The following is a 113,680-nucleotide window of genomic DNA, read 5'->3' on the forward strand; positions in this document are numbered from 1 at the left end:
CCGGCTTCGCCGGCCCGCTCCGAAGGTAGGTGAGAGACGACGAGACGGCACCCCCCGGGGGGTGCCGTCTCGCGGTGGGCGTTTTTTCTGTCGCCGACCCTCAGGCGCGGCGCTCGCGCACGCGGCCGAGGACGGAGAACGCGATGCCCAGGGCGACAAGGAACGCAGCGGCGGCAAGCGCGGGCTCCGGGTCATCCGTTCCCGTGGCCGCGAGGCGCCCCGCGGCACTCGCCGGGCTGACAGCGGAGGGTGGCGTACCCGGTGTTGCCGACGACGTGCCCTGGGACGGGTTCACCGTTTGCGAGGGAGTCTGGGTCGCGTTGATGACGGTGATGGGCTGTTCCACCGAGCGGGCGTCATCTCCCGCGGGCGCGACCGTCAGGATGAGAGTGTGTGCTCCCGCGACCGTGTCCGAGGGGACGGTGCCGGTGAGCGTGAACGTGCCGCCGCTGCCGACCACCCCGGTGGCGAGGGTGACCGGAGTGGAGTGCAGCACGAGACTCAGGGCTGCGCCGGGCGGCAGGGCGCTCCCGGTCGCGGTCACGGAGTACCCCGCTTCGACCGTGCCGTCCGATGCGAGGGTCGCCCCGCCGGTCGTGTAAACCACGTCCAGCGCGAACGGGGTTGCGGTGAGGCTGCGGGAGAAGTCGCTCTTACCGACTCTGTTCGAGGCTCTGACGACGAACTGGGTAGGGGTTCCGTTCTTGAGCCCCGTTACCCTCGCGGTGGTAGTCGTCGTCGACGCGACACGCTCGAATTCGTCATCGCTGCGGTTGTAAGCGAGGACCGTGTACTCGGTCACGTCCGCGCCGCCGTCGTTCTCGGGGGCCTTCCAGCGCAGCGTGACCTCGCCATCACCCGTCGTCGCCGTGAGTCTGGTCGGCGCATCGGGGACGTCGGCAGGGGCGCCCTGGAAGGTCCGTTTCGTGCCTGAGACGTCGTAGAACGTGTCGCCGTCGAAAGCGGCGAAGCCGTAGTCGCTCACACCCGTCGTGAGGATCTTGAGGGCGGAGGGCTCAACCGAGCCCGAGGCGAGTTGCGCCGCAGAGACCTCGTAGATGACTCCTTCTCGGTCCAGCGCGCCCAACCCGCCGTCGGAGAGCAGCGAGAAGCCGTTGAACGGCGAGCCTGCCGATGAGGTGAGCAAGGGCGTCGAAACGCCGTCGCGGAGGACGTTGATCTGGTTGTCCTGAGATGTCGAGTAATAGATCGTGCCGTCGGGCGCCGCCGCAAGCGAGTTGAGAGAGGAGCTGGAAGTGGAGGTATAGACGACGTCGGCCAGCAGCAATTTCCACATGGGGCCCTTGCCCGCCTCGGGATTTCGGTTTAGCTCCGTCATGTTGACGCGGTAAATGTTGGGGTCGCTGTCGAGGGTGAGGAGAAGGTCGCCATTCGCCTCGGTGGCGACGGCCATGAAGTCGTCCGACGATTTGATGATCTGGTAAACATCGCCCGACGACGACGCCGCGGCCACACCAACCTCGCGCTGCGCGACGTACAGCGTCGAACCGTCCTGACTGAATGCCATCCCGTAGGCGTCGGGGATCGAGATCTGGTCAGGCCAATGCGACGAGTTGGGGGCAGCCGATGCGGCAGCGGCGGGTCCGCCGATCACCAGCAGCACGGCTGCTACTGCGCCAAGGAGACGGGGCCGTGATGGGTTGTAACGCATGGGGCCTTTCTGGTTCGTGGGAATGGCGCTCGCGCGGAATCGCTGTCGGCCAGAGGGGCAAGACCTGCGCCTGGCTCCGCGCCTCGCGCGCTCACGGATGACTCTTCGAACTGTATGATATGGAGCGAAACGGGCCAAAACGGACTTACACGGACTTACACGGACTTACACGGGCTTTCGGGCACGCGGCTCGACGATTCGCTCGCTGGAAGTCCAGCCCCTCCAAGCACGCCGACCCCGCGCGTAGCCTGACGGCCGTGACGTTCAACGACAATGCCCGCGTGGGCGGCAACTCGGCCAAGCGCCGGGGCGGAACCGTGGCGGCCGTGGGCGGCGGGGCCGTGGGCCTCGGCGCGGTGGTCGTGCTGCTCATCTCGATGTTCACCGGCACCGACCTGACGGGCCTGCTCGGCTCGGGCGGGGGCGCTGCGGCCCCCGGCAGCGGCGGCGAGCGGATCGCGAGCTGCGAGACGGGTCAGGATGCAAACGAAAACGACTCCTGTCGTCTCGCTGCGGCCTCGCTCGACATCGACCAGTTCTGGGCCGAGCGCCTCGACGGGTACCGCAAACCGCAGTTGGTCATCGTCGACGGACAGACGGGGAGCTCGTGCGGTACCGCCTCGAACGCGACCGGTCCGTTCTACTGCCCGCCGGACGAGACGGTGTTCGTCGATCCGACCTTCTTCTCGATCCTGCGAGAGCAGTACGACACCACAGCGGGGCCCCTCGCTCAGCTCTACGTGCTCGCCCACGAGTACGGCCACCACGTGCAGAGCCTCACCGGCGTGATGCAGCAGCACCCGAACAACGGCACGGGCGCCGACAGCAACGGCGTGCGCACTGAGCTGCAGGCCGATTGCTACGCGGGCGCCTGGGTTGCCGCGGCGAGCGAGCAGGTGGACGAGAACGGCACCCCGTACCTGCAGCCGCCCACCGACCAGCAGATCCTCGACGCCCTGTCCGCCGCTTCGGCCGTCGGCGATGACCACATCCAGACCGAAGCGGGCCAGATCTCCAACCCCGACAGCTTCACGCACGGCTCGAGCGAGCAGCGCACGCGCTGGTTCGACGAAGGCCGCCAGGGCGGCGTCAACGCCTGCGACACGTTCTCGGTGCCCGGCGGGAGCCTGTAAGCCCGTCGCGCGGCGCGAGCAGCGGTCGTCCCGCGGACTCGGCGGTCCACACCCCGCCTCCGGATGCCGAAACCCGGCGCGCCCGGCCCGGACTCCGCGAAACGGAGGGTGGGGCGGAGGCGCCGGGTCGTGGCATCCGGAATCACTCCTTGTCGGACGGCTCCTGGTCCTCGCGCGGGCGACGGCTGAGGATCACGACGACGATCACACCGACCAGCACGATCGCTCCGCCTCCGATCAGCAGGCCCACCGTCAGGCCGGACACGCCGCCCGAGGTCGAGGGCGCTGCCACCGGGGTCTCGGCGGGAGCCGCGCCCTGGGCGCTCGCGCACGGCGAGGAATCCGCTCCGGCCGAGGTGTTCTCGCCGGTGTACGTGAACGGGATCTCGCCCGAGACGGGGTGTCCGTCGGACGAGACCGCGCGCCACTCCACCGTGTACGCGCCGGGTGCCCCCAGGGCGACCGGGAGGGTCAGGGTGGGGCCGGCGAGAGCCACGCACTCGCTCTCGTAGTGCTTGCCGTCGGGGCCGACCACGATGACGATGTTGCCGCCGTCGTAACCGAGCAGGTTGGCGCTGAAACCGAGTGTGACCTCCGACAGCGACGAGACGCTCTCGCCCTCCGCGGGCGTCGACGAGACGAGACTGTCGTGGGCCGAGGCAGCCGTCGCCCCGCCGAGGGCGGCGGTCATCGCCGCAGCGACGACCACCGCCCCGACCAGGGCCCGGCGCAGAGCGTTCCGGGTGACCATACTCAGCTGCGCTTCGGGCGACGCGACACCGCGAAGGCGCCGAGCAGGGCGCCGACGACCGCGATCACGAGAGCCGCGATGCTGAGGCCCAGCGACAGACCCGAGGAGTCGCCGGTCTGGGACGAGGCCTCCATCGAGTGGTCGTCCATCGTCGGCGCGGCCGAAGCGCTGCCGTGGCCGCTGTGTCCGCCGTGCCCGCTCGCGGGCGGGGTGTCGTTGATGTAGAGCACCGGGGCGGGCTCGAGCGTGTCGTCAGCCGCGACCTGCTCGGGGGTGTTCGTCCAGTCGACGACCGAGCCGTCGGAGTAGGTCTGCACGGCGGGGAGCACGAGATGCCCGGTGTCGGGGATGGGCCCGAGCACCGCCGAGAAGATCTGGAACTGGTCCTGTCCGATACCCACGCCGGGGTCGGCCTGCCAGACGATCTTGAGCGGGCCGTCCGAGACGGTGTTGCCGTCGACCTCGACGGGAGCGGGCAGCGCCCCCTTCTCGACGGTGGCGGTCCACCCCGGGACGGGCTCGACGAGCACCGAGGTCAGCGGGGTGTCGGTGGGCAGAGTGACCTCGAGCTTGACGGTGGAGGCCGTCTCGGACTCGGTGGGAACGCGGAAGTTGACCGTGGCGTAGCTGCCCGGGGTGGCCGTGTTGGGGTTCACGGTGACGTGGGCCGAAGCCGCGAGCGGAACGGCGATCGCCAGGGCCGCACCGGCGGCGAGGCCGGCGAGGGCACGGCGGAGAGTGGTCTTTCGAGACATGGTGCTGCTTTCTGAGAGGTGCGCACGCCGAATCGGCGTTTTTCACGCGCGAAGGATGAGGGGTGGGGATCAGGCCGCGAGCGGCGGACCCCGGTGCCTCATCGACGACAGCACCGTCATCGTCGTGGTCAGCAGCACCGGCGCGGGCGCCGAGACGACGGCATCCGGCCGCGGGGGAAGCCCCCGGAAGGGTCGTAGCGCCGACAGCACCGCGACGAAGAACCGCGCGATGACCTGTACCGCGCGCTCCCCCCGACCGAGGGCGACGACCGTCACGAGAGCGGCGACGGCGTGCGCAGCCCACATCCAGGGGGACTCCGAGGCGTGTGCCGACGCGCTGTGCGCTCCGGTGGCGCTGAGGACGGATGCCGCGGCGTGGTGACCGGCCGGGACGAATCCGCCCTGGAGGTCGAGCACGAGCAACGCGTGGAAAAGCGCTTGGCTCAGCACGACCGCGAGCGACAGGCGCACCCAGGACATCGCACGCCCCGCGAGCAGGACGCACACGGGAGCGGCCAGGCACAGGGCCAGCACGATGTTTCCGAGAGGCGGTCGCTCGGCCGATACGGCCGAGTGCGAGAGGGTCGCCACGAACGTCGCGACCGCGGCTGCGGCCATGCCGCGCCCCGTCCGCTGCGCGCGCCCTGCTCTCGACGACATCGAATCCTCCGGGTCCAGCCTAGGTGGCGGGCCCGCGGAGGGTGACGAGGAGTGTTCCGCCGTCGAGACACCCGCGGGACCGCGCATACGATCCCGGGGGGCGCGAGCACAACCGCGGGGCGTTCATTCGACGCGCCGGATATCGGTCGACGGCCCCGCCCGTGGGCACAAGGCCGAGGCCTGGTGGTCCCGTGTCGGACCCCTTCGGTAACGTCGGGCCATGGCCGATGACGCGATCCACGACACCGACTCCGCCCTGGCGTACGGCTCCGACATCCTGCGCGGCGAGCGCGTGCGGTTACGCGCGCTGACCGACGCCGACCTCGACCCGCTCGTCGACTGGTGGCAGCGCAGCGACAGCGCCGTGCTGCAACAGAACAGCGTGAGCCTGCGCCCCACGGCATCCGTCCGCGAGATGTTCCAGGCGTGGAGCCGCAACGACTCCCCGGGCGGCGCGGGCTTCAGCATCGATGACGAGACCGGTCGGCTCATCGGTCACGCGACGCTGTGGGGAGCCGCCCTGCCCGCGCGCATCGCGACGTTCGCGATCATCCTCGGCCCCGACGCGGTCGGACGCGGATACGGCCCGGATGCCACTCGCACCCTGCTGCGGTACGGGTTCGACGAGCTCGGGGTGCACAAGGTCGAGCTGCGCGTCTGGGCCTTCAACGACCGTGCCATCCGGGCTTACGAGAAGGCCGGATTCGTCCGTGAGGGCGTGCGGCGCGCGGTGGCGTTCCACGGCGGGCGTTTCCATGACGAGGTGCTGATGGGCGTGCTGGCCGAGGAGTTCCGCGCGGGCTGACGGCGCCCTAGACGCGCGAGCCTCGATCCACCGTCGGACTGACCACTCCCGCGCGGTCGTCGACCAGGCGGCGGCGCCCGATGCACCCCGTGAGCCCACGACCATCGGGCCACACGAGCAGGAGCGCCGCGGTCGTCAGCGCCAGGAGAACGGCGAGGAGCGACCACGGTGCCGGCAGCCCGGCGAGGATCGCGTACGACCCGGCCCCGGTCGCGAATCGCAAGGGCCGCGCCACCCACGCGGGCAGGACGCCGTTCGTGAAGCGCACGCGCGTGGCGAGGTCGCCGATCGAACGACCGGTCACCAGCGCCACCCCGAGCCAGAGCCCCGCCGAAGCGATCGTCCCCGCGAAGGACGAGAGGTCGTCGGTCGAGAACGACGACCTCACACCGACGAGCAGCACGAGCACGGCCTGCACCACCACGGCGACGGCGAAGCCGACGAGCCACACGCCCACGACGTCGCACACAAGTCCCAGCAGACGCCGGCGACGCGTCACGGGGCGCGGGGTGTCGGCATCCGCAGCTCTCTCCACACCCCGGTGCTGCGCCGGGACGACGAACGCGAGGAGCGACCCGATCAGAGCGCCGCTGGTGTTCGAGATGAGATCGTCGACATCGAAGACGCGGTAGGCGCAGGGGAACAGACCCCAGACGCCCGTCAGCTGCGTCGTCTCGATGATCCCCGAGGTCGCGAAGCCGACGAGACCCGCGATCAGGATGCCGCGACCCCCGAGCACCCGTAAGAAGAAGCCGAGCGGGGCGAACAGCAGCACGTTCAGCGCCACCTGCAGAACGACGGGGTCGGTCAGGTACCGGCCCGAGGCGGCGACGGCCGCGCGGACCTCGTCGACGAACGCGAAGGGGTGCAGGTTCACGCCCGCGCAGCGGTAGACCTCGGAGTCGGGCAGGGGGATGAGCGTGTACGTCCAGATCGCCCAGAAGTACACGGCCGCCCCCGCCCACAGGAGCGAGCGCCATACCGTGAGCCGACCGCGACGCCGATAGCCGACCGCGACGAACGGTACGAAGGCGAGGATCGCGACCACGGCGCCCGCGACGACAGCGAGTACGCCCGAGCCCACGATGTTGTCCACCCCGAGAGCCTAGGCAGAATCACTCGGGCCCGTAGCCTGGGCGCATGACCCGCGCCGCCGACCTCCGCGACGCGCTCGTCGCTCATATCGACGACACCGGCTTCGCCGCGCACGGCGTGCACGTGCGCGTGGGCGACGACGTCGCGATGCACCGGTGGACGCCGGATGTGCGGGAAGAGATCCACTCCGTCGCGAAGGCCGTCGCGGTGCTGGCCGCCGGAATCGCCGCCGACGAGGGGCTCGTGTCGCTCGACGACCCGGTTCGCTCGATGCTTCCCGCCGCAACGCCTGTCACTCTGCGAGAGCTGCTCTCGATGTCGAGCGGCATCGATCTGCCCTGGTCCGAGACGATGATGACCGACTGGCCCGATCTCGCCGCGGAGTTCCTGTCCCGCCCCTCGAGCGGCCGGGTGTTCCAGTACTCGAACGCCAGCACCTACACGGCGCTGGCCGCGTTGTCGCAGCGGACCGGCGACATCGAGGACTTCCTGCGCCCACGGCTCTTCGCCCCGCTGGGGTGGACCGATGTGTCGTGGCGCCGCTGCCCGAACGGTCGCGTCCTCGGCGGCGAGGGCCTCGAGCTGCGCACCGCCGAACTCGCGCGTCTCGGTCTGCTCATCCGCGACCGCGGCGTCATCGACGGCCATCGGGTGGTCTCGGAGGGGATCGTGGATGCCATGCACTCGGGGTGGATCGACACCGGCAGCCCCGGCGCCGGGTACCACCGCTACGCCCTCGCGGGATGGGACGGACCGGGCGACGCCTGGCGCCTGCACGGTGCCCACGGGCAACTCGTCGTCTTCGCCGGCGACGCCGTCGTCACGGTGACCGCGCACGATCATGAGGGCGCTGACGCGGTCGCGGAATTCATAGGGAATAGGGCCGCGAAGTGAGCGTTTCTCGCATTGCGAGAATGCGCCGCTAGGTCACGGTCTGGCGACCATGCATTGAACAGCGTGCGCGTCAGATTGCGCATGGCCTCCAGTGCGCGTAGTGTCGCGCGCCGTGACTGACGAAAGTCGCGTTGACGGCGAAGAGACGCCGATCGCGAAACGCATCCTGATCGGCGAGCCCCTCACCTCCGAGAAACTCGACGAGCAGCTCCTCCCGAAGAAGATGGCGCTGCCGATCTTCGCCTCCGACGCGCTGTCCTCCGTGGCCTATGCGCCACAGGAGCTGCTGATGATCCTGCTCATCGGCGGAACGGCCCTGCTGACCCTGAGTCCATGGGTCGCCGTCGCCGTGGTGACGCTGCTCGTCGTGGTCGTGTTGAGCTACCGGCAGCTCATCAAGGCCTACCCCTCGGGCGGCGGCGACTACGAGGTGGCGAGCAAGAACCTGGGCGAGGTGCCGGGCGTGATCGTGGCCGCGGCGCTCCTGGTCGACTACGTGCTCACGGTCGCCGTGTCGGTGGCATCCGGAGTCGACAACATCATCTCGGCCCTGCCGGAGTTGAATCCGTTCCGCGTCGAGATCGCCGTCGGTTTCGTCATCCTCATCGTGATCGTGAACCTGCGCGGAGTGCGCGAGGCGTCGAGCGTCTTCGCCATCCCGACCTACCTGTTCATCGGGTCGGTCGGCGTGATGATCGTCGTGGGCCTCGCGCGCACACTGCTCGGAGACGCGCCGCACGCGTCGAGCGCGGACTACGGCGTGCAGGCGGAATCGTTGACGCAAGCGGCGCTGATCCTGTTGGTGCTGCGCGCGTTCTCGAGCGGCTGCTCCGCCTTGACCGGCGTCGAGGCCGTGTCGAACGGCGTGCCCGCCTTCCGCATGCCGAAGATCCGCAACGCCCAGACGACGCTGACCCTGATGGGCGGCATCGCCATCGTGCTGTTCGCGGGCCTGACGATCCTCGCACTCATCTCGGGCGTGCACTACGCCGAGAACCCCTGCCACCTCATCGGCTTCGACTGTGCGAACAACCCGCAACCGAGCCTCATGGCCCAGGTCGCCGCCGCGACCTTCGGCATGAACAGCATCCCGTTCTTCATCATCCAAGCCGCCACGGCGTGCGTGCTGCTGCTCGCCGCCAACACCGCCTTCAACGGCTTCCCGCTGCTCGGCGCGGTGCTCGCGCGCGACGGATACGCCCCCAAGGCCCTCAACACCCGCGGTGACCGCCTGGTCTACTCCAACGGCATGATCATCCTGGGCATCGTCGCCATCGGCGTGCTCATCGTCTACCAGGCCAACCTCACGACGCTGATCCAGCTCTACATCATCGGTGTCTTCGTCTCGTTCTCGCTCGGCCAGATCGGCATGGTCAAACACTGGCGTCGCGTGCTGCGAGGGTTGAAGGAGCTCACTCCCGAGGCGGCGAAGCAGCAGTCCGCCGCGATCGAGCGTCGCTCCGCCGTCTCGGGCCTGTGGATCAACTCCGTCGGTGCGGCCATGACCGTGCTGGTGCTGCTGATCGTCACGATCACGAAGTTCACGCACGGCGCATGGCTGGTGTTCATCGCGATCCCGATCCTCGCGGTGCTGATGATCGGCGTGAACCGCTACTACCGCGACGTCGAGCACGAGATCCGCATGGACGAGACCGTGCACTTCGGCTCGTCGGGAGACGTGGCGATCGTGCTGGTGAACCGGCTGCAGAAGCCCGTGATGAAGGCGATCGACTACGCCCTGGCCGCCAACCACCAGAAGACGCTCGCGGTGCACGTCGCCATCACCGACGAAGACGCGGCCAAGCTGCAGAAGGAGTGGGCCGAGCACGACATGCCCATCCCCCTGGTGATCATCGACTCCCCGTACCGCACGTACACCTCGCCGGTGTCGACCTTCATCAAGAAGTACCGCGAGAACAACGGCTCGGCCGTGGTCACGGTGTACCTGCCGCAGTTCATCGTCGGCCACTGGTGGGAGTCGATCCTGCACAACCGCCGCTCGCGCCGCCTCGCGCACCAGCTCATGCTGGTGCACGGCGTCTCGATCACGCTCGTGCCGTGGCTGCTCGACTCGTCCGAGGTCATCTACGGACGCCGCTCGCGGCCCCTCCCGGGCCAGCAACGCGGCGGTCAGCCGGTGGCCGAGGTCACGGCTCACCGCCCGAAGAAGACCCCGCCCGGCTCGGCATCCTGAGTCCCTCTCGAACGCCCCTGCCCCCGGCGGGGGCGTTCGGCGTCGTCACCGCCCGGCGGCGAGCCGAGCTCGGGCGAGACGCGGGGATCGACCACCCCGCAGACGCCGCGCGCGCGCAACCTCCGGAGTTCGGCCCGCTCACGAAACGACGGTAGACGCCGCCGGAAGTCTTCGCCATGGTGGATGCCATGCCGGTACTCGCCCTGTTGACCCTCACCGTCATGGTGGTCGCCCTGATCGACGCCATCACCCGTCGCGAGGATCAGGTGAAGCACCTGCCGAAGTTCGCGTGGATCTTCTTCATCGTGCTGCTGCCGCTGATCGGTTCGATCCTGTGGTTCGCCCTCGGCCGGGAGTACGAGGCGCGATCGACGCCGATGTCGTTCGGCGACCCGCGGCGTTGGCAGAAGGACGCTCAGCACACTCCCCCTCCGGCCCCGCGCGAGAACCGCACCACCGAACAGCAGATCGCCGATCTCGAGCGCGAGATGCGCCTGGCCGACCTCGAGGAGCAGGTGCGCCGCCGCCGCGCCGAGGGCGGCGCGCCGACCTGACGCCCACGCCGCACTCCCCCCTCCCCGCGGCCTCGCTCCCCCCTCTACCCCGCGGCCTCGCTCCCCCCTCCACCCCTGTTGAGTGTCCAAAACACCCGGACGGTTTTCAAAAGCGTCCGGGTGTTTTGGACACTCAACGTCGGGCGCGGGGGCGCGGGGGCGCGGGGGCGGGGCGTAGGGCGGGGAGGGAGGGAGGGCGGGGGGTCAGTCGGTCGGACGCTGGCGCATCCTCTTCACGTCGGTACGGCGCTGCTTGGCCTGGAGGCGGCGCTCCCTCGATCCGCGGGTGGGCTTCGTCGCGCGGCGCGGCGGGGCGGGAGGCGCCACGGCCTCGGCCACCAGAGCGGCGAGCCGTGCCCGCGCGGCATCGCGATTGCGCAGCTGCGCCCGATGCTCGGATGCCGCGATCGTCAGCACCCCGCCGACGAGCCGGTCGCCGAGCCGCTCGATGAGCCGCTCACGCTGCACCCGCGACAGAACGGTCGAGGCCGCGGCATCCCACATCAACTCGACCCTCGAGTCGGCGGTGTTCACTCCCTGACCGCCCGGGCCCGAGGAACGCGAGAACCGCCACGACAGCTCCGCCGCCGGGATCACCAGCCCCGCGCTGACGCGCACGTCGGATCCGTCGGAGGAAAGCATGCCTCCATCATGCGCGGTCGGCACCGACGCCGATGGTCTCGAGACTGCATCTGGCCGACACGTCGGCGTCAGCCTGCAAGCGGGATGTCAGCGAGTTGCCGTCTCGGCGGCGGCGGCGATCGAGCAGAGCGCCCCGTAAGCACTCCGTATGTGTCCGTCGGCGACCCGTAGGGAAAGCGTTAGGGCGCCGGGATGCCGTGACCTCGAGGAGTTGTATCGACACACGTGCCGCCCCGCGGCGCCCGCGGTCCGCCGCGGACACACCCGAATCTGGAGTCGTCGTGCTCGATGCCGTCTTCCTCGCCGCGATCGTCGCGCTCTTCGCGCTGATCGCCCTCGTCGCGAAGGGGGTCGAGAAGCTGGGCCCCGAGGCCCGCCCCTCGACGTCCCGCACCACCGGACGAGGGGGCGAGCGCCCGTGATCTTCTTCTCGATCCTCGCCGCGGTCCTCGCGGTCGCCGCCGTCGTGTACCTCGTGGTCGCCCTCGTCCGACCGGAGAAGTTCTGACCCATGGATAGCGGAACCATCTGGTCGATCGTCCTGACCAGCCTCACTCTTCTCGTCGCCCTGGGCCTGGCCTACCGCCCCCTCGGCGACTACATCGCCCGCATCTACACCGGTCAGCGCGACCTCGCCGTCGAGCGGGGCACCTACCGCCTGATCGGCGTCGACCCCCGCAGCGCCCAGACCTGGCAGGCCTACCTGCGCTCGGTGCTGCTGTTCTCGTTCGTCGGGGTCGTCTTCGTGTACGCGATCATGCGCCTGCAGGCCGTGCTGCCGCTCTCTCTCGGCTTCGACGCCCCGGGCGAGGCGTTGTCGTTCAACACGGCCGTCTCCTTCGTCACGAACACCAACTGGCAGTCCTACGGCGGAGAGACCACGCTCGGCTACACCGTGCAGTTCGCCGCCCTCACCGTGCAGAACTTCGTCAGCGCGGCCGTCGGCATCGCCATCGCGGTCGCTCTCGTGCGCGGGTTCGCCTACCGCCGCAGCGGTGTGATCGGCAACTTCTGGGTCGACCTGGTGCGCGGCACCTACCGCCTTCTGCTGCCGTTCTCGATCGTCGCGGCGGTCGTGCTGCTCGCCGGTGGCGTCATCCAGAACCTCTCGGGCTTCACCGATGCCACGACGGTGGCGGGCGCGGCCCAGTCGATCCCCGGCGGACCGGTCGCCTCGCAGGAGGCGATCAAGCTCCTCGGCACCAACGGCGGCGGGATCTTCAACACGAACTCCGCCCACCCGTTCGAGAACCCCACCCCCTGGACGAACCTCTTCGAGATCTTCCTCATGCTGGTGATCCCGTTCTCGCTCCCCCGTGCCTTCGGCCGGATCGTGAACGACGACCGCCAGGGCTACACGATCCTCGGCGTCATGGGCGCGATCTTCGTGGCATCCGCGGCTCTTCTCACCTGGGCCGAGATGGCCGGGAACGGGACGGCCCCGATGCTCGCCGGCGGCGCCATGGAGGGCAAAGAGGTGCGCTTCGGCATCTTCGGTTCGACGCTCTTCGGCACGACCAGCACGCTGACCTCGACCGGTGCGGTCAACTCGATGCACGACAGCTACACGGCGCTCGGCGGCATGATGCCGATGATCAACATGATGCTCGGTGAGATCGCCCCCGGCGGTGTCGGATCGGGCCTGTACGGCATGCTCATCCTCGCCGTGATCGCGGTGTTCGTCGGCGGCCTGCTGATCGGGCGCACCCCCGAGTACCTGGGCAAGAAGATCGGGCCGAAAGAGATCAAGCTCGCGAGCCTGTACATCCTCGTCACACCCACGCTCGTGCTCGCCGGAACCGCGCTGAGCTTCGGGATTCCCGGCATCCGGGACGACGTCGAGACCACCTCGATCCTCAATCCGGGCGTGCACGGCCTGAGCGAAGTGCTCTACGCCTTCACCTCGGCGGCGAACAACAACGGCTCCGCGTTCGCCGGTCTCACGGCCAACACCCCGTGGTTCAACACGGCACTGGGGGTGGCGATGCTCCTCGGCCGGTTCCTGCCGATCGTGTTCGTGCTGGCCCTGGCGGGTTCTCTCGCGGCCCAGGATGCCGTGCCCTCCACCGCCGGAACCCTGCCGACGCACCGCCCGCAGTTCGCGGGTCTGCTCGCCGGCGTCGTCGTGATCGTCACGGCCCTCACCTACTTCCCGGTCCTCACCCTCGGACCCCTCGCTGAAGGACTTACCCGCTGATGTCCACCCTCACCCACGCGCCGGTCCCCGCTGCCGACGAGGCGCCGGCCGCCCCGCGCCGCGCGTTCAGCGCCGCTCAGGTCGTCGCCGCCCTCCCGGGCGCGGCCAAGAAGCTCAACCCCGCCGCCCAGTGGCGCAACCCCGTGATGTTCCTCGTCTGGGTCGGTGCGGCCCTGACGACGCTCATCGCGATCGCCGAGCCGTTCCTCGGCGGCGACGACACCGGCCTCCCCTTCGGCTTCACCTGGGGAATCGCGGTCTGGCTGTGGCTCACGGTGTTCTTCGCGAACATCGCCGAGTCCGTGGCCGAGGGCCGCGGCAAGGCGCAGGCCGCGACCCTGCGCAAGACCCGCACGACGACCTCGGCCCGCCGCGTGGTCTCGTACTCCCCCACCGACCCCTCGGCATCCGGTACCGCCACCGAAGACGTCCCCTCGGGCGACCTCCGCGTCGGCGACATCGTGCTGGTCGAGACCGGGGAACTCATCCCCGGCGACGGCGACATCGTCTCGGGCATCGCGACCGTCGACGAGTCGGCGATCACGGGAGAGTCGGCCCCGGTCGTCCGCGAGTCGGGCGGTGATCGCAGCGCCGTCACCGGCGGCACGCGCGTGCTCAGCGACCGCATCGTGGTGAAGATCACGTCGAAGCCCGGCGAGACCTTCGTCGACCGCATGATCGCGCTCGTCGAGGGCGCGTCGCGCCAGCGCACGCCCAACGAGATCGCGCTGAACATCCTGCTCGCGAGCCTGTCGATCGTGTTCGTCGTCGTGGTTCTGGTGCTGAACCCGATCGCCTCGTACGCGGCATCCCCCGTCTCGATCCCCGTGCTCGTGGCGCTGCTGGTCTGCCTCATCCCGACCACGATCGGGGCGCTCCTCAGCGCGATCGGCATTGCCGGCATGGACCGCCTCGTGCAGCGCAACGTCCTGGCGATGTCGGGCCGCGCGGTCGAGGCGGCGGGCGACGTCACCACCCTGCTGCTCGACAAGACCGGAACGATCACCTACGGGAACCGCCGCGCCTCGGCCTTCGTTCCGGTGCAGGGCGTCGGGGGCCCCGAGCTCGCCGAGTACGCCTCGCTGTCGTCGCAGGCCGACCCGACTCCCGAGGGCGTCTCGGTGGTCGAGCTCGCGGCGGCCCAGGGGATCGTCGCCGAGATGCCCCGGGGTGCGGAGCCCGTGCCCTTCACCGCTCAGACCCGCATGAGCGGGCTCGACCTGGCCGACGGCACGCAGGTGCGAAAGGGCGCCGCCTCCGCCGTGGTGGCCTGGCTCGACGGCCAGCGCGCGACGGTGTCCGACGCCACCCGTGCCGAACTCCTGAAATTCACGAACGAGATCGCTGAATCCGGCGGAACTCCCCTGGTCGTGGCGACCCTGGCCCCCGAATCGTCAGGAGTTTCGCACGGGCGCGGCCGCGTGCTCGGCGTCGTCCACCTCAAAGACGTCGTCAAGGACGGTCTGCGCGAGCGCTTCCAGGAGCTGCGCGCGATGGGGATCCGCACCGTGATGATCACGGGCGACAACCCGCTCACCGCGAAGGCGATCGCCGCCGAGGCCGGGGTCGACGACTTCCTCGCCGAGGCGACGCCCGAGGACAAGCTCGCCCTCATCCAGCGCGAGCAGGAGGGCGGCAACCTCGTCGCGATGACCGGCGACGGCACGAACGACGCTCCCGCCCTGGCGCAGGCCGACGTGGGTGTCGCGATGAACACGGGCACCTCGGCCGCGAAAGAGGCCGGCAACATGGTCGACCTCGATTCCGACCCGACCAAGCTCATCGACATCGTCCGCATCGGCAAGCAGCTGCTCATCACCCGCGGAGCGCTGACCACGTTCTCGCTCGCCAACGACATCGCGAAGTACTTCGCGATCATCCCGGCGATGTTCATGGGCGTGTTCCCGGGCCTCGCGGCGCTGAACATCATGGGTCTGCACTCCCCGGCATCCGCCGTCACGAGCGCGATCATCTTCAACGCGATCGTGATCATCGTGCTCATCCCCCTCGCGCTGCGGGGCGTGAAATACCGCGCCGCGAGCGCGTCGAGCATCCTCAGCCGCAACCTGCTCGTCTACGGGCTCGGCGGCGTCATCGTCCCCTTCATCGGCATCAAGCTCATCGACCTCGTCGTGAGCCTGCTCCCCGGTTTCTGAAAGGCCCCGTCATGCGCACCACCCTGCGTACCACCGCCGTCGCCGTCCGCGCGATGGTCGTCTTCACCCTCCTCCTCGGGGTCGCCTACATGCTGCTGATCACCGCGGTCGGACAGGTCGCCCTGCCGTTCCAGGCGAACGGATCGCTCATCAAGACCGCCGACGGGACCGTCACCGGCTCGCAGCTGATCGGGCAGTCGTTCCAGGATGCCGACGGCAACGCGCTCCCGCAGTACTTCCAGTCGCGACCGTCTGCTGCGAGCTACGACTCCTCGGCCTCGACCGGCTCGAACCTGGGCCCCGAGAACAGCGACCTGATCTCGTCCATCCAGGACGGTCGGACCACGTTCGAGTCGCTGAACGGCCCGGGCTCGATCCCCGCCGACGCGGTGACCGCCTCGGGCTCGGGCCTCGACCCCGACATCTCGGTCGAGAACGCCGAACGCCAGGTCGCGCGCATCGCGCAAGCCCGCGGCATCCCGTCATCCGAGGTCTCCGCGCTCGTCGCCGAGCACACGCTGCCCCGCGATCTCGGGTACCTCGGCGACCCGCGCGTGAACGTCGTGGAGCTCAACCGCGCGCTCGACGCCCGCTGAGAGACGAGAATCACTGTCATGACCCTGTCGCCCGTCGCCGCCGTCGCACCCTCCGTGCGGCGGCGGCGCCGTGTGCGGGAACGCCGGTCGAGTGTCCAGAACATGCCGCTGGCCGTTCGCGGGCGCGGCGAGTTCTGGACACTCGACGGAACGCGCACGGGGGACGCCTCGTGAAGCGCGGGCGCCTGCGCGTGCTGCTGGGCATGGCCCCCGGCGTCGGCAAGACGTACGAGATGCTCGAGGAGGGGCGCCGGCTGCGCTCGGAGGGCCACGACGTCGTCATCGCGATCGTCGAGACGCACGGCCGTGCCGCCACCGCCGCTCAAGCCGAAGGCCTCGAGGTGGTTCCGCGCCGGGCCGTGGCGCACCGCGGCGTCGCGCTCGACGAGATGGACCTGGATGCCGTGCTCGAACGGCTCCCGAGAATCGCGCTCGTCGACGAGCTGGCGCACACCAACGTCCCCGGCTCTCGCAACGACAAGCGCTGGACCGACGTCGAGGAGCTGCTCGACGCGGGCATCGACGTGATCACGACCGTGAACGTGCAGCACATCGAATCGCTCAACGACGTCGTCGAGAAGATCACCGGCGTGGTGCAGCGCGAGACGGTCCCGGATGCCGTGGTCCGGGCGGCCGATCAGATCGAGGTCGTCGACCTGGCACCGCAGTCCCTGCGCGATCGCCTCGCGGCGGGCTCGGTGTACCCGGCCGAGCGGATCGACGCCGCCCTGTCGAACTACTTCCGTCTCGGCAACCTCACGGCGCTGCGCGAACTCGCCCTGCTGTGGCTCGCCGACGAGGTCGACTCCGCCCTGCAGCGGTACCGCACCGAGCACGGCATCGAGGGCTCGTGGCAAGCGCGCGAACGCGTCGTGGTGGCCCTCACCGGGGGCCCCGAGGGCGAGACGCTGCTGCGCCGCGGCGCCCGGATCGCGGCACGCTCCGCCGGCGGCGAGCTGCTCGCCGTGCACGTGTCGACGCAGGACGGCCTGCGCGCGAGCGCCCCCGGCGCCCTCGCCGAACAGCGCGCCCTCGTCGAGACCCTCGGCGGCACGTATCACCAGGTCGTCGGCGATGACGTGGCCACCGCCCTGGTCGATTTCGCGCGATCGGTCAACGCCTCTCAGCTGGTCATCGGGGTGAGCCGTCGCGGGCGTCTCGGCGCGGCCCTGACCGGACCGGGCATCGGGGCGACCGTGATCCGCGCCTCAGGCGACATCGACGTGCACATCGTCAACCACGCGCGTGCGGGGGGCCGGTTCACGCTCCCCCGGCTCGCGGGCCCGGCGCTGAGCGCGAAGCGGCGCATCCTCGGCTTCGTGACGGCTCTGGTCGGCGGGCCCCTTCTGTCGCTGCTCATGATCGCGACCGGTTCCGACGAGTCGATCACCGCCGACGTGCTGGCCTATCAGCTGCTGGTCGTGGTCGTCGCGCTCGTGGGCGGCATCTGGCCGGCGGTGTTCGCGGCCGTGCTGTCGGGCGTCACGCTCGACTTCCTGTTCATCGCCCCCATCTACACGATCACCATCAGCGACCCTGCGCACGCGCTGTCGCTGACGCTCTACGTCGTCATCGCCGTGCTCGTCAGCGTCGTCGTCGACCAGGCCGCCCGCCGCGCGCGGGCGGCCCGACGAGCCGCGGCGGAGTCCGAGATGCTCGCCACGATCGCCGGCAGCGTGCTGCGGGGAGAGAGCGCCGTGCCCGCGCTCATCAGCCGCGCACGCGAGGCGTTCGGCCTCGCCGGTGTCCGCCTGATCGCGACCGACGGCACGGTGCTCGCCACCGACGGGGAGCCGGTGCGCGACGATCGCGCGGTCATCGTGCCCGTGGGCGACGGCCGCGCGACCCTCGAGCTGCACGGCGGCGACCTCGATGCCTCGGAACGGCGCCTGCTCGACGTGGTCGTGGCGCAGCTCGCCGCCGCCCTCGAGCGCACCGATCTGGCCGAGACCGCGGCCGAGGCCGGGGCACTCGCCGAGACCGACCAGGTGCGCACCGCCCTGCTGTCGGCCGTCAGCCATGACCTCCGCCGTCCGCTCGCCGCCGCCGTCGCCTCGCTCGGCGGCCTGCGCGCCGCCGGCGACCAGCTCTCCGACGACGACCGCCGGGTGTTGCTCGAAACCGCCGACGAAAGCCTTGCGACCCTGTCCGTGCTGGTCACCGACCTGCTCGACGTGAGCCGCGTGCAGGCCGGCGTGCTCGCCGTGTCTCTGACGGCGACGGATGCCGCGGGCGTCGTGCTCTCCGCCCTCGACGAGCTCGACCTCGGCCCCGACGACGTCGAGCTCGCGCTCGATCCCGACCTGCCGATGCTGCGCGCCGACCCCGTGCTGCTGCAGCGCGTTCTGGTGAACGTGCTCGCCAACGCCCAGCGCTACTCGCCCGACGGCGAACGCGTCCGCATCGCGACGAGCCGCCTCGGCGGCACCGCCGAGATCCGCGTGATCGACCACGGCCCCGGCATCGCCGCCGACCGCCGCGAGGACATGTTCTCGCCCTTCCAGCGCCTGGGCGACACCGACAACACCGCGGGCCTGGGGCTGGGCCTCGCGCTCTCGCGCGGCTTCGCCGAGGGCATGGGCGGCACGCTCACCCCGGAGGACACCCCCGGCGGCGGCCTCACCATGGTCGTGGCGCTGCCCGTGGCCGATGCGGAGGCCATGGCATCCGGAATCTCGAGGAGGATGCCGTGAAGGTACTCATCGCCGACGACGACCCGCAGTTGGTGCGGGCCCTTCGCATCACGCTCGCCGCGCACGGCTACGACGTGGTGGCGGCGGCCGACGGTGCCGCGGCGGTCACCCTCGCCGCGCAATCGCACCCCGACATCGTCCTTCTCGACCTCGGGATGCCGCACCTCGACGGGGTGCAGGTGATCCACGCCCTGCGCGGGTGGACGACGGCCCCGATCATCGTCGTCTCGGGCCGCACGGGCTCGGCTGACAAGGTCGAGGCGCTCGACGCCGGGGCAGACGACTTCGTCACCAAGCCGTTCCAGATCGACGAGCTGCTGGCGCGCCTGCGTGTGCACGCGCGACGCTCGGTGCCGTCGGCGGGGGACGCCGTGGTGCGCTTCGGCGACGTCGAGGTCGACCTGTCGGCGAAAGCCGTGCTGCGCGGCGGCACCCGGGTGCATCTCACCCCGACCGAGTGGCGCATGCTCGAGTTCCTCGCCCGCAACCCCGGTTCTCTCGTGACGCGACAGACGCTGCTGAAGGAGATCTGGGCGAGCGAACAGGTCGCCGACTCGGGATATCTGCGGCTGTACATGTCGCAACTGCGAAAGAAGCTCGAGGTCGACCCGTCGGCGCCCGCGCACCTGCTCACCGAGCAGGGGATGGGGTACCGGCTCGTCGTCTGAGCGGGCCCGGGCCGGACGACCGCCGCGAGCGCGCGAATCTCCTGAGATTCGCGCCGCGGCGGCTTACCCCCCGGTCGGAAAGACGCGCCGGCACCGGGGCCCGAGCCGGCTGCCGCCGGAGCCGGGCCTGACACTCAGGAGTCACGCACGTCGGCCGCCTCGTCCTCGGCCTCCGCGGCAAGGAATTCCGCCTGTACCCGGGCGCAGCGGGAGGCGAAGACGATCGAGTGCAGCAGCATCAGCGGACCTCGCCGACGGTGTGGCATCCGGGGCAGGGAAAGGCGATGCGATCGCCCACGCAGACGTCCCCGGGCAGCACGACCGCGCCGCACGGTTCCTCGCCGTGCGCGTCGACGACGGCGAACGGCTCGTCGTACGCGCGGGACACGCGGCCGATGAGCCGCGCCTCGCGCCAGACGGCCTCGAGCCCGGCGACGCAGGCATCGAGGCGCAGCGTATCGGGTGCGGCATCCGTCACGGTCGCGATCACCACGGTCGTCGAGAGGGTCGCGGATGCCACCCCGCCCGACGCCGGGATCACCGCGGGGCCCGTGCAGACGCAGGGCGTGCCGCAGATGTCGGCGAAACGACCGACCGACACGGCCCGCACGGTGACGTCGTCGAGCGTGGGGGTCGAGCCCGCCGGCCAGAGTGCGGCGTCGAAGGGCGCCGGGATGCTGGATCGAAGGGTGGGGAGCAGGGCCGTGAGGGTCATGGCATCCGGTCTACGCGCGCGGCGAGCGGGATCAGCCGGTGCTCACGGTTTCCGAACGGGCCGGTCCGGCTTCCTCACTCTTCGCGCACGACACCGCGTCTCATCGACTCGTCCATGAGGAGACGGGGAGACGCGGTGTCGAACGATCGAACGGCTCAGACCGACGTCCCCGCGATCTCGCGCAGCGTGTCGAGGTGGCTCCTCCACGCCGCTCGCCCCTCCTTCGTCAGGGTGAGCGAGGTGCGGGGCATCTTGCCCGCGAACGACTTCCCCACAGCGATGTAGCCGGCGCCCTCGAGCGTCGAGACCTGCTTGCTCAGCGCGGAGTCGGTGACCTCGACGGCATCCCGAACCTCCTTGAAGCTCAATGTGGTCGCCCGGTCGAGGGCCGCGAGGATCGAGAACCGCACGGAGTTCTGCAGCAGCTCGTCGAGCCGGTGCCGGGGATGCGGGGTCGACGTGGTCACGACCGAGCCTCGCGCGCCGCGCAGACCAGCGAGACGACGAGCACGAGGCCCGAGGCCAGCGCCGCGAGCAGCACGTCGCCGTGCGCCCAGATGACGACTGCCAGGGCGAGCGCGTACGACGCGAACCAGCTCGCGATGTAGGCGGTCCAGCGGCGGCCGCGGGCGAAGGCGGCGCGGCCTTGGATGCTGACGACGAAGAAGATGATGAGGGCGAATACGACGGCCAGCAAGCTCACGTAGGCGAGGCCGAACGTATCTCCGGTCGTGACGGCCATCGCGAAGGTGCCCATCGAGGTCGCCACCCCGAGCGCGAGGATGAAGCTGATGTACGGCCACCGCGTTGCGTTGTGTGCGGCGTGGCTGAGGCGGTCGGCGCGATCGAGCAGCAGTTGGGCTTCCGACGCGGTCATCGCGGGCGTGTGGTCCATGGCGATCCTTTCGTTAGTTCGATCATCGCAACTACTTTCCACTTTGGCAAGTACTTTCTCCTTTTCTTCGCCGCGCGGCACCCCGCCCCACAACGCGACGTAGCCTGGAGGGGTGACCCTCCCCTTCGACGTCGACGCCGTACGCGCCGATTTCCCGATCCTCGAGACCGAGATCGACGGTCGCCCCCTCGTCTACCTCGACTCGGGCGCGACGAGCCAGAAGCCGCGCGCCGTTCTCGACGCCGAGCGCGCCTTCCTCGAGACGGCCAATTCCGCCGTGCACCGCGGAGCACACACCCTCGCAGCCGAGGCCACCGAGCTGTTCGAAGACGCGCGCGTCTCCGTCGCCGAGTTCGTGGGCGCCGAGCCCGAGCAACTCGTCTGGACGAGCGGCGCCACCGCGGGCCTCAACCTCGTGGCCGGCTCGCTGGGGTACGCCGGGCGTCTGCGCGAGGGCGATGAGATCGTCGTCACCGAGGCCGAGCACCACGCCAACCTCATCCCCTGGCAAGAGCTGGCCGCCCGCACGGGGGCGCGTCTGCGCCACATCCCCGTGCTCGACGACGGCATGCTCGACCTGCACGCCGCTGCCGACCTCATCGGTGCGCGCACGAAGGTCGTCGCCTTCCCGCACGTGTCGAACGTGCTCGGCATCGTGAACCCCGTCGCGAAGCTCGTCACCCTGGCCCGCGGCGTCGGCGCACTGACGGTGCTCGACGCGTGCCAGTCGGCCCCTCACCTGCGCCTCGACCTGCCGGCATCCGGGGTCGATCTCGCGGTGTTCTCGGGGCACAAGATCTACGGACCGTATGGCATCGGGGCGCTCTGGGGTCGCGACGAGGTGCTCGACGGCCTTCCGCCCTTCACCACCGGCGGGTCGATGATCACGACCGTCACCCTCGACAAGGCCGAGTACCTGCCCGCGCCGCAGCGCTTCGAGGCGGGAACACAGCCGGTGTCGCAGGCGGTCGCCCTCGCCGCCGCGGTCCGATGGCTTGGCGAGCACGACCTCGACGCCGCCCACGCCCACGAAGCGAGACTCGAGACCCGCCTGCGCGAGGGCCTCCGCTCGATCGACGGCATCCGTCTTCTCGGAGACACGGATGCCGCGGAGCGGATCGCCCTGCAGGCCTTCGAGGTCGAGGGGGTGCACGCGCACGACGTGGGTCAGTTCCTCGACTCGCGCGGGGTCGCCGTCCGCGTCGGCCATCACTGCGCGCAGCCGCTGCACCGCCGCTTCGGCATGACGGCGTCGGTCCGCGCGAGTGCCGCGATCCACACCACGGAGGACGAGATCGACACCCTCCTCGACGCCGTCTCAGGCGTGCGCGGCTTCTTCGGGGTGGGCGCGTGAGCGGCCTCGAGTCCCTGTACCAGGAGCTCATCCTCGACCACGCGAAGAACCGGCGCGGCTTCGGCCTCGCCGATCCCGGGGCTCACAGCGCGACCGTGCACCAGCGCAACCCGATCTGCGGCGACGAGATCACTCTGCGCGTGTCGGTCGACGACGACCGCATCACCTCAGTCACGTGGGAGGGCGCCGGCTGCTCGATCTCGCAAGCCTCGGCCTCGATGCTCGTCGCCCTGCTGCAGGAAGACGGCGGAGACGAAGGGATGCCGCGCGCCGACGCCGAAGCGCTGATCGCGTCGTTCCGGGAGTCGCTGCGCTCCCGCGGCAAGATTCCCCTCGACGAGGAGACCTTCGCCGACGCCGCCGCCCTCTCGGGTGTTTCGAAGTTCACGGCGCGCGTGAAGTGCGCGATGCTCGCGTGGGTCGCGCTGGAAGAGGGGCTGCGGCAGGCCTGAGCGCGGCGCCGCGAGCGGCATCACCTCAGCGATCCACGCAAAGTCAGCCGGCATCCACTGATCCGAGCTGAGGTTGCGCGAATCCCGGAGGATACGCGGGCCTGACGCGCGCTACTCTTTCGGTCAGACCTCAACGAAGGCGGATGCCATGGCCACCGGATTCAGCGAAGAAGAACGCGCGGCGATGAAGCAGCGCGCCGAGGAGCTGAGGGCGATGAAGGGCCTGAAGGGCCTGGCGAAGCTGCAGAAGGAGAACGAAGCCTGCCTCGAGGCGATCGAGAAGCTGGAGGGCGTCGACCGCGCGGTCGCGGAGCGCCTGCACGTGATCGTGCTCGAAGAGGCGGGGCACCTGAACCCCAAGACCTTCTACGGCTTCCCCGCCTATGCCAAGAACGGGAAGGTCGTGGTGTTCTACCAGCCGGCCTCGAAGTTCAAGACGCGATATGGAACGGTCAGCTTCGACGACAGCGCTCAGCTCGACGACGGTCCGATGTGGCCGGTCTCGTTCGCCGTGGTCGAGGTGACGGACGAGGTCGAGGAGCGCATCCGCGAGGCCGTCCGGCGGGCGGCACCCTCGTCCTGACCGAACGACCATCGGCCGCATGATGCACCGGGCGGCTTCTCGCGCCATCCCTTGACGCGTCCGGCGTCCACGTCTTGGCTGAGGGCATCCTTCGCGTCTCTCACCGCCGAACCCGGTAGTGCCGCGTCGGACGGGGCCGCGGCCCCCGCACCGCGGGACACGATCAGGCCGGGACGACCCGGCCGGAGAGGACGAAGATGTCCGGCAACAAGGCAGTGGCGTACAAAGAGCCCGGTGTCGTGGAAGTCATCGACACTCCCTACCCCGAGTTCGAACTGAAGGACGGACCGGGCGTCAACCCGGCGAATGTGGGCCGCAAGGTCCCGCACGGTGCAATCCTGCGCACCGTCTCCACCAACATCTGCGGCTCCGACCAGCACATGGTGCGCGGGCGCACCACGGCTCCGGCCGGCCTCGTGCTCGGTCACGAGATCACCGGTGAGGTGATCGAGGTCGGACCCGACGTCGAGTTCGTCAAGGTCGGCGACATCGTCTCGGTCCCCTTCAACATCGCGTGCGGCCGCTGCCGCAACTGCAAGGAGGGCAAGACCGGCATCTGCCTGAACGTGAACCCCGACCGCCCCGGCAGCGCCTACGGCTACGTCGACATGGGCGGCTGGGTCGGCGGTCAGGCCGAGTACGTGCTCGTGCCCTACGCCGACTGGAACCTGCTGGTGTTCCCCGACCGCGAGCAGGCGCTGGAGAAGATCCTCGACCTCACGATGCTGTCCGACATCTTCCCCACGGGCTTCCACGGCGCGTACACCGCGGGCGTCCGCCCCGGATCGACGGTGTACATCGCCGGTGCGGGACCGGTGGGCATCGCCGCCGCCGTCGGCGCGCAGCTGCTGGGCGCGGCCGCGGTGCTCGTCGGCGACCTCAACCCGGAGCGCCTGGCGCAGGTGCGCTCGCTCGGGTTCGAGAGCGTCGACGTGTCGAAGGGCGACCCCGGAGAACAGATCGAGCAGATCCTCGGAGTCCCCGAAGTGGATGCCGCGGTCGACGCGGTCGGCTTCGAGGCACGCGGTCACGGGTCCGACGCGGGCCACGAGGCCCCGGCGACGGTGCTCAACTCGCTGTTCACCGTGACCGCGGCGGGCGGCGGGGTCGGCATCCCGGGCCTGTACGTGACCGGCGACCCGGGCGGGGTCGACGAGGCCGCGAAGGTCGGTTCGCTGTCGCTGCGACTCGGCCTCGGCTGGGCGAAGTCGCTGTCGTTCACGACCGGTCAGTGCCCGGTGATGAAGTACAACCGGCAGCTGATGATGGCGATCCTGCACGACAAGGTACAGATCGCGAAAGCCGTCAACGCCACGCCCATCAGCCTCGACGACGCCCCACAGGGCTACGCCGACTTCGACAAGGGCGCCCCGCGCAAGTACGTGCTGAACCCGAACGGGTACATCACGAGCTGATCACCCGCACCGGAGCGCGCAGAGCCGGCCCTTCCTCGCAGCCTTCCTCCTGGATCCTGCGAGATCCGCGCGGTTCTGCGAGCTTCCGTGCGCGGGAGACTCACCCCCGCACCACTAGGGCCTCTCTCGGGGCCACCCGCCGATCTGCAAGAGTCGCGCGCCGATCACCCGAGGACGACCCGCTCCATCCGCTGAAAGCTCTGCTCCATCCCGTCCACCATGCCCGTGGCCAGCACGGCGTCGCGGGTCTCGGCATCCGGATACTCGATCAGCAGGGTCACCAGGGTCGCGCCGTCCTCTTCGTACAGCGACAAGTCATTGATCGTCGCGGGGTAATCGGTGCCGGTCATGTGCTCCGTCTGCACCATGCGGCGGGGCTCGTCGAGGAGCAGGATCTCGCCGTCGAAGCCGAAGGGCTCTCCCTCGGCGCCGGGCTCGGGCTCCCACGCGATCCGGTACGTGCCGCCCTCTCGCCGGTCGACCTCGCGGTGCGTCATGCGCCAGCCGTCGGGGCCGAGCATCCACTGTCGCATCAGGTCGGGGTCGACGTGCGCGCGCCAGACGAGCTCACGCGGCCCGTCGATCAGACGCGTGATGCGCACGTGCCGGTCGTCGAGGATCTCGAGCTGTGTGCCCTTGCCCTGAGCGAATGCGCGCAGATCCTGCACCACGGCGTCGAGCTGGTTCATCGCGAGCGTCGAGCCCTCGACCGCGCCCATCGCAGTGAGCTGCTCGAGCGCCTCTTCGGAGTCGAAGTACGTGACGTTCGTCAGCCGCGACCCGGTCGCGGTCTCGTCGAACGAGAAGGTCATGCGCATGGCGGGCATGCCGTCGATGGGGTCGCCGTTCTCGTCGACGAAGGAGTCGATCACCTCGAAGCCCCGCGGCGCATCGATGGCGAGGAACTCCCAGCTCCCTCGCGCGACCTCGCCGGTGGCGCTGGCCATGGCGTAGCGCGCCCGGCCACCCACCGCGCAGTCGAACGATGCGAAGGTCGCGGGCCACCCGGGAGGACCCCAGAACCGCTCGAGCTGACGCGGATCGGTGAACACCGCCCAGAGCCTCTCGACGCCGACCGCGAAGTCGGCGATCAGGGTCATGGTGAGCGCTGCAGCGTCGCTCTCGACAGATGTGACGGGCATGACGACTCCTTCGTCGGTTCAGATCTCGGTGGGTTCGGAGGGCGGAACGGATGCCGGCACCCCGGCGTCTTCGAGCAGGATCGCTTCGAGTCGGTCGACGCGGCCGCGCCAGAGGTCTTCGTACGAGCGCAGCAGTTCCTGCACCCGGGCGAGCGCGGTGGGGTCGGCGGACACGAGTCGCACCCTCCCCTCCGCACGCTTGGTGATGAGTCGCGCCTCGGCGAGCACGGCGACGTGCTTCGACACGGCGGCGAACGACATCGCGTACGCTGCGGCGAGCTGCGTCACCGACTGTTCGGAGACGAGGGTGCGCCGCACGATGTCGCGGCGCGTCGCATCGGCCAGGGCGTGGAAGACGCGGTCGATGTCGGCGGCGCTCTTATGTTCAACCATTTGATTGCACGTTAGCGCCGCGGAGCCACTCGTACAGGAGGCGCTCAGCCCCGCAACGCCTGCAGCAACGCCCCCACGGGGTGATCGCTCTCGATCGGGTGGCGCAGCGGGAGGTCTTCGACGCACTCGTACCGATTGCGTCGACCCTCCTTCTCGCGCTTCAGATACCCGGCGTCGACGAGGTCGGCCAGGATGCCGTGCGCGGTGCGCTCCGTGATGCCGACGGCATCCGCGATCTCACGCACGCGGGCACCGGGGTCGCGGGCGACGTAGATGAACACATGGGCGTGGTTGGTCAGAAACGTCCATGTCGTCATCGCCACAGCATACTGACCCGCGGTACCGGAATCAAAGCACCGGTTAATCATTACCTGTTTTTTGACACCGGTAATTTTTTACATGTAACGTGCTGCGCATGTCGCTTCTCGCCCCGCTCACGATCGCCGCGCTGCTCGCCGCGGTCGTCGCCGCCCTCCTCCCGGAAGTCGCGCGTCGGCACACCCCGGGCTCACTCGCCGCCTGGCCCGCAGCCGTCGCCGCGATCGTCGCCACCGTGAGCCTCGCGTCGGCCCTCGCCACGGACGACGACATCGCCGGTTCCGCCCTCGCGCTGCTGGTCGTCGCCCTCACCGTGATCGTGCAGGCCTACGCCAGCCGCAACCTGCGCGGCGACCCCCGTTCGCGCAGCTTCTTCGCCCTGTCGTCTCTCGCGGCCGTCGGGTCGACCACCGCCATCGCCGCGAACGACGTCGTGCTGCTCGCGGCCGGGTGGACCCTCGGCACGGTCAGCATGATCGCCCTCATCTCGACCGGCGGTGCCGGGCCGCAAACCCGGATCGCGGTGTCGCGAAGCACGGTCGCCCTGCTGCTCGGAGACGCGGCCCTCTGGGCAGCGGTCATCGTGGCGGTGGCGTCCACCGGCTCGGTCTCGCTCGCCGCGCTCGGGAGCCTCGACGTCACCTCGGCGGCAGTGGTGAGTGTGCTCGTGGCGGTCGCGGCCGTGGCCCGCGCGGGCTCCTTCCCCCTGCACGGCTGGCTTCCCGCGACCGCGGCGACGACAACCCCGGTCTCGGCGCTCCTGCACGCGGGCTTCGTGAACGCGGGCGCGCTGCTCCTGCTGCGCTATGCCGCTGTGCCCTCCGCCGTGGGGCCCTGGGTGGTGGCCGTCGCCGGCGCGATCACGATGATCGTGGCGACCCTCGCCATGCTCACGCGCCCCGACGTGAAGGGCCGCCTCGTGCAGTCCACCGCCGCGCAGATGGGGTTCCTGCTCTTGGCCTGCGGGCTCGGGGCCTTCGGAGTGGCCCTGGTCCACGCGATCGGTCACGCGCTCTACAAGGCGAGCCTGTTCCTCGGCGCCGGCTCCGCGGTCGAGCACGCGCTGAAGGGCCGAGCGATCGCGGTCCCGGTGCCGTCCCGCGGCGGCGCCATCGTCGGCGGCGCAGTCGTGCTCCTGACCGGGGCGGCGGCGCTGGCGGCATCCGGTGCGATCACTCACAGCGCGGCAGTGCTCCTCCTCTTCGCCTGGGCCACCGCGGTGATCGCCGGGGCTCGGATCGGTGCGAGCTCGGCGCCGGCCGCCACCCGTGCGGCTCTCGTCGGTGCTCTCGCCGCGCTGACCGCCGCCTACCTGGCGGTGGTCTTCCCCGCCGCCGAAGCGCTCACCCCCGTCATCGCCGCCGCACCCGCACCCGCAGTACTCGCCATCGCGGTCTTCGCGATCGCCGCCGCCTCGGGCCTCGTCGCGCGAAGCTCCGGTCCGCTGGCTGACCGCCTCTTCGCCTTCGCCTTCGCGTGGGGCCGACCACCCCTGCCCCCGGCCGCACCCCGCATCGACACGCCCTGGACCCCGGCGCCCGCCGACGGCCCCCTCGAGTACCGGAGATTCTGATGACCGCCCTCGCCTCCCTTCCCTCGCCCGCCGTCATCCGGGGCTGGATCGCCGCCGCCGGGCGCAGTATCTCTGCGCACTTCCCCCTCGAGACCTTCATCGCCCGCAACCCCGTCGCCGGCTACGAGAACCTCGATTGGGAAGAGGCGATCGGGCGGATCGCGCGAGACCACGGCATCCTGCTGTCCCTTTCGGAGCAACGGTTCCGTGACCTGCACGCGCGGGGGCGAATCTCGTCCTCCGACCTGCACGCGGCTCTGCGGTTCACCGTGCCCGAGGCGGGCTCCTCCCGCATCCTTCGCATCGGCGGCCTCGCCACCACGGTCGGCGAGGTGCTCGGGCATGACCTGCTCGTCGCTCCCCCGATGACAGCTGCCTCCCCGCAGCCGACACCGGCCGCACGGCTTTCGCCGCGGGTCCACGCGCGGGTCGACGACCTCACCGCGCGATGGGCCGCCGCCTCGCTGGGCTCGGCACCCTGGTCGCGGGCGAACGGCGAGAACATGTGGACGGCGTGGCGGCGCCTGGCCGCACTCGACCCGACCCTGTCGCGGCGGGTGCGCAGCGGCATCCGGAACTCTCCCGACGACCCGGCCGCGGCTGTCGGCGAAGCGCTCGCCCGGTGGCAGCTCGACGAGACCGCCGCGGAGTCCTTCCTGTCTGCGCACGTGCTCGCACTGCCGGGGTGGGCGGCGCTCGTCCGGCACGCCGGCACGACGGGTGTCGACCTCACCTCGCTCGTCGCGATCCGCGCGACGCTCGAGCGGTTGCTCCTGCCCGCCGACACCGCCCTTCCCGCGCGGGCTGCGAACGAAGAAGTTCCGACCGACGACACCGCCCGCATCGGCGCCGTCGCTCTCGCCCTCGGCGTCGACGCCACCGACGGCGAGGCGCGCGGTGCTCTACGGCCCGTCCTTTCGCTCATCGACCCCCCGGCGCGGCTCGCCGTCTGGCAGGAGGCCTTGGAGAGGGGCGTCGCGCGCGAGCTCGCCCCGGCGACCGCCCCGGTGCTCCGCCCGAGCGCACCGGTCCAGCGGCCGCTCGCGCAGGCGGTTTTCTGCATCGACACGCGGTCGGAGAGCTTCCGGCGGCACCTCGAGGCCGCGGGCGGGGTCGAGACCCTCGGCTTCGCGGGCTTCTTCGCCGCTCCCATCTCGTTCCGGCCCGCCGACGGGTCCGCCGAGGTCGCGTCGTGCCCGGTGCTGCTCACGCCTCGCGTCGCGATCACCGAGTCGTCCGTGCAGCGCGACGCGATCGCACGCTGGAAGCGGCAACGCGCGGCCGGCGTGGAACGGGATGCCACGATCGACGCCCTGAAAGAATCCGCCGTCGCGCCTTATGCGTTCGCAGAGACTGCCGGGTGGGTCCTGGGCGCCGCGAGCGCGGCCCGGACGCTCGCTCCGGAGGGCTGGCGCGCACTGGTGTCGCGGATGCGCCCCGCGAAGCCCTCGACGCACGTCGACGCGAACGTCGTCTTCACACTCGAAGAGCGCGTGCTCTACGCCGAGACGGCGCTGCGGATGATGGGACTCGTCGACCACTTCGCGCCCATCGTGCTACTGACCGGACACGGTGCCTCCGTGACCAACAACCCCTTCGCCTCGTCGCTGCAGTGCGGGGCGTGCGGCGGGCACGAGGGCGAACCGAACGCGCGGGCGGCGGCCATGATCTTCAACGACCCCGAGACGCGCGACGCCCTCGCCGCCCGCGGCATCTCGATCCCCGCCGACACGCTCTTCGTCGCGGCGCAGATGGACACCGTCACCGACGAAGTCACCCTGCTCGAGCCCTGGGCCATCCCGGCCACGCACGAGACCGCCGTGCTCGAGCTGACCCGGCGGCTCGAGTCCGCCCGCGCCGGGAACACGGCCGAACGCGGCCCGAGTCTGCCCGGAGCGGGCGGCCGCCACGGCGCGATCCGCGACACCGCGCGCCGGTCGGCGGACTGGGCGGAGGCGTACGCCGAGTGGGGCCTGGTCGGTAACGCCTCGTTCATCGTGGGTCCGCGCTCGATCACAGCAGACACCGACCTCGGTCGCCGCGCCTTCCTGCACAGCTACGACGCCGCCGCCGACCCCGACGGCTCGGGTCTCGAAACCATCCTGACCGCGCCGATGATCGTGGCGCAGTGGATCAACGCCCAGTACGCGGCCTCGACCGTCGCCCCCGACCGCTTCGGCGCCGGGCCGAAGCCCCTGCACAACGTCGTCGGCACGGTTGGCGTGCTCGCGGGCTACGGCGGCGACCTGCGCCTCGGCCTGCCCTGGCAATCGGTGGGCGTCGGCCGGGCGGCCCGGCACGAGCCGATCCGGCTCCAGGTGTTCGTCGAAGCCCCGCTCGCGCGGGTCAACGACATCATCGACGCCTCCGAGGCCGTCCGCACCCTGGTGACCAACCGCTGGATCACCCTCCGCGTCCGCGAGCACGACAGCGCCCGCTGGATGCGGTGGGGCCGCTACGGCTGGCAGGCCGACGACCTCGACATTCCCACCCCATCGGGCGTCCCCGCCGCCCCCGCAGAGACCACCACGAAGGAGATCCACTGATGAGCCTGTCCGAACTGACCCCGATGACCAAGATCGAGGTGGTCGTCGCGAGCGACGACGTCGCCGAGGTGTCCGCCCTCATGCAATCGTTGGGCGCCCGCGGCTACACCGCGATCACCGGCGTGGCCGGCGTGGGCCACCACGGCCCCCGCGGCGGCCGTCTGCTCTTCAACGACCACGACACCCTGACGCTGCTCGTCACCGTCGTGGCTCCCGAGAAGGCGGACGCGATCATCGCCGGCATCCGTCCCGTCCTGGATCACGCGTCGGGCGTGATGTTCGTCTCGCCGACCTCGGTCAGCCGCCCGGACTACTTCGCCTGATGCGCGCAGCGACGAGCCCCCCAGCGTCGGCGTACGCCGGCGAGACGATTGCCGTGGGCACCCGGCATGGCAAGGCGGACGCATTCGCCCCGGCCTTCTCCCGGTGGCTCGTCGCGGGCGTCATGCCGACGACACAGCTCGATACAGACTCCCTCGGCACGTTCACCCGAGACGTGCCGAGGGCGGGCACTCCCGAGCAAGCGGCCACGGCCAAGGCCCGCGGAGCGGCCCTCGAGCTCGGCACCTCGACGGGGCTGGCGACCGAGGCATCGTACGCCCCCGCGCTCGGGGGCTTCGGCCCCATGGTGCACGAGGAGCTCGCCGTCTTCGTCGACCTCGAACGCGGCATCCGCGTGCGCCACGGCATCCGCCAGTACACGCACGTCGCACCCGCGCGGACCGTCCGCACCGAGAGCGAAGCACGGCGCTACCTCGCCCGCGCGGGCTTCCCGCACCAGGCCGTCGTCGCGCGCACCGACACCGGGATGCAGAAGGGGATCCAGGATGCCGCGATCATCGACGCCCTGCTCCTCCGCGGCCCCGTCGAGCTCGAGCCCGACCTGCGCGCCCATATGAACCCGACCCGGCGGAGGGTGCTGCGCCGGCTCTCGTGGCTGCTCGCGGCCCGGATGAGGCAGCTGTGTCCGGGGTGCGGGTGCCCGGGCTTCGGCCCGGTGGGCGTCGTGCGCGGACTCCGCTGTGGCGCGTGCGGCAACGCCACCTCGCAGGTGCGCATCGACGTCGACGGCTGCCCCGCGTGCGACGAGCAGCGCGAGCGCCGGCGACCCCAGCGTGAGGCCGACCCGGCCACGTGCGATAGGTGCAATCCGTGAGGGGGGCTTTGGAGCCGGTGCGGGAGGTGCGGCGCGCGGTTGACTCACCATTTCACCCGACGGTGAGTTGTCGATTTTCGGTCTGCACGGGCCGGATGCACCGAAGGGCGCCTGGCCCGCGATCACCGCCGGCCATTACGCGGCGACGCGCACGAATGGGCAGAGCGTTTTGAGCCGCCATCCTCGCCGAACAATCAGGGGCTATCGAGCCGCCGCACCGTTCTCCGGGGCGAGCAAGACTCCGCGAGATCTGACCAGCCCACGACACCAAGCACTTGTTCGAGGTCGCCGGCCGCCGGCCGGACCCTCTCCCCCGAAACGCAGAAATGTTCGTTTTGCGAAAAGAACTCGTCGAACGCTACGTTCGCAGTGCCGGGGGGACCGGTGAGGCTCGAACGTTCCGGGGGGAACTTTGATCAGCAAACACTGGACCTGCCGTGCGGCAACTGCGACCATCACGATGATGCTTGCCTTGCTACCGACTGCCGCGAACGCCGATGACGGAGACCCGCCCCCGACATTGGACACGCTTCAGTCGGTCACAAGCACCGCGGCCGAAACCGGCATTGCCGCGCAAGAGAATTTGGCGGACCTTCATGGGATCTCGAGGGCTATAGGGCGAACAGACTGAACTGGCGTATCGACGGCGGCGCCTTCCCCTACAAGTGCAACTGGCCGTGAATCGAGTCAGGTCACAGCGCGCCGCGCTGATTGCTACGGGTGTGACTGCTGGCGTAGCGATCACCGCGATGCTGGCCGTTCTCCTCGTCATGATGACAACCCGGGACACACGACAAGACATTGACCTCGGCGACTTCGCTCACTCCAGCTCGCAATTTCGCGCGCTGAACGGCTACGAGGAGGCGACCGAGAAGCTCTGCAGTGACGTTGCTGGGTGCGTTCAGGGCTACAGCGCGACGTATGCGTCGTACCGGAAGTTCAGCAGCATTGACGATGCGGTAGCGTTCGCCGCCACGTCGTCTAGCTCCTACCGGTCGAACTGGATCGTGATCGAGTACGTCGGGCATTCCCTCAGCGAAGGCGACAGAGCCGATGTGCAGGAATACTTCGACAGCACCGCTACGTCCGAGTAAGGCGCTTCCAACTTTCGTAGTGGGCAGCATGCCCGGAACTAGCCGACGGGCCGGGCGGAACGGCATCACGGCTCGCCTATACCGCTCCGCGACTCGCCGCACAATGTCCCCCATTCGGGGGACCTGGCCCCGGTTATGCTGGCCCCGTATCGAGCCGCGTTCAACGAAGGCGCCGCGTCGATGTGTGACACCTCCTCATCTGCGAGCGACCCGAAGGCGAGGCACCGTGCGAACCGATCTGAATCAGAGGCCGTTCGGGCAGCCGGTCTGGACGAGTGCCGTGGCGGTGTTCCTTCTGTGGGCGTCCGTGTTCGTCCTTGGCCTGTCGGGTCTTGCGATGCTCACCGTTCACGGCGATACCGGCGCCCTGCTCCTCATCGCCGCGCTCATCGCGGCGGCTCCGGCTGCCGCTCTGAGTCAGCAGCGCAGTTCGATCTGAGCAACGCAACGGCCCCTGCGAGACGACCGCGAGAGGCCGGCCGCACCATCACGCGGCCGGTCGCCTCACAGGTGCCGCAGGTTCCCCTCTTCGTCCGCGGTGACGAGCACCAGGAAGTCGACGACGAGCTGGGCGACCGCGCCCGTCTCGTCGAGCCCCCAGTACACCGGGTACTGACCGTCGCCGTACCCGGACTCCGCGACGATGCCCACGTCGGATGGACCGAGGGCGATCTCCTGCACGCTCGGCGACGGCGCGTACATGTACTCGGTGAAGGCCGCGGCCTTGGCCCGCCGGCTCATGGTCGTGTACGCGGCGAGGTCGACGATGCACGCCGAACCCGCGTCGACGCCGAAGAAGTGCCCCGGCCCGGTCGGCAGATCGGCGGGATGCCAGGTCACCGGCATCCGATCGCTGAAACGCACCCGCAGGGCGGCGTTGCGGCCGAAACCGGTCACTCTTTCGACCGGGTACGCCCCCGGTGCCACGCTGCGGGCCAGGGGTCGCGCGTCGTCGTTGTCGTATCCGAAGTCGAGCACGGCGAGCACACCCGACGTCGTCACCAGGGTTCCCGCGGGCGAGACGCGTACCTCCGACTCCTCTCCGCTGCGCCGGTGCACGACCGAGCGCTCGGTGAAGTTGCGCACCTCGTCGAGGGTTCGCTGTTCGTCGGGCACCTCGTCGAGAGAGGCGTCCGGTGCCGCGTCGGCGGCGAGCGCCCGGGCCTGTGCCGCATCGGCGAAGGGGGTGCGGGGGTCGTCGAAGTGCTGTTCGATGGAGCTGATCTTCCACCCGCGCCCTTCGCGCTCGAGAACGTACTCGTGCTTCTGACGCGTCGGCGAGTCGATCATCTCGGTCAGGACGAACGCGCGATCGCCCTCGACCTCGGAACGCACGATCCGTTCCACCGCGACCCCGTAGCCCGGCGGCGTACCGAACGAGGAGTCCAAGCGGACGTGCTCCCCCACCACGTGATCACGTGTCAGCGGGACGACGAGTTCTCGCCACTGCGAGAACGCGTCCCGCCGCGTGGAACGATCCGCGAAGACGGGCGCTACACGCCGCCATTGCATGTCGTAATCCTCGAGGAAGCGCTGCACGCGCTTCTCCGCCGCTTTCGCCCCGCGATCGCCCCACATGGCGCCAGCCTATGTCGCCGCCAGCGTCTCGAGGGCCCCGTCCGGCAGCACGACCCACCCCTCGCGCCGAACGATGGGGAGCATTCCGGATGCCGGGCGCTCGAACGATCCGAGGGCTCCAGCGCGAGTGGCCAGAGCGGCGATGACGGCGTCGAAGGCGTCGGCCTTCGCGATCGCCAGGGGAGCGAACCCGCCGACGTCGAGCCACGGTGCCCGCTCGGTCAGGGCGTCGAACAGGAGCGCCCGGCGGGTGGCATCCACTCGATACCCGCTCGTGTCGAAGCCCCAGAGGCGCAGCGAACCGCCGGGATACACCTCGAACAGGCGCCCTTCGGCCGCGCGATCGACCGGGAATCCGGCCTCGGCCAACCGCCGCAGCAGTCCCGCGCCGCGCAGCGCCGTCACGCCCAGTCGGTCGGTCGAGACGCTCAGCGGCCAGCGCCCGATGCGTTCGCGCACGACGTGGTCGGTGTGGCGATAGACGAGCGAGCGGCGCCACTCCGCCCCTCCGTCGACCGGGCCGAGCGCGGGGTCCGCCTCGGCGTGGTGCGCCTGCACGAAGTCGACGAACGCGTCGGGCCAGCCGAGCGGGCAGTCCACCCCGAGCCACGCGTCGCCAGAAGCGACGGATGCCACGATGTCGGCATCCTGGATCCCGATCTCGAGCCGCGTGAGGCGGGCCGCGCCATCGGCCCAGTGCATCTCGGCGAGGGCCGTGCCGGGGGCTCCGGCGGCGAGGTCGACTCCGACGGTTCTCATCTCCTCGAGCCTAGGCGCGGTCGCCCGCGGCGAGGCCCGTCAAGACCTCGCCGAAAGGCCTCGCGACCTGGGAGGATCGAGACATGGCAGACGACGACCTCCCCGATTCGCTGGAACCGGCCGTCGACATCCCGCCGCGCGACGAGCCGCCCGCTCCTCCCACACCGAAAGGCGACCTGAGGATCGCGTCCGTCGTCGCGATCGTGACCGGCGTCATCGTCATCGCCTGGTACCTCTTCGTCGCGACGGCGAGCGCCATCGCCGACGTCGACAACCTCATGTGGATCCAGATCGGCATGTGGGTGCTCGCCGTGATCTCGTTCGTCTGCGGCATCGTGAGCCTGAACGCCCGCATGGCGCGCGAGCTCGCCGCGGCGGGGTTCATCGCGGGGGTGGCGGCGGGTCTGCTCTCCGTGACGATCGGACTGTTCAGCGGCCTCGAGCTCTTGGGCTGACGCGGCGCGGAATAGCGCCGAGACGAGCGGGGTTTCCGCTCTCATGACGTCACGCGCCGCGCTCGAGAGCGCTCTGTCGAACATCGACGTCCACCCCGGACACGCCTGGCGACCGTCGTTATCGGCGGGCGAGAGGGTGACGCTGTCACGCGGGGAAGCGGCGATCGTGTACGTCCGCTCGGGCGAACTCACCGGTGTCAGCGCCGCGCGAGCGGGATGCTCGGTCAACGCACCGTCCGGCGCGGCGACGACGGTCGAGGGCGGGCGCACCCTGCTCACGGGAGACGCGTTCATCTCGCTCGGATGCCACCCACTCGAGCTGGCGTCGCAGTCCGGCGCCGAGGTGACCGTCGTCCCCCTCGAGGTCGTCGCGACCGTGCACACCCGCGCCCTGCCGCCGGTGGTGTTCGTCAGCGGCTTCGCCCGCGCCGAGCCCGCTGCGGCCGGTCTCGCCGCCCATCTCGGCGTCCCCGCACCGGGGGCCGCCCTCGACCGCCACGGCGACGAGACCATCTGCAAGCTCATGGTGACGACCGTTCTGCTGTCGGCGCTGCGCGCGTGGGCGGCGTCCGAGCAGGACGCGTCATGGCCGCCGCGCACCGCCGACCCGTTCCTCGCCCGCGTGGCGGCCGCCGTCGATGACGACCCCGGTCGCGAGTGGACGATCGATCAGCTCGCGGCGCTCGGCGCGATGTCGCGCTCGGTATTCGCCGCACGGTTCCGCGAGGTGTTCGGCACCTCACCCGCGTCGTACGTGACGGCGGTGCGGATGCGCCGCGCGGAAGACCTTCTCGACGCGGGGACCCCCGTCTCGGAGACCTCGCGGGCTCTGGGCTACGCCTCCGACGAGGGATTCCGCCGCGCGTTCCGGCGTCATGCCGGGGTCGCCCCGTCGGAGTGGCGCAGCGCTCGTCGGTCGCTCACCGCCTGAGACCCCGCCGCTCCATCGGTAGCGACGGGGTCGTGGTCGTCAGCCCGCGAGGGAACGCCGGCGCAGGGAGAGGCCGAACAGCACGGCGCCGATCACGAGCAGCAGGATGCCGATGGCGTCCACCGTCACGACTCCCGCGGCGTCCACGAGCAGGCCGCCGAGGCCGGCCGCGATGGTGATCGCGAGCTGGAAGCCGGTGACGATGAGGCTGCCGCCCGCCTCGAGGCGGTCGGGCATGCGGTGCCCGACCCAGGTGTTCACGATGATCAGCCACGACGAGAAGAAGAAGCCCCAGACCAGGACGGCGGCCGCAACCGCCCCCACCGCCGAGGGGAGCAGGACCACGGTGGCCACGGCGAGCGCGATGACCAGCGGACCGACGACGGCCAGACGCGCGAAGGCGCGGTCGACGATGATCCCGACGAGGATGTTCCCCACGAACCCGCCGACCCCGAACAGGGCCAGCAGCAGCACGATGGTGCCCGCTTCCACGTCGGGGATGCGCTCGAGCGACAGACGCACGTAGGTGTAGGCGAGGAAGTGGCCGAGGACGACGAGCACGTGACCGACCATGCCACCCGCCACACCCCGGCGACGGAGGGTGTCGACCAGGATGCCGAGGCTCGACGCGGCTGCCGCCGGGACGGGCGGCAGCACGACGCGCACCGCGATGCCGACCGTCGCGGTCGCCACAGCCACGAGCAGGAACGCGAGCCGCCAGTCGAGCGCCTCGCTCAGCGCGACACCGAGGGGGACGCCCGCCACGGTGGCCAGCGACAGCCCCGCGGAGCCGAACATGACGGCGCGGCCGATGCGTTCGGGGCTCGACAGGCGTGCCGCCACAGTGATCGACATCGACCAGAACGAGCTGATCGCTGCCCCCAGCAGGAACCGGGCGATGAGGATGGCGACCAGGCTCGGCACGATCGCGACCACGAGGCTCGAGAGCGCGGCCGCGGCCGCCGCCAGGACGAGCAGCGTGCGACGGTCGAGCCGGGGCAACAGCAGGCCCACCGTCGGGGCGACGAGCAGACCGGCCAGGGCCGTGACCGTGACGGTCTGGCCGGCTTGGCCCGGGGTGATGCCGAGTGAGGCGGCCATCTCGGTGAGGACGCCGTTCGGGAGGAACTCCGCCGTGACGAGCAAGAAGCTGAGCAGCATCACGACGATGAGGCCGCCGTACCGCATCGAGGGTGGGGCGGAGAGCGAGGTCGGAACGGGAGCGGTCGTGGTCATGTTCCGATGCTCGTTCAGCGCCGCCGCCCTCGCCCGACCGATCGTCCGCGGCATCCGACCATTCGTCCGGGCCTCCGCGCGGGTGCTCGCGAGAGGCCCGCGATCCTGTCCGCCGCGTTCGCTCCCGACGGGCGAGACCGCCGAGAGGCGGCTCCGGCGCCCCTTGCTCGGTTCAGGTGACTCTCCGGGCCTCGATCACGAGATTCTCGGTCGAGGGGAGACCGTCGGATCGCTGGAGGCAGGTGACGACGACAAGCCTGCCCGCGGTGTTCGCCCACACGTCGGCCTCGCTCCCGATGGCGGTCTTGTCCACGACCTGCGTTCGATCGACGCGATAGTGCACGTCGGCGACCGAGATGTCGGCCCCGACCGCGATCCGCGCCCGGGCTGCGTCCACGTCGATGAGCGCGTTGCCCGGGCCGACGCCGCCCCCGCGCAGGGAGTGCATCACGACGAACACGGTGCCCGCGTCCGCCCGGTCGGGCGAGACCCCGAGGTTGCGCACCCAGTACGCCGAGGTGAAGCCGGGCGGCTGCAGGACGCCATCGACGACGTTCATGGCTCCGAGCGGGACGTCGAGTCCCACCGACGGTGCGGTGAATCTGCCGACGCCCTCTGGCGTCGCGGATGCGCTCGGCACCGGGTCGGGCCCGTCGAGCTGCACGGGATTGCCCGCGAGATCGTGCTGCGCCGCCGAGGGGCCACCGTCACCCGCCGAAGCCGGGGGAGGCGCGAAGAACGGGCCGAGCGCGATGCCCGCGGTCACGATCAGCCCCAGGGCGGCGGCCACCGCGGTGGCGGCGAGGATGTCTCCCCGCCGCCACCGCCGCAGAGACCGGAGAAACCGGTTCATTCAGCGTCCGAAGCGCGAGCGCGCGCGGCGCGTCACGCCGACGAGGGCCAGCAGCACCAGACCGAGGCCGCCCAGGGCGATCCACGGCCATGGCGCGGGCTGTGCGATCACCGTCCCCCCGGTTGCCACCGAGGGACCGGAGGAGCCGGTGCTCGCGGCGGTAGCGGTGGCCGCGGGCACCGTCACGGACAGGGGAGCGCTCACGGCGTTGCCGTTGGCATCCGCCAAGAACAGCGTGTGCGCCCCCGTCGCCAGCGATGCCGGCAGCATCACGTCAGCGGTGATCGACCCGTCGCCGGCGGCAGTGAGGTGGCCGATGACCGTGGGCGTGGAGTGCACGACCACGTCGTAGCCTGCCCCGGCGACGAAGCCCGCGCCGGTCACGTGCACCGTCGAGCCTGCCGCGATGTTCGTTCCCTGCGCGAGCGCGATGGTGGGGAGAGCGACGGTGATCGTGTAGGTCTTCATCGTGGTGCCGTCTTCGGCCGTCACCGTGACGGTGGCCGTCTGGCCCGACACGGTGACCGCCGAGGTAGCCGCAGCGCTCGAGGTCGTCACCCGCACGTCGGATGCCGAGAGCGTCGCGATCGGGGCGGTCACGACCGCGCCACCGGTGTCGGCGGCGGTGTCCAGGGGAACACCGACACCCCCGACGCTGATGCTCGAGGCGGTTGCGTCATTCGAGACGAGGAAGCGGGAGCGCAGAGCGGTGGCCTCGGTCGGTGTCACGCCGATGGTCTGAGAGATGTAGGCGTCGAGGCCGCCGTACTTCTTCGCGACGTCCGCCTCGAACGTGCCCTGCAGCAGCGCGGGAGTGGCCCAGGTGACGCCGAGCTGCGTGTTCGACAGCAGATAGTCGTGGAGGATGTCGGAGCTGCCGACCCCCAGGATGCGGTACAGCAGGTCCATCACGGTACCGGTGCGGTCCATGCCGTGCGAGCAGTGGATGAGGACGGTCCCGGTGGTGTGGGCCGACATCAGCCGAAGGATCTGGGCGTAGGCGCCGATCATGACGCCGGGCGACGAGGGGCTGACATATCCCTTGTCGACGAGGTCGTGGTACATCGCCGTGTCATCGCTGTAGTTCCCGTCGCTGCCGAACATCGAGATGTTCACGTACTGGGCGCCGGGGACCGTGACGTCGGGCTTCGCCGACACCTGCGCGGGGGTGCGCAGGTCGATGACGAGGTCGACGTGGTACTTGCTCGCGAGGGTCTGGGCGCCGGCAGAGGTGACCTTGTCGAGCGACTCCGTGCGAAGCAGACGCGGAGCATCGACGATCTGCGCGCCGGCACCGACGAAGGACCCGAGCTCGCGGCCGTTGACGAGGCCGGGCACATCGGTGATGGCGTGATCCTGTGCGGTCAGGGCAGGCTGCAGCTGCGGGTTGGTCGCCGCCTGGGCGGCGGTCGCACCGAAGCCGAGGGAGCCGAGGGTCGCGGCGACGGCCAGGGCGGCGGAGAGCAAGCGCGCGGATGTCACGCGGCGGGAACGGGTAGTCACTGTCATCCTCAGGGGTCGGAGATGGGGGTGGGCGGCGGCACCCGTTCGAGTGGGCGGGTGAGCCGAAGGCGACCGTCCCAACCCCGGGTGACGAACCCGAGAACGCGAGCGAACCTGTACCGAACGGACTCTGAGGATGTTGTCCTGAGGAGGCGATGAATCGGCGGAGAAGCCCTCATCTGTGCACCCGCACCCGACTCGCCTCAGCCGACGAGTACCCGCCCCACATACCGCGCCGCCGGTCGGATGATCTTCGGGTCCCGCGCTTGCTCGAGCACGTGCGCGGTCCATCCGATCGTGCGGGCGAGGGCGAAGGTGGGGGTGAACATCGCGCGCGGGATACCGCACTGCTCCATCACCACCGCGGCGTAGAACTCGACGTTGGCGTGCAGCGGGCGCTCGGGCCGGCGCTGTGCGAGCTGACGCTCGGCCTCTTCTTGGAAGGCCAGCGCCTGGGTCACGCGGTCGCCGCCGAGGCCGCGCGCGACCTCGCGCAGCAGCTCGGAGCGCGGATCGGCCGTGCGGTACACCGCGTGCCCGAAGCCCATCAGTCTGCGTCCCGCATCGAGCTCTCCCGCGATCCAGGCGGCGGGGTCGTCGTCCGCGCGGTCGAGACTGTCGAGGGCGCGGGCCGGGGCTCCGCCGTGCAGCGGCCCCGAGAGCGCGCCGAGCGCGCCGGAGAGACAGGATGCCATGTCGGCCCCCGTCGACGCGATGACCCGGGCCGTGAAGGTCGAGGCGTTGAAGCCGTGGTCCATCGCCGCGACCAGGTAGGCCGACAGTGCGCGGACGTGGGCGTCGTCGGGAGCCGTCCCGGTCACGCGCTCGAGGTAGTCGGCCACCACGCCGCGACCGCCCGCCGCCCCGGGCGCGAGAGCGAGCGGGGCCAGGGCGGCGAAGGCGATCGCCTCGTCGAGCCGCGCATCGGAATCGAGGTCGTACAGCGCCGCGGACGAGCGGGCGGATGCCGCGAGCGTCCACACCGCGCGAAGTGCCGCGAGCGGCTGATCGGTGCGGGCCGTGACCGCGGCGATCAGCCCGGGCAGGGCGGGGTCGGCCTGTGCGGCCGAGACGCGCGCGGCGAAGGTGGCTCGGGTCGTGGCATCCGGGAGTTCCCCCACCACCAGTAGCTGCCAGACGTCCTCGAAGGAACGCGTGCGCGCCAGCTCCACCGCGGAGGAGCCCCGGTAGTGGTAGACGCCGGCGTCGCCGTCGACATCGCTGATGGTCGTCTCGGCCGCGACGACGCCGTTCAGTCCGCGGGGCACATCGATCAGGTCGCTCATGCGCTCAGTGTGCGAACATGACGACGACAGCGTCAACGTTGATCGGATCAAGATGAGCGCTCCCCTCCCCCGCCTTTCCGCCGCACAGGTGGCCGCTCGGCTCGGTGTGAAGCCGGAGACCGTCTACGCCTACGTCTCGCGCGGACTCCTTCGCCGCGAGCGCGAGTCCCACGGCTCCACCTTCGATGCGCTCGAGGTCGAAGCCTTCGCCGCCGGTCGTCGCCGGACGGCCACTCGGATGCCGACCCATCCGACGACCGGTATGCCCCTCGGTGTCGTACAGACCGACGTCGCCGACATCGAGGACGACGAACTGCTGTACCGGGGCCGACGCGCCCGCGACCTGATGGATCGTCCGTTCGCCGAGGTCGTGGCCTGGCTGTGGGACGAGGAGCGCGTGGACGCTCCCGACCCGGCGATCGGCAGCGCCCGCGCGATGGTCGAGGCCCTCCCTCTGCACGCGGGGTCGATGGACCGCCTGCGCGCCGCCCTGACCGGCTTCGCCGCCGACGATCCGCTGCGCTACGACGCGTCGACCGCGTCGGCCCACCGCATCGGGTGGACGCTCCTCACCGGTCTTCCCGTCGCGCTCGGCGGCCGCCCCGACGCCGACATCGCGCGGTCGTTGGTCAGCGTCTGGAACGCGCCGACCGACCCGGCGACCATCGCCGCCGTCAACGCCGCGCTCGTCCTGCTGATCGACCACGATCTCGCGGTGTCGACCTTCGCCGCGCGGGTCGCGGCCTCGGCCCGCGCCGACGGATACGCCGCCGTCAGCGCCGCGCTCGGCGCGGCCGACTCGCCCCTGCACATCTCCGCGGCGACCCGCACCGCCCGCCTGCTCACGCGCGTGCGACGCGGGCAAGAACCCGAGCGGGCGCTGGTCGATGCGCTGCACGAGGGCAACGGCATCCCCGGCTTCGGTCATCCGCTCTACGCCGGGGGCGACGATCGGGCCGCGGCCCTGTTTCCGCTCCTGGTCGCACTGCCCGACGGGGAAGGGACGATGGATGCCGTGCGGCGGCTGTCCGACGTCGTCGCCGACCGTGCGGGGTTGCGGCCCAACGTGGACCTGGCGCTGGCGGCACTGGCATCCGGGGCCCGCCTCCCCGAGGACGCGGCGGGCACGATCTTCGTGCTCGGGCGGGTTGTCGGGTGGATCGCGCACATCGCCGCGGAGTACGCCGAGCAGGCCATGCGGCTGCGTCCTCGCGGGGAGTATGTGGGGCCGTGACCGCTCGCCTCAGCCCGTTTCCCCCACCGAACGAAAGTCGATAGATGATGCGTCGATATCTGGCGATCGCTCTTCTTGCGGCCGCGGTCGCGAGCACGACGGGCTGCGCGCCCACCTCGGGCCTCTTCGAGTGACACCGGCCAGCGACGCTCGCCGGGTCCCGAGCGATCCCCGTGAGCGCCGCTCGGTGCCGCGGCCGACGACGCCCGATCAGCGATACGGGCGCCCGATCAGCGGTTCTCCCACTCGCGCGCCATCTGCACCACCGCCGCCACGGCGGCCTCAGTGTCGGCGGGTGAGCCGCCCGCCCGACCGGCGACGAGACCGGCGACGAAGGCGCTGAGTGGGGCCGCGGGCCGGGCGACACCGTTGGCGACGTCGCGCGCGAGGTCGAGGATCAGAGAGATGGGGATGTCGCCCTCCGCCAGACCGAAGCGCTCCGCGAGAGCGGCGCTCCAGTCGTTCAGCGCTTCGGGGGGCAGCGTGCGGGACTCGGTCATGGTTCCTCCTCGGGCCGTGGGGAGATCGTCCCACGACTCGGCCCGAAGGAGGTGGCATCCGAGGACGAGTCACCGAGACCGCTACACACGCCGCTCTCGACCACGCGGGTTCGCCGTTTACCGAACGCGTCCTGACGACCGTCCGCCCGGACCATGCTCCACAGCACAGCCCGGGCCGGCCGGCATTACGCCGCGAGCGCCTTCGACAGGAAGGCGACGGCCTGAGCGACCGCCGCCTGCGCCGCGTACGTGTCGTGGAGCGCGTTCACCATCACGAAGTCGTGCACGATGCCCTGGTAGCGGACGGCGGTGGTGGGCACGCCCGCCTGACGGAGCTTCGCGGCGTAGGCCTCGCCCTCGTCGCGGAGCACGTCGGCCTCGGCCGTGATGACGAGCGCTTGCGGGAGTCCCGCGAGCTGATCGAGCGTGGCGCGCAGCGGCGACGCCGTGATCTGGGCGCGGTCGTCTTCGCTGGTCGTGTACTGGTCCCAGAACCACTTCATGCCGTCGCGCGACAGGAAGTAGCCCTCCGCGAAGCGGTGGTACGACTCGGTATCGAAGGCCGCGTCGGTCACCGGGTAGAACAGCACCTGCGCGGCGAGGTCGACACCGCCGCGCTCCTTGGCGAGCAGGGTGAGGGCGGCCGACATGTTGCCGCCCACCGAGTCGCCCGCAACCGCGACGCGTGAGGCGTCGAGGCCCTTCGATGCCCCTTCGGCGACGATCCACTGGGCGGTCGCCCACACCTGCTCGATCGCGTGGGGGTACCGCACCTCGGGTGAGCGGTCGTATTCGGGGAAGACGACCGCGGCTCCGGTTCCCACCGCGAGGTCGCGCACGAGACGGTCGTGCGTGTGCGCGTCGCCGAAGACCCACCCTGCGCCGTGGATGTAGATCACGACGGGCAGCACACCGCTCGCACCCCGCGGGCGGACGATGCGGACCTTCACCGAGCCGCTCGGACCACCCGCGACCTCGATCCATTCCTCGTCGATCTCGGGCTTGAAGATGGGATCGTCCTGAACGCCGTCGACGGCGGCGCGCCCCTCGGCCGGCGGCAGCTGGTAGAGGAAGGGCGGTTCGCTGGTGGCATCCACGAACTGCTGCGCGGCGGGTTCGAGGGCGATCTCGTGCGGGTTTCCGGACATGGTCGGGGCTCCTTCTTGACGACGGTTCTGCGAAGCGACGGGTGAGAACGATCGTTCTCACCTTCGCTCCTCACCATAGAGAACGATCGTTCTCGCGTCAACTAGACTGAGGACATGACCGAGACCCGCGACCGCATCGTCGATGCCGCCGACGCCCTCTATTACGGGCGGGGCATCGGTCAGGTGGGGATGGATGCCGTGCGAGACACCGCCGGCGTTTCGCTCCGAGCCCTCTACAAGGAGTTCCCCGCAAAAGACGACCTGATCGTCGCGGTCCTCGACAAGCGCCACGGCACGTGGACCGACGGGGTGACCGACGCCGTCGAGCGCATCGACGACCCTCGCGAACGGCTGCTGGCGGTCTACGACTACCTCGCGCACTGGTTCGACGAGGCGGACTTCCGAGGCTGCGGCTTCATCAACGCCTTCGGCGAATTGGGAGCCGCCAACCCCGGCGTCGCCCGCGCGGTGCGCGCACACAAGGCCGATTTCCAGCGATACGTCGCGAAGCTCGTCGAGGCGGCGGGGGCTCCGGCCTTCCTCGCTCCCCAGCTCGCCATCCTCGCCGAGGGCGCCCAGACCACCGCCGCGATCGCCGGGACGCCCGAGGCCGCGGGCACCGCGCGCGCGGCCGCATCGACACTCATCGACGCCGCCTTCGCACACGGAGCGAGCTGACGACCCCTCTCGTCAGGTCGCCGAAGGCCCTTCCGATGCCACCTCTCGCAGGTCTTCCCAGGTGTCGATATCGCGCGTCAACGCGGGGTCGGCCGGCACCGGCTCCACCCTCAGCCCGCCCAGGAGCGCCCGCATGGACGCGTCGCGCCCACCCTCGAAGACACCGGATGCCGCAGCCCGCAGCGCCGCGGCCCGGTAACGGCCGATGAGCCACTGGCGTCGACCGTCGTCGAGGCACACCCCGTCCGCAGCGTCGGGGACCGGATCGCCCAGAAGCGCCACCGCCGGACCAGCGGTCGGAAGATCGCAGGCGACGACGAAGACCTCCGTGGCATCCACGTGGCCGAGGGCGGCGATGATCGCGGCGACCGGGCCGCCGAAGGGCGGCTCTTCTCGCGTCCAGGTCACCTCGAGCGCATCGTCGAGAACGGGGGCGACGACGACGACGCGTCGAGCACCGGCGGCTCGGACCGCGTCCACCGCCGTACGCAGCAGCGTCTGCCCACCCACGCGCACGAGCGGCTTCGTCGCCCCGCCCAGTCGTGAGGCCCTCCCCCCGGCCAAGAGGATGGCATCGACGCTCACCATCGCGTGACCGTGACGAGCTCCCCGGCCGCGACGTCTCTCTCGCTCGGCGGGATGACGGCGAGACCGTCGGCGTCACCGAGTCCGCGCGTTCCGTGGGAGGTGGGAGTCGCAACCCATCGGGCGGGGTCGGAGCGGTCGAGGCGCACCGGCACGTACTGCACGCGGCCCGGCCGGGCCCGGCGCCCCTCGGAAAGCGCGACGCGCAACGTCTCGCGCCCCAGGTCGGCGTCGCCCTCGAGAGCACGGACGGCCGGACGCACGAATAACTCAAACGAGACCGCGGCGCTCACGGGATTGCCGGGCAGACCGAACAGCAGCGTGCCGGCGGGGGTGCGGCCGAAGCCCTGCGGCTTACCCGGCTGCATGCGCACCCGGTCGAAACGCATGAGGTCGCCGAGGGTGTTCTTCACGACCTCGTACGCACCCGCGCTCACCCCTCCCGAGAACACCACGATGTCGGCCCCTGCTGCTTCGGCGGCAGCGATGGCCCGACGTGGTCCGTCGCCCTCGTCGCCGACGCTCGCGCGCAGCACGATCTCGGCCCCGGACTCCTCGGCCAGACCGGCCAGCAGCACGCTGTTCGATTCGGGGATCTGACCGCGGCGGAGCGGGTGGCCCGCGGGCTGCAGTTCCGAGCCCGTCGACACCACCGCCACCCGCGACGCGCGCGACACCGAGACCGTTCCCACCCCGGCGGCCGCGATCGCGCCGAGCCGGGCGGCGGTCAGACGCACACCCTCGGGGACGACGAGTTCACCCTCCCGCACGTCCGAGCCGCGATGCCGGATGTGCGCCCCGGGCCCGCGGGGAGCGATGAGCACCGTGACCGCGTCGAGCCCGCCGGCGAGCCCGCCCTCGGTGTCTTCGAACGGGACGATCGCCGTCGCGTCGGTCGGCACGGGCGCCCCCGTCATGATGCGCGCGGCTTCGCCGGCATCCACCCCCGGATCGAGGTCGGTGCCCGCGGGCAGATCGGCGACCACGCGCAGAGTGGCGGGTGCGCCGAGGTCGCGCACGGCGAACCCGTCCATCGCCGAGCTGTCGAAGCCCGGGACGTCGACATTCGCGAACACGGGATGCCGCAGCACTCGACCGCGGGCAGCGGCCACCGCCCGGGCTTCGGGGGCGAGCGGAACGACCTGCTCGAGAACGGCGGCGAGGTGCTCGGCGACGTCGATCACACGGTCCATCCGCGGGGGGAGAAGGGCATGCCCTCAGCGTAGGCGCGGGTCAGAGGTCGAGGCGGTGCGGGATCGCTTCAACGCCGTCGCGATAGGGCGCGAACCCCATCGCGGCGTAGTACGCCAGGGCGGGCGCGTTGTCGGCGCCGATGGTCGCGTCGATGTGGCGCAGGCCCGCGGCCTCCGCCGCCGCGAGGGTCCTCGCGAAGAGGCTGCGGCCGATCCCGCTACGCCCTACCTCGGGGTCGATGTGCGTGCCGATGATGCCCCAGCCCTCGTCGACCCCGTAGGGGTTGCCGGGCCAGGCGCGCTTCAGGGACTGGAAGCCGACCACCACGCCGTCGCGGTCCGCCACGGTGCAGGCGATCGAGTGCTCGGGGTCGAAGTACCGCTCCTCGACGAACGCCGCGTCGGACTGCGACGATCGCAGTCCCGCGCGATGGATCGCGTTCTGCACGTCGACCATCGCGTCGATGTCGGCCCGGCGCGCGTCTCGGAACTCGATCATGCAGCCATCTTCGCAGCCTCCTCCGACATTCCGTCGGCACAACCCCGGACCGCGCCACCTCTCACCCCTCTACCGTGGGCGCATGGACGAGCTGACATACGACGAGGTCGGCGCGACCGCCGGTCGGATGCCGCCCGGGTATCACCACGTGCGCGTTCGACGGGTGATCGGGCGCGGTCCGGAGGTCTTCGCGACGGCCGCCGATGCCCTTCTCGCCGGTGAGGCGCAACGGCGCGCGGGAGCCCGGGTCGAGGCGTCCGAGACGCCGATGCGCGAGGGCACACGCGTGACGATGCGGTTGGGGGTCGGCATCCTGAGCGTCCGCATTCCCTGCCTCGTCGTGTGGGCCGACCGCACCAATACCGTCGCCGGTTTCGCCTACGGCACCCTCCCGGGGCACCCGGAGCGCGGGGAAGAACGATTCACCCTGACGCTCGCCCCGACGGGGGAGGTCGTCTTCGCCATCGCCGCGTTCTCGGCGCCCGGACGCTGGTTCACGCGCATCGGCGCCCCGCTGGGTCGCGCGGTGCAGGCCTGGATGACGAGACGGTACCTCCGCGCGCTCGACCCGCGCTGAAGCGCTCTCCCTCGAGAGCACCGCCGCCTCTCGCGCCAGAAGGTCGAATACGCCGTGACGTCCGTTCCGCTCGAGATCGCTTTTGCCCTGCCCTCGCGCTACCGCTGAGTCGAGTGGGCGGGGCGCCGGCATCTTCCATGCGCTCTCCTATCGGCCGAAGACGACGCCAGCCGCGGCGACCGCGACGGGCTCGCTCGGCAGCTGGCCGCAGCGGGGCATGAGCCTGTTCGGGAGAGCCAGTTCTTCGGGCGGGCGCAAGATCGTCCAGATCACGAAGGGGTTCTGCGTACTGGCATCCGACGGCTCCGTCTGGTGTCGCGGATCGAACAACTACGGCCAGCTGGGGACCGGATCCACGGACTCCGCGTCGGCCGACTTCGTGCAGGTGACCTTCCGCACGGGTCTGTACGCCACGCAGCTGTCATCCAACGGGACGACCGTCGCGGCTCTGCTCAACAACAACTCGGTGTGGGGCTGGGGGAGGAATACCGACGGGCAGCTCGGCAACGGCTCGACCAGCGACACGGTGTCCTTCAAAGGGCTGGGCTCGCAGGAGTTCATCAAGGTGTCAGTCGGCGGATCGCATGTCAGCGCGGTGGCCGCCGACGGCACCCTGTCCAGCGCCGGCCTGAACGCATCCGGGCCGCTCGGCAACGGAAGCACGACCTCGAGCAGCTCCGCCGTCATCGCGTCGGGAAGCGACATCCCGAACTTCGCAGACGTCGTCGACGGCGGCTCTCAGACGTACGGCGTGACGTCGAGCGGCGCTCTGTGGGGATGGGGAGCCAACCTCGTGAACGGTGTCTCCACCATCGGAAACGGCAACACATCGACCACGTCTTACACATCACCGGTCCGTACCGCGACGAACATCACGATCGACGACGGTGCGAACAAGCTCACGTGCGCCAGTGGCACGACAGCGAACAAGATCGCGCGCTGCGCTCCTTCGGGTACCCTCACCTACTCGGTGACGTACGCCGTGCAGTCGTGGGTATCGGGAGCCGTGAGCAAACAGGCGTCGACGACAGCGACACAGCTGGGTTCGGTCACGTTCGGCGGTCCGGGTTCGCTGGCCATGTGCTTGGGGCTCCGAGGCGGCTCCAGTGCCAACTACACCCCCGTTGAGCTCCAGACCTGCGACTCGTCGTCGAATCAGACATGGAGCTCTTGGTCCGACGGAACATTCCGCTCGAACGGGAAGTGCCTCGACGTGAAGGGCAGCAGTCCCGGCAGCGTGGTGCAACTCTGGTCCTGCAACGATCTGGGCTACCAGTGGTGGGTTCTGCGTGACGACAAAACGGTCTACAACCCGAGCTCGGGACTTTGCCTGACCGACCCGAACGGATCGACGAGCTCCGGGACACAGCAGGTCATCGACACCTGCACGGGCGCGTGGAATCAGCAGTGGTCGTTCTGACGACCATCGACTGATGCAGCAGGAAGGGCGACTCGGCCGAAGCCGGGTCGCCCTTCCGCATCGGTGTCGTCAGCCGCGGGGGCGCTCCTCCTCAACAACCGACTGCACGTCGTCGACCGCCGGGGTCTTCTCGTCGGCGCGCACCTCGTCGGCGGCGATCGCGATGTCGATCGCCGCATCCTCGAGCGCCTCGGCGACGACGTCGCTCACGTCGGCACGATCGTCGCCCCGATCTTCGTCGGAGGCACGCGGGCGCTCGGGCTCGAGGCCGTCGGTCAGGCGATCCGCGGCATCGATGTCCGACTCCGCGTCGGCCGTGGTCACACGCTCACGCGCTTGGCGGACGGTCTCGTCCACGGCGGCCGCGGCCCCGGCGGCGACGTCCTTCGTCTTGGCGACGGCGGCATCGACGGTCTCCGAGGCACTGGCCGCGAGATCCTTCGACCTCTCGCGCGCATCATCGACGGCGGTCGACGTGCGATCCGCGACGTCCTGCGCTTTGGCCTTCACCTCATCGGCCACGTCTGACGCGCGGGCGGCGACGGCATCCGCTTTCTCCTCGGCTTCGGCGACCACATCACGGTCGAAGGGACCGAAGACGCCGGTCACGACGACGTCGACCTCGATCGTGCCGCGGCCGAGCGGCTCGAGAGCCGAGACCACCGCGGTGCGCACGTCGCCCGCCACCTCGCGCAGCTTGTGGGGATAATCGACGACCAGCGAGATGGTCGCAGTGACCGAGCCGGCACGGTCGGTGTCGATCTTGACGCCGGGTGCGGTGCTCGCCAGGCCGACGCGTTCACGGACGGCGTCCGACGCCCGTCCGATCAAGCTGCCGAGAGCGTGGACGCCAGGAACGGAACCGGCGGCGGTCGCCGCGAGCGTCGCCGCCGCGTCGAGGTCGGGCGGGTCGATGGTCGCATCGGTGATGGACATCACGTCTCCTCGTGGGTGTCAGTGAACGCGGGTGTTGTCGCGCGCGAGTTTCGCGCGCAGACCCGAGTGGATCGAGATGTAGGCGCGCAGGTTCTGGCCCGTGAGCGCGGCAAGGTTCGTCACCAGCGTGTCGACGTGCTCGGCGACCTCACGGGGCGAGGTGTTCTGACGCGGGGTGACCGCCACGTGCAGCACGGACTGCTTTCCGACCTCACCGGCGGTGATGCGAGACGAGAGGATCTCGTCACGCTCGCCCAGCGCGTTCTTCAGTGCCTCGGAGGCGAAGCCGTCGGTGACGGTGATGCGTCCCTCGTCGTTCGCACTGCCGGTGGACTGCAGCGGGGCCTGACGACGACCGCGCACGGCGGCCGAGGCGATCAGGATGAGGATGACGGCCAGCACCACGATCGCAGCGACGGCGCCCCAGCCGGCGGACTCACGACCCAGCGACTCGAGCCAGCCCTGGAAGCCGCCCATGACGGAGCCCCATGTGCCGGTACCGCCCGGGAGGAGCCCCACGACGAGGGCGAGAGCGCCCAGGCCCAGCAGCACCAGGGCGACCAGGAAGAGCAGGAAGCGGTTCAGACCGCGTCGCGTCGCGTTCATCAGGACTCCTTGGTGTCGGGACGCTGCACGCGCAGGTGGGTGCGCACGGCGGGCGAGAGCTTGTACGAGGTGACTTCCTCGTCGACGATGCGGCGCAGCTGCGCCTCGTCGACCGGGATGCCGACCGGGGGCCGCACCGTCACGTCGACGGAGCGGTGGGCGACGCCGACGACGATGTCGTCCCGCGCGATGCCCGATTCGTTGCTGAGGTGCTGAGCGAGGGCGGATGCCACGACGCCGTTGTCCACGACGACGGCACGCTCCCCCCACGACATCTCGTGGCGCGAGAGGCGGCCGGGCTTGAGAGCCAGAACGAGCACGATGAGTCCGACGATGGCCAGGACGACCCCGCCGCCGATGAAGGCGGCCGGCATGAGAGCGGTGGGCGCCGCGACCACGGCGTTCAGCGCCTCACCCGGGGAAGCCAGCAGGGGCTGGGCCCCGGCAAGGTCGAGGATGATCTCGACCGCGGCGTACGCGAGGACGAGCAGCAGCAGCACGACCACGACGAGCATCGCCACGGTGCGGGGCGAGTGGGTCTCGCGACGCACGACGGTGCGGAGCACGGTGTCAGTCATCACAGCACTCGCTTTCGCTGAGGGGCGGTAGCGCCCGAGATGGTGAGGTCGACGCGCGAGATCTCGCGGCCGAACAAGTGGGTCAGACGCGAACGCAGCTCGGTCTGCGCGACGCGCGCGGCCTCCAGCACGGGAGTCGCGGCGCGCACGGCCTCGGTGTCGTCGAGGCGGGGGACGGGGAACGGGGTCGTCACGCGCACCGCCGCGGTGTCGCGGGCCGAGACGATCTCGACGCGGACGCTCTTGGCATCCACACCGACGATGTCGGCGGCGGCCCGCTCGGCCGTCTTCTGCAGTACGCGGTCGGAGATGGACACCCGACCGGCGGGGAGGCCGGGGCCGGCAACCGTGGTGCGGTTGCCGACCCCGGGGAAAGCGGTGACGGTGGTCACGATGTGCTCCGACCCTTGAAGGCGTTGACGATGTTGCCGAAGTCGAGTTCACCCGCCGTGATGCGAGCGACGACCACGCCGATCGCCATGAAGAGGGCGACGAGGATGAAGCCCCAGAAGCCGAAGATCAGAGCGCTGAGGGCCAGTACCAGGCCGGCGAGAGCGCCCTTGGTGGAGGCGCTCACTGGACGCGCTTTTCGTTGCTGTCGTCGTCGTTGTTGTCGTCGCCCGGGATGTGGACGTCGTTCACGTCGACGTTGACTTCGACGACCTCGAGGCCGACGAGGCGGGTGATGGCACCGGCGACGCGCGAGCGCACCTGGTCGGCGACCTCCTGGATCGGGGCGCCGTACTCGACGACGATCGTGATGTCGGCGGCGGCCTGCGTCTCGCCCACCTCGACCTTGACGCCCTGCGTCAGGTCGGTGGCGTTGATCGCGTCACGGATGGCGCCGAGCGCGCGGGCTCCGCCGCCACCCAGGGCGTACACACCGGCGACCTCACGGGTCGCGATGCCGGCGACCTTGGCGACGACGCCCTCGGCGATCGAGGTCTTGCCCTCGACGGGAGCGTCCTGGCCGCGGCCGTTGAGCGGACGGTTCACGCGCGACGCCGACTGGGGGACGTTCTGCGCAGCGGGGGTGGTGGGGGCGTTCTCAGCCATGTCCGTGCCTTTCGAATGTCTGGACCCGGGTGTCCGGGGTGGGCGCTTCGGCCTACATGACTCAGACGTACCGGGGGCAGGAATCGTCACGCCGGACGTGAAAAAGTCCGGCGAATCTGTCTCCGCGGGAATGCGGATGGCCATCTCCCACGAGATTCCGCGGCGGGACGCGTCCCGACGACGTGGTCGGCCCGGCATCCCCGTCCGGAGAATCCGGTCGACATCGCGCCTCGATCGCCCGCCCGCGACGTCGGAGGCCCGGCGTACGCTCGACCCATGACCCCCTTCTGCTCCTCGGCGCGGCCCTGACATGGGCCGCCTCACCGCCTCGCGTCGAGTGACGCGCATCACTCTCGACGGCGCGAACCGCCAGCGGCCGGATGCCGTCGCGGTCGAAGAACCGCTCGAGATCCGCGTCGCGGGCTCGCCGTTGGCCGTCACGATGCGCACGCCCGGTCACGACGTCGAGCTCGCGGCGGGTTTCCTCGTGTCCGAGGGCGTGATCAGCCGCGGTGAGGACTTCGCCCGTGCGATCCACTGCGGCGGGCCGGGTACCGGCGGCGCCGACGGCAACACCTACAACGTGCTCGACCTCACCCTGGCCCCGGGCATGGCTCTTCCTTCCCCCGACATCGCGCGCTCGTTCTATACGACGAGCTCGTGCGGGGTGTGCGGCACGGCCTCGATCGAGGCGGTCGAGAAGGTGTCGACGTACGACGTCTCCACCGATCCCCTCTCGGTGTCGCCGCACGAGGTCGCGGCGTTCCCCGATCGCCTCCGCGAGCAGCAGAAGACGTTCGACAAGACCGGCGGCCTGCACGGCGCCGCCCTGTTCGACGCCGCGACCGGCGAGCTGCTCGTCGCCCGCGAAGACGTCGGGCGACACAACGCCGTCGACAAGGTCGTGGGCTGGGCCCTGTTGAACGACCGACTCCCCCTCCGCGACACGGTGCTGCAGGTCTCGGGCCGCGTCAGCTTCGAGCTCGTGCAGAAAGCCGTCATGGCCGGCATCCCGATGCTCTCCGCCGTCTCGGCGCCGTCGTCTCTCGCGATCGAACTCGCCGAGCGCGCCGGGCTGACCCTCGCCGCCTTCGTGCGCGGCAACAGTATGAACCTCTACACGCGCGCCGACCGTGTCCGTGTCCCCGAGGCCCCGGCATCCACAACCCCCTCCGCCGAAAAGATGACGAGCGTACGCTGACGAGAGGCGGGCGGTGTGTGGATGCCATCGACTCGACGCCGGAATCCACGGAGGGTGAACATGGGTGAATCGTTCGGACTGATGACCGAGGAACCGCGCCAGGGAGGCCTCGGCCCACGGGTCGACGGCGAGTGGTCGAGCACCGGGCCCTACGAGCACCCGGCCGCCGGCTGGGGCGCCGCTCTGACCGTCGGCAAGGTGCTGCTCGAGCAGCGCCAACCGGTCGCCGGCACCAAGGCGATGTTCACGATGAACCACCCCAAGAGCGGCTTCGACTGCCCCGGGTGCGCGTGGCCCGACGACAAGGGCGTGACCCTCGACATCTGCGAGAACGGCATCAAGCACGTCACGTGGGAGATGACCCACAAGCGCGTCGGCAAGGAGTTCTTCGCCGAGCACTCCGTCAGCGAGCTGTCCCAGTGGAGCGATTTCGAGCTCGAGGACGCGGGTCGCCTCGTCGGCCCCATGGTCTACGACGCCGAGACCGATCACTACGTGCCGATCTCGTGGAACGACGCCTTCCGCCTGATCGCCCACGAGCTCACGGCGATGGACTCCCCCGACCAGGCCGCGTTCTACACCTCGGGTCGCCTGAGCAACGAGGCGTCCTTCCTCTACCAGCTGTTCGCGCGCGAACTCGGGACGAACAATCTCCCCGACTGCTCGAACATGTGTCATGAGGGCTCCGGCCGCGGGCTCACGGCATCCCTCGCCACGGGCAAGGGCACCGCCGACCTCGAGGACTGGGAGAACGCCGACGCGCTGTTCATCCTCGGGGTGAACGCCGCCTCGAACGCGCCGCGCATGTTGACGAGCCTCGCCGAGGCCATCGACCGCGGGGCGCAGATCGTGCACGTCAACCCTCTGCGCGAGGTCGCCGGCACCCGCACGATCGTTCCGCACGAGATCGTCGACATGGCGACCTTCCACTCGACTCCGACCAGCACGATGAACCTGCAGGTGCGCCCGGGCGGCGACCTCGCGCTGATCCGCGGTATGGCCAAGGTCGTCTTCGAGGCGTCCGAGACCGACCCGAGCGCCCTCGATCAGGCGTTCCTCGACCGGTACACGAGCGGGCTCGACGCTTACCGCGCGCTCGTCGAGGCCACGACCTGGGACGAACTGGTCGAGCAGGCGGGTCTCACCGAGGCCGAGATCCGCGCAGCCGCCGCCGTCTACCTCGCCTCGAAGGCGTGCGTCATCAGCTGGTGCCTGGGCGTGAGCCAGCACCAGCACGGCGTCGACACCGTGCGCGAGATCGTCAACCTGCTGCTGCTGCGCGGCAACGTCGGCCGCAAGGGCACGGGTCCCTCTCCCGTGCGCGGTCACAGCAACGTCCAGGGCAACCGCACGTGCGGCATCAACCACAAGCCCACCGAGGACTGGCTCGCGAAGCTCGACGAGGTCTGCGGCATCACCTCGCCCCGCGAGCCCGGTCTCGACACCGTGCACACGGTGGCGGCCCTGCACCGCGGCGATCTGAAGGTCTTCCTCGGCATGGGGGGCAACTTCGTGCGCGCCGCCCCCGACACCGCGCTCACCGCCGAGGGCATGAGCCGGTGCGAGCTGACCGCGCACGTGAGCACCAAACTCAACCGCAGTCACCTCACGCACGGCAAGAAGGCGCTCATCCTCCCCTGCCTCGGCCGCACCGAGCGCGACGAGCAGGAGTCCGGCCCGCAGTCGATCTCGACCGAGGACGCCATGAGCTCCGTCATGCTCTCACTCGGCTCCCGCAAGCCCGCGTCGCCCCACCTGCTCAGCGAGCCCGAGATCATCGCGCGCATCGCGCGGGCGACCATGCCCGACTCGGGCACGCCATGGGAGTGGTACGTCGGCGACTACGACCGCATCCGCGACACGATGGCCAAGGCGCTGCCCGGGTTCGAGCGCTTCAACGAGCTCGTGCGCCAGCAGTACGGCTTCCGTATCCCCCAACCCGCCCGTGAGCGCGACTTCCAGACGCCGTCCGGCAAGGCGGAGTTCTCGGATGCCGAGCTGCCCGACGTCATCCCCGCAGAGGCCGACGTGCTGGTACTGCAGACCATGCGCTCGCACGATCAGTGGAACACCACGATCTACTCGGCCGACGACCGCTACCGGGGCGTCCGCAACATCCGCGAGCTGGTGTTCATGAACCGGCGCGACATGAAGGAGCGCGGCATCGCCGAGGGCGACCTCGTCGACATCGTCGCCACCTCGCGCGACGGGTCGGTGCGCAGCGTCACCGCGTTCCGCGCGCTGGAGTACGACACCCCGCGTGGTAGCGCCGCCGGCTATTTCCCCGAGCTGAACGTGCTGCTCGGCCCCGACGACTACAGCCGCCAGAGCGATCAGCCGCTGATGAAGGACATCCGGGTGCGGATCGCGAAGACCGGAGGCTGACGCGGGGTTCGCACGACAGAGTCGGAGAATCGCGCCGAAATCGGACGAGTGATTCCGCGGCATCCGATCCTGCGTTCATCCGATCCCCGCGATCGCCCCTCGTCGGTTCACGGACCTCGGGAGAAGATCGGACTCCCGGCGTCGGACCCGAGCGACGGTGCAGGCGCTGCGCGTCCACCCGACGCCGACGCCGACGTCGTCTCATCGCGGCGGCTCAGAGGTCGAGCTGCCAGAGGGCTTGCGTCGTCGTGACGCGGAGCGCGTCGGCGGCGTCGCCGAGAGCGCGCTCGGCGCCGAGGACCTCGCTCATGGAGAAGACGCGCGAGCCGACGGCATCCGCGGTGACGACCCCCGCGATGACGACCGCGGGGACGCGGAGACGGGCGGCGAGGGCGAGGACGTGTCCCGGGCCCTTGCCCGCGGTACTCGTCGCGTCGAAGGCGCCCTCGCCGGTGAGGGCGAGGTCGGAGACCGCGAGCGCCTCGGTCAGCCCGAGCGCGTGCGCGACGTACGCCGCACCGTCCACGACCTCGGCACCGGCGGCGAGCAGAGCGCCCGAGAGACCGCCCGCCGCCCCCGACCGGGGAACATCGGCGACGTCGGCACCGAAGCGCGCCGCCCACTCCTCGGCATCCGTCCTCAGTCGCTCCGTCAGGCGGGCGACGAGCTCGGGGGCCGCGCCCTTCTGCGGAGCGAAGACCGTCGCCGCGTGAGCGAACGTCGTCGTCGTGTCCGTGAGCACCGTCACCCGCCCGGGAGCGAAGGGCACGTGAGCGTTCAACGCCTCGATCGCGCCGCGCCCGCCGTCGGTGGAGGCGACACCCCCGCTGCCCACGACCACCCGTGTCGATCCCGCCTCGAGAGCGCGCGCGATGAGCTCGCCGACGCCACGGGTGGTGGCGGCCCAGGGATCGTTCGCGTCCGCTCCCCCGGCCAGGAGAAGCCCGGATGCCGCCGCCGCCTCGATCACGGCGGCTCGACCGTCGAGCCGCCAGGCGGCGCGCACGGGTTCGCCGAGCGGTCCGGTCACCTCGTCGTAGACGTTCGCCCCGCCGAGGGCGTCGAGGGTACCGTCTCCGCCGTCGGCCATCGGCACGATCGCGATCTCGGCGCCGGACCACCTGTCGCGCACGGCGAGGGCCATGGCATCCGCCGCCTCACGCGCGGTCAGCGTGCCCTTGAACTTGTCGGGGGCGATGACCACGCGCATGCTGTACCGTTCCGGGACGGGGAGGCAGAGCCCCGGCCCGTCCCCATCATCCCGCGCCCGCGGTCGAGCGGTGACCGCAGAGCCGCGAGCGTGTCCGGCCGCCGCCCGACGACGACGGCCGGACACGCTCGGCCCGAGACGGGATGCCGCTACGAGGCGGAGGGGGGTGCGCGACGACGGCGCGCGCGCACCCCCCTCCCGCAGCCGTACAGGCTGATCGGTCGCGCGAGGCCGTGGGCCCGTCAGCGTCCGAAGTCTTCGTAGATGCAGGTCACGCTAGCGCCGGCATGTCACGGGCCGTTTCCCGACGACCCACCGCCCTGCCGCGTCGGACCACCCAACTAGACTGACTGGCGTCCGGCCCCTGCGATCTTGGAGCTCAGCCGCGTGACCACCCCGAACCCCTCCGCCGCCCGCACGGCTCTCGCCGATACCGTCGAGAACGCGATCGCCACGCCCGAGAAAGAGCAGCCGTACGGCGCCCTCGGCCTCAAGAGCGACGAGTACGCCCAGATCCGCGAGATCCTCGGTCGCCGCCCCACCAGCGGCGAGCTCGCGATGTACTCCGTCATGTGGAGCGAGCACTGCTCGTACAAGTCGAGCAAGATCTACCTGCGCCAGTTCGGCCAGAAGGTCAGCGACGAGATGAAGACCCGCCTCATGGTCGGAATGGGCCAGAACGCCGGCGTCGTCGACGTGGGCGACGGCTGGGCGGTCACCTTCAAGGTCGAGTCGCACAACCACCCCAGCTACATCGAACCCTTCCAGGGTGCGGCCACGGGCGTCGGCGGCATCGTGCGCGACATCATCTCGATGGGCGCACGACCCGTGGCGGTCATGGACCAGCTGCGTTTCGGCGCGATCGACCACCCCGACACCCCGCGCGTCGTGCACGGCGTCACCAGCGGCATCTCGTTCTACGGCAACTGCCTGGGCCTGCCGAACATCGGCGGCGAGACCGTGTTCGACGCGGTCTACCAGGGCAACCCGCTCGTCAACGCCCTCGCGGTCGGCGTCATGCGTCACGAAGACATCAAGCTCGCCAATGCCACGGGCGTCGGCAACAAGGTCGTGCTGTTCGGTGCCCGCACGGGCGGTGACGGCATCGGCGGCGCCAGCATCCTGGCATCCGACACCTTCGCCGACGGCGGACCCACCAAGCGCCCCGCGGTGCAGGTGGGCGACCCGTTCGCCGAGAAGGTGCTGATCGAGTGCTGCCTCGAGCTGTACAAGGACGATCTGGTCGAGGCGATCCAAGACCTCGGTGCCGCGGGCATCTCGTGCGCCACGAGCGAGCTCGCCGCCAACGGCGACAGCGGCATGAGAGTCGAGCTCTCGAAGGTGCTGCTGCGCGACCCCTCACTCACGCCCGAGGAGATCCTCATGAGCGAGAGCCAGGAGCGCATGATGGCGATCGTCGCGCCCGAGAAGCTCGACGCCTTCCTCGCCGTCGTCGGCAAGTGGGACGTCGAGACGAGCGTGCTGGGCGAGGTCACCGGCGACGGCCGCCTCGTCATCGACTGGTACGGCGAGCGCATCGTCGACGTCGACCCCTCGACCGTCGCGGTCGACGGCCCCGTCTACGAGCGCCCGGTCGCCTACCCGACGTGGATCGACGCGCTGCAGGCCGACTCCGCCGTGACGCTGCCCCGAGCGACGGATGCGGACACCCTCCGCGAGCAGTTCACGACCCTCGTCGCGAGCCCCAACCTCGCCGACACCTCGTGGATCACGAACCAGTACGACTACTACGTGCTCGGCAACACCGCGCTGAGCTTCCCCGACGACGCCGGCATGATCCGCGTCGACGAAGAGACCGGCCTCGGCTTCGCGATCGCGACCGACTGCAACGGCCGCTACAACCAGCTCGACCCCTACAACGGTGCGAAGCTCGCCCTGGCCGAGGCATACCGCAACGTCGCCGTCACGGGTGCGGTGCCCACCGCCGTCACCGACTGCCTCAACTTCGGCAGCCCCGAGAACCCCGAGGTCATGTGGCAGTTCAGCCAGGCCGTCGAGGGTCTGAGCGATGGCTGCCTCGAGCTCGGCATCCCGGTCACGGGCGGAAACGTCTCGTTCTACAACCAGACCGGCGACCAGCCGATCCACCCGACCCCCGTCGTGGGCGTCCTGGGCATCATCGACGACGTCGCCGCGCGCATCCCGAGCGGATGGCAGGATGCCGGCGAGAACCTCTACCTGCTCGGCATCACCGCCGACGAGCTCGACGGTTCGCAGTGGGCCGGCACGATCCACGACCACCTCGGCGGTCGCCCGCCGAAGGTCGACCTCGCCCAGGAGCGCAAGCTCGCCGAGCTGCTGCAGGCCGCGGGCTCGCAGTCGCTCGTCTCGAGCGCGCACGACCTGTCATCGGGCGGTCTCGCTCAGGCCCTCGCCGAGGGCGTCCTGCGCTTCGGCGTCGGCGCTCGCGTCTGGCTGACCGAGCTCATGGAGCGCGACGGCGTGGATGCCACGGCCGCCCTGTTCAGCGAGTCAACCGGCCGCGTGCTGGTGAGCGTTCCGCGCGAAGAGGACGTGAAGTTCCGCGGATTGTGCGACGGCCGCGGCTACCCGGTGCTGCGCATCGGCGTGACCGACGTCGAGCCCGGCACCGAGGCCGCCCTCGAGATCCAGGACGTCTTCACCGTCGCCGTCTCGGAGCTGCGTCGCCTGTCGACCGAGACGCTCCCCGCGGTCTTCGGACCCACCGTCTCGGAGCCGGCGGCCTGAGGCCTCAGACCCGGGGCACCGGACCGCACCGCACCGCACCGCCGAGAGGAGACGCGCGATGACCGATGACGACGACGACATGACCGTGTTCAGCGACAAGCGTCAGAAGCGCGTCAAGATCACCGCGTGGGTCGTGATCGGCGCCCTCGTGCTCACCGGCGGCGGTGCCACGGTGATCTCGCTGATCCTCGGCTGAGTCCCTCGGTCCCCGGCAGTCGGGGTCGCCTTCTGTCGCCGGGGCGGCAACAGGCGCCCCCGGCGCCGGCGCACCCGGCCCACGGCTGCGGATTCCGGCCCGACGCCCAGCCTGCTGTCGGAGGCCCGGCATAGCATGGGGACCGTGGAACCGCTGATGGCCCTTCTGGTCGACTGGTGGTGGATCGGCCCGGCAGCGGCCGGTGCGGGCACCGTCGGCTGGCTCGGCGTGCGCCGTTCGCGCCAGCATGCGCTTCCCGCCGGTGCGACGACCACGACCGGTCGAGCCGTCCGCGCCTGGTCAACGCGTCCCCTCGGCAAAGCCGCCGCACGCCGCCTCGAACTCGACGCCGCCGTGCTCGACCTCCAGGTCGCGCGCACCGCCGTCACCCGCGGACGCGCCGACGTCAAGGTCGCCGACGCCGAGGTAGTCCGCGCCCAGGCCGAGCGGGCGGCATCCCGGGTGTCGTCCGACGCGGTATCCGCCGCGCGCGGCCGCCTGACCGATGCACAACGAGATCTGCGTGCCGCGATGGCCGAGGTACGTGCCCGCCGCGCGGGAGTCAAAGCCGCAAAGGCCATGCTCCCGGCGATCCGCTCGGGCAGCGCACCGCTTCCCGTCGCCCGTCTGCTGGCCGAGCACGATGCGATCCTCGCCCGGTGGATGGCCTACGAGACCGACCCCGGCCTCGCCATCGACTTCCCGCAGATGAGCGACTCCCGCTCGCCCCTGCTGGCGGATTTCCTGCGCGCGCACGAGAAGGCGCAGTGGCTGCGTCCGGCCTCGGTGCAGACGCGGCTCGAGCCGGCCGACTTCCTCGCCTATCGCGACGCCGTGCGCCGCACCGCCCACGCCTTCGACCGCGCCGAGCGGGCGGCCCGTCGCGGCGACCGCGAGCAGCCGAACACCCAGAGCGACGACGCGTGGACGCGTGTGGCATCCGACCTGGCCGAGACGGCTCAGCGCGCCCTCGCCCGCTCGATGGAGTCGATGGGCCGAGCGGCCGCTCGCAGCTGGAGCGAGCGAGGCGCCAGACGAGCCCAGAAGAAGACCCCGGATGCCGGTGATTCGCGGCCGCGGAACGGCTCGGTGTGGCCGCCTCCCGCACGCGATCGGCCGCCGACATCGCCTTTGTGAGAACCGCTGGGGAGAGCGGCGTAGCATGACGCCGTGGATCACTTCTGGACCTTCGCCGGCAGCTATTGGTGGCTCGTCTTCCCCCTCTTCGGAATGACGATGGGCGCCATCAACGCACGGGTGAAGCACCGCGAGGTCACCGCGCGGCGACGCCACCGCGAACAACTCGAGCTGATCCGCGCACAGGGCGGCGCGACCGCCGCCAGCGCCACCCCCCTTGCGGCCCCCACCGACGGACAGCAGCGCGTCGTCGCGGCACAGGACGCCGTCACCCACCGCTGGCTCGAGTACGAACTCGACGCGTCGAAGCTCATCACCTATCCCGCGATGAGCGACGGACGCCAGCCGCTCACCGCCGCTTTCCTGCGGGCGAAGAAGGCCGCCGACAACCTTCGCCCCGACGACGGCGAGACGCTCACTCCCGAACGGCTGCGAGAGTATCGCGACGCCGTCACCGACTACGAGGTCGCCTTCGACGTCGCCGAGCGCGACGCCCGACGTGTCAAAGACGCCGCCTTCACCCCCGACGAGCGCAAACGCCTCGACACCGCCAAGCAGCTGCTCACCGTCGCGACCGACCAGGCCGCCACACCGAGCGAACGCCAGCTCGCGTACAAACGCGTCCGTGAGGAGCTCGACGGGCTGATCCTGCTGTCGGACGAGGCCGTCGACGTGCTCGAGAAGAAGGTGGCTCTCGAACTCCCGCGGGCAGCGACCGCGCCCCCGGCATCCGCGCCCCCGGCCGAGACCGCGCCCGACTCCGCCGCCTGACCGTGCCCGCCTCCGGGGCCGATGCGCCCCGAAGTCGGAACACCGCAGCAGAATCGGATGCCGCGCCCTCTGGCATCCGATTCCGGTGACAATCTCCGATTTCACGACGGACGATGCGCCCGCGGCAACCTCACCACCTCACGAACGCGTCGCGATCTGAGAAACCCGCGCCCTCAGTGACACCCGCGCGCGACCACCCGCACCACCCGCAGAATCGGAACACCGAACCAGAATCGGATTCCGAGACCCCGTGGCATCCGATTCCGGTGCGAATCTCCGATTCTGCGATGGGTGGAGCGCCCCACCACCGGGTCCATCTCCCGACTCGGCCCCGCCTCGAGCTGCCGAACACGGGCGCCTCAGCGAGCACCCGCCCCGCCGCACCGCACCGCACCGCACCGCACCGCAGAATCGGAAAATTGCCGCAGAATCGGATGCCAAGGTCGCTGGCATCCGATTCCGGTACGAATCTCCGATTCTGCAGCGGCCACAGCAGCCGTCTCAGCGCACGCGACGAATCCGTACCGGCCCCCGGGCGGTGGTCACGTCGACCACCTCGCCCTTCTGCGTGACCTCGACCTCTCCCCGCTCGACCAGCGAATGCGCGGCGTCGCGTGCCGGCTGCATGAGCTCGCGCCAGTCCTCGCCGCCGACCGCGCGCGCGGCCTCGGACGGGCAGATCGTCTTGCCGGCGTCGCGCGCCGCGAGCAGTTCGCGGATGGATGCCACGAGCCGAGGGTCTGCACCAGATGACGGGACCATCTGTCCAGTGTCCCTCCGCGCCGAGGCGACGGGGCCACAATGGCCCGGTGATCACCGAGCGCCACGCCCCTGACCTGCCCGGACGCGCCGTCATCGCGCAGCGCTGGAGCCGTGCCGTCTTCGTGCACTGGCGCGTCGATCCGGGCGAGGTGGCGCGGCTCCTCCCACCGGGGACCCGCCCCGACGTGCACGACGGCTCCGCCTGGGTGGGCCTCGTGCCGTTCGTGCTGAGCGAGTTCCGGTTCCTGCCGCTGCCACCGGTACCGCTGTTGGGCACCTTCACCGAGATCAACGTGCGCACGTACGCCGTCGACGACGAGGGTCGCCGCGGGGTCGTCTTCCGCACGCTCGAGGCCGAGCACCTCGCTCCCGTCCTCGCCGCTCGCGCCCTGTTCGGCCTGCCGTATCGGTGGGCCCGGACGGGAGTGCGTACCGAGGGGGCTCGCATCGAGTTCCGGTCACGGCGTCACGGGGGTCGGCATCCGGGAACCCGGGTGCGGGCCGCACTCGGCACCGACACGGTCGACACGCCCCTGTCGCGCTTTCTCACCGCGCGCTGGGGCTTCCACGAGCAGCACCTCGGCCGCACGATCTGGGCCGCCAACGCGCACGAGCCCTGGCCGCTGGTCACCGCCGAGCTCGACGTCCTCGACGACGGCCTCGTCGCCGACTCCGGCTTCCCCCAGCTCGCCGGACGCACCCCCGACTCAGTGCTGGCGATGCCCGCCGACCACCCCGGCTTCATCACGCGTTTCACGAGAACTCACGCGATCGGGTGAGCCCGCGGCCAACGGGCCTCGCCGACGACTCCTCACGGGTTCGCGGCACCGCCTGCCCGTGCCCCACGACGACGCCCCCTCCACCGCGAGGGCGAAGGGGGCGTCGTCGTGTGAGAGGTCAGTCGCGCTGCGTCGAGAACGCCGAGGGGTTCTTCTCGAGCCAGGCGTCCACGGCCTCGGCCTCGCGGCCCTCGCCGTACTCGTTGACCACGAGGTCTTCGAGCGAGCCGTACTGCTCGTCGTCGAGCTGGATGCCCTTGATCAACTCAGCGGCATCCGGGTACTTCTCTTCGAAGCCCGAGGTGCCGAGGAAGTGGAGGGCCTCGGGGTCGCCCATGAGGCCCTGCGGGTCTTCGAGGTCTTTGACGTCATAGGCGTCATTGGCCCAGAACGGACGCCACAGCGTCACGGCGATGTCCTTCTTCGCCGCGATCGCGTTGTCGAGCTCGGTGAGCATCGCGGCGGTCGAGGAGGTCACCAGCTCGAACTCGCCGTCGAGGCCGTAGCCGGGGAGCATGGTCTCCTGCGTCTGGGTGGTGAGGCCGGCACCCGGCTCGATGCCGTAGATGCGGCCATCGAAGCGCGCGGCGTTGCCCTTGAGCTGGTCGATCGAGTCGATGTCGACGTAGCTGGGCACCGCGATGGTCAGCTTGGCGTTGTCGTAGTACGCGCCCAGGTCTTCGATCTTGTCGCCGTAGCGGTCCATGTACGACTTGTGGGTCAGCTCGGGCCAAGCCGAGGGGTAGATGTCGACGTCGCCCTGGGCGAGACCGGTGTAGAGCGGACCCGCCTCGGTGAGGGTCTGCATCTCGACCTTGTAGCCGAGCTTGCCGAGCTGGTCTTCGAGCAGGTACGCGGTGCTGAGCCCGTCGGTCCACGAGGGCAGGAAGCCGAGGGTGATCGTGCCCTTCTCGCCGCCGTCGCCCGAGCCGCCTTCGGCCATGTTGCCGCTCGCGCAGCCGCCGAGCAGCAGGGCGCCCGCGGCGCCGAGGGCGAGGGCGGAGGTGAGGTGTCGCTTGTTCATTGCTGTGTTCTCTTCCGTTTCGTATGTGATTCCGTGGGTGCTTCCCCGGGTGAGGGGTCGTTCGCTGTCGCCGAGAGCTCGCCTGTGCGACGGAAATCGACCCCTCGCGCCGGAGAACGAGGGAGGGATGCCGGGACTCAGCGCCCCGACGACACCGGCGCGCGACGCGGTGAGGCCTTCTCACGCTCGGCCTCGCTCGCGACATCCGCCGAGGTGGTGTCGACATGCGACGCCGCAGTGGCTCCGGCGGCGACGGCCGCGGCGGAACGCACGGCCCGGCGCCGAGCCAGCACGCCCAGCAACGAACCGCGGTTGTCGGCCCGGTTGCCGAGGGCAGCAGTGAGCCGGTCGAGGTACACGGCGAGGACGACGACGCTCAGGCCCGCCTCGACGCCCTTGGGCAGGTTGACCGTCGAGATCGACTGCACGACCTCTTTACCCAGGCCGTCGGCCCCGACGATGCCGGCCACGACCGCCATCGACAGCGCGAGCATGATGACCTGGTTGACGCCCGCCATGATCGTGGGCATCGCGAGCGGGAGCTGGATGCCGCGGAGGATCTGCCCGGGGGTGGCCCCGAACGCGTGTCCCGCCTCGACGGTCTCGGAGTCGACCCCGCGGATGCCGAGCTCGGTCAGTCGCACGCCCGGGGGCAGCGCGAAGATGACGGTCGAGACGACACCGGGCACCACGCCGATGCTGAAGAACGTGATCGCCGGGATCAGGTAGACGAAGGCGGGCATCGTCTGCATGAAGTCGAGGATCGGCTTGAGCACCGCGCGGACGGTGGCGTTGCGTGCCGACCAGATCCCCAGCGGCACCGAGATGGCCACCGCCACGATGGTGGCCACGAGCACGAGCGCGAGCGTCTGCATCGCGGTGACCCACTGGCCCATCGCGAGGATGAGGGCGAAACCGATCACTGTTCCCAGGGCAAGCTTCCACGAGCGCAGCAGCCACGCGAGGGCGGCCGCGATGACGATGACCACGACGATGGGAGCGGCGAGCAGTACGTCGCTGAGCCCGCCGACGAGGAAGCGCACGACCAGGGCGACGACGTCGAACAGGCCCGAGAGGTTGTCGCGGACCCAGTCCACGCCGGCATCCACCCAGGAGCCGACCGGGATACGGAAACCGTTCATCAGCGCACCCCCTCGGTCTCGGATGCCGTGACCCCGGCGTCGGCGGGGGTCCCGTCGAGCGCCGCGTCGATCTCGGCGGAGGGAAGGGGCTGGGGCAGCACGGTGAGCTCCTCGGTGGCGGTGGGACCGGGGCCGAGAGCGGCGAGCAGGGTCACGCGCGGGATGACTCCGGCGAGGCGACCGTCGGCGTCGAGGACGGCGAGAGGAAGGGGTGATTCGACCGACGGCACGAACAGGTTCATCAGCACGTCGTCGACGCCGACGCTCTGCGGGAGCGGCTTGAGCTTGCCGAGCAGCGAGTTCTCGCCGGCGCGGACGAGCTTTATGGCGTCGCGGTCGGTGATGATGCCGAGCGGCTTGCGGTCGCGATCGGTGACGTAGACGGCCGACATGTAGGCGTCGCGCATCTGGCGCAGCGCCGTGCGGGGTCCGGCGGAGGCGTCGACGCGCGGACGCGGGCGCTCCATGACGTTGCCGGCGGTGAGCACGCGGGCACGGTCGACGTCCTGCACGAACTGCTCGACGTAATCGTTCGCCGGGTCGGTGAGGATGTCTTCGGGCGTACCGATCTGCACGATGCGGCCGTCGCACATGACGGCGATGCGGTCGCCGAGGAACATCGCCTCGTTGAGGTCGTGGGTGATGAAGACGATGGTCTTCTTCAGCGTCCGCTGCAGCTCGAGCAGCTGCTCCTGCATCTCTCGACGGATGAGGGGGTCGAGGGCGCTGAACGCCTCGTCCATCAGCAGGATGTCGGTGTCGGCGGCGAGTGCGCGGGCGATGCCCACGCGCTGCTGCATTCCGCCCGAGAGTGCGGAGGGGAGCTTGTCGCCCCAGCCCTCGAGGCCGACGAGCGCGAGGATCTCGTTCGCCTTGGCGAGGCGCTCGGTCTTGCCGACGCCGCGGAGCTCGAGGGGGTACGCGACATTCGCCGCGACCGTGCGGTGCGGCAGGAGCGCGAAGTGCTGGAAGACCATCGCGAGGCGATCGCGCCGGAGCGACCGCAGGCGCGAGGCGCCGACGCCGGTGAGGGCATCGCCCTTCACCTCGACGGTTCCGGCGGTGGCCTCGTGCAGGCCGTTCAGCATGCGGATGATCGTGGACTTGCCGGAACCGGAGAGGCCCATGATGACGAAGATCTCGCCCGGCTGTACCTCGAAGCTGGCGTCGATGACGGCGGCGGTCCCGTCGTCGGCCACGTCTTCGCGGCGGGCGCCGGAGCGGAGCTTGTCGACGGCGGCCTGAGGGGCGCGGCCGAAGACCTTGAAGAGATTCTTGGCGGCGAGAGCGGGCGCCGTGGAAGCGGGCGCCGCAGAGGCAGGCGGATGGGTCACTGTGTGCACCTCAGCGGCCTCGGGTGGCCGCAGCGGTCACGCCCGGGTGGCAGCCGTCGGCGCTCTCCGGGGGTGGAGCACGTCAGCGTCGGATATCGGATCCGGCGCTCAGGCCGCCGACCGTACGCTCACCGGGCCGACTCCCCCGAGTCGTCACCGGCGACCGCGGACTGGTCGGGTGGGCGGCCCGTGATCGGGCCTCTACAAACGTTTCACGCTGACGGATTCCCTGGCAAATCGCTCGCGGCCTTGCGATCCCGCATGCCGTGTGGCACGCGTGCGCGCGTGGACGAGGCACCGTCGCCGCTTCCCGCGGCCACGCGTCAGTTGTCAGCCCGGGCGTGTCGCAACGACCGCGACGGTGCGCGGTTCGAGGCCGCGCGTCAGTCGGCGGCGGGCTCTGCGGCCGCCGACCGGTGGTGACGGATGACCTCCGCCACGACGAAGTTGAACCACTTCTCGGCGAAGGCGGGGTCGAGGTCGGCCTGTTCGGCCAACTGCATGAGCCGGGCGATCTGCTGCTCTTCGCGGGAGGGGTCGGATGCCGGCATCCCGTGCTTCGCTTTCAGCACCCCGACTTGCTTCGTGCAGCGGAAGCGCTCCGCCAGCAGGAAGATCAGGGCGGCGTCGATGTTGTCGATACTTCCGCGCAGCCCCTGCAGAATCGTCGAAGGATCGGCCTCGGTCATGTGTCCTCCTCAATCGCTCCGACCCTACCGTTCGGCGCCAGCCTGCGAGGACGACTCTCAGCGAGTCCTACAGTGTGAGCATGAGCCGATCCACGCGCCCCGACCCCACCGCCGAAGGCGCAGATGCCGGGGCCACCACCTCGCGCGACAAGCCGGTCTGGTCGGCCGTCTCCCGCCCCTACGCGGCCGGGTTCTTCCTGACCCTCGGTGGGCTGACCGCGATCCTTCTCGGACTCGCGCTCTCGAGCCTCTCGACCGTGCTCGTCTACATCGCGATCGCCCTCTTCGTGGCTCTCGCCCTCGATCCCCTGGTGCGCTTCCTGGTGCGCCGTGGACTGGCACGGGCCTGGTCGATCGTGATCGTGTTCGGCGGGCTCGCCGTCATCCTGGCCGGGGCTCTGTGGTTGCTCATCCCGCCGGTCGTCCGGCAGGTCGAGCAGTTCGTCGGCGACATCCCGACCTTCGTGAACGACCTGATCGACAGCGACGCCGTGCGGTGGGTCGAGAGCAACTTCGGCGACAGCCTCGGTGACGTCCTCAAAGAGGTGCAGGGCTTCGCCACGAACCCCGCCAACATCGCCGCGATCGGCGGCGGACTCCTGCAGGTCGGCGTGAACATCGGCGCCTTCGTCTCGGGCGCGATCATCGTGCTGGTGCTGAGCCTGTACTTCCTGGCATCCCTGCCCAAGATGAAGAACTCGCTCGTACGCCTCACTCCCGCCCGGAGCCGGGAAACGGTCGCCGATATGACGGGTCAGATCACCGACTCCGTCGGTGGCTACCTCGCCGGGATGGTCGTGCTGGCGCTGTGCAATGCCGTCTTCGGCTTCATCGTGCTGACCATCCTCGGTCAGCCCTTCGCGGCGCTGCTCGCCGCTATGGCGTTCGGCATCACGCTGATCCCGCTGGTCGGCTCGGTGCTGTTCTGGGCGACGGCCACCGTGTTCACCCTCATCGTCAGCCCGACCGCGGGCCTCATCTTCGCCATCGTCTACCTGGTGTACATGCAGATCGAGGCATATGTTCTCACCCCCCGGGTGATGAACCGCACCATCTCGATCCCGGGTGCTCTGGTCGTCATCGGCGCACTCGTCGGCGGCACGCTGCTCGGCTTGCTCGGAGCGCTCGTGGCGATCCCCGTGACCGCCTCCGTGCTGCTGATCGTCAAGCAGATCGTCATCCCGCGGCAGGACGCCAAAAAGTAGAGCGGCGCAGCGCCGCACCCCCACGCATAAACGCTCTCCGCGCCCATAAACACGCTGTCCCCCGCGTTTACGAGCGCGGATCGCGTTTATGGGTGTCCGCGGACGCGATACCCGGTGCGACCTGGATGGCGAGCGGCGACGCCCGGCGACGCCCGCTCCCCCACGCATAAACGCCTTTTGCACCCATAAACGCGCTGTCCTCGCGTTTACGAGCGCGGATCGCGTTTATGCGTGCTCGACCCCCGTGATGGGCGCCGCCGCCGGACCCTCGCCGGCGGTGACGGTCCTCGAAGACGCCACGCTCGTGAACGCCGTATCCCGCGCAGACCGCCGCGGGGCGGGCCGCACGCAGTCGCTCAGCGCATCGGCAGCAGGCGCGTCGGCGACGGCGACGGGGTGCGGTGGCGAACCCGGCCCGGAACACCGGTGCGGGTGTCGAGCGACAGCGACACGATCTCGTGCGCCAGCTGACCCGCCACGAGGAGGGTGTCGTCGACGACGAGGTGGTGGCGCGGCCAGTGCGTGCCCGTCTCGGCGAGGGCGAGCAACTGCACCTCTTCGCCGTGCCCGCGAACGGACAACACGCCCACGGTGTCGCTGCCGCGGACGCCCGCGTACAGCGTCGTCCCGTCGCGGCTCATCGAGAGCTCCGCCGCCGTGTCGGTGGGAAGGGTGCCGAGCAGCGGTTGGCCCGAGACCACGTGCCAGCGCCCCGCACGGTCGGGCGCCAAGACGAAGACCTCGCAGCTCAGCTCGGTGACGACGTAGAGGTGGCCCGATGGATGCCAGAGTCCGTGGCGGGGTCCGCTGCCCTTCGGAAGCGCGACCTCCTGCACCAGGATCAAGCCGCCCTCGTTCGCGCTCCAGAAGCGCACGAGGTCGAACCCCATGTCTGTCGTGGCCACGAGGCCGTTGGCCAGGAACACCGCCTGATGGGCGCGCGAGACGCGTGCACCAGCCGCAGCCTCTTCCGATTCCGCATCGGTGAGGGGGACGTCGTCATACGCCGGGATGAGGTGCGCGTACTCCTCGCCCGCGGCCTCGCGGAGCGCGCGCGCTGCGGCGGCGAGATCGGGGACGACCGCGCCCGAGACCCGGGCGCCGGTAGACACGCTGGCCTGCTCCGAGGATGCCCCGTAGGGATCGGCGGCCTCGGCGGAGACGATCGGACGCGACGGCCGCCCCTGCGCATCCAGCGCCATGCGGACGACTCGCCCGTCGCCCCAACAGCTCGCGATCAAGAACGAGGCGTCGGGCGAGACAGCGACGTGGCACACCGCTCCGCCGGCCTCGACGGGCGGGCCGAGGGGGGACAGCCGCGTCTCACTCGATCGGCGAAACGCTTGGACCGTGCCGTCGAACTCGACGGCGGCATACAGGATGTCGTCGTTCGAGGGATGGGCGGCCACCCACGACGGCGATCCGGGCACCTCGGCCGCGGTCGCGACCATGCCGAGGGGGCCACCGGCGCCGAGCGCGTCGCGCTCCCCCGCTTGCAGGATGCCGATGCCCTCCGCCGACCCGGTGTCCGGGGCGTAGGCACCGACCCAGAAACGCATCAGTCGATGAGGTCGTGTCGCACGATCACCTGGTCGCGAGCCGGGCCCACGCCGATGACCGAGATGCGCGTGCCGCTCATCTTCTCGAGCGCCAGCACGTAGTCCTGCGCGTTCTGCGGCAGGTCGTCGAACGTGCGGGCGGTGGAGATGTCTTCGCTCCAGCCGGGGTAGTACTCGAGGATCGGCTTCGCATGGTGGAAGTCGGTCTGGTTCACCGGCAGATCGTCGAACCGCTCGCCGTCGACGTCATAGGCGACGCACACGGGGATCTGTTCGAGACCGCCGAGGATGTCGAGCTTGGTCAGCACCAGATCGGTGATGCCGTTGATGCGCGTGGCGTACCGCGTGATGGGGGCGTCGTACCACCCGACTCGGCGGGGACGACCGGTGGTCGTACCGAACTCGAAGCCACGGGAGCGCAGCCAGTCGCCGCTCTCGTCGAACAACTCGGTCGGGAACGGACCCGAGCCGACGCGGGTCGTGTACGCCTTGACGATGCCGACGATCCGATCGAGCCGATTGGGGCCCACTCCCGAGCCGGTCGACGCGCCGCCGGCGGTCGCCGAGGAGGAGGTGACGAAGGGGTAGGTACCGTGGTCGACGTCGAGCATGGTGGCCTGGCCACCCTCGAAGACGACGACGTCGCCCGCTTCGAGCGCGTCGTTCAGCAGCAGCGACGTGTCGGCCACCATGGGGCGCACGCGCTCGGCGTACGACAGCAGGTCTTCGACGATCTCGTCGGCCGTGATCGAGCGGCGGTTGAAGATCTTCACCAGCAGGTGGTTCTTCTGGTCGAGGGCACCCTCGACCTTCTGCCGCAGGATGTTCTCATCGAAGAGGTCCTGCACGCGGATGCCGACGCGGTTGATCTTGTCGGCGTACGCCGGGCCGATTCCACGGCCGGTGGTGCCGATCATGCGCTTGCCGAGGAAGCGCTCGGTGACCTTGTCGAGGGTGCGGTGGTACTGCGTGATGATGTGCGCGTTGGCACTGATCTTGAGGCGGCTCGTGTCGAGACCGCGCGCGTTGAGAGCCTCGAGCTCGTTGAAGAGCACCTCGAGGTCGACGACGACACCGTTGCCGATGACGGGGGTGACACCCGGAGACAGGATGCCGCTGGGCAGCAGGTGCAGCGCGTACTTCTCGTTGCCGATGACGACGGTGTGCCCGGCGTTGTTGCCGCCGTTGAACTTCACCACCCAGTCGGTTCGTTCACCGAGCAGATCGGTGGCCTTGCCCTTGCCTTCGTCGCCCCACTGGACGCCGACGATCACGATTCCGGGCATGTGCGCTCCTCGCGTCTGATTCCGGCGGTACACCCCATCCTATCGAGCGGGTGAGACACGCCCGCGCGGAGCGGACGGGGCGCAGCGGGCGACGCGTCAGGGGTGCAGGTGGTGGTCGCCGTCGGGGAGACGGCGTCGACGCCACGAACCGAGGATGTGCTCCTCCATGGCGACGCGCGCGGCGGTGGGGTCTCCCGCCTCCATGGCGGCGAACACCCGCTCGTGCTCCGCCAGCGTGCGCTCGACGGCGTCTTCGGGGTTGTTCCCTTCCCAGCGCAGCGACTGCCGGGGTCGCACGAAGAACGAACGCGCGATGGTCGCCGCGATGCGGTTGCGGCTGGCCGACATGGTGGCGAGATGGAAGTCCTTGTCGGCCTCGAGGAAGGCCGGGTTGTCGTCCTGCAGGCGCCGCATGTCCTCGAGATGTCCGCGGATGAGGATCAGGGATTCGGGGCTACCGGTGCTCGCCACTTCGCCGGCCATGACGCCTTCGAGGGCCGCTCGGACGACGCTCACCTCGTCGAGCACGCCCAGGGATTCGTCATGGCGCACCAACGCGTCGAACACATCGGGGTCGAGCACGTTCCAGTCGTTGAAGTGGCGCACCTGGGTGCCGCGCCCCTGGGCGACGACGACCAGGCCCTTTTCTTGGATCCGTTTGATGCACTCGCGGATGACGGTGCGGCTCACGCCGAACTCGTCGCACAGCGCCTGCTCGGGGGGCAGGAATTCGCCGACCGCCACTGCGCCCGTGACGATCATCTCGACGAGCTCTTCGAGCACCCGCACACCGATGCGGTCGATCTGGCCCCTTCTCGGATTCGCGAGCTGCGCGTCGATGGGGGCGGAAGGCATGGTGAGCACTTTACTCCGGCGATGGCTCCCGGGGCGGGAGCCGGACGCCCAGTTCCAGCCCTGCGCGGCTGCTGCGCACATGCGGCCCGCCGGCACCGCCCCACACGAAGTCCGTCGATCCGTCGAGCACCGCCGTGTCGAGAGCGACACCGCCACCCGGCTGATCGCCGAGCACGAGTCCGCCGTCGGCGATCTCGCAATCCAGGATGACGCCCTCGGGGGCACGAGGCGTCGTGACCTCGGTGAGGAGATGGTTCGGCAGCGACGTCGCGACGTTCGCCACGGCGTAGTTCGACGTCATGCCGATCGGGCTGACCGGGAGATCCCTCGCGTGCGAGGCGATCGCCACGCGAAGGGCGTGCGTGACGCCCCACACCGCCGAGGACTGCACGATGTCGACCGCCTGCGCGTCGAAGAGCTGACGGTACTGCTCCAGTCCCGTGAGGTTCTCGCCGGTCGCCACCGCCGGGGCGATGCTGTCGCGCAGCCGGCGGAGTCCCTGTGCGTCCCACCGACGCAGCGGCTCTTCGATCCAGGACAGTTCGACGGTCTCCTCGAGGTGGCGGATGTACCGCACCGCCTGGGGCAGGTTCCATGATTCGTTCGCGTCGAGCATGACCAGCGGCTCGTCGGTCGCGCGGCCGAGGAGATCGCGGGTGAGCGCGAGACGATCGGCGTCGAGCCGCACATCGCGTCCGCCCTTGAGCTTCGCGGCCGTGAATCCACGATCGCTCATGTCGGCGTAATAGGCGGTCAGACCGTCGGAGTCGAGGGCGATATCCAGGCCCGAGGCGTACCCGGGAACGAAGCGGTCGCGACCGCCCAGAAGTCGCCAGAGCGGCTGGCCGGCGGCCTTCGCCTTGATGTCCCAGAAGGCGCTGTCGAGCGCTCCGATGCCACCGAACACGGCGCCGCCGTGGCCGATCTTGAACATGCGCGCGATCATGCGGTCGTACAGAGCCGAGGTCGCACGGGGATCTTCGCCCTCGACGGCCTCGAACAGGTGCGGGATGCCGTCGTGCATGCCCATTCCGATGCCCTCGATGCCCTCGTCGGTCTCGACGACGACGATCGGGAGGGCCGTGACTCCGGAGTCGATGAAGCCGTTGACGTCGCCCACGGGACGACCCCAATCGAGGGTTGTATTGATGAGCCGGTAGCCGGTGATCTTCATGCGTGTACTTCTTTCGTCCCGCGAAGCGGGCTTATTCCTTCGTCCCGCCGGCCGTCATGCCCTCGACCAGGAACCTCTGCGAGAAGAGGAAGACGATCAGGATCGGGGCGACCGAGACGAGGGTGGCCAACGCCATGACCGGCAGGTCGAGAGTGACCGACGCGGCGGAGGTCGGGTTGAACAGCGGCACGTTGGAGAGCAACTCCGCGAGACCGACCTGGATGGGGGCTTTTCGACCGGGCTCCATGACGAAGGGGAGGAAGTAGTTGTTCCAGTTGCCGACCAGGTTGAAGAACCCCACGAGCGCGATCACGGGGGTGGCCAGCGGCAGAGCTACCGCGGTGAAGACGCGGAGCTCGCTGGCCCCGTCGATCCGGGCCGCGTTCAGCAGATCCTTCGAAACGCTCGTCGTGAAGTAGATGTACGTCAGGTACACCCCGAACGGGAAGAACGAGAACGGCAGGATCACCGCCCAGGGGGTACCGACCAGCTTGAGCGCGCTCATCTCGAGGAAGACCGGGAGAACGAGAGCGGTGTTCGGGATCAGCATGACGACGAGGGTGATGATCAGCAGCACCCCGCGTCCGCGGAACTTCGTCATGGCGAGGGCATAGCCGGCGGAGATGGTCACCAGGAGCGTCAGCACGAGAGCCACGCCGGTGTACAGCGCGGCGTTTCCGGTCCACTGCCAGATGACACCGTTCTGGAACTCACTGAGTCGTGCCCAGTTGTCGGCGATCGTCGCGAAGGAGCCGAAGCTGAAGGGCGGCTGGCCCGTCAACTCCGTCGACGACTTCGTGGGCGCGAGCAGCAGCCACACGATCGGCAGGCCGAAGACCACCGCGAAGAAGAGGATGACGACGGTGACCAGGGAGGGGCCCAGGAAGCGGGCCGGGGTCACGGTGCGCTTAGTCGCGTTCAAAGAGTCCCCCTCGGAAGACGAAGAAGGCGGCGAGTCCGGCGGCGACGACGAGCAGGAGCAGCGAGATGGCGGCCGACCCGTTGAAATCGTTCTGCCGGAAGGCGTAGAGATAGGCCACCTGGTTCAGCGAGTAATCGAGACCGACGACGCCCTTGCTGGCCTGCGACAGCACGCGCGGCTCGACGAAGAGCTGCGTGCCGGCGGCGAGCGACATCACGGCCATGTACGAGATCCACTTGCGAAGGAGCGGGATCTGAATGTGCCAGGCCGTGGCGATGGGACCGGCGCCGTCGATGCGCGCGGCCTCCATGACCTCGACGCTGATGTTGTTGAGGGCGCCGTACATGATGACGATCCAGCCGCCTGCTCCCGCCCAGAAGGCGATGACGGTGAAGACGATCGGGAGGTTCCCCTCATTTCCGACCACGTCGACGAACGTATTGAAGCCCAGAGCCCGGAGGAAGCCGCTGACCGGGCTGACCGTCGGGTCGAGCATGAAGAGCCAGAGCAGCACGCTCGAGGCGCCGGCGAGCGCGCCGGGGATGTAGAAGATGAACCGTGCGGCCGACGAGAGCCACCGGACGCGGATCGCGTGGACGATCACCGCGAGGATCACGACGATGATGATGAGGCTCGTGAGCCAGATCGCCACGAAGGCGGCGACGTGGCCGACCGCGGGAAGGAAGCGATAGTCCGCGACGACGCGCTGGAAGTTCTCGAACCACACGAACGCGCCGTCCCGGGTGAAGGCGAGGAAAGCGGCGTAGAGGGTCGGGAAGACCCCGAAGGCCAAGAGCAGGAGGACGTACCCACCGATCATCAGGTAGGCGAACGTCGATTGGGCTCGACGTAGGGAGAGCATGGTCACTTCCGTTTCGGGAGAGGGCTGGCCGCGGCGGTGTCGAGCCGCGGCCAGCCCGTGGAGAGATTCGGACCCTTACTTGGCGACCGTGTAGCCCTGCACCTGCGCCTGGTTGTCCATCTCGGTCTTCCACGCGTCGGTCACGCTCGCGACCGTCTTGCCCGCCGTGATAGCGGGAAGGACGACCTTCGAGAACGCGGCCTCGATGCTGAAGCTCGGGTAACCCCAGCCCTGCCAGACCGACGACGCGGCTCCGGAGATGTTCTTCTGGAAGTCGCCGACGTAGAAGTTGCTGGCCGCCTGCTCCTTGAGCCACGCGTCCGCCGCCGACTGGTAGGCCGGCAGGCCGGAGGCGAGCTTGACCGCGTCGTCGGAGCTGGTCACGTAGGTGAGGAACTTCTTGACGGCATCGAGGTTCTTCGAGTGGCTCGAGCCGTACCAGACGCCGCCGCCGACGTTGCCGGTGACCTTCTCACCGTCAGACCAGCTGAGCGCCTGGCCCACGCCGACCGTTCCGGCGGTGTAGTTCAGGCTCTTGTCGTTCTGGAACAACGCCCCGGAGTACCAGGCCGGACCGGGGATGCCGAGCAGCTTGTCCTTGTACTTGGTGACGAAGTCCGCGCCGAAGACGCTGTCGGTGACGAGCGTCTTGTTGGCGAGCATGTGGTCGATGAGGTCGGTGACCTTCTCGGAGTTCGGGTCGGAGAAGTTCGAGGTGAACGTGTCGCCCGACGCCTGGAAGATCGGCGCCTCACCACCCCAGTAGTACACGTAGGGCGCCTGGAAGGAGTCGCCCACCGAGCCGAGGATGTAGCCGGGGTGCTCGGCGGCGACCTTGTCGCTGAGCGTCTTGTAGTCCTCCCACGTGGTGGGGATCGTGTAGCCGAACTGGTCGAAGAGCGTCTTGTTGTACCAGAACACCACCGGTGCGAGGTCGTTACGCAGGCCGTAGACCGTGTCGTCGACGGTCATGGGTCCGAGTGCGCCCGTGGTGAAACCGTCGAGGAAACTCTGGTCCATGAGGCCCTTGTTCAGCGGCGCCGCGAAGGCCTGAACGCCGTTGTTCTCTTTGGATGCCCAGGAGGTGTCGTTCTGCTGCGTCGAGAACACCACGTCGGGCCAGCCCTCCCCGGACTGGTCGAACAGCGCGATCTTCTGCTGGAACGACCCGGATCCGCCGGAGCCGCCGTCGTAGGTCTCGATGTTGAGCTTGACGTCGGGGTTGGCCTTCTCGAAAGCCTGGGCGAGGGGTTCGCGCGAGGAGTCTACCCACACGGTGATGGCGCTCGAGGGGTCCTGCTCGGCGGCGGTGAAGCCGTACGGGCTGCTGGAATCGTTGCCGCTCGAGGCGGGGCTGCATGCGCTGAGCGCAAGAGCGGAGACGACGGCGAGACCGCCGGCGAGGGCGAGGCGGCGGCGAGCGCCGGGGAAGTGCTGCGGCATTGCGAAAGCTCCTGTCTTCTTCGACGAGGTCGGGTGACCGTACGCTAGCATAGAACATACGTCATATGTTTCGTCAACGCTCTCCGATCACGAATTGGCAACGCCTTCCGCGTCGCCGTCGGGGGCTTCCGGGAACGGACCGCCGGTGCGTGACCTCATGGACGGGGGCCGCTGCAACCCCTCCCCCTGCGTCCGGGCCCTCCTTAGCCTGGAGCGATGCAGAGATCGCGCGGGTGGGCTATCGGATGGAACACGGCGCGCGTGGCGGTGGCCGTACTCGTCCTCGTCGCGGTGGGCGCACAGTTCGTGTCGTCGACGGCCGAGGCCGCCGCGCGGGGCCGGGACGTCACGACGGTGGTCGCCAACTTCTTCAGCTTCTTCACGATCCTCTCCAACGTCTCGTCGGCGGTCGTGCTCGCCTGGCTCGGCGCCCGTTTCTTCGCGCGCGGTCGTCGAATCGACGTCGATCCGCCCGCCCTGGCGACCGCTCTCGCGTTCGCGTCGACCTACATGATCGTCACCGGCGTCGTCTACAACCTTCTGCTGCGCGGCATCCCCCTGCAGCCCGAGACGGTCGGCTGGTCGAACGAGATCCTGCACGTATGGGGACCGCTCTTCCTCCTCCTCGACGTGGTCCTCGGACCCACGCGACGGCGACTGCCCTGGTCGGCGGCGTTCGCGGCGGCGATCTTCCCCATCGCCTGGATCGTCTACACGCTGCTGCGCGCGCCACTCATCACCAACCCGACGACGGGCGCACCCTTCTGGTACCCCTACCCCTTCCTCGATCCGAACACCGGCGGGTGGGGCAGTGTCGCGGTCTACATCGTCGTCATCGCCGTGGCCATCATCGCCCTCGCCCTCGGTGTCGTCGCGATCGGTCGGGCACGCGGCATCCGGATGCCGATCGACCCGGCGCACCAGAAGCAGCCCCTGCACTGACGGGTCGAGGTCGACGCCCTACCCTGGAGGCGTGCGCACTCGACTGATCTCCGCGGCCCTCGCCGCCTCCGCCCTGCTTCTGCTCGCCGGCTGCGCCGGAGGCACCACGTCCGCTCCCGCCCCCGCGGCGAGTGCCTCAAGCTCGAGCGCCGCTTCGGGCGACTGCTCCTACCCGACATCGGGCCAGCCGTCCGCGGACGTCACCCCGCCGGCCGCGGGCACGGAGCGCCCCACCGGAAAGATCGAAGCGACCCTCGAGACCTCCGCCGGCGCCATTCCGATCACCCTGAACGGTGAGCGCACCCCGTGCACGGTCGAGAGCTTCGTCTCTCTCGCGCAGCAGCAGTACTTCACCAACACCGAGTGCCATCGCCTCACCACGCAGGGCATCTTCGTCCTGCAGTGCGGCGACCCGACCGGCACGGGCCGCGGCGGCCCCGGCTACCGCTTCGACGACGAGCTCGACGGCAGTGAGACCTACCCCGCGGGCACCGTCGCGATGGCCAACGCGGGCCCCGGCACGAACGGTTCGCAGTTCTTCCTCGTCTACGCCGACACGAAGCTGCAGCCGAACTACACGGTCTTCGGCACCATGTCGCCGGAGGGACTCGAGGTCGTCAAGAAGGTCGCCGCGGCGGGCACGGCCGGCGGCGCGGCCGACGGCGCTCCGGCGACTCCGGTCACGATCACCGGCGTCACGATCGGCTGATCGCGGCGCGAGCATCCGACGCCGACCGGGCGAGAGCCCGCGACCACACCGCAGACATCTCGTCGGCGACGAGCCCGGATGCCACGAGCACACCGCCGCGGCGGGGGAAGAGCGATCGGCGACCGTCTTCATCGCGCACCTCCGCCCCGGCCTCGTGGGCGATGAGCACCGCGGCGAGGTGATCGATCGGGCTGAACCGGTGCACCAGCGCGGCGCACCCGCGGCCCGCGGCCGGCCCGAGGAGCGTCAACGTTCCCGAGCCCATGACGCGCAGCGTGCAGAACGCCGCCGTGAGCGAGAGCGCGACGCCGTCCATCCCGGGCCAGGGCTCGTGGCCCGCCAGCTCGGTGCCGACCACTCCCCCGCGCAGCCCCGCGCGCTCCGGCAGGTGCAACGGGATGCCGTCGCGTCGAGCGCCCTGCCCGGCGACCGCATCGAACACCGCGTTCTGCCAGGGCTCCGCAACGACGCCGACGAGTGGCTGATCGTCGACGGCGAGCGCGAGCGAGAAGGCCGTCCAGGGAACGCCGTTGGCGAGATTGGTGGTTCCATCGACGGGATCCAGGTACCAGGTCGGAACACCGGTTCTCGCACTGCCCCCGTACTCCTCCCCGACGAACGCGTGGTCGGGAAAGCGATCGAGCACGACCTCGCGCACTCGCCTCTCGATCGCGCGATCGAGCTCGGTGACGAGGTCGGCCGGATGCGCCTTGGCGTGCACCGCCGTCACCCGGTACGCGCGCGTCTCGTCGATCGCCCATCGCGCGAGGTCCACCGCCAGTTCGCGGGCCGCGGATAGATCTGTCGGGGTCATCTGCTCTGCTCCTTCGTTGCGGATGCCGATCGCGTGGCGATCATCGCCTGCAATCGATCGAGGCGATTGGTGGTGATGGTGTCGATCCCGAGCTCGATCGCCCGGACGAGGTCGCTCTCGTCGTCGATCGTCCACGCGGTGACCGGCAGGCCCAGGTCGTGGACGGCGTTCACGAACCGATCGTCGACCACGGCAAACGGCGCGTTGATCAGCACCGGCGACAACTCCTCCAGGTCGAGTGACACCGGGGGCTGCTCGTGCGCCCACGGCAGCCAGATGCGCGCGTCCGCGTCCAGCTGACGGAGGACGCGCATGGCCTCGAGATGACCGCACCAGTCGACGACGACGCCCGAGGCCGCGACGACCGCGTGGGCCGCGGCGGCCGGGCGGGCGGCATCCATGTCGATCACCAGACGACTCTCGGTGTCGGCGAACAACGGCAGAACCTCGGCGAGGAGGGGCGGCCGGTGATCGGCGTCGCCGAAGGCGACGAGCTCGACGGTACGAACGTCCTCGATCTCGCGCGGGTCGCCCCAGAGCCGATCCAACGTGGCGTCGTGCAGGACGACCACGTCGCCGTCGGCGGTGAGACGCACATCGATCTCGACGACGGCCGCGCCTTTGGCGAGCGCCGAGCGCATCGCCGGCAGGGTGTTCTCGCACAGGCTGCCGGAGTCCCCCCTGTGGGCGCAGGCGCGCGAGACGCGTGCCGTCATCGTGACACCGCATCGACGAGACGGCCGTCGCGATACACCAGGGCCGAGGCGATCGAGGCGTATCCGCTGGTCCCCACCGTGGGCGGCTCCCCCGGAACGAAGGCGTCGAGGGTCGCGTCCTCGCGGCGCAGGCGCACCCGGTGGAAGTGCCCGTGCGGAACGACCCGCTCCACGCGCGCCGGCACGGCACCGGGCCGGGGATCGAGCGTGAAGACGACGTCTTCGGGGCGGATGCCGACGACATCGGCGCCCGGAACGAGGCGCGTCCCGTCGAACCCGCCCTCGAGGCGGTTCATCGAGCCGATGAACGTCGCCACGAACTCTGTCTCGGGCCGCCGGTAGAGCTCGCCGGGAGCGCTGAACTGCTCGACGCGACCCGCGTTCATCACGGCCACGCGATCCGAGATCGACAGGGCCTCCTCCTGGTCGTGCGTCACGACGACCGTGGTGATGCCGAGCCTCTGCTGCAGGTCGCGGATCTCTTCGCGCACCCTGACCCGCAGCTTCGCGTCGAGGTTGCTGAGCGGCTCGTCGAGCAGCAGCACCTCGGGCTCCTGCACGAGCGCGCGGGCCAGGGCGACGCGCTGCTGCTCGCCGCCCGAGATGCGCGGCGGGCGCGAGTCGCGGTGGTGCAGCAGGTTCACCAGCTGCAGCACGGCGTCGACCCGCTCGGCGATCTCGGCGCGCGGGAGGCGACGCAGACGCAGCGGGTAGGCCACGTTCTTGGCCACGGTCATGTGCGGCCAGAGGGCGTAGTTCTGGAACACCATCGCGCTCGGCCTCTTGTCGGGCCCGAGCCGGGTCACGTCGCGGCCCGCCATCTCGATGCCGCCCGCGTCGGGGGCGAGAAAGCCGGCGATCATGCGCAGAGTCGTCGTCTTGCCGCATCCCGAGGGACCGAGCAGGGACACGAGCTCGCCCGGCTGCACGGTGAGGTCGAGGTCGTCGATGATGGTCCGCCCGCCCAGGGTCTTGCGCAGAGAGCGCAGGCGGAGCCCCGCGGAGGGGTCGGACGAACCCGCCGGCGACGGCGAGAGCGAGGTCGGATCGGCCGCGATGGTCACAGCATGCTCCTTCATTTGAGCTGGAATCCTTCGGCGAGCTGACCGCCCATGACGTGCTTGCGCACGGCGAGCAGGAGCACCACCGAGGGAATGGCGAGCAGGATCGAGAACACCGCGGCGACCTGCTTGGGGAAGTTGAGGACGAGGGAGTACATCTCGGTGGGCATCGTCACGATGTCGGGGGCGCCGACCAGGTAGGTGCCCTGGGCTTCGTCGAAGGCGGCGAGGAAGGCCATCACGCAGCCCACCAGGATGCCGGGGAGGGCCAGCCGCAGGGTGATGGTGAGGAAGACGCGCACGCGGGACGCGCCCGCGTCGCGCGCCGCCTCTTCGAGCGAGCGGGGCACCGAGGCGAAGGCGGCCGCGGGAATCCACGTCATGAAGACGATCGTTCCGAGCAGCTGCACGATCACCACGCCCGCCACCGTGTTCATCAGCCCGAGCGCGTAGTACAGCGAGGCGAGGGTGGCGAACAGCCCCATCTTGGGGAACGCGTTCGTGGCGAACAGACCGATCAGGAACACTCGCCGCCCGGGGAACTCGAATCGCGCGAACGCGTAGGCCGCCGGCAGGCAGACGACCGCCGCGACCACGACCACGATCGGGGTGATGGCGAGGGAGCTCTGGATCGACGACGCGAGCTGCGGGTCGGTCAGCACGGTCGACCACCAGCGCAGCGTCCACGAGTCCGGCAGCAGGTGCGGATAGGTCCACGTGTCGGCGAAGGCGTGGGCGCCGAGCCAGACGAGCGGCCCCAGCACGAAGACCAGCAGGACGACGGCGAACAGCACGGCGGCCGAGGTGCGCAGGGCCGTGGCGAGCGCCCGGGGCATCAGGCCCTCCCCTCGCGACGAGCGGTGCGGAAGTTGGCCCACACGTACAGTGCGCCGATCCCGGATGCCGCGGCGAACACGACGAAGGCCATGACGATCGACTGCTGCGGCTCGTTGTACGACGTGAACGAGTTCGCCAGCGCCACCCCGAGCATCGTCGGCGCATTGGGGCCGGTGAAGTACGGCACGGTGTACGAGCCGATCACCCCGATCGCGGTGAACGTCACGGCGATGACGATGGGCACCGCGCTCATCGGCACGAGGATGGTCCGCACGATGCGGACCGTTCCCGCACCGGCGTCGCGGGCCGCCTCGATCATGGCATCCGGGATCGACTGCAGACCCGACGTGATCATGAGCACGGCGAAGGGCAGAGACGTCCACGCCGAGCCGATGACGACGGCGACCGGGGTGAACGCCCACACCGGCGCATCGAGGCCGACCGCCGCGAACAGGCTGGTCAGGAAGCCGTCGGCCGAGTAGAAGGTCAGGATCGCCCACGACGCGATGACGACGGGGATGAACAGCGGCACGATCGCGACCGCCGAGAGCAGCCGCGCCAGGAACCCGCCGCGCAGGCGCAGGAAGAGACCGATGCCGGCGGCGAGCACGAGCACGATCGCGGTGCTGGCCAGGGTGACGCCGAGCGTCAGGCCGAGGTTCTGCCAGAAGTCGTCGGCGCCGAACACGTCGCCGTAGGCGGCGAGCGTGGGCACGGCGCCGTCGGCGCGGTGGACGTTCTGCCCCACCGCGGCGATGACCGTGTTGAGGCCGCCGGTGAACCCGACGCTGAACGCGAGCGCCGTCACCACCGGCACGCCCACGAACAGGGCGATCACGAGCACCGGGGGGAGCGCGAGCAGGAAGCCGGCCGCCGCCGCCCGCCGAGCCGGGTGGGCTCGACGGACGGCGGGGCGCGCCACCCGCGGTGCGGTGGCGGCGGTCATCACTTGCCGGGGACCTTCTGGGCCCACGCCTTGTTCATGTCGGCCGCGTTGGCCGAGAAGTAGCCGGGGCGCAGGTTCGCGATGTCGGCGTCCTTGAACGTGGACTGCACCGATGCCGGCAGCTTGTCGAGCGAGATCACCGGGTAGCCCGAGATGCTGTCGGCGACGAGCGCCTGGGCCGTGGGCGAGAGCACCCACGAGAGCAGCTTCTCGGCATCGGCCTGACGCGGCGACGCCGCGGGGATGCCGAGGTAGCTGGCGCCGCCGGTGAACGAGGGGTCCGAGATCTGGGTGTAGGCGATGTTCGAGGGGATCTGGCCGTTCTTCACGCCGGTCACGAACTGATCGCTCCACACGGGCGCCATCGAGATCTGCCCGCTCGAGAGCAGGTCGAGCACCTGGCTGTTGCCGTTGGGGTAGACGCCCTTCTGGTACACCGAGGGGTTCAGGCCGGCGAGGGTGGCGAACCCGGTGCTCCAGTCGCTCTCGAGGTCGGGGGCGGCCTCGGTGGCGAGCTTCGTGCGGTCGGCCGCCGAGATGCTCTGGTCGAGCACGGTCGTCACGAACGAGGCGCCGCTGCCGCCCGTGCTGGGCGCGCAGTAGGTGAAGCGACCGGGGTTGGCCGTGATCCACGCGAGCAGGTCGGCGAGGGTCTTCGGCGGGGTGGCGACCGTCTTGGTGTCGTAGGCGAGCACGACGCTCGACCCCCGGTAGGGCACGCCGCCGTTGCCGCCGGCCTGCACGAGAGCTGCGGGTACGTCGGAGAGCGCGGGCACCTGGTCGGCGGTCACGGGGGTGAGTAGACCGGATGCCGCGACCTGGGTCACGAAGCCGGCGTCGACGAGGTCGTAGCCGGGGTCCTGGTGCTGCACCGTCGCTGCGGTGAGCTTGGCCACGGTCTGCTGGTCGTGTGCGCCGTGCAGGTCGAAGTCGACCTTGACCGTGTAGCCGGGGTTGTCCTTCTCGAACGCGGGGATGAGCGTCTTCTGCCAGAGGTCCTGGATGTTGGTGTCGGCGCTGAGGAAGACGGTGAGGGTCTTGTCGGACCCGTCGGACGACGAGCCGTTCGAGCCGCTCTGGCTGCAGCCGGCCAGGGCGAGCCCGACGGCCGCGACGGCGGCGAGGGAGGCGATCAGGCGAGGACTTTTCACGGGGTTCTCCTGTGAGAGGAAGGGGGTTCGGGTGCGTCGTCCCGTGCGGCGCGAGGACGACGGTGTCACGCTAACTCGCGCGCTCATTTGCGGCGAAGCCCTGACTGGATGTTTCAAATGAGCGCCTGCAGCCGTTCAATGAGCGTTAATCTGAGCGAAAGTGAGCACCCCCAGCCTGAGTTCGACCCCTGAAGGAGCGGCCGTGCTGACCCATCAACGCGAGGCGGCGATCGTCGAACGCCTCGAAGCCGTCGGAAGCGTCACCGTGGACGAACTGTCGCGTCTGCTCGGCGTGAGCGGCACGACGATCCGTCGAGATCTGGAGCGCCTCGAACAGCGCGCGCATCTGCGGCGGGTGCACGGCGGTGCGACCATCGCCCGGACGCCCGAATCGGGCCAGGACGGGGAGCTCGACGACGACACGCGCGAGAAGGAAGCCCTCGCCCGAGCCACCGCCGACCTCATCGTCGACGGTCAGGTCGTGCTGCTCGACATCGGGATCACCACCCGGCGTCTGGCTCGACACCTCCGCGGTCGGCCGGTGACCGTGATCACCAACAGCCTCGCCGTGCTCGACGCCCTGGGCGACGACGACGTGGCGAGCCTCGTGCTCCTCGGCGGCATGGTCGGCGGCAAGACACGAACGCTCATCGGCCCCTTCACCGAGCAGGCTCTGGGGCGCGTGCACGCCGACATCGCGGTCATCAGCAGCACCGGAGTGAAGAACGAGGGCGCCGTGGTGACCGATCTGACCCACGAGGCCACCATCAAGGGCCGCATGCGCGAAGCCGCCGACCGCTCCATCTTGGTCGCGAACACGTCGAAGTTCCCCGGCAGCGGTTCCTACCGCATCGCCTCCCTCGGGGACTTCGACACGATCGTGACCACCGATCGCGTCGAGTCGACGGCGCTGACCCGAGCGGCGCGCGGAGGCGTAGAGGTCATCCGCACCTGAGGCGCGGACCGCACTGTTCGAGTGCTCCGCCGGTCGCGCGCCGATGCTCTCGCGCGGCGGCCTCGTCAGCCGTCGTGGCGCTGCAGCCAGTCGAGCGCGAGCTGCCGGCTCGCGTCGGCGGCAGCGGTCAGTGTGCCGTTGGTGTCGCCGGCGCCGTGCTCCATGCCCGGGTACTCGACGTAACGGTTCACGATGCCGCGTTCGGTCAGCAGGTCGACGAAGCCGCGGGTGCGATCGGCGAGCACGAGGTGGTCGCGGGTGCCCTGGTAGATCAGGGTGGGCGGGGAGTCCGCCGTGATGTGGTTCGCCGAGTCGGTGAAGCGGTAGCGGTCGGAGTACTGGGCGGGAGTGCCTCCGATGTACCACTGCTCGACCTGGCGGGCGATCGCGGTGGCATCCCCGATTCCCGTCAGATCGACCGCGGGGTACCCCGCGATCACGGCGCGCACGGTGGGCAGCGGGGTTCCCGACGGGGAGCAACTCGACGTGAGGGTGCGGTCCGCCGACATGTACGCCGCGTTGACGGCGAGGTTGCCGCCCGACGACAGTCCCAGCGTGGCGATGCGGTCGGGATCGAGGTCTTCTGCTCGTCCGTCGTCGGCGATCCAGGCGAGAGAGCATCCGATGTCGGTGACCTGCGTGTCCCACGCGTGAAAGGTCGACGAGGCGAGACGGTAGTCGACGTCGAGGACGGCGTAACCGTGCTCGGGAAGAAAGCCCGTGTACGCGTTCGGCCCGCGGGTGCCGGTCGAGAACCCGCCACCGTGGATCGAGACCACGACGGGCCACCCCGCCTGGGGGGCTGTGCCCGAGGGCAGGTACAGATCGGCCTGGAGCGTGGTCGTGTCCGCCGTGCCCAGCGTGACCGTGCGGCTCGGGCCACTGCCGAGACCGGTGAACGGCAGCGCGGGAAGCAGCGGGCTCACCCCGACCCCGAGCGAGCCGATCGAGGCGACCAGCAGCGCCGTGCTGGTGACGACACCGACCGTGCCCGCGGTCCCGCCGACGGTCAACCAGAACGGGAGGTGCCGGATGCCGCGCCGCGGCCTCCAGAGGAGGACCGCGCAGACGAGACCGACGACCGCGACGACGAGGTTCCAGATGCCGAGCGTGTCGCGGAACAGCCCGATCACGAGAACGACGAACTGCGTCACCTCCGTCTGGAGGAGCCACATGGTCCACGACACCGGGACGATCGCGAGCAGTTGAGCCAGAACCGTGTAGCCGACCGCGAGGACGGCGAGAGAGGTCAGGATGACACGGGCCGTGCGGGACCGCACTCCCGGGTCGCGGGGGGTCTTCACGGTCACACCGTACCGGCGGCGCGTGGTGAGACGCCATGACCTGACCGACGACCACGTCGCACGGCCACACGTCGGGGCACGGCATCCCTCCGCTCTAGAATCGAGGGCATGTCCAAGGTCTTGCAGTCCCTTCCCGTCGGCGAGCGCGTCGGCATCGCCTTCTCGGGTGGTCTCGACACCTCGGTGGCCGTCGCGTGGATGCGCGACAAGGGCGCCGTCCCCTGCACGTACACCGGCGATCTCGGCCAGTACGACGAAGACGACATCGCGTCGATCCCCGGCCGCGCCACGCAGTACGGTGCCGAGGTCTCGCGCCTCGTCGACTGCAAGACGGCACTGGTCGAAGAGGGCTTCGTCGCCCTTGCGTGCGGTGCCTTCCACATCCGCTCGGGCGGACGCACGTACTTCAACACCACGCCGCTCGGTCGCGCCGTCACGGGCACGCTGCTCGTGCGCGCGATGAAAGAAGACGGTGTCGACATCTGGGGCGACGGCTCCACCTACAAGGGCAACGACATCGAGCGGTTCTACCGCTACGGCCTGCTCGCCAACCCTGCCCTGCGCATCTACAAGCCGTGGCTCGACGCCGACTTCGTCACCGAGCTCGGCGGCCGCAAAGAGATGAGCGAGTGGCTCGTCGCTCACGACTTCCCCTACCGCGACAGCGTCGAGAAGGCCTATTCGACGGATGCCAACATCTGGGGCGCCACACACGAGGCCAAGACCCTCGAGCACCTCGACGTCTCGCTCGAGATCGTCGAGCCCATCATGGGCGTGCGCTTCTGGGACCCCGCGGTCGAGATCGAGACCGAAGACGTCACCGTCGAGTTCGAGGCCGGTCGGCCCGTCGCCATCAACGGAACGCGCTTCGCCGACCCGGTCGAGCTCGTGCGCGAGGCGAACACCATCGGCGGCCGCCACGGCCTGGGCATGAGCGACCAGATCGAGAACCGCATCATCGAGGCAAAGTCGCGCGGCATCTACGAAGCCCCCGGCATGGCGTTGCTGTTCCTGACCTACGAGCGTCTGGTCAACAGCATCCTGAACGAAGACACCCTCGCCACCTACCACGAGCAGGGTCGTCGCCTCGGTCGCCTCATGTACGAGGGCCGCTGGCTCGAGCCGCAGTCGCTCATGCTGCGCGAGTCGATCCAGAAGTGGGTCGGTTCGACCATCACCGGTTCGGTCACCGTGCGCCTGCGCCGCGGCGAGGACTACACGATCCTCGACACCGTGGCATCCGGCATGTCGTACTCGCCCGAGAAGCTGTCGATGGAGCGCGTCGGCGATGCCGCCTTCGGTCCGGTCGACCGCATCGGGCAGCTCACCATGCGCAACCTCGACATCGCCGACTCGCGCGCGCGTCTCGAGCAGTACGCCGCGATGGGTCTGCTCGGCGGCCCCACGGGCGAGCTCGTGGGTGATGTCGCGGCGGGCGGCGCGCAGGGCATCACCGAGCCGGCGGCCCCGCTCGACGCGGCGGGCGAGCGTCTGGCCGAGGCGACGGATGCCGCTGGCGAAGCCGCCGCGTTCGACGCCGGCACCGACTGACCAAACCACCTCGACGAGAGCCCGCGGCGCCCCTTCGGCACCGCGGGCTCTCGTGTGTTCCCCTCGCTCTGATTAGAGGACGCCGCAAGCGCTGAAGACGGTGATCGAGACGATCCCCTCCGGCCCCTCCTGGGCTTGGAGGAGGTACGACCCGGCGTCGTCGCGGATGAGCGTCCACGGCAGCTGGGCGGTCACGCTCCTGCCCGGCGTCATCTCCACGTCCCCCGGCGCGCCCGTCGTCACCGAGGCGGAACCGGCGGAGGAGTCCCGAAGGCCCGCGATCGTCGAAACGGGATCGGTGGCGCCGAAGACGCGACTCCAGTGCCAGCGACCGATGCCCGCTTCCTCGCCCGCGCACTGCTCGACGTCGACGTCGACGGGTTGATCGAAGCGGATCTCGCCGAATGCCGCGACCAGATCATCGCTGGTCTCGCGAGCGTCGATGCGGAGCGCGCTCATCGATTTCGTGAACTTCTTCGTCGGGAGATCAGTCGGAGCATCGGCGGTGCACCCGGCGAGTCCCGTGGCGAGAAGGGAGACGGTCAGGAGAGGGAGGGGGGATCGACGCACCGCGCCATCCTCGCAGAAGCTCACCAACTAAGTTGCACACACATGTGCACTTTCAGAGTACACTCGACCCGTGACCATCCCCACCCGCCGCGACGCCGTCGAGAACCGCGCCGGCATCCTCGACGCCGCCACGGCCGCCATCGGCCACGACCCGCGCGCCTCGATCGACACGATCGCCCGTCGCGCCGGCCTCTCGCGCCGCGCCCTGTACGGGCACTTCGACGACCGCAACGCCATCGTGCGCGAGGTCATCGCCGCCGGAGCGACCCGCTTCAACGCCATCGCCGATCGCGTCGACGACGCCGACTCCCGCGTCGCGCTCGCCCGACTGGCATCCGAGCTCTGGCGCGAAGCCGCCCACGTGCAGGCCGCCGCCGCGCTCGCCCTCGACGACGCGCACCTCGCCGAGACCTCCGACGCTCTCGCCCCGCTCCGCCGCCGCATCGACCAGATCGTGCGCCGCGGGCAAGAAGCGGGAGAGCTGCGGACGGACCTTCCCGCGCCGACCCTCGCCCGCCTGCTCGAAGAGACCGGCCGCATGGTCGTCGCGCGAGTGGATGCCGGCTCGTCGACGGCCCGCTCGATCGCGGTGTGCGCGGTCCTGGGCATCGCGGGTCTGTCGTGGACCGAGGCGCGCGCCCTGCTGGAACAGCACCCCGACCTGGAGGCGCAGTGAGAATCGTCCTGAACGCCGTCGCGAAGGGCCGTGCGCACAGTGCCCTGCCGGAGACGTCGACCTCGTATGAGACCGGCCGCGCGACCCTGGTCGTCGCCGAGACCGAGCAACGCCCCACGGTGCTGGGCCTCGTGGCATCCGGTCGCATGAAGGTCGACAGCGGCACCGTGACCCTCGACGGTCGCTCCGACTCCTCGGGCATCCGCCGCCGGGTCGCGCTCGTCGATGCCCCCGTGGTCTCGGAACCCGAGTCGAACGTCACCGTCACCGGGGTCGTCGCCGAGGAGCTGATGTTCGCCGGCCACGCCCCGAATCCGTTCTCCGCCGCGCGCTGGCTCGAGGGCATCGGGCTCGAGTCGCTCGCGAACGTGGCCATCGGCAACGTCGAGCCCGCAGCCCGGGTGCGCCTGCTGCTCGAACTCGCAGCCCTGCGCAAAGACGTCGAGGGGCTCGTCCTGGTCGCCCCAGACCGCCACGGCGGCGAACCGCTCGCCTGGTGGCGTATCGCCGAGGAGTTCGCCGAGCGCGGGTACGCCGTGCTCGTGGTCGCGGGCCACGCCTCGAAGACCATGATCGACGCCCTCGACGAGACGGTGGAGGCCGCCCGATGAAGATCCCGCAGATGATCACGGCGGAGCTGCGCCGCCTCACCTCGACGCGCATGTCGGTGATCGCGTTGATCGCGCTGCTCGCCGTGCCGATCCTGTACGGCGGTCTGTACCTCTGGGCCAACCAGGACCCGTACGGCAACCTTTCGAGCGTGCCGGTCGCTCTCGTGGTCGACGACCAGGGCGCGGACGTGAACGGTCAGCACCGCAACCTCGGCGATGAAGCCGCCGAGCAGCTGCTCGACAGCGACACCTTCGAGTGGCACCGGGTCTCGTCCGACCAGGCCGACGCCGGTCTGCAGGCGGGCGACTTCGACTTCATCGTCACCCTGCCGACCGACTTCTCCGAAGCCGTGGCGACGCTGTCGAGCAGCTCTCCTCGCCAGGCCGACATCGAGCTGCGCACCAACGACGCGAACAACTACCTCGCCTCGACGATCGGCACGCAGGCGGTGGCGAAGATCCAGGAGTCGGTGGCGAAGAAGGTCGTCGATGAGGCGGGTCGCTCGCTCCTCGATGCCCTGCACACCATCCGCGTGAAGCTCGTGGATGCCACGGACGGGGCGACCCAGCTCGTCGACGGTCTCGCGACCGCGAAGAACGGGTCGTCGCAGCTCTCGACCGGGTCGACCACCCTGGCTGATGGCGCGGCGAAACTGGCCGACGGCAACGCCCAGCTGTCCTCCGGCGCGAACCAACTGCGCGACGGAACCGCTCAACTCCGCGACGGCTCGGCCCGCGTGGCCGACGGCGCCCAGCAGGTCGCCGGTGGAGTCGACCGTCTCGACGCCGCGGCCCGTCAGGTGGGCTCGGTCGCGGGCGACGCGGCGTCACAGCTGCCGCAGGCCCGAACGGACATCGCGAAGGCCCTGGCCGACGCCGGACTCGACCAGACCCGCATCGACGAGATCCTCTCGCGCCTCGACCCCGTGGGCGAGCGCCTCACCACCGCCAACGCGCGCGTCCAGGACACGGTGAAGCAGATCGATCAGCTCGACGACGGCGCCCGCCAGGTCGCCTCGGGAAGCGCCGCCCTGGCCACCGGCGCCGCCACCGCGGCCGATGGCGCATCGGCCCTCGCCGAGGGCGCCGCCACCGCGGCATCCGGTGCCTCCCAGCTCCGCGACGGATCCGCGCAGCTGCGCGACGGAGCGACCCAGCTGGATGACGGCATCGGGCAGCTCTCGACCGGCGCCACCCAGCTCCGCGACGGTCTCAGCGCGGGGGTCCAGCAGATCCCCGACTCCGACGACTCCACGCGCCAGGCGCAGGCGTCGGCCATCTCGGACCCCGTCGCCGTGGGCACGAGCTCGGTCACGAAGGCGCAGAACTACGGTGCGGGGCTGGCCCCGTTCTTCGCCGCGCTGGCCGGATGGATCGGCATCTACGCACTGTTCCTCATCGTCAAGCCGGTGTCCAAGCGCGCCGTGACGGCGCTGCGTTCGCCCTTCCGCGTCACGCTCGCCGGGTGGCTCACGCCCGCGGGCCTGGGGGCCCTGCAGATGGTGGGGCTCTTCACGATCCTGGCGTTCGCGCTGCAGTTCTCGTTCGCGAATCCGTGGGCCGCTCTCGGCATCCTGATCTTCGCGTCGGCGACGTACGCGGCCATCGTCCTCGCGCTGAACGTGTGGCTCGGGTCGGTGGGTCAGTTCCTCGGTCTCGTGCTGATGGTGCTCCAGCTCGTCACCGCCGGTGGCACCTTCCCGTGGCAGACCCTGCCCGGCCCCCTCGCGGCGCTGCACCACGTGCTGCCCATGGGATACGTGGTGGATGCCATGCGCCAGGTCATGTACGGCGGAGACGTCTCGAGGGTCGGTCAGGACCTGCTGGTGCTGGGTGCGTGGATGGTCGGCGGCGTGCTGGTCGCGGCGATCGGCGTGACCCGCATGACGCACCACCGCACCCTGCGCGACCTGCAGCCGAGCCTGATCGGCTGACGCGGGCACCCGGCGCGGCGCGCGCACCGATAAGCCGGCCTGTCGAGGAGGAACGGGGTGCTCCCGACGAGAGGACGGGTGGGGAACGGTTTGCCGTCCCCACCCGTCCTCAGTTGTGAGCGTGAGAAATCAGTTCTTGCCCGCACCCTCCCCACGGGATGACGTGGCGTCGGCCGTCCGGACCGCGTCGGGTGCATTGGTGGTCTTGGTCACCAGGGGTGACAACACGAGCCAATCGATGTTCGGAGCGTTGCCGGTCGTGTTGCCCAGGCGCAATGCGCCGCCCGCCGTGGTCAGGTCGATGGGAACAGTGTGCGTCCAGAACCCGTTCCACGAGTAGTTGTTGCGGAACGCACCGCGCGTGGTCGCGCCCCCGTCCTCGCTGATGTCGAGGAAGCGGGTGATGACGTCGGTGTTGTACGCATGTCCGGTGTTCTTGTCGGCGTTGGCATACCGCACCGTCAGGTCGTACTGCCCCGCGCCGAGTCCGCGGGGACGCGTGAGGGTTGCGTAGTTGTCGGCTCCGCCGCCGAGCCACCCCAGATGCTGGCCCGAGACGTTGGTCGGCGCTCCCGGAGTCTCGAGGCGGGCTGCACCGTGCAGGGTGATCTGCGAGGAGTCCTCCGCCTCGACCTGCACGCCCGCCGCGTCGCCGTCGGTGGCCCGGGTGACTGTGACGGACTGCACGGCCGCCCCCTGGGACGACGCCAGACGCAGCTCGCTGATGCCTTCGGCGAGGTGCACCCGTGCCGTCGACGTCCAGGTGCCCGCCGCGTCGGCGCCGAGCCCGGTGATCGTGCGGTCGTTCAGACGCAGGCCGAGATCGGCGGCTCCGGTCGTGGAGTAGCGCACCGCGACGTCGTAGTAACCCGTCTCCCGCGCGGAGGCGAAGAACGTGGCGCTCTTGTCGCCGCTCAACATCGCCGCGCCCTTGCCGTAGTCCAGCGGCGCGTCGGTGCGTGAGAGCACGGCTGGATAGCTCGTGGTCTCGGGTCCGTCGATGCGCGTCAGGTCGAAGCGGTCGAGCGAGATGTCGGAGCCGGGGAGCAACGTCGTGCCGTCGGCGCTCATGCGCACAGAGAGCTCATGACGGCCCTGGCTGAGGGAGACGAGGGTTTCGCCGCGACCGCGGTAGCCCCAGTCGAAGCCCGCCTCGTAGTCGATCGTGGCGGCCTGCTGACCGTCGACGAACAGAGCGTGCGAGCCCGGGCCGATCTTGCTGCCGTTGACACCGGCGATCGCACCGAAGCGGTACGTGCCGGTCGTGGGCACGTCGACGGTCCACGTCAGCGAGGAGGTGACCTGGTTCGTCGAGCCGACATCGAAACCGCCGGATGCGGAGAATGTCCAGTCCGCGGCTGGGTCCTTCTCGTATACCTCGACGTCGCGCAGTGTCGTGTTCTCGGCCTCGATCGTCGCGGACCAGGTGCTGTCGGAGACCGGGGCGACCGGCAAGGCGGGGGTGATGACAGCCTGGTAAGCGTCCAACCGGTTGTCGCTCGGCACATCGATCTCGATCGTGCCGCCGACCGCGACCCTCTTCGTGACGACCACGGGCGGCGCCTGAGCCTCGCCCTCCTGACCCGACCATTCGGCCTTGCGGACCTGGATGTCGACGGTCGTGCCGAAGACGGCAGGATCAAGTCCCGACACGTCGAGGCGGGTGGCGTCGTTCGTCCCGCCGAACAGCACCGTGGCCTGCTTCTTCGCGGTGTCCACGGCGCCGATGCCCTGCAGGGTGTCGGGAGCGTTCAACGCGGGAGGCGTGACCGAAACGGTCTGGCCCGAGAGGTCGCCGTACCATTTCAGCAGCCACCACGCGCCGTTCGCGCCGTTGGTCTTGGCCATGTTGTCGTTCAAGTTTCCGGCGTAGGTCCAGTAGGCCGTCTGTGCATCGACCTTCTCGTCCTCGAACATCGCGAGCCACTGGACGAGGTTCCCGGGAACCGACATGTCGCGGCGCATGGCGTACTCGGTGATATTGACGGGTCGCGGTGAGACACCGAGGTCGCTCTCGATCTGTCGGTACTCCGCCAGGTGCTGACGGAAATACTGCAGGCTTCCACGACCGAGCTCGTGCCACGTGAACAGGTCGGGCAGCACGTCGTTGGCCTTCGCGAAGGCGAGGAAGTCGCGCGTACGCGTGGGCTGCCAGCCGGTATCGCCGTTGCCGGCGATCTTCGCGTCGGGGTAGACCTCCTTGATGGCCTGGTAGACGGCCTTCCAATCCTGGAGGTACACGTCCTTCATCGAGTTCCAGTCGCTGTACCAGTTGCCCCCGTCGGGCTCGTTGAACGGCGTGAAGACGTACTTCTCGGGGTGGTCGGACTCGTCGACGACGCTCTTGACCACCGTGCGGACGATGTCGAGGTAGGTGGAGAAGTCGGACGGACGCTTGCCGCCGTTGTAGGCCCAGTCGGGGTAATAGTCCTGGATGTTGGTCATCAGGTACTGGCCCCCGTTCTCGAAGAACGCGTCCTCGACCTCGAGGGGATCACCATTGGGGTGTTGCGCGCCGTGCGGTGCCTTCTGCGTGAGGTTCTTGGGGCTGGCGCCGGCGATGATCGGGTCGGTGGGCACGCCGTCATCGGAGAGGCCGTAGAGCATCCCCGACGCGCCTCCCTTGACGGCGCCGGTCGGCTGGCTGAAGTCGACGCCGATGACATCGACGGTCGCGGCGTTGGCGGGTGCGGCTGCTCCGGCGGCGAGGCCGGAGATCACCAGGGCGGCGAGCGCCGCGGAAGCGGTCACTCGATCGAGATTCTGGCGGGGGCGGATCACGTGTACTCCTTCGTACGGTGGGGCGGGGGCGCTGCAAGGGGGATGGGGGATGCCAGGTCGGACGCGTCGCGCGGTCATGTGCCGCAGCGCGGCTCTCGGGGTGCCCGGCGACGAACGGGCACCCCGAGAGTCATGTCACTTGAAGAGGGCGTTGACCTGGTCGTTCGCGGTCTTCAGCGCGCTCACGTCGGACACGCCCTTGAGGTAGGACTCGATCGCGGCCTTCATCGTGTCGTTCACGTCCGACCAGTGGTCGGCGATGGGGAGCAGTTTGGTGGTGCCATCGGTCACCTGCTCGGTGAATCCCGTGACATCCCAGCCCTTGGCCGCGAAGGCGGCCTCGGCCTTGGCGGTCGAGGTCTTGACGGCGGGGAAGACGACGGCGGCCTTGCCGATGACATCCTGGCAGTCCGCCGAGCCGAGGTACTTCACCCACTGCCACGCGGCATCCTGGTTCTTGCTCCCGGCCCAGATGCCGTCGGAGAGACCGTTGAAGAGGCTGGCGCGCTGACCGCTCGGGCCGACCGGGGTGGGGGCGACCTTCGTGGCGATCTTGTTCTGACCGAGGTATGAGCCGTTCATCCAGCTGCCGTCGGTGACGAGCGCGTAGCGACCGGCGAGGTAGCCGTTCAGCGGGTCCTGCTCCGACAGAGCGATGTCGACGCTGGGCATGAAGCCCTTCTCGATCAGCCCCTTGTACCAGGCGAGGGTGTCGCTGAACTTCGTGTCGCCATAGTTCCAGGAGCTCGTCCAGGGCGTCTTGTTGCCGTAGTACCAATCGTTGCTGAGGGCATAGGGAGACCAGGTCTGCTGACCGCTGGCGTTCAGCCCGTTACCGCTGAGCGCGAGTCCGTAGACGGCGACCTTCGACTTGTCGAAACCGGCCTCGTCTCCTCGAACGCCGTTCTGGTCGATCGTGAGGTGGGCGACGAGCTTCTCGAACGAGCCGCCGTCGGTGGTGTTCCACGCGAGTGTGGAGAGCTGGTCGGCCGTGTAACCGGCATCCGTCACCATCTTCTCGTTGTAGAACGTCGCGACGGTGTCGAAGTCCTTCGGAAGGCCGTAGCGACCGCCCTCCGGCGTGGTCCAGAGGTCGGCGAGGCCTTCCTGATAGATGCCGAGGTCGAGACCGTCCTTCTCGACGCGATCGGAGATGTCGAGCAACTGCCCCTGAGAGACGAATTCGGGGTAGTACGACAGGTGGTCGGCGAAGACGTCCGGGGCGGTGCCCGAGGCGAAGCCCGTCGTCAGACCCTGCCAGTAGTCCGACCAGCCGAATTGCTCGATCTTGACGGAGATGCCCGACGACTTCTCAAAGTCTTCCGCACACTGCTGGTAAGCGGGCTGCTGATTGCTGTCCCACAGCCAGTAGGTGATCGAGTCACCGCCGGTGGCCGCGGTACCGCCCGCGGAAGAGCACCCGGCGAGGATGACGGGAACAGCCGCGGCGACGGCGGCGACCGCGACGGTGCGGTGCGCGCGTGAGATGGTGCGCATGGGATTGCCTTTCAGGAAAGGGATGTGCGGGTGGGGCTCCCCGCCCGACGTTCGGGTCGCCGGGCGGGAGATGAGGGGCGGGGGGTCACTTGATGCCGGAGTAGCCGAGGTTGTCGACGAGCTTCCGGCCGAAGAGGATGAACAGGAGGAAGATCGGCAGGGCCGCGATCAGCGTCCCGGCCATGAGGCCGGCCCAGTCTGGGCCCGTCTGCGGAGTCTGCGAGCGGAAGATGCCGAGCGCGACGGTGAGTACGCGCGAGTCGTCCGCGCGCCCCACCAGGAGAGGCCAGAAGTACTCGCCCCATGCCGTGATGTAGGTCAGCAGGGCGAGGGTGAAAACCGGAGTGGATGACATCGGCAGCACGATCCGGAAGAAGATGCGCAGGTGTCCTGCACCGTCGATCTTGGCCGACTCCTCCACTTCGCGACTGATGCCGAGGAAGAACTGGCGCATGAAGAAGATCGCGAACGGCGTCATGAAGAAGAACGGCAGGATGATGCCGGCGAGGGTGTTGAGCAGGCCGAGATCGCGGATGAGGATGAAGTTCGGCAGTTGCACGAAGATCGGCGGGATCATCAGCGCCGTCAGGAAGAGAAAGAAGACGGCGTCGCGCCCCTTCCACTCCAGCCGCGCGAAAGCGTAGGCCGCCATCGACGAGAACAGCACCTGGCCGAACGTGATCACCGTGGCGACGATGACGGTGTTGCGCAGGTACAGCCAGAAGTCGATCGACCCCGTGGTCCCCCCCTCTGCCGCCGCCTGCTCCGGTGACGACAGACCCAGGACGCGTGCGAAGCCGCCCCAGCTGAACTCCACCGGCAGAAGGCTGCCGGCGTTCGTGTACAACGCGGTGTTGGTCGACAGCGCGGTGCGCAGCATCCAATAGAACGGGAACAGCGTCACCACCAGCAGCACCACGAGAGCGGCCCAGGCGAGGAGGCGCCCGAGTCCGATGCGGCGGCGACGGGGAACTTCACGGCGGGAGCCGACGGGCGCGGGCTCGGACCGGGTGACGCGGGGAGGTGTTGCGACGGAGGTCATGAGGGGCTCCTATGCCAGATCCGACGAGTTCGCGCGCATGATCTTGAGCTGGAAATAGGCGACGACGGCCAGCACGACCAGCAGGAAGACCGACATGGCCGACGCGTATCCGAGGTGGAATTTCTCGAAGGCCTGTTGGTAGATGTAGTAGTAAATGACCCGGGTCGAGTTGATCGGTCCGCCCTCGGTCGTGACCGCGACGGTGTCGAAGATCTGGAACGACCCGACGACGGTGATCACCAAGACCAGGGCGAGCACCGGTCGCAGCAGCGGCAGCGTGATCGAGCGGAACATGCGCACCTCGGACGCACCGTCCAGAGCTGCGGCTTCATAGAGTTGTGTCGGGATGGTCTGCAGGCCGGCGAAGACCAAGAGCGCTGTGTAGCCGACGTAGCGCCACACATTGATGAGCGCGATGGTCGGGATGGCCAAGGCCTCGCTGCCGAAGAAGGCCATGCGGTCGCCGCCGAGAGCGTCGAGGAAGACGTTGATGATGCCCGTGGAGTAATCCATCATCCAGAACCAGACCAACGCGACCACGACGTTGGCCACAAGGTACGGCAGCAGGATGATGCCACGGATGACGGCCGAGCGGGTGAGACGGTGCATCAGCACGGCGATGCCCACCGCGAGCACCGTCTGCACGCCGATGTTGATGACGACGTATTCGACGGTGACGCCGAGGGAGTTCCAGAAGAGCGGATCCGCGACCATGCGGGTGTAGTTCTCGACACCCACGAACTTCCCGGCGCCGATGAGGTTCTGGTCGGTGAAGCTGAACCAAATGCCTCGCAGCGAGGGGACGAGATAGAAGGCGAGGAAGCCGAGAGCGGCGGGGGCGATGAACAGAAGGGCGATCTTCGCGTCGCCGCGCCGACGACGCGCGGCACGGGGAGCGACGATCGCGCGAGTGTCCAGCGATCGGGTCGTCGGGGACTGGGTCGGGGCGCTCATCGGACGACCTCCACGTCGAGCAGGACACTGGTGTCGGGATCGAGGGCGGCGACGTGTACGCCGATCTCCTGGAGGACGGCACCGGACAGACTGATCCCGCTGCGGTACCACGACGGATGGATACGCGGGTCGTAGGCCGGCAGCGGCCCCGGTCCGCCCACGCGGACGCGGTATTCGCGGTCGGGATCCAAGCCCGGGAGACGCACTCGACCCACGGGCCACGTGACGTGCCGCTCCCGCAGGATGACCGCGTAGAGGGCGCGATCGCGGTGGGGACTGACCGAGCCGTGCAACCACAGGTCGCCGCCCTCGAGTTCGCGGCGCACCGTCGTACCGGAGTGGATGAGGCCGCGGACGCCCTTGTAGTAGGCGACCCACGCCGTCAGTCGTTGCAGGTCATCGGGCGAGACCGTGGTGAGATCCCACTCGATTCCGAAGTGCCCGAAGAGCGCGGTGGCCGCCCGGAAGTCCAGGTCGATGCGGCGGCGGGTGGTGTGCGCCCTGTCCGCGCCGACGTGGCTGCCGACCAGCTCCGGCGGAAGCAGCTGCGCGGTCCAGCGCTGGATCTGCTGCCGTTCGCGGGCGTCGATGCAGTCCGACGCCCACACGCGATCGGTGTGCTCCAGGATGCCGAGGTCGACGCGTGCTCCTCCGGAGGAGCACGACTCGATCTCCAGTCCCGGGCAGGCGCGGCGGATGGCGTCGAGCAGGCGATAGGTCGCGAGGGTCTGTTCGTGTACGCCCGCTCGCCCGGTCCGGGTGGACCCGGCCTCGATGAGGTCGCGGTTGTGGTCCCACTTGATGTAGTCGATTCCGTGCTCGCGCACGAGCGAGACGATCTGGTCGAAGACGTGGGCGAAGGCACCCGGGTGCGAGAGATCGAGAACCTGCTGGTGTCGGAAGTCGACGGGCAGACGACCGGGCACCTGCAGGAGCCACTCGGGGTGGGCGGTGGCGAGGTCGGAGGTCACATTGACCATCTCGGGCTCGAACCACAGTCCGAATTGCATGCCGCGTCGCTTGACCCCCTCGACGAGGGCGCGGAACCGTCCGCCGCCCCAGACGTCTTCTGCGATCACCCAATCGCCCAGACCCGACGTGTCGTCACGGCGCGAGCCGAACCATCCGTCGTCGAGCACGAAGCGTTCCACTCCCACGCGCTCGGCCGCGTCGGCGAGTTCGAGCAGCCGCGGCAGTTCGTGGTCGAAGTAGACCGCCTCCCACACGTTCATCACCACGGGGCGGGCGGAGCGCGGGTGCGAGGGCCGCGAGCGCAGGTGAGCGTGGAAACGCGCGGCGACGGCATCCAGTCCGGCACCGTATCCGGCGAAGAGGGCGGGGGTCTCGTACGTTTCACCCGGAGCGAGCTGGATTTCGCCAGGCAGCAGGAGCTCGCCGCCGAGAATCAGCCGCTCCCCCGAGAAGGCGCGTTCCGCGAGCACACGGTGGTTGCCACTGAACGCGACGTGAAGCCCCCACACCTCGCCCTGGCCGAAATCGAGATCGGCTGTCCCCGCGGCCAGGAACGTGGCCGCATCGGCGCCCGTGCGTCCGTGTCGACCCTCGCGAAGGTGCGTACCAACCGTGAACGGACGCGACTGGGCGACCCTCTCTTTGGCCCACCGCCCGGCCATGTCGAACACGACATCCGCGCGGGTCGGTACCGGCAGCGCCAGATCCAGCGCGTCGATCGTGTAGGAATCGACGCCGTCGTTCCGCAACGTCGCCGAGAGGCGCAGGAGTCCACTCGGCAGCAGCTCGAGCAGGAGCCCGAGGGAGAGCTGGGCGTCGACGTCGACCGCCCGCACGCTCACCGATCCACCCGACGGCGCATCGTCTGAGATGTCCACCGAGACGGGAACGAACCGCGTCGACCACGCCTGTCCCGAACGGTGGCCCTGAAGACCCGGGGTACCCGTCCATCCCGCGGCGTTCTCGGGCACGACTCCGACGATCACCGGCACGTCGACACCGTTGGTGGCCAGTGGCGGCTGTGCGTGCAGGGCGAGCTCGCGGAGGGAGTCGGCATCCTGCGCCCCGATGTCACCACCCCAGTGGATGACGAAAGGGAGAGCGTCTTGCGGCAGGCCGAGGACGACGGCGACGCCGGCCGCCCGGAGGGTCACGGCCGATGGCCAGAGGGCCTCGAGGTCGCCGTTGATCTCGTTCATCGTTTGGGTGGTCACTGCGTCATCGCCTTCCGGAGAACCCCTCGTCGGGTTCTGCAAACGTTGGTCAAGCTAGCATGCGTTCACTCGCTCTGCAAACGTTGGTCAGAGATTTTCTTCGAACAAAGAAAACGTTGGTCACTAGACTTGGGTCATGCCACTCGATCGAGATGTCCCCGGGATCGTCGACGTGGCCGAGAGAGCCGGAGTCAGTCTCTCCACGGTGTCCCGCGTGATCTCAGGACGCACCCGCGTGAGCGATCGGCTCCGCGAAAAGGTCGAGGCAGCGGTGGCCGAGCTGGGCTATCGGCCGAACGCCGCCGCGCAATCCCTGGTCAGCGGACGTCGATCGACGGTCGCCGTGTTCGCGCGCAACACGATCCGCTACGGGTACGCCGCCACTCTGCAAGGTATCGAGGAGGCCGCTCGGGCCGCCGGCTACGTCATCATGATCGCCGTGGTCGAGTCCGACGACCCCGCGGCCATCTCGGCAGCCGTCGACGGCGCCCTCTCGCAGCCCCTTGCCGGGGTGATCGTGATCGAGTTCGACGAGCTGGGCGTCGCAACCCTGGCGGCCATGCCCAAGACGGTGCCCGTCGTCGCCGCCGCCGGTGCCCGGCGTCCACCGGGCGAGACTCCTCACGCGTTCCTCGACGACTACGTCGGAGGATACGAAGCCACGAAGTACCTGCTCGCCCAGGGGCATCACACCGTGCACCACGTCGCCATCCCCGCCACCCGCCCCGGGACGGGTCGCGCGTGGGGGTGGCGTGCGGCGCTGGACGAAGCCGGCGCGCGCGTCCCTCCCCTGTTGCAGGCGAGCTATTCGCCCACGTCGGGATACGACGTCGCCCAGACTCTCCTCGACGACGATGCCGTAACAGCGGTGCTCTGCGGCAACGATGAACTCGCCATCGGTGTCGCGCGCGCCTACCAGGAGATCGGTAGACGCATCCCCGAAGACGTCAGCGTCGTCGGCTTCGACGACCAACCGTTCGCGCGCATGTGGACTCCAGCCCTCACCACCGTCCGCCAGGACTTCGTCGACCTCGGCCGACGCACTTTCGCGCTGCTCGGCACCTGGATGGAGCAGGGGCGTCCTCCCGAAGACTCCGCCGTGACGCCCGAGCTCGTCGTGCGCGAGAGTGCGGGGGCGCCGCGCCTGCACGCGTGATCCACGCCGCGGCCGCTCACGATCGGGCGCAAGCACTGTTCAGGCCGGGACGAGTGGGGGCGGTCCTCGGTCGCACCGGCAGCCGCACGTCGAACACCGTCCGGGGGCGCGGCCTGCGCCGACGAAGAGACGCTGCCGCAGATTGCTCGAAGCCTGACCCGCCCCTTCCGAGAGGGGCCGTCACGCTCAGCGCGTCATCGCGCACGGCTCCGGACGTGACTCGACGTGCCCGCTGGCGCCGGTACCGCGAGACCGGGGTTCGCGTCCGACATCACGCGCGGCTGCTCCGACCGGCACGGGTCTGTGCCCCCTCATCGCGCGCCCTGGGTCGCGCCCATCCAGCGTGAGGCGGGTTCCTTCACTGTTCTGCGCCTCCCCACTTCTCAGGTTCCCGAGCCTGCCGACGAGCGGACCCGCCCGTGCGTTCGGTCAAGGGGTGCGCCGCCCTCGACGATCACGATCTACCGTAAGAAATGTCGAACGGAGGGATGCCATGGCCGCCCGCAACACCCGCCTCATGCGCTGCACGCCCGACGACCTGTTCGCGGTTCTCTCCGACGGTTGGCTCTATCCCATCTGGGTGGTGGGGGCGGCGCGCATGCGCGATGTCGACGAGCAATGGCCCCAGGAGGGGTCGCAGATCCATCATTCCCTGGGCATCTGGCCCGTCATGATCCACGACGAGACCAAGATCGTCGAGTGGGACCCTCCGCGCCGAATGCGGTTGCGGCCCGAGGCCGGCATCCTGGGCCGCGGCGTCATCCGTATCGACGCCCGGCCGCATGAACTCGGCACCGCCGTCACCATCGCCGAGGAGCCCGTGTCGGGAGCGGCGGCTCTGCTGCCGTCGCTGCTGTGGAAGCCTCTGCTCGTCGCGCGCAACCACGAGTGCCTCAACCGTCTGGCTTTCCTCGCCGAAGGGCGGCGAGAGAAACGCGAAGCGCGCGAACCGCAGCACCGGAAGACCGATCCGGATGACCTCGGCGAAGCCGGCAGCTGACCCGACCGCCCCTCCATAAACGCTCTTTCTAGCGAGACACGCTGCCTCACGGCGTGTCTCGCTAGGGAGAGCGTTTATCGCAGCGGTGAGCGGTCGCAACGGCCAGCGGTCGCGGCGGTGAGCAGTCGCGGCGGCCAGCAACGGCCAGCAGCGGCAGCAGCGGTAGCGGCAGCAGCAGCAGCAGCAGCAGCATTCAGCAGTCGCAGCGGCCAGCGGAGGCAGCAGTCGCGGCGGCCAGCGGACGCAGCGGCCAGCACTCCCAGCGGCCAGCAGTCGCGGTAGCCAGCAGTCACAGCGACCAGCACTCGCAACGGCCAGCGGACGCAGCAGCGGGCAGAGGCAGCGCCGAGCGGGGGCGGGGGCGCGAGCGGCGACGCGGCGCCGGCTCAGCTCTCCGGCCGCGTCTCCGCGCCGGTCGAGCCGGGCTGCTCCGTGCGGTGCCGCAGCTCGTCGATGTACAGGCCCTCTTCGTCGGTCGTGCGGTTGCGGTAGGCCGCTCGCCCGACCATGTGCGCGGCCAGCGGCGCCGTGGCGAACTGGATGAGCACGATCGGGATGCCGAAGGCGACCACCTCCCATGTGCGCAACGACAGCGCGACGGCGATGACGATGAGCAGCACGCCCAGAACCTGCGGCTTCGTCGCCGCGTGCAGGCGCGTGGGGACGTCGCGCCAGCGCAGCAGTCCCATCGTCGCCGTGAGGCAGAGCACGGCGCCGATCAGCACGAGCACGAGGGCGACGGTGTCGAGCGCCGATTCGAGGGTCATCGCGGGTTCTCCTTCCGCGCGACGAAGCGGGCGACCGCGATCGACCCGAACACGCCGACCGCCGCGATGATGAGCATCGCCGGCAGCGAGCGCGTGTGGTGATTGATCACCATATCGGCGCCCAGGATGCAGACCACCTCGGTGAGCAGCACGTCGGCCGCGACCGCCCGGTCGAGGATCGACGGGCCGATCACGAGGCGGATGAGCGCCAGCACCGCGGCGACGGCGAAGACGACGAGGATGACCACGACGAGGATGTTCACAGCAGGGTCCTCCCGTCGGGCGGCGTTTCGGCACCGTGGAGCGCGTCGGCGTCCGACTCGGCGATCTTGGCCCGAAGCTCCTGGAGCTCTTCCTTCGAACCGACGGCACGCGTGATGCGGGCCTCCCACCCGAGCACGACGCGGCGCTGATGTTCGGCATCCGCGTCGCTGCGCACCCCGATGGTGTGGAGGAACAGCGTGCGGTTGTCGCGGTCGACGTCGACGATGAGAGAGCCGGGAATGAGGGATGCCGTCACCGCAGTATGCGCCATGATCACGTCATCGTCCACGCGCAGAGGCACGGCGATGATCGCCGCGCCGGGCTGACGTCGGACGTCCAGGACCTGCCACGCGACGATGAGCGAGCCCTTGATCACCGCGCCGAGGAAGGTGACGACGAAGACCAGGCCGTACCAGAGGTTGATGCGGCCCGAGAGTTCGACCGGGGGGAGGCGGAAGACGCGTGTGACGAAGACGGCCATGACGAGCCCCGTGAGGAAAGCGAGCCAGGTGAACTGCCCCCAGAGCAGCATCCACAGCGCGACCAACCACACGAGGAAGGGCAACTGGTGGAGGAACAGCGAGACCTGCGAACGGCGGGAGGGACTCATCGTTGGCCCGCCTGTTCTTGGATCTGGACGAGGCTGACCCCGTCGGTGATGTCGACACCGGCTCGGAGGCACATGTCGAGCAGGGGGCCGGCGAAGATGGTCAGCGACACGGTGACCGCCACCATACCGACGGTGGCGAGCGTCATGATCTTGGGCGTCGTGCGACGCTCGGTCGAAATGGTCGCCGCGGGGGCGTTGCCGAGGTAGGCGATGCGCTCGGTCGTCTCGGCCGAGTCGTCGTCTTCGCGCCAGAACGACAGGTTCCAGGCGCGCATGAGCGCGTACAGCGTCAGGATCGAGGTGACGATGCCGCCGACGATGAGCACGATCATGACCGGCGTGCCGACCTGGGCCGCGGCGTCGAACAGCGCGTACTTGCCGATGAAGCCCGAGAACGGCGGGAGGCCGCCCAGGTTGATCGCGGGGATGAAGTACAGCACCGCGAGCAGGGGTGCCGCACGCATGAGCCCCTTCACCTTCAGGATCGAGGTGCTGCCAGCCCGGCGCTCGATGAGTCCGACCGCGAGGAACAGGGTCGTCTGCACGATGATGTGGTGGACGATGTAGTAGATCGTCGCGCCCACGGCGAGAGGCGTGTTGATCGCCAAGCCGAAGATCATGTACCCGATGTGGCTCACCAGGGTGAACGACAGGATGCGTTTGAGCTCGGCCTGCGCGACGGCTCCCAGGATGCCGACGATCATCGTCGACAGCGCGACCATCATGAGAAGGAAATTGAAGTCGTTGTCGACGAAGAGCTGCGTCTCGGTGCGGATGATGGCGTAGACGCCGACCTTGGTGAGCAGTCCCGCGAACACCGCCGTGACGGGCGCGGGAGCCGTCGGGTACGAGTCGGGCAGCCAGAACGACAGCGGGAAGACCGCCGCCTTGATCGCGAAGGCGAGCAGCAGCATGAGGTGCAGGATCGTCTGCGTGTCCTGGGGCAGCAGCGACATCCGCTCGCTGATCTGGACCATGTTGACCGTGCCGAGCGCGCCGTAGACCATCGCGATCGCGGCGAGGAAGAGGATCGACGACACCAGCGACACGACGATGTAGACGACGCCGGTGCGGATGCGCGACTCGGTGCCGCCCAGGGTGATGAGCACGTACGAGGCGACGAGAAGGATCTCGAAACCGACGTACAGGTTGAACAGGTCTCCGGCGATGAAGGCGTTGAAGATGCCCGCGCCGAGGATCAGGTACGCCGGGTAGAAGATCGAGACCGGGGTGTCCTCGTCGTTGTCGGCCGCGCCCTGGCCGATCGAGAACAGCAGGACCGCGAGGAGGACGATGCTCGTGACGACCACCAGCAGGGCCGCGAGCACGTCGACGTAGAGCACGATGCCGAACGGGATGTCCCACGCGGCGATCGCCACCGCGATGGGCCCGCTCGTGTCGACGGTGACGAGCAGGACCGCACCCAGCACGAGGACGGCCGCGAGGGAGGCGACCGACACGACGATCTGCGTCTTCTTGCGTCGTCCGAAGATGAGGTTGATCGCGGCACCGATGAGCGGAATGCCGACGAGCAGGGGCACGAGGGCGCTCACGAGCGATCACCGTCCTGGGGGTCGCGGGGGGCGTCGAGCGGCGACTCCGATTCACGCGACACCGCGACCCGGTCGACCGGAGCGTCGTCGACCAGCTGCGAGAGATCGCCCTGATGCAGCACGCGGATGGGCGAGGCGACGTCTCCGACGAAGTCGGTGGTGACGTCGTCGTCGTCGGAGCGGGCTTCCTCGTCCATCGCGTCTTCGGGCTCGTCGGCCGTACGAGAGCGCAGCGCCACGTCGTCGGCGTCGTCGATGACCGTGTCCGCCTGACCGAGCTGCCAGGACCGGTAGATCAGAGCCAGGAGGAACGCCGAGATACCGAAGGTGATGACGATCGCGGTGAGCGTCAGGGCCTGGGGCAGAGCGTCGGACATGTCCGCGGCATCCGTCTGCCCCCCGTCGTAGAACGGGGCCCGACCGGGCGCGCCCATGACGATGAGCAGCAGCAGATTCGCGGCGTTGCCCAGCAGGAGGAAGCCGATGAGCACGCGGGTGAGGCTGCGCTCGAGCATGGCGTACACGCCGCACGCGAAGAGCACGGCCATGACGATGACGAGAACGAGGGAGATGGTCATGAGGGTGCCATCTCCGCATCTTCCGGATGCTGCGACTGCCGGTCGACCTCGGCACCGAGGCTGCGGAGCACATCGAGCACGAGCCCGATGACGACCAGGTAGACGCCGACGTCGAAGATCGTGCTGGTGACGAACTCCCAATGCCCGATGATCGGCAGTTCTCCCTCGAACGTGAAGCTCTGCAGCGGTGCGAAACCGAACACCATCGGCACCAGGGCGCACAGCACGGCGATCGCCATGCCCGCGCCGAGCAGGCGGCCGGCGTCGGTGGGCGCTGCGGCACCCAGCTCCCAGCGACCGCCGGCGATGTAGCGCATCACCAGGCCCATACCGGCCACCAGGCCGCCGGCGAAGCCGCCGCCGGGCAGGTTGTGACCGGCGAAGAGCAGGTACAGCGACACGATCATGATCGAGTGGAAGAGCACCCGGATGATGATCTCGAGCAGGATCGAGCGGTTCTCGGGCTGTACCTTCGAGCCCGAGATCAGCCAGGCCCGCGGGGCGCCGGTCTCGCCGACTCGCTGCGCGCGCACACCGCTGTCGGTCTCGATGAGGGGCCGACGTCGCCCCAGACCCACGCGGCTGCGGGCGGTGCCCGAGCGGCGCGCGAGGTTGTCACTGCGGTTGGTGATGAACACGAGCGAGGCGACGCCGGTGGCGGCGAGCACGAGCACCGACAGCTCGCCCATCGTGTCCCACCCGCGAAGGTCGACCAACGCGACGTTCACGACGTTGCGGCCGTGGCCGATCTCGTAGGCCAGCGGCGGCCATTCGAGCGAGACCGGCAGATCCTGCCGCGCACCGGTGGCGACGATCGCGACGAGAGCCATCGTGAGGCCGACGCCGGCGCCCAGGACAGCGCGTGCGATCGGGGCGACCGACTCGTTCTGCTCGCCCATCCGCGCGGGCAGACGCCGTAGGACCAGAGCGAACACCACGAGCGTCACGGTTTCGATGAGCACCTGGGTGAGCGCGAGATCGGGGGCACCGCTGGTCGCGAAGAGCACCACCATGCCGAGCCCCGTCACCGAGACGAGCGCGACGCCCGTGTAACGCTTGCGCGCACGGACGGCCAGGATACCCGCCGCGATCATGATCGGCGCCGAGATGAGCTGCGCGGGCGACTGCCAGGCATCGAGCTGAGCGCGCCACTCGTTCGATGCGAGGAGGGCAGTGCCCTCGGCGACGACGAGAACGACGAAGATCGTCCCGACGTAGAACGGCAGCGACCCGCGCTGGAAACGGCCGGTCACCCACTCCGACGTGTGGTCGATCGCGCGGAGGGTGCCGTTGTAGGCGTCGTTGGCCGTGAAGGGCAGTACGCGCGGACGCTTGTGGAGCTGGGTCTTGCGCACGACCCAGAACACTCCCGCGCCCAGAGCCAGGGTGCCGAGCGAGATGAACAGCGCCGGCTCGAGCCCGTGCCAGAGGGCGAGGTGATACGGATACTCGGGCGAATCGACCCCGGCCGTCGCCTCGGGGAGTCCGTCGGCGTAGGGAGCGAGCCAGTGGTCGACGATCGGCGCGAGGAACCCCAGGGCCAGCGTGGTCGCCGACAGAAGCACGGGAGCCGACAGGAAGCCGATGGGAGGGTCGGGCCACTCGGTCGTCTCGACGTCGCGCTTCGTCCAGTACGCACCCCAGAGGAAGCGGATGCCGTACGCCGCCGTGAGCGCCGAGCCCAGAACGATGCCGATCAGGGCGACGATCCCCCACACCTCGCCCCCCTCGGCTTCGTGCAGCAGAGCGGTCAGCGCCGTCTCTTTCGCCACGAACCCGAGCGTGGGGATCACTCCCGCCATCGAGAAGATCGCGATGAACGACGCCGTGGCCATGACGGGCGCCTGGCGACCGAGGCCGGAGAGCTGGCCGATGTCTCGCGTGTTCAGCTGCCGGTCGATCACGCCGACGACGAGGAAGAGGCACGACGTGAACAGCGCGTGACTGAGGAGGAGGGCCACGCCGGCAAGGGCGGCATCCCTCGTTCCGTACCCGAGCATCACGGTGAGGAAGCCGAGCTGGCTCACCGTGCCGAAAGCGAGGATGCGCTTGAGGTCGCGCTCGCGCAGCGCCTGGAAGCCGCCAAGCAGCATCGTGAACACGCCGAGCGTGATGAGAGTCGGTCGCCAGAACGGGGTGTCGGCGAAGCCGGGGGCGAGGCGGGCGATCAGGTAGATGCCGGCTTTCACCATGGCCGCAGCGTGGAGGTATGCGCTGACCGGGGTGGGCGCGGCCATGGCGCCGGGGAGCCAGAAGTGGAACGGGAAGATCGCGGACTTGCTCAGGGCTCCGACGAGCAGCAGCAGCACGGCGATGTCGACGACCGGGCCGGTGGGCGGGTCGGCGAGGATCGCCGACAGGCTGGAGGTGCCCGACTGCACCACCAGCAGCACCACGCCGATGAGCATGACGAGTCCGCCGAGGGTCGTGACCAGCAGAGCCTGCAGCGCCGCTCGACGACTCGCGGAGCGGCTGTGGTAGTAGCCGATGAGCAGGTACGACAGCACGCTCGTGGCTTCCCAGAGCATGACCAGCACGACCAGGTCGTCGGTGAGCACGAGGCCGTACATCGCGCCCGCGAAGCCGAGCAGGACCGCCGAGAACTGGCCGACCCCCTGCGTCTTGCCGCGGAAGTACCAGCGGCAGTAGAGCATGACGAGGGCACCGACACCCGTGACCACGAGGGTCAGCAGCCACCCGAGGACGTCCATGCGCATCGACAGCGACACGTTCAGGGCGGGGATCCACCTGTATTCCTCGAAGGGAATGTCGCCTGCGAAGACGGCGGGAGCCTGCACGATCGCGTGGGCGAAAGCCAGGGCCGGAAGCACGGCGGCGATGTAGAACGCCCGGGCGCCGATGCGTGAGACGAGCCACGGCAGAAGAAGGGGCACGGCCGCGAAGGCGCCGAGGAAGATCAGCACGGTCGGGCCTCCTCGGGGTCGACGGGCGGGTGCCCGGGCTCTCGGGGTGTCCTCACTATTCTATGCGGAGCATGAGAGTCCCAGCACCCCGCCGACTCATGTGGTACGCGGCGGAGCGGTGGTCGTTCCCTCGCGGAAGGTGCACCGCAGGTCGAGCCCCGAGGGTGTGGAGTCCTCGAGCATCGCCGCGACCGCCTCTCCGGCGGCACGCCCTTTCGCCGTGGCGGGTTGGACCAGGGTGGTCAACACGTGCGGGGCCAACCCGTCGACGACGACGCCGTCGAAACCCGTCACGCTCACATCGTTCGGAACGTGCAATCCCGCTTCTTCGGCGGCGCGGATGACGCCCGCAGCGAGCAGGTCGCTCTGCGCGATCACCGCCGTCGGGCGGCGATCGGGGTCGGCGAAGATGGCGCGCCCGGCGATGGTGCCCTCGTCGATCGAGCTGGTGGCCGCCGCCACAGCGGGAGCGGCGGGGAACACCTCGCGGGCTCCGGCGAGGCGATCGGCCGTGACATCGACCCGCACCACCGCGTCGCCGGCGATCCAGCCGCGGCGGCGGGCGGTGTCGGTGGGAAGCGTGACGATCACGACGTCGCGATGTCCGAGTGCGGCGAGGTGACGAGCGGCTGCGCGTTGCGCCTCGGCGTTGTCGAGCAGTACCTGGGGAACGCCCTCGCCCGCGTCGCCTTCGACCACGACGACCGGGATGCCGCGAGCCCGCACGATCTCGAGGGACTCGCGCATGCGGGGGCTGCAGCCGATCAGCACGGCGGCGTCGATGGGCGCGGTGTGCAGCGAAGGTTCGCTGACCGTCTCGCCGTCGTCGCGCAGGAGCAGCAGCGCCGCGCCGAGGCGGGAGACACCGTCGGCCAGGCCGTCCATCATGTGCGTGGTGACCGGGTCGAGGAAGGCGGTGCCGAGGTGCTGATCGAAGACCACGCCGACGATGCCGGAACGACCGCGACGCAGGGAAGCCGCGCGGGGATCGGGACCGGTGTAGCCCAGCCGCTCGGCGGCGGCCAGGACGCGCTCCCGGGTGGCCTGCGAGGTGGGCGTCTTGCCGCTGAAGACGACGGAGGCGGTCGACGCCGAGACGCCGGCCTCTCGGGCGACGTCGCTGATGGTGGCGCGACGGGTGCTCACGGGCCGATCGTACCCGGCGACGGGCGCTCCGCCGAATCGATTCGATACACGTCGAATCGATTCGGTACAGTGGCGGCATGCACTCGACGCTCACCCGGTCCCAGCTCATCCGCTGGCACATCGCGATCTGCGCCATCTTCCTCGCGAGCGGACTGAGCATCTCGACGTGGGCATCGCGGGTACCCGCGATCCGCGAGTCGCTCGGCATCGAGAACTCCGGCGTCGGACTCCTGCTGCTGGGTATGGGCGTGGCATCCATAATCGGTCTCTCGATCGCGCCCGCCGTCATGGCCCGCATCGGAGCGCGCACCGGCATGCTCGTCGCCCTCCTGCTCGTGGGCATCGGCCTCATGATCATCGGCTTCGGCGCCGACTCCCTGCAGTTCTTCGCGGTGGCCCTGGTCGGACTCGCGCTGTTCGGCTTCGGCAACGGCGCGGTCGACGTGATGATGAACGTCGAGGGGGCGGCGCTCGAGAAGGCCACCGGACGCACGATCATGCCGCTCCTGCACGCCTTCTTCAGCTTCGGCACCGTCATCGGCGCAGGTCTGGGCTTCGTCGCCGTCAGCCTCGGCATCCCCGTGGTCGCGCACAGCGTGGCGATGGGCGTGGTCATCATGGTGGTGGCCTTCGTCTCGGTGGCCAACGTGCCGCGGGCCGAGATCGCGATGGACGCCCCCGCCGCCGAGGAGCGCGCCCACTGGCGCGAGCGTCTCGCCGTCTCGTTGCAGGCCTGGCGCGAGCCGCGCACCTACACGCTCGGCGTGATCATGCTGGGCATGGCGTTCGCCGAGGGCAGCGCCAACGACTGGCTCCCCTCGGCCGTGGTCTACGGCCACGGTGCCCCCGAAGAGGCGGGGCCGGCCGTGCTCGCGGTGTTCTCGGTCGCCATGACCGTCGGCCGCATCGCCGGGGGGCCGGTCGTCGACCGCCTCGGCCGCGTGCTGGTGCTGCGCGTGCTCGCCGGCACCGCCGCCGCGGGTCTGTTGCTGTTCATCCTCGCGCCCTACGGGCCCCTCGTCTTCGTGGGTGCGGCCCTGTGGGGCCTCGGTGCCTCGCTCGGCTTCCCGATCGGCATGTCGGCCGCCGCCGACGACCCCGCCAAGGCCGCTTCCCGTGTCGCCGCCGCCGCGACCATCGGTTACGTGGCGTTCCTGTGCGGACCGCCGATCCTCGGGTGGATCGGCGACCACATCGGCCTGCTCAACACGCTGCTCATCGTCGTCGGGCTGATCGTGGCATCCGGTCTCTTCTCGGGTGCAGCCAAGCCCCTCGCCGTCGAGAACGAGCGGGCCGCCGAGCCCGCGCGACGCGATTAGGCGACGCGGCCCCAGCGGCCGCTGCTGCGTCGATGACTCCGGCCGCCTCGACGCGCATCTCGCCGTCGCGACAGAGGTGCGGAACACTCGGGGTGACGCGACCCGTCGGACGACCTACCCGTGGCGGCGGCGCACCGCAGCCACGGCACGGTCTCTCTCCACGGCGGTGTGACCATCGTCTCGAGTTGCGACAATGGAGTCGTGCGCCTCGTCATTGCTCGTTGCTCCGTCGACTACACCGGTCGCCTGAAGACACATCTGCCCCTCGCGACCCGACTCATCATGGTCAAGGCCGACGGTACGGTCGCGTTCCATCGGGACGTCCAACACGCGCCGCTGAACTGGATGAGCCCGCCGTGCTCGCTCACCCTCGAGCAGCCCGACGAGGCCGACATCGAAGACGGCGTCATCGAGCGCTGGCGCGTGACGCACGCGAAGAGCGGCGACGCACTGCTGGTGCGCATCCACGAGGTCATGCACGACACCGCCCACGACCTGGGCCTCGACCCCGGGCTCATCAAGGACGGCGTCGAGGCCGACCTGCAGCGCCTGCTCGCCGAGCAGGTGTCGGTGGTGGGTGAGAACCTCACGCTCGTGCGCCGTGAGTACCCCACCGCGATCGGTCCGGTCGATCTGCTGCTGCGCAACGACGACGGCCACGGCACCGTCGCGATCGAGGTCAAGCGTCGCGGCGACATCGACGGTGTCGAGCAGCTCACCCGCTACCTCGAGCTGTTGAACCGCGACCCCCTGCTCGCCCCGGTCACGGGTGTGTACGCCGCGCAAGAGATCAAGCCTCAGGCGCGCGTTCTCGCCACCGACCGCGGCATCCGGTGCCTCGTGCTCGACTACGACGAGATGAAGGGCGTGCAGTCCGGCGCCCCGCGGCTCTTCTGACACGGCGAGCGCCGCGCGCCGGCGGCGCCGGTAGCGTGGACGCATGTCTGCACGCTCTCCCTTCTCCTGCGTCTTGTGGGACGTCGACGGCACCCTCGTCGACGCATCGGAGGGCATCCTCCGCCGGCTGACGATCACGCTCGAGCACTTCGGGCGCACGCCCCCGGTGCGTGGCGAACTGTCGCGCTGGATCGGTCCGCCCATGTTCGAGTCGTTCCAGGTGAACGTGGGGATGACACCCGAACAGGCCACCGACGCCGTGACGTTCTACCGCGGACTGAACAAGAGCGAGGGCTACACGGTGAGTGCGCGCCTGTACCCGGGCGTCGAGCAGCTGGTGCACGACCTGCACGCGGCGGGCATCCCCCAGTCGACGGCGAGCTCCAAGCCCGAGGTGCAGGTGGTCGCCCTCATGGACCACTTCGGCCTCGCGCCGTCGCTCGAGGCCATGGTCGGCGCCACCCTCGACGAGCGCACCCTGAGCACCAAGGCCGACGTGGTGCGCGAGGCTCTGCGTCGCCTCGACGCCGCCGGAGCGGATACCTCTCGCCCCGTGCTCATCGGTGATCGACACCACGACGTCGAGGGAGGGGCGGATGCCGCGGTGCCGGTGATCTTCGTCCGGTGGGGCTTCAGCTGGCCCCACGAGGCGGACGGCGCCCAGGCCGCCGTGGACGACGTCGATGAACTGCGTGCTCTCCTGCTGATCGACGACTCGTCGGGTCCGGACGTCTCCGTCGGTGTCTGACCTCGGCTGGGTCGTCCCCGCGGCGATCGCTCTCCTGGGCGTGGCGCTCCTCGTCGCCGCGATCGCCATCGCGGTGCGACTCTCGCGCCGTTCGCCGCGCGCC

At 69.8% G+C, this 113,680-nt stretch carries 112 protein-coding genes (1 of these 112 cut by a window edge); 50 read left to right on the plus strand and 62 right to left on the minus strand.

Going from position 1 to position 113,680, the window contains the following annotated elements:
* Positions 1–100: 100 nt before the first annotated feature.
* The gene (locus MTE01_RS08650; protein ID WP_170210661.1) at positions 101–1,624 is read right to left on the minus strand and encodes a fibronectin type III domain-containing protein; all 1,524 of its coding nucleotides are present in this window, start codon (positions 1,622–1,624) and stop codon (positions 101–103) included.
* A 305-nt stretch (positions 1,625–1,929) separates the two neighbouring features.
* Between MTE01_RS08650 and ypfJ the strand changes: the two genes are divergently transcribed.
* Entirely contained in the window at positions 1,930–2,805 is an 876-nt protein-coding gene (gene ypfJ, locus MTE01_RS08655) for a KPN_02809 family neutral zinc metallopeptidase (protein WP_141376892.1), read from the plus strand.
* A 142-nt stretch (positions 2,806–2,947) separates the two neighbouring features.
* Here ypfJ and MTE01_RS08660 read toward each other — a convergent pair whose 3' ends face one another.
* The 3 genes from MTE01_RS08660 to MTE01_RS08670 all read right to left on the minus strand — a co-directional run bounded on the left by MTE01_RS08660 (position 2,948) and on the right by MTE01_RS08670 (position 4,929).
* Complete coding sequence (locus tag MTE01_RS08660) at positions 2,948–3,556, minus strand: copper resistance CopC family protein (protein ID WP_141376895.1); 609 nt, start codon at positions 3,554–3,556, stop codon at positions 2,948–2,950.
* A gap of 2 nt (positions 3,557–3,558) precedes the next feature.
* Positions 3,559–4,311 (minus strand): YcnI family copper-binding membrane protein, encoded by a 753-nt coding sequence (locus MTE01_RS08665; protein WP_141376898.1) that lies wholly within the window; start codon positions 4,309–4,311, stop codon positions 3,559–3,561.
* A gap of 69 nt (positions 4,312–4,380) precedes the next feature.
* The gene (locus MTE01_RS08670; RefSeq protein WP_103207054.1) at positions 4,381–4,929 is read right to left on the minus strand and encodes a hypothetical protein; all 549 of its coding nucleotides are present in this window, start codon (positions 4,927–4,929) and stop codon (positions 4,381–4,383) included.
* A gap of 262 nt (positions 4,930–5,191) precedes the next feature.
* Between MTE01_RS08670 and MTE01_RS08675 the strand changes: the two genes are divergently transcribed.
* Positions 5,192–5,776: a GNAT family N-acetyltransferase gene (locus MTE01_RS08675; protein ID WP_103207055.1), complete on the plus strand. Its 585-nt coding sequence runs from the start codon at positions 5,192–5,194 to the stop codon at positions 5,774–5,776.
* Positions 5,777–5,783: 7 nt separating this feature from the next.
* Here MTE01_RS08675 and MTE01_RS08680 read toward each other — a convergent pair whose 3' ends face one another.
* Positions 5,784–6,872, minus strand: a complete 1,089-nt coding sequence (locus MTE01_RS08680; RefSeq protein ID WP_246078143.1) for a VanZ family protein — start codon at positions 6,870–6,872, stop codon at positions 5,784–5,786.
* 44 nt (positions 6,873–6,916) lie between these two features.
* Here MTE01_RS08680 and MTE01_RS08685 point away from each other — a divergent pair, with 44 nt between their 5' ends.
* The 3 genes from MTE01_RS08685 to MTE01_RS08695 all read left to right on the plus strand — a co-directional run bounded on the left by MTE01_RS08685 (position 6,917) and on the right by MTE01_RS08695 (position 10,513).
* Complete coding sequence (locus tag MTE01_RS08685; RefSeq protein ID WP_141376900.1) at positions 6,917–7,765, plus strand: serine hydrolase domain-containing protein; 849 nt, start codon at positions 6,917–6,919, stop codon at positions 7,763–7,765.
* Positions 7,766–7,865: 100 nt separating this feature from the next.
* The gene (locus MTE01_RS08690) at positions 7,866–9,959 is read left to right on the plus strand and encodes an APC family permease (RefSeq protein WP_141376901.1); all 2,094 of its coding nucleotides are present in this window, start codon (positions 7,866–7,868) and stop codon (positions 9,957–9,959) included.
* Between the two features lie 188 nt (positions 9,960–10,147).
* Positions 10,148–10,513, plus strand: coding sequence for a PLD nuclease N-terminal domain-containing protein (locus MTE01_RS08695; RefSeq protein ID WP_116238924.1), 366 nt, complete (start codon positions 10,148–10,150; stop codon positions 10,511–10,513).
* Between the two features lie 204 nt (positions 10,514–10,717).
* Here the strand turns inward: MTE01_RS08695 and arfB are convergent, their stop codons facing one another.
* Positions 10,718–11,155 carry an alternative ribosome rescue aminoacyl-tRNA hydrolase ArfB gene (arfB, locus tag MTE01_RS08700; protein ID WP_141376903.1) on the minus strand — a complete coding sequence of 146 codons (438 nt, stop codon included), beginning with the start codon at positions 11,153–11,155 and terminating at the stop codon, positions 10,718–10,720.
* A gap of 281 nt (positions 11,156–11,436) precedes the next feature.
* On the opposite strand from arfB, the gene MTE01_RS17025 reads away from it, so the two are divergent.
* From MTE01_RS17025 to MTE01_RS08730, 8 genes are read left to right on the plus strand one after another with little or no spacing between them, the layout of a single operon-like run.
* Positions 11,437–11,577 (plus strand): hypothetical protein, encoded by a 141-nt coding sequence (locus MTE01_RS17025; RefSeq protein WP_170210662.1) that lies wholly within the window; start codon positions 11,437–11,439, stop codon positions 11,575–11,577.
* Entirely contained in the window at positions 11,574–11,663 is a 90-nt protein-coding gene (gene kdpF, locus MTE01_RS08705) for a K(+)-transporting ATPase subunit F (protein WP_074696280.1), read from the plus strand. The genes MTE01_RS17025 and kdpF overlap by 4 nt, the downstream gene beginning before the upstream one ends.
* 3 nt (positions 11,664–11,666) lie before the next feature.
* The gene (kdpA, locus tag MTE01_RS08710) at positions 11,667–13,352 is read left to right on the plus strand and encodes a potassium-transporting ATPase subunit KdpA (RefSeq protein WP_141376904.1); all 1,686 of its coding nucleotides are present in this window, start codon (positions 11,667–11,669) and stop codon (positions 13,350–13,352) included.
* Complete coding sequence (kdpB, locus tag MTE01_RS08715) at positions 13,352–15,508, plus strand: potassium-transporting ATPase subunit KdpB (RefSeq protein ID WP_141376906.1); 2,157 nt, start codon at positions 13,352–13,354, stop codon at positions 15,506–15,508. Before kdpA ends, kdpB begins: the two co-directional genes overlap by 1 nt.
* 11 nt (positions 15,509–15,519) lie before the next feature.
* Positions 15,520–16,104, plus strand: a complete 585-nt coding sequence (gene kdpC, locus MTE01_RS08720; protein ID WP_103211046.1) for a potassium-transporting ATPase subunit KdpC — start codon at positions 15,520–15,522, stop codon at positions 16,102–16,104.
* Between the two features lie 18 nt (positions 16,105–16,122).
* On the plus strand, positions 16,123–16,278 hold the full coding sequence (locus MTE01_RS17030) for a hypothetical protein (protein WP_170210663.1): 156 nt from the start codon (positions 16,123–16,125) through the stop codon (positions 16,276–16,278).
* A complete protein-coding gene (locus MTE01_RS08725) occupies positions 16,275–18,797 on the plus strand; it encodes a DUF4118 domain-containing protein (protein ID WP_141376908.1) in 2,523 nt (840 codons plus the stop codon). The genes MTE01_RS17030 and MTE01_RS08725 overlap by 4 nt, the downstream gene beginning before the upstream one ends.
* Positions 18,794–19,465 (plus strand): response regulator, encoded by a 672-nt coding sequence (locus tag MTE01_RS08730; protein ID WP_103211041.1) that lies wholly within the window; start codon positions 18,794–18,796, stop codon positions 19,463–19,465. The genes MTE01_RS08725 and MTE01_RS08730 overlap by 4 nt, the downstream gene beginning before the upstream one ends.
* Before the next feature lie 238 nt (positions 19,466–19,703).
* Here the strand turns inward: MTE01_RS08730 and MTE01_RS08735 are convergent, their stop codons facing one another.
* From MTE01_RS08735 to MTE01_RS08745, 3 genes are all read right to left on the minus strand, one after another.
* The gene (locus tag MTE01_RS08735) at positions 19,704–20,180 is read right to left on the minus strand and encodes a hypothetical protein (RefSeq protein ID WP_141376910.1); all 477 of its coding nucleotides are present in this window, start codon (positions 20,178–20,180) and stop codon (positions 19,704–19,706) included.
* A gap of 155 nt (positions 20,181–20,335) precedes the next feature.
* Positions 20,336–20,647 carry a winged helix-turn-helix domain-containing protein gene (locus MTE01_RS08740; RefSeq protein ID WP_103211037.1) on the minus strand — a complete coding sequence of 104 codons (312 nt, stop codon included), beginning with the start codon at positions 20,645–20,647 and terminating at the stop codon, positions 20,336–20,338.
* Complete coding sequence (locus MTE01_RS08745; protein ID WP_103211035.1) at positions 20,644–21,075, minus strand: chemotaxis protein CheY; 432 nt, start codon at positions 21,073–21,075, stop codon at positions 20,644–20,646. Before MTE01_RS08745 ends, MTE01_RS08740 begins: the two co-directional genes overlap by 4 nt.
* Positions 21,076–21,187: 112 nt before the next feature.
* Here MTE01_RS08745 and MTE01_RS08750 point away from each other — a divergent pair, with 112 nt between their 5' ends.
* The 4 genes from MTE01_RS08750 (at position 21,188) to fdhA (ending at position 24,879) form a co-directional block, all read left to right on the plus strand.
* Complete coding sequence (locus MTE01_RS08750) at positions 21,188–22,429, plus strand: aminotransferase class V-fold PLP-dependent enzyme (RefSeq protein ID WP_141376912.1); 1,242 nt, start codon at positions 21,188–21,190, stop codon at positions 22,427–22,429.
* Positions 22,426–22,881 carry a Fe-S cluster assembly sulfur transfer protein SufU gene (gene sufU, locus MTE01_RS08755; RefSeq protein WP_103211031.1) on the plus strand — a complete coding sequence of 152 codons (456 nt, stop codon included), beginning with the start codon at positions 22,426–22,428 and terminating at the stop codon, positions 22,879–22,881. Before MTE01_RS08750 ends, sufU begins: the two co-directional genes overlap by 4 nt.
* 148 nt (positions 22,882–23,029) lie before the next feature.
* Complete coding sequence (locus MTE01_RS08760; RefSeq protein WP_141376914.1) at positions 23,030–23,464, plus strand: hypothetical protein; 435 nt, start codon at positions 23,030–23,032, stop codon at positions 23,462–23,464.
* Positions 23,465–23,661: 197 nt separating this feature from the next.
* Positions 23,662–24,879, plus strand: coding sequence for a formaldehyde dehydrogenase, glutathione-independent (gene fdhA, locus MTE01_RS08765; protein WP_141376916.1), 1,218 nt, complete (start codon positions 23,662–23,664; stop codon positions 24,877–24,879).
* 164 nt (positions 24,880–25,043) lie between these two features.
* On the opposite strand, the gene MTE01_RS08770 is transcribed toward fdhA, so the two are convergent.
* From MTE01_RS08770 to MTE01_RS08780, 3 genes are read right to left on the minus strand one after another with little or no spacing between them, the layout of a single operon-like run.
* Complete coding sequence (locus tag MTE01_RS08770; protein WP_141376918.1) at positions 25,044–26,021, minus strand: SRPBCC family protein; 978 nt, start codon at positions 26,019–26,021, stop codon at positions 25,044–25,046.
* Between the two features lie 18 nt (positions 26,022–26,039).
* Positions 26,040–26,414, minus strand: a complete 375-nt coding sequence (locus tag MTE01_RS08775) for an ArsR/SmtB family transcription factor (protein WP_141376920.1) — start codon at positions 26,412–26,414, stop codon at positions 26,040–26,042.
* 44 nt (positions 26,415–26,458) lie between these two features.
* Positions 26,459–26,731, minus strand: coding sequence for a helix-turn-helix transcriptional regulator (locus MTE01_RS08780; RefSeq protein ID WP_115916228.1), 273 nt, complete (start codon positions 26,729–26,731; stop codon positions 26,459–26,461).
* A gap of 98 nt (positions 26,732–26,829) precedes the next feature.
* On the opposite strand from MTE01_RS08780, the gene MTE01_RS08785 reads away from it, so the two are divergent.
* From MTE01_RS08785 to MTE01_RS08810, 6 genes are all read left to right on the plus strand, one after another.
* Positions 26,830–28,305: a proton-conducting transporter transmembrane domain-containing protein gene (locus tag MTE01_RS08785; protein ID WP_141376922.1), complete on the plus strand. Its 1,476-nt coding sequence runs from the start codon at positions 26,830–26,832 to the stop codon at positions 28,303–28,305.
* Positions 28,305–30,851: a DUF2309 domain-containing protein gene (locus MTE01_RS08790; RefSeq protein ID WP_141376924.1), complete on the plus strand. Its 2,547-nt coding sequence runs from the start codon at positions 28,305–28,307 to the stop codon at positions 30,849–30,851. The genes MTE01_RS08785 and MTE01_RS08790 overlap by 1 nt, the downstream gene beginning before the upstream one ends.
* A complete protein-coding gene (locus MTE01_RS08795; RefSeq protein ID WP_116239610.1) occupies positions 30,851–31,174 on the plus strand; it encodes a P-II family nitrogen regulator in 324 nt (107 codons plus the stop codon). The genes MTE01_RS08790 and MTE01_RS08795 overlap by 1 nt, the downstream gene beginning before the upstream one ends.
* 53 nt (positions 31,175–31,227) lie before the next feature.
* The gene (locus MTE01_RS08800; protein WP_141376926.1) at positions 31,228–32,007 is read left to right on the plus strand and encodes a DUF6671 family protein; all 780 of its coding nucleotides are present in this window, start codon (positions 31,228–31,230) and stop codon (positions 32,005–32,007) included.
* A 665-nt stretch (positions 32,008–32,672) separates the two neighbouring features.
* Entirely contained in the window at positions 32,673–33,101 is a 429-nt protein-coding gene (locus MTE01_RS08805) for a hypothetical protein (protein WP_141376928.1), read from the plus strand.
* Positions 33,102–33,327: 226 nt separating this feature from the next.
* Positions 33,328–33,540, plus strand: coding sequence for a hypothetical protein (locus tag MTE01_RS08810; protein WP_141376930.1), 213 nt, complete (start codon positions 33,328–33,330; stop codon positions 33,538–33,540).
* A gap of 65 nt (positions 33,541–33,605) precedes the next feature.
* Here the strand turns inward: MTE01_RS08810 and MTE01_RS08815 are convergent, their stop codons facing one another.
* The gene (locus MTE01_RS08815) at positions 33,606–34,679 is read right to left on the minus strand and encodes a DUF4241 domain-containing protein (protein ID WP_141376932.1); all 1,074 of its coding nucleotides are present in this window, start codon (positions 34,677–34,679) and stop codon (positions 33,606–33,608) included.
* A 9-nt stretch (positions 34,680–34,688) separates the two neighbouring features.
* The gene (locus tag MTE01_RS08820) at positions 34,689–35,438 is read right to left on the minus strand and encodes a DUF429 domain-containing protein (RefSeq protein WP_141376934.1); all 750 of its coding nucleotides are present in this window, start codon (positions 35,436–35,438) and stop codon (positions 34,689–34,691) included.
* A gap of 83 nt (positions 35,439–35,521) precedes the next feature.
* Here MTE01_RS08820 and MTE01_RS08825 point away from each other — a divergent pair, with 83 nt between their 5' ends.
* A complete protein-coding gene (locus MTE01_RS08825) occupies positions 35,522–35,893 on the plus strand; it encodes a hypothetical protein (protein ID WP_116239615.1) in 372 nt (123 codons plus the stop codon).
* A gap of 43 nt (positions 35,894–35,936) precedes the next feature.
* A complete protein-coding gene (locus tag MTE01_RS08830; protein ID WP_141376936.1) occupies positions 35,937–36,824 on the plus strand; it encodes a helix-turn-helix transcriptional regulator in 888 nt (295 codons plus the stop codon).
* 39 nt (positions 36,825–36,863) lie between these two features.
* Here MTE01_RS08830 and MTE01_RS08835 read toward each other — a convergent pair whose 3' ends face one another.
* The 4 genes from MTE01_RS08835 to MTE01_RS08850 form a co-directional block, all read right to left on the minus strand.
* Complete coding sequence (locus tag MTE01_RS08835; protein WP_141376938.1) at positions 36,864–38,060, minus strand: MFS transporter; 1,197 nt, start codon at positions 38,058–38,060, stop codon at positions 36,864–36,866.
* A 172-nt stretch (positions 38,061–38,232) separates the two neighbouring features.
* Positions 38,233–38,913, minus strand: coding sequence for a class F sortase (locus MTE01_RS08840; RefSeq protein WP_141376940.1), 681 nt, complete (start codon positions 38,911–38,913; stop codon positions 38,233–38,235).
* Positions 38,914–40,422, minus strand: a complete 1,509-nt coding sequence (locus MTE01_RS08845) for a tyrosine-protein phosphatase (protein ID WP_170210664.1) — start codon at positions 40,420–40,422, stop codon at positions 38,914–38,916.
* A gap of 197 nt (positions 40,423–40,619) precedes the next feature.
* On the minus strand, positions 40,620–41,702 hold the full coding sequence (locus MTE01_RS08850; protein WP_103207223.1) for a citrate/2-methylcitrate synthase: 1,083 nt from the start codon (positions 41,700–41,702) through the stop codon (positions 40,620–40,622).
* A 52-nt stretch (positions 41,703–41,754) separates the two neighbouring features.
* Here MTE01_RS08850 and MTE01_RS08855 point away from each other — a divergent pair, with 52 nt between their 5' ends.
* On the plus strand, positions 41,755–42,936 hold the full coding sequence (locus MTE01_RS08855; RefSeq protein ID WP_170210665.1) for a citrate synthase: 1,182 nt from the start codon (positions 41,755–41,757) through the stop codon (positions 42,934–42,936).
* 230 nt (positions 42,937–43,166) lie between these two features.
* On the opposite strand, the gene MTE01_RS08860 is transcribed toward MTE01_RS08855, so the two are convergent.
* Positions 43,167–43,436 carry a DUF6457 domain-containing protein gene (locus tag MTE01_RS08860; RefSeq protein WP_103207226.1) on the minus strand — a complete coding sequence of 90 codons (270 nt, stop codon included), beginning with the start codon at positions 43,434–43,436 and terminating at the stop codon, positions 43,167–43,169.
* 185 nt (positions 43,437–43,621) lie between these two features.
* Complete coding sequence (locus MTE01_RS08865; protein WP_141376946.1) at positions 43,622–44,584, minus strand: alpha/beta hydrolase; 963 nt, start codon at positions 44,582–44,584, stop codon at positions 43,622–43,624.
* Between the two features lie 114 nt (positions 44,585–44,698).
* Here MTE01_RS08865 and MTE01_RS08870 point away from each other — a divergent pair, with 114 nt between their 5' ends.
* Complete coding sequence (locus tag MTE01_RS08870) at positions 44,699–45,262, plus strand: TetR/AcrR family transcriptional regulator (RefSeq protein ID WP_141376948.1); 564 nt, start codon at positions 44,699–44,701, stop codon at positions 45,260–45,262.
* A 12-nt stretch (positions 45,263–45,274) separates the two neighbouring features.
* On the opposite strand, the gene mobA is transcribed toward MTE01_RS08870, so the two are convergent.
* The 3 genes from mobA to MTE01_RS08885 are packed head-to-tail and all read right to left on the minus strand — an operon-like array spanning position 45,275 to position 47,539.
* Complete coding sequence (gene mobA / locus MTE01_RS08875) at positions 45,275–45,850, minus strand: molybdenum cofactor guanylyltransferase (RefSeq protein WP_141376950.1); 576 nt, start codon at positions 45,848–45,850, stop codon at positions 45,275–45,277.
* Positions 45,844–47,040 (minus strand): molybdopterin molybdotransferase MoeA, encoded by a 1,197-nt coding sequence (locus tag MTE01_RS08880; protein ID WP_246078147.1) that lies wholly within the window; start codon positions 47,038–47,040, stop codon positions 45,844–45,846. Before MTE01_RS08880 ends, mobA begins: the two co-directional genes overlap by 7 nt.
* 40 nt (positions 47,041–47,080) lie before the next feature.
* Positions 47,081–47,539: a GNAT family N-acetyltransferase gene (locus MTE01_RS08885; protein WP_103207239.1), complete on the minus strand. Its 459-nt coding sequence runs from the start codon at positions 47,537–47,539 to the stop codon at positions 47,081–47,083.
* Positions 47,540–47,621: 82 nt separating this feature from the next.
* Here MTE01_RS08885 and MTE01_RS08890 point away from each other — a divergent pair, with 82 nt between their 5' ends.
* Both MTE01_RS08890 and MTE01_RS08895 read left to right on the plus strand, forming a co-directional pair.
* A complete protein-coding gene (locus MTE01_RS08890) occupies positions 47,622–48,116 on the plus strand; it encodes a DUF1990 domain-containing protein (protein WP_141376954.1) in 495 nt (164 codons plus the stop codon).
* Between the two features lie 217 nt (positions 48,117–48,333).
* On the plus strand, positions 48,334–49,536 hold the full coding sequence (locus tag MTE01_RS08895; protein WP_141376956.1) for a ricin-type beta-trefoil lectin domain protein: 1,203 nt from the start codon (positions 48,334–48,336) through the stop codon (positions 49,534–49,536).
* A gap of 69 nt (positions 49,537–49,605) precedes the next feature.
* Here MTE01_RS08895 and MTE01_RS08900 read toward each other — a convergent pair whose 3' ends face one another.
* From MTE01_RS08900 to MTE01_RS08925, 6 genes are read right to left on the minus strand one after another with little or no spacing between them, the layout of a single operon-like run.
* A complete protein-coding gene (locus MTE01_RS08900; protein WP_141376958.1) occupies positions 49,606–50,472 on the minus strand; it encodes an Asp23/Gls24 family envelope stress response protein in 867 nt (288 codons plus the stop codon).
* A gap of 18 nt (positions 50,473–50,490) precedes the next feature.
* On the minus strand, positions 50,491–51,078 hold the full coding sequence (locus MTE01_RS08905) for a hypothetical protein (RefSeq protein ID WP_103207251.1): 588 nt from the start codon (positions 51,076–51,078) through the stop codon (positions 50,491–50,493).
* A complete protein-coding gene (locus MTE01_RS08910) occupies positions 51,078–51,656 on the minus strand; it encodes an Asp23/Gls24 family envelope stress response protein (protein WP_141376960.1) in 579 nt (192 codons plus the stop codon). Before MTE01_RS08910 ends, MTE01_RS08905 begins: the two co-directional genes overlap by 1 nt.
* Entirely contained in the window at positions 51,656–52,048 is a 393-nt protein-coding gene (locus MTE01_RS08915; protein WP_141376962.1) for an Asp23/Gls24 family envelope stress response protein, read from the minus strand. The genes MTE01_RS08910 and MTE01_RS08915 overlap by 1 nt, the downstream gene beginning before the upstream one ends.
* Complete coding sequence (locus MTE01_RS08920) at positions 52,045–52,233, minus strand: DUF2273 domain-containing protein (RefSeq protein ID WP_103207258.1); 189 nt, start codon at positions 52,231–52,233, stop codon at positions 52,045–52,047. The genes MTE01_RS08915 and MTE01_RS08920 overlap by 4 nt, the downstream gene beginning before the upstream one ends.
* On the minus strand, positions 52,230–52,712 hold the full coding sequence (locus tag MTE01_RS08925) for an Asp23/Gls24 family envelope stress response protein (RefSeq protein ID WP_103207261.1): 483 nt from the start codon (positions 52,710–52,712) through the stop codon (positions 52,230–52,232). Before MTE01_RS08925 ends, MTE01_RS08920 begins: the two co-directional genes overlap by 4 nt.
* Positions 52,713–53,022: 310 nt before the next feature.
* On the opposite strand from MTE01_RS08925, the gene fdhD reads away from it, so the two are divergent.
* Positions 53,023–53,913, plus strand: a complete 891-nt coding sequence (gene fdhD / locus MTE01_RS08930) for a formate dehydrogenase accessory sulfurtransferase FdhD (protein ID WP_141376964.1) — start codon at positions 53,023–53,025, stop codon at positions 53,911–53,913.
* 60 nt (positions 53,914–53,973) lie between these two features.
* The gene (locus tag MTE01_RS08935; RefSeq protein WP_103207267.1) at positions 53,974–56,298 is read left to right on the plus strand and encodes an FdhF/YdeP family oxidoreductase; all 2,325 of its coding nucleotides are present in this window, start codon (positions 53,974–53,976) and stop codon (positions 56,296–56,298) included.
* Between the two features lie 214 nt (positions 56,299–56,512).
* Here the strand turns inward: MTE01_RS08935 and MTE01_RS08940 are convergent, their stop codons facing one another.
* The gene (locus MTE01_RS08940; protein ID WP_116239625.1) at positions 56,513–57,508 is read right to left on the minus strand and encodes a glycerate kinase; all 996 of its coding nucleotides are present in this window, start codon (positions 57,506–57,508) and stop codon (positions 56,513–56,515) included.
* 387 nt (positions 57,509–57,895) lie between these two features.
* Between MTE01_RS08940 and purL the strand changes: the two genes are divergently transcribed.
* The 4 genes from purL (at position 57,896) to MTE01_RS08955 (ending at position 62,342) form a co-directional block, all read left to right on the plus strand.
* Positions 57,896–60,238, plus strand: coding sequence for a phosphoribosylformylglycinamidine synthase subunit PurL (gene purL, locus MTE01_RS08945; RefSeq protein ID WP_141376967.1), 2,343 nt, complete (start codon positions 57,896–57,898; stop codon positions 60,236–60,238).
* 58 nt (positions 60,239–60,296) lie between these two features.
* Positions 60,297–60,434, plus strand: a complete 138-nt coding sequence (locus MTE01_RS17035; protein ID WP_170210666.1) for a hypothetical protein — start codon at positions 60,297–60,299, stop codon at positions 60,432–60,434.
* A gap of 144 nt (positions 60,435–60,578) precedes the next feature.
* On the plus strand, positions 60,579–61,571 hold the full coding sequence (locus MTE01_RS08950) for a hypothetical protein (protein ID WP_141376969.1): 993 nt from the start codon (positions 60,579–60,581) through the stop codon (positions 61,569–61,571).
* A 33-nt stretch (positions 61,572–61,604) separates the two neighbouring features.
* On the plus strand, positions 61,605–62,342 hold the full coding sequence (locus tag MTE01_RS08955; protein ID WP_246078149.1) for a hypothetical protein: 738 nt from the start codon (positions 61,605–61,607) through the stop codon (positions 62,340–62,342).
* 501 nt (positions 62,343–62,843) lie between these two features.
* On the opposite strand, the gene MTE01_RS08960 is transcribed toward MTE01_RS08955, so the two are convergent.
* On the minus strand, positions 62,844–63,071 hold the full coding sequence (locus MTE01_RS08960; RefSeq protein ID WP_246078151.1) for a DUF3253 domain-containing protein: 228 nt from the start codon (positions 63,069–63,071) through the stop codon (positions 62,844–62,846).
* A gap of 80 nt (positions 63,072–63,151) precedes the next feature.
* On the opposite strand from MTE01_RS08960, the gene MTE01_RS08965 reads away from it, so the two are divergent.
* Entirely contained in the window at positions 63,152–63,883 is a 732-nt protein-coding gene (locus MTE01_RS08965; protein ID WP_141376971.1) for a YqjF family protein, read from the plus strand.
* Positions 63,884–64,001: 118 nt separating this feature from the next.
* On the opposite strand, the gene MTE01_RS08970 is transcribed toward MTE01_RS08965, so the two are convergent.
* The 4 genes from MTE01_RS08970 to MTE01_RS08985 all read right to left on the minus strand — a co-directional run bounded on the left by MTE01_RS08970 (position 64,002) and on the right by MTE01_RS08985 (position 68,072).
* Entirely contained in the window at positions 64,002–64,907 is a 906-nt protein-coding gene (locus MTE01_RS08970) for a glycine betaine ABC transporter substrate-binding protein (RefSeq protein ID WP_141376973.1), read from the minus strand.
* Positions 64,908–65,044: 137 nt separating this feature from the next.
* Positions 65,045–66,049 (minus strand): ABC transporter permease, encoded by a 1,005-nt coding sequence (locus tag MTE01_RS08975; protein WP_141376975.1) that lies wholly within the window; start codon positions 66,047–66,049, stop codon positions 65,045–65,047.
* A complete protein-coding gene (locus MTE01_RS08980) occupies positions 66,049–67,383 on the minus strand; it encodes a quaternary amine ABC transporter ATP-binding protein (RefSeq protein ID WP_141376977.1) in 1,335 nt (444 codons plus the stop codon). The genes MTE01_RS08975 and MTE01_RS08980 overlap by 1 nt, the downstream gene beginning before the upstream one ends.
* 383 nt (positions 67,384–67,766) lie before the next feature.
* Positions 67,767–68,072 carry a chorismate mutase gene (locus MTE01_RS08985; protein WP_103207297.1) on the minus strand — a complete coding sequence of 102 codons (306 nt, stop codon included), beginning with the start codon at positions 68,070–68,072 and terminating at the stop codon, positions 67,767–67,769.
* A gap of 80 nt (positions 68,073–68,152) precedes the next feature.
* On the opposite strand from MTE01_RS08985, the gene MTE01_RS08990 reads away from it, so the two are divergent.
* Positions 68,153–69,277 (plus strand): AI-2E family transporter, encoded by a 1,125-nt coding sequence (locus MTE01_RS08990; RefSeq protein ID WP_141376979.1) that lies wholly within the window; start codon positions 68,153–68,155, stop codon positions 69,275–69,277.
* A gap of 356 nt (positions 69,278–69,633) precedes the next feature.
* On the opposite strand, the gene MTE01_RS08995 is transcribed toward MTE01_RS08990, so the two are convergent.
* From MTE01_RS08995 to MTE01_RS09025, 7 genes are all read right to left on the minus strand, one after another.
* Complete coding sequence (locus MTE01_RS08995; protein ID WP_141376981.1) at positions 69,634–70,836, minus strand: lactonase family protein; 1,203 nt, start codon at positions 70,834–70,836, stop codon at positions 69,634–69,636.
* Positions 70,836–72,122: an adenylosuccinate synthase gene (locus MTE01_RS09000; RefSeq protein ID WP_141376983.1), complete on the minus strand. Its 1,287-nt coding sequence runs from the start codon at positions 72,120–72,122 to the stop codon at positions 70,836–70,838. Before MTE01_RS09000 ends, MTE01_RS08995 begins: the two co-directional genes overlap by 1 nt.
* A gap of 96 nt (positions 72,123–72,218) precedes the next feature.
* On the minus strand, positions 72,219–72,977 hold the full coding sequence (locus MTE01_RS09005) for a FadR/GntR family transcriptional regulator (RefSeq protein WP_116239728.1): 759 nt from the start codon (positions 72,975–72,977) through the stop codon (positions 72,219–72,221).
* Positions 72,978–72,987: 10 nt separating this feature from the next.
* A complete protein-coding gene (locus MTE01_RS09010; RefSeq protein ID WP_141376985.1) occupies positions 72,988–74,151 on the minus strand; it encodes a mandelate racemase/muconate lactonizing enzyme family protein in 1,164 nt (387 codons plus the stop codon).
* A gap of 31 nt (positions 74,152–74,182) precedes the next feature.
* On the minus strand, positions 74,183–75,052 hold the full coding sequence (locus MTE01_RS09015) for a carbohydrate ABC transporter permease (RefSeq protein WP_246078153.1): 870 nt from the start codon (positions 75,050–75,052) through the stop codon (positions 74,183–74,185).
* 7 nt (positions 75,053–75,059) lie between these two features.
* Positions 75,060–75,935 carry a carbohydrate ABC transporter permease gene (locus MTE01_RS09020; protein ID WP_103207312.1) on the minus strand — a complete coding sequence of 292 codons (876 nt, stop codon included), beginning with the start codon at positions 75,933–75,935 and terminating at the stop codon, positions 75,060–75,062.
* Positions 75,936–76,010: 75 nt separating this feature from the next.
* Positions 76,011–77,378, minus strand: a complete 1,368-nt coding sequence (locus MTE01_RS09025) for an ABC transporter substrate-binding protein (RefSeq protein ID WP_116239633.1) — start codon at positions 77,376–77,378, stop codon at positions 76,011–76,013.
* A 216-nt stretch (positions 77,379–77,594) separates the two neighbouring features.
* On the opposite strand from MTE01_RS09025, the gene MTE01_RS09030 reads away from it, so the two are divergent.
* Both MTE01_RS09030 and MTE01_RS09035 read left to right on the plus strand, forming a co-directional pair.
* Positions 77,595–78,320: a Pr6Pr family membrane protein gene (locus MTE01_RS09030; protein WP_170210667.1), complete on the plus strand. Its 726-nt coding sequence runs from the start codon at positions 77,595–77,597 to the stop codon at positions 78,318–78,320.
* A 31-nt stretch (positions 78,321–78,351) separates the two neighbouring features.
* Positions 78,352–79,029 carry a peptidylprolyl isomerase gene (locus MTE01_RS09035; protein WP_174799669.1) on the plus strand — a complete coding sequence of 226 codons (678 nt, stop codon included), beginning with the start codon at positions 78,352–78,354 and terminating at the stop codon, positions 79,027–79,029.
* On the opposite strand, the gene MTE01_RS09040 is transcribed toward MTE01_RS09035, so the two are convergent.
* The 6 genes from MTE01_RS09040 to MTE01_RS09065 are packed head-to-tail and all read right to left on the minus strand — an operon-like array spanning position 79,016 to position 84,554.
* Complete coding sequence (locus MTE01_RS09040) at positions 79,016–79,843, minus strand: inositol monophosphatase family protein (protein ID WP_103207318.1); 828 nt, start codon at positions 79,841–79,843, stop codon at positions 79,016–79,018. The genes MTE01_RS09035 and MTE01_RS09040 overlap by 14 nt on opposite strands.
* Positions 79,840–80,559 carry a glycerophosphodiester phosphodiesterase gene (locus tag MTE01_RS09045; protein ID WP_141376992.1) on the minus strand — a complete coding sequence of 240 codons (720 nt, stop codon included), beginning with the start codon at positions 80,557–80,559 and terminating at the stop codon, positions 79,840–79,842. Before MTE01_RS09045 ends, MTE01_RS09040 begins: the two co-directional genes overlap by 4 nt.
* The gene (locus tag MTE01_RS09050; RefSeq protein WP_141376995.1) at positions 80,556–81,638 is read right to left on the minus strand and encodes an ABC transporter ATP-binding protein; all 1,083 of its coding nucleotides are present in this window, start codon (positions 81,636–81,638) and stop codon (positions 80,556–80,558) included. The genes MTE01_RS09045 and MTE01_RS09050 overlap by 4 nt, the downstream gene beginning before the upstream one ends.
* On the minus strand, positions 81,635–82,456 hold the full coding sequence (locus MTE01_RS09055) for an ABC transporter permease (RefSeq protein WP_141376998.1): 822 nt from the start codon (positions 82,454–82,456) through the stop codon (positions 81,635–81,637). The genes MTE01_RS09050 and MTE01_RS09055 overlap by 4 nt, the downstream gene beginning before the upstream one ends.
* A complete protein-coding gene (locus MTE01_RS09060) occupies positions 82,456–83,403 on the minus strand; it encodes an ABC transporter permease (RefSeq protein WP_141377000.1) in 948 nt (315 codons plus the stop codon). Before MTE01_RS09060 ends, MTE01_RS09055 begins: the two co-directional genes overlap by 1 nt.
* Complete coding sequence (locus MTE01_RS09065) at positions 83,403–84,554, minus strand: extracellular solute-binding protein (RefSeq protein ID WP_141377002.1); 1,152 nt, start codon at positions 84,552–84,554, stop codon at positions 83,403–83,405. The genes MTE01_RS09060 and MTE01_RS09065 overlap by 1 nt, the downstream gene beginning before the upstream one ends.
* 202 nt (positions 84,555–84,756) lie before the next feature.
* On the opposite strand from MTE01_RS09065, the gene MTE01_RS09070 reads away from it, so the two are divergent.
* A complete protein-coding gene (locus tag MTE01_RS09070) occupies positions 84,757–85,509 on the plus strand; it encodes a DeoR/GlpR family DNA-binding transcription regulator (protein WP_246078156.1) in 753 nt (250 codons plus the stop codon).
* A gap of 65 nt (positions 85,510–85,574) precedes the next feature.
* On the opposite strand, the gene MTE01_RS09075 is transcribed toward MTE01_RS09070, so the two are convergent.
* Positions 85,575–86,813, minus strand: a complete 1,239-nt coding sequence (locus tag MTE01_RS09075; protein ID WP_141377004.1) for an alpha/beta hydrolase — start codon at positions 86,811–86,813, stop codon at positions 85,575–85,577.
* Between the two features lie 108 nt (positions 86,814–86,921).
* On the opposite strand from MTE01_RS09075, the gene argG reads away from it, so the two are divergent.
* On the plus strand, positions 86,922–88,364 hold the full coding sequence (gene argG, locus MTE01_RS09080; protein ID WP_141377007.1) for an argininosuccinate synthase: 1,443 nt from the start codon (positions 86,922–86,924) through the stop codon (positions 88,362–88,364).
* A 72-nt stretch (positions 88,365–88,436) separates the two neighbouring features.
* Here argG and MTE01_RS09085 read toward each other — a convergent pair whose 3' ends face one another.
* Positions 88,437–88,934, minus strand: a complete 498-nt coding sequence (locus tag MTE01_RS09085) for a hypothetical protein (RefSeq protein WP_103207340.1) — start codon at positions 88,932–88,934, stop codon at positions 88,437–88,439.
* A 70-nt stretch (positions 88,935–89,004) separates the two neighbouring features.
* Between MTE01_RS09085 and MTE01_RS09090 the strand changes: the two genes are divergently transcribed.
* Genes MTE01_RS09090 through MTE01_RS09100 form a run of 3 tightly spaced genes read left to right on the plus strand, consistent with a single transcriptional unit; the run spans position 89,005 to position 92,155 of the window.
* Positions 89,005–89,610, plus strand: coding sequence for a TetR/AcrR family transcriptional regulator (locus tag MTE01_RS09090; protein ID WP_103207342.1), 606 nt, complete (start codon positions 89,005–89,007; stop codon positions 89,608–89,610).
* Positions 89,607–90,221: a hypothetical protein gene (locus MTE01_RS09095; RefSeq protein WP_141377009.1), complete on the plus strand. Its 615-nt coding sequence runs from the start codon at positions 89,607–89,609 to the stop codon at positions 90,219–90,221. The genes MTE01_RS09090 and MTE01_RS09095 overlap by 4 nt, the downstream gene beginning before the upstream one ends.
* Positions 90,218–92,155, plus strand: a complete 1,938-nt coding sequence (locus MTE01_RS09100; RefSeq protein WP_103207347.1) for a YhgE/Pip domain-containing protein — start codon at positions 90,218–90,220, stop codon at positions 92,153–92,155. The genes MTE01_RS09095 and MTE01_RS09100 overlap by 4 nt, the downstream gene beginning before the upstream one ends.
* A gap of 129 nt (positions 92,156–92,284) precedes the next feature.
* Here MTE01_RS09100 and MTE01_RS09105 read toward each other — a convergent pair whose 3' ends face one another.
* From MTE01_RS09105 to MTE01_RS09125, 5 genes are all read right to left on the minus strand, one after another.
* Entirely contained in the window at positions 92,285–94,936 is a 2,652-nt protein-coding gene (locus tag MTE01_RS09105) for a carbohydrate-binding protein (protein WP_246078159.1), read from the minus strand.
* Positions 94,937–95,071: 135 nt separating this feature from the next.
* Positions 95,072–96,433, minus strand: a complete 1,362-nt coding sequence (locus tag MTE01_RS09110; RefSeq protein ID WP_103207349.1) for an ABC transporter substrate-binding protein — start codon at positions 96,431–96,433, stop codon at positions 95,072–95,074.
* An 85-nt stretch (positions 96,434–96,518) separates the two neighbouring features.
* Positions 96,519–97,475, minus strand: a complete 957-nt coding sequence (locus tag MTE01_RS09115; protein ID WP_103207352.1) for a carbohydrate ABC transporter permease — start codon at positions 97,473–97,475, stop codon at positions 96,519–96,521.
* A 9-nt stretch (positions 97,476–97,484) separates the two neighbouring features.
* Positions 97,485–98,429: a carbohydrate ABC transporter permease gene (locus MTE01_RS09120; protein WP_174799670.1), complete on the minus strand. Its 945-nt coding sequence runs from the start codon at positions 98,427–98,429 to the stop codon at positions 97,485–97,487.
* The gene (locus tag MTE01_RS09125; RefSeq protein ID WP_218026344.1) at positions 98,426–100,615 is read right to left on the minus strand and encodes an alpha-galactosidase; all 2,190 of its coding nucleotides are present in this window, start codon (positions 100,613–100,615) and stop codon (positions 98,426–98,428) included. The genes MTE01_RS09120 and MTE01_RS09125 overlap by 4 nt, the downstream gene beginning before the upstream one ends.
* A gap of 136 nt (positions 100,616–100,751) precedes the next feature.
* Here MTE01_RS09125 and MTE01_RS09130 point away from each other — a divergent pair, with 136 nt between their 5' ends.
* Positions 100,752–101,771 carry a LacI family DNA-binding transcriptional regulator gene (locus MTE01_RS09130; protein WP_103207358.1) on the plus strand — a complete coding sequence of 340 codons (1,020 nt, stop codon included), beginning with the start codon at positions 100,752–100,754 and terminating at the stop codon, positions 101,769–101,771.
* Positions 101,772–102,264: 493 nt separating this feature from the next.
* Positions 102,265–102,771 carry an SRPBCC family protein gene (locus tag MTE01_RS09135; RefSeq protein ID WP_103207360.1) on the plus strand — a complete coding sequence of 169 codons (507 nt, stop codon included), beginning with the start codon at positions 102,265–102,267 and terminating at the stop codon, positions 102,769–102,771.
* A 386-nt stretch (positions 102,772–103,157) separates the two neighbouring features.
* On the opposite strand, the gene mnhG is transcribed toward MTE01_RS09135, so the two are convergent.
* The 7 genes from mnhG to MTE01_RS09170 all read right to left on the minus strand — a co-directional run bounded on the left by mnhG (position 103,158) and on the right by MTE01_RS09170 (position 110,613).
* A complete protein-coding gene (gene mnhG, locus MTE01_RS09140; RefSeq protein ID WP_141377011.1) occupies positions 103,158–103,538 on the minus strand; it encodes a monovalent cation/H(+) antiporter subunit G in 381 nt (126 codons plus the stop codon).
* Positions 103,535–103,801, minus strand: coding sequence for an MrpF/PhaF family protein (locus MTE01_RS09145; RefSeq protein ID WP_141377014.1), 267 nt, complete (start codon positions 103,799–103,801; stop codon positions 103,535–103,537). Before MTE01_RS09145 ends, mnhG begins: the two co-directional genes overlap by 4 nt.
* Positions 103,798–104,412 carry a Na+/H+ antiporter subunit E gene (locus MTE01_RS09150; RefSeq protein ID WP_141377016.1) on the minus strand — a complete coding sequence of 205 codons (615 nt, stop codon included), beginning with the start codon at positions 104,410–104,412 and terminating at the stop codon, positions 103,798–103,800. The genes MTE01_RS09145 and MTE01_RS09150 overlap by 4 nt, the downstream gene beginning before the upstream one ends.
* Positions 104,409–105,965, minus strand: coding sequence for a Na+/H+ antiporter subunit D (locus tag MTE01_RS09155; RefSeq protein ID WP_141377019.1), 1,557 nt, complete (start codon positions 105,963–105,965; stop codon positions 104,409–104,411). Before MTE01_RS09155 ends, MTE01_RS09150 begins: the two co-directional genes overlap by 4 nt.
* Positions 105,962–106,543, minus strand: a complete 582-nt coding sequence (locus tag MTE01_RS09160; RefSeq protein ID WP_141377021.1) for a Na(+)/H(+) antiporter subunit C — start codon at positions 106,541–106,543, stop codon at positions 105,962–105,964. Before MTE01_RS09160 ends, MTE01_RS09155 begins: the two co-directional genes overlap by 4 nt.
* On the minus strand, positions 106,540–109,467 hold the full coding sequence (locus MTE01_RS09165; protein ID WP_141377023.1) for a Na+/H+ antiporter subunit A: 2,928 nt from the start codon (positions 109,465–109,467) through the stop codon (positions 106,540–106,542). Before MTE01_RS09165 ends, MTE01_RS09160 begins: the two co-directional genes overlap by 4 nt.
* A gap of 96 nt (positions 109,468–109,563) precedes the next feature.
* Positions 109,564–110,613: a substrate-binding domain-containing protein gene (locus MTE01_RS09170; RefSeq protein WP_141377026.1), complete on the minus strand. Its 1,050-nt coding sequence runs from the start codon at positions 110,611–110,613 to the stop codon at positions 109,564–109,566.
* A 77-nt stretch (positions 110,614–110,690) separates the two neighbouring features.
* On the opposite strand from MTE01_RS09170, the gene MTE01_RS09175 reads away from it, so the two are divergent.
* The 4 genes from MTE01_RS09175 to MTE01_RS09190 all read left to right on the plus strand — a co-directional run.
* Entirely contained in the window at positions 110,691–111,932 is a 1,242-nt protein-coding gene (locus MTE01_RS09175; protein ID WP_103207379.1) for an MFS transporter, read from the plus strand.
* Positions 111,933–112,133: 201 nt separating this feature from the next.
* Positions 112,134–112,829, plus strand: coding sequence for an endonuclease NucS (gene nucS / locus MTE01_RS09180; RefSeq protein WP_103208530.1), 696 nt, complete (start codon positions 112,134–112,136; stop codon positions 112,827–112,829).
* 43 nt (positions 112,830–112,872) lie between these two features.
* Complete coding sequence (locus tag MTE01_RS09185) at positions 112,873–113,577, plus strand: HAD hydrolase-like protein (RefSeq protein WP_116239645.1); 705 nt, start codon at positions 112,873–112,875, stop codon at positions 113,575–113,577.
* On the plus strand, positions 113,570–113,680 hold the start of the coding sequence (locus tag MTE01_RS09190) for a hypothetical protein (RefSeq protein WP_141377028.1). It continues 1,083 nt past the right edge of the window; 111 of the gene's 1,194 nt are visible here — the first part of the coding sequence; its start codon is at positions 113,570–113,572; its stop codon lies beyond the right edge, outside the window. The genes MTE01_RS09185 and MTE01_RS09190 overlap by 8 nt, the downstream gene beginning before the upstream one ends.

This window comes from Microbacterium testaceum, from assembly GCF_006539145.1.
Taxonomy (GTDB): Bacteria; Actinomycetota; Actinomycetes; order Actinomycetales; family Microbacteriaceae; genus Microbacterium; species Microbacterium testaceum.

Coding starts and splice junctions, on each gene's coding strand:
- MTE01_RS08660 (WP_141376895.1), bottom strand. CDS start 3,556: ATGGTCACCCGGAACGCTCTGCGCCGGGCCCTGGTCGGGGCGGTGGTC.
- MTE01_RS08665 (WP_141376898.1), bottom strand. CDS start 4,311: ATGTCTCGAAAGACCACTCTCCGCCGTGCCCTCGCCGGCCTCGCCGCC.
- MTE01_RS08670 (WP_103207054.1), bottom strand. CDS start 4,929: ATGGCCGCAGCCGCGGTCGCGACGTTCGTGGCGACCCTCTCGCACTCG.
- MTE01_RS08675 (WP_103207055.1), top strand. CDS start 5,192: ATGGCCGATGACGCGATCCACGACACCGACTCCGCCCTGGCGTACGGC.
- MTE01_RS08685 (WP_141376900.1), top strand. CDS start 6,917: ATGACCCGCGCCGCCGACCTCCGCGACGCGCTCGTCGCTCATATCGAC.
- MTE01_RS08695 (WP_116238924.1), top strand. CDS start 10,148: ATGCCGGTACTCGCCCTGTTGACCCTCACCGTCATGGTGGTCGCCCTG.
- arfB (WP_141376903.1), bottom strand. CDS start 11,155: ATGCTTTCCTCCGACGGATCCGACGTGCGCGTCAGCGCGGGGCTGGTG.
- kdpA (WP_141376904.1), top strand. CDS start 11,667: ATGGATAGCGGAACCATCTGGTCGATCGTCCTGACCAGCCTCACTCTT.
- kdpB (WP_141376906.1), top strand. CDS start 13,352: ATGTCCACCCTCACCCACGCGCCGGTCCCCGCTGCCGACGAGGCGCCG.
- kdpC (WP_103211046.1), top strand. CDS start 15,520: ATGCGCACCACCCTGCGTACCACCGCCGTCGCCGTCCGCGCGATGGTC.
- MTE01_RS17030 (WP_170210663.1), top strand. CDS start 16,123: ATGACCCTGTCGCCCGTCGCCGCCGTCGCACCCTCCGTGCGGCGGCGG.
- MTE01_RS08735 (WP_141376910.1), bottom strand. CDS start 20,180: ATGACCCTCACGGCCCTGCTCCCCACCCTTCGATCCAGCATCCCGGCG.
- MTE01_RS08745 (WP_103211035.1), bottom strand. CDS start 21,075: ATGGACCACACGCCCGCGATGACCGCGTCGGAAGCCCAACTGCTGCTC.
- MTE01_RS08760 (WP_141376914.1), top strand. CDS start 23,030: ATGGCCACCGGATTCAGCGAAGAAGAACGCGCGGCGATGAAGCAGCGC.
- fdhA (WP_141376916.1), top strand. CDS start 23,662: ATGTCCGGCAACAAGGCAGTGGCGTACAAAGAGCCCGGTGTCGTGGAA.
- MTE01_RS08770 (WP_141376918.1), bottom strand. CDS start 26,021: ATGCCCGTCACATCTGTCGAGAGCGACGCTGCAGCGCTCACCATGACC.
- MTE01_RS08775 (WP_141376920.1), bottom strand. CDS start 26,414: ATGGTTGAACATAAGAGCGCCGCCGACATCGACCGCGTCTTCCACGCC.
- MTE01_RS08780 (WP_115916228.1), bottom strand. CDS start 26,731: ATGACGACATGGACGTTTCTGACCAACCACGCCCATGTGTTCATCTAC.
- MTE01_RS08785 (WP_141376922.1), top strand. CDS start 26,830: ATGTCGCTTCTCGCCCCGCTCACGATCGCCGCGCTGCTCGCCGCGGTC.
- MTE01_RS08790 (WP_141376924.1), top strand. CDS start 28,305: ATGACCGCCCTCGCCTCCCTTCCCTCGCCCGCCGTCATCCGGGGCTGG.
- MTE01_RS08795 (WP_116239610.1), top strand. CDS start 30,851: ATGAGCCTGTCCGAACTGACCCCGATGACCAAGATCGAGGTGGTCGTC.
- MTE01_RS08815 (WP_141376932.1), bottom strand. CDS start 34,679: ATGTGGGGCGATCGCGGGGCGAAAGCGGCGGAGAAGCGCGTGCAGCGC.
- MTE01_RS08820 (WP_141376934.1), bottom strand. CDS start 35,438: ATGAGAACCGTCGGAGTCGACCTCGCCGCCGGAGCCCCCGGCACGGCC.
- MTE01_RS08825 (WP_116239615.1), top strand. CDS start 35,522: ATGGCAGACGACGACCTCCCCGATTCGCTGGAACCGGCCGTCGACATC.
- MTE01_RS08830 (WP_141376936.1), top strand. CDS start 35,937: ATGACGTCACGCGCCGCGCTCGAGAGCGCTCTGTCGAACATCGACGTC.
- MTE01_RS08835 (WP_141376938.1), bottom strand. CDS start 38,060: ATGACCACGACCGCTCCCGTTCCGACCTCGCTCTCCGCCCCACCCTCG.
- MTE01_RS08840 (WP_141376940.1), bottom strand. CDS start 38,913: ATGAACCGGTTTCTCCGGTCTCTGCGGCGGTGGCGGCGGGGAGACATC.
- MTE01_RS08845 (WP_170210664.1), bottom strand. CDS start 40,422: ATGACAGTGACTACCCGTTCCCGCCGCGTGACATCCGCGCGCTTGCTC.
- MTE01_RS08850 (WP_103207223.1), bottom strand. CDS start 41,702: ATGAGCGACCTGATCGATGTGCCCCGCGGACTGAACGGCGTCGTCGCG.
- MTE01_RS08855 (WP_170210665.1), top strand. CDS start 41,755: ATGAGCGCTCCCCTCCCCCGCCTTTCCGCCGCACAGGTGGCCGCTCGG.
- MTE01_RS08860 (WP_103207226.1), bottom strand. CDS start 43,436: ATGACCGAGTCCCGCACGCTGCCCCCCGAAGCGCTGAACGACTGGAGC.
- MTE01_RS08865 (WP_141376946.1), bottom strand. CDS start 44,584: ATGTCCGGAAACCCGCACGAGATCGCCCTCGAACCCGCCGCGCAGCAG.
- MTE01_RS08870 (WP_141376948.1), top strand. CDS start 44,699: ATGACCGAGACCCGCGACCGCATCGTCGATGCCGCCGACGCCCTCTAT.
- mobA (WP_141376950.1), bottom strand. CDS start 45,850: ATGGTGAGCGTCGATGCCATCCTCTTGGCCGGGGGGAGGGCCTCACGA.
- MTE01_RS08880 (WP_246078147.1), bottom strand. CDS start 47,040: ATGGACCGTGTGATCGACGTCGCCGAGCACCTCGCCGCCGTTCTCGAG.
- MTE01_RS08885 (WP_103207239.1), bottom strand. CDS start 47,539: ATGATCGAGTTCCGAGACGCGCGCCGGGCCGACATCGACGCGATGGTC.
- MTE01_RS08890 (WP_141376954.1), top strand. CDS start 47,622: ATGGACGAGCTGACATACGACGAGGTCGGCGCGACCGCCGGTCGGATG.
- MTE01_RS08895 (WP_141376956.1), top strand. CDS start 48,334: ATGAGCCTGTTCGGGAGAGCCAGTTCTTCGGGCGGGCGCAAGATCGTC.
- MTE01_RS08900 (WP_141376958.1), bottom strand. CDS start 50,472: ATGTCCATCACCGATGCGACCATCGACCCGCCCGACCTCGACGCGGCG.
- MTE01_RS08905 (WP_103207251.1), bottom strand. CDS start 51,078: ATGAACGCGACGCGACGCGGTCTGAACCGCTTCCTGCTCTTCCTGGTC.
- MTE01_RS08910 (WP_141376960.1), bottom strand. CDS start 51,656: ATGACTGACACCGTGCTCCGCACCGTCGTGCGTCGCGAGACCCACTCG.
- MTE01_RS08925 (WP_103207261.1), bottom strand. CDS start 52,712: ATGGCTGAGAACGCCCCCACCACCCCCGCTGCGCAGAACGTCCCCCAG.
- fdhD (WP_141376964.1), top strand. CDS start 53,023: ATGGGCCGCCTCACCGCCTCGCGTCGAGTGACGCGCATCACTCTCGAC.
- MTE01_RS08935 (WP_103207267.1), top strand. CDS start 53,974: ATGGGTGAATCGTTCGGACTGATGACCGAGGAACCGCGCCAGGGAGGC.
- MTE01_RS08940 (WP_116239625.1), bottom strand. CDS start 57,508: ATGCGCGTGGTCATCGCCCCCGACAAGTTCAAGGGCACGCTGACCGCG.
- MTE01_RS17035 (WP_170210666.1), top strand. CDS start 60,297: ATGACCGATGACGACGACGACATGACCGTGTTCAGCGACAAGCGTCAG.
- MTE01_RS08970 (WP_141376973.1), bottom strand. CDS start 64,907: ATGAACAAGCGACACCTCACCTCCGCCCTCGCCCTCGGCGCCGCGGGC.
- MTE01_RS08975 (WP_141376975.1), bottom strand. CDS start 66,049: ATGAACGGTTTCCGTATCCCGGTCGGCTCCTGGGTGGATGCCGGCGTG.
- MTE01_RS08985 (WP_103207297.1), bottom strand. CDS start 68,072: ATGACCGAGGCCGATCCTTCGACGATTCTGCAGGGGCTGCGCGGAAGT.
- MTE01_RS08990 (WP_141376979.1), top strand. CDS start 68,153: ATGAGCCGATCCACGCGCCCCGACCCCACCGCCGAAGGCGCAGATGCC.
- MTE01_RS08995 (WP_141376981.1), bottom strand. CDS start 70,836: ATGCGTTTCTGGGTCGGTGCCTACGCCCCGGACACCGGGTCGGCGGAG.
- MTE01_RS09000 (WP_141376983.1), bottom strand. CDS start 72,122: ATGCCCGGAATCGTGATCGTCGGCGTCCAGTGGGGCGACGAAGGCAAG.
- MTE01_RS09005 (WP_116239728.1), bottom strand. CDS start 72,977: ATGCCTTCCGCCCCCATCGACGCGCAGCTCGCGAATCCGAGAAGGGGC.
- MTE01_RS09010 (WP_141376985.1), bottom strand. CDS start 74,151: ATGAAGATCACCGGCTACCGGCTCATCAATACAACCCTCGATTGGGGT.
- MTE01_RS09020 (WP_103207312.1), bottom strand. CDS start 75,935: ATGCTCTCCCTACGTCGAGCCCAATCGACGTTCGCCTACCTGATGATC.
- MTE01_RS09025 (WP_116239633.1), bottom strand. CDS start 77,378: ATGCCGCAGCACTTCCCCGGCGCTCGCCGCCGCCTCGCCCTCGCCGGC.
- MTE01_RS09030 (WP_170210667.1), top strand. CDS start 77,595: ATGCAGAGATCGCGCGGGTGGGCTATCGGATGGAACACGGCGCGCGTG.
- MTE01_RS09040 (WP_103207318.1), bottom strand. CDS start 79,843: ATGACCCCGACAGATCTATCCGCGGCCCGCGAACTGGCGGTGGACCTC.
- MTE01_RS09045 (WP_141376992.1), bottom strand. CDS start 80,559: ATGACGGCACGCGTCTCGCGCGCCTGCGCCCACAGGGGGGACTCCGGC.
- MTE01_RS09050 (WP_141376995.1), bottom strand. CDS start 81,638: ATGAAGGAGCATGCTGTGACCATCGCGGCCGATCCGACCTCGCTCTCG.
- MTE01_RS09055 (WP_141376998.1), bottom strand. CDS start 82,456: ATGCCCCGGGCGCTCGCCACGGCCCTGCGCACCTCGGCCGCCGTGCTG.
- MTE01_RS09060 (WP_141377000.1), bottom strand. CDS start 83,403: ATGACCGCCGCCACCGCACCGCGGGTGGCGCGCCCCGCCGTCCGTCGA.
- argG (WP_141377007.1), top strand. CDS start 86,922: ATGTCCAAGGTCTTGCAGTCCCTTCCCGTCGGCGAGCGCGTCGGCATC.
- MTE01_RS09100 (WP_103207347.1), top strand. CDS start 90,218: ATGAAGATCCCGCAGATGATCACGGCGGAGCTGCGCCGCCTCACCTCG.
- MTE01_RS09110 (WP_103207349.1), bottom strand. CDS start 96,433: ATGCGCACCATCTCACGCGCGCACCGCACCGTCGCGGTCGCCGCCGTC.
- MTE01_RS09115 (WP_103207352.1), bottom strand. CDS start 97,475: ATGACCTCCGTCGCAACACCTCCCCGCGTCACCCGGTCCGAGCCCGCG.
- MTE01_RS09120 (WP_174799670.1), bottom strand. CDS start 98,429: ATGAGCGCCCCGACCCAGTCCCCGACGACCCGATCGCTGGACACTCGC.
- MTE01_RS09130 (WP_103207358.1), top strand. CDS start 100,752: ATGCCACTCGATCGAGATGTCCCCGGGATCGTCGACGTGGCCGAGAGA.
- MTE01_RS09135 (WP_103207360.1), top strand. CDS start 102,265: ATGGCCGCCCGCAACACCCGCCTCATGCGCTGCACGCCCGACGACCTG.
- mnhG (WP_141377011.1), bottom strand. CDS start 103,538: ATGACCCTCGAATCGGCGCTCGACACCGTCGCCCTCGTGCTCGTGCTG.
- MTE01_RS09150 (WP_141377016.1), bottom strand. CDS start 104,412: ATGAGTCCCTCCCGCCGTTCGCAGGTCTCGCTGTTCCTCCACCAGTTG.
- MTE01_RS09160 (WP_141377021.1), bottom strand. CDS start 106,543: ATGACCATCTCCCTCGTTCTCGTCATCGTCATGGCCGTGCTCTTCGCG.
- MTE01_RS09175 (WP_103207379.1), top strand. CDS start 110,691: ATGCACTCGACGCTCACCCGGTCCCAGCTCATCCGCTGGCACATCGCG.
- MTE01_RS09185 (WP_116239645.1), top strand. CDS start 112,873: ATGTCTGCACGCTCTCCCTTCTCCTGCGTCTTGTGGGACGTCGACGGC.